Raw genomic sequence first — 115,343 nt, forward strand, 5'->3', positions numbered from 1 at the left:
GAGGGCGTCGTTCTGCTCGGCCGAGCTGGTGTCGCAGTGGAAGTAGGTCGCCTCGCCGCCGGTCTTGGTGATCAGGTCGACCGTCTCCTGGCCGCGGGTGTCGTCGATGTCGGAGACGACCACCTTGGCTCCCGCGCTCGCGTAGGCCAGGGTGACTGCTCGGCCGATGCCGGTGGCGGCGCCTGTGACGAGGGCGACCTTGCCGTCGAGTGTCATCTGAGTGCTCCTTCTGGGGGGGGGTACTGACACTGCAATACTACCGCGCGTAGTAATGCCGTCCGGCGGCGGCCCCCCGCCGAGACCGTGCAGGCCGCCACCGGCGCATCCGTCGTCCGTCAGAGCGACGCGAGAGCAACTGCCGAGGCATACAGACCCAGGCCGTATGCCGTGTGGCTGGCGACGTTCCGCAGCCTGGCGGCCCCGGGTCGGGGTGTCCGCGACGCGGCGATGCCCGCGCCCATGCCGGGCTGCAGGATCAGCCACGGCGCCAGGACGGTGACCCATCCCACGAGCAGTGCCGGCCAGAGCGTGGGGGTGTCGGTCCACTGACGTCCGTGGACGAGGAGGAGCAGGAACGCGAAGGCGACCCCGATCGAATAGTGCCCGACCCACCCCAGTGCCCGCTCACCCGTGACCGGCGTGGCCGAGGCGATGCTCGCGTGGGAGAAGCGGCCGCGGGGGAGGTGACCGATCCAGCGCCCCAGGAGGGCGTAGTCCAGGCCCTTGACGCGAAAGGCACGACGCGCCACCCAGCCCCACACGTCCATCAGGGCGGACCCACCGACGCCGATGAGGGCGCCACGCAGCACCAGGTCGAGGGTGTCCATCACACGCGCCTCCACGGTGTCCCCGACGCCCTGACGTAGTGCCGCCAGACGTGGTCCCAGGGCGTCACAGCGAGGATGATCACAACCAGCCACACGCTGGCCAGCACGCTGCTCAGCTGAGCGTCATGATCGCCCGCGACGAGGTAGGGCAGCCCGACGGCGGCGAGCCAGATCAGCTTCCAGAGCGACTCGAAGACCAGCACGGGCAGCATCGCCATGGGGTGCCTCAGGCCCAGGAGGGCGAGGAGGGACATGGCGGTCAGGAGCGTCGCGACGACGCCCTCGTAGACGGGCAGTGATGCGATGCCACCGTCACGGAAGAAGAGGGGCCACTTGACCAGAGCCAGTCCGACGACCATCAGGAGGTAGCCAACCCGCATGAGGTTCACGCGGTAGGCCGGCAGCGGCGCGTCGGCCTGCGTGGTGACCTGTGTGTCCGCCCGGGTGGTGGTCATGACGTCCGCCCACCCTCCGCGGCGTGCAGGCCGGGCCACGGACTGCCGGGGGCGGCCGGGACCGTGTCGAGGCGGGCCACGGCGTCGGGTCGGAATCCCTTGACCACCAGGTAGACACCGAGCGAGAACTCCCAGGTCGCGATCGGCAGCACGGCCACCAGCGCCAGGACCTCGGCGAGGTCACCAGAGAACCCGAGCAGGGTGGCGGTGTTGTAGGTGAGCAGCGTGGCGGCGCCGACGAAGCCGAGCACGGGAAGGCCCCGGGGGACCAGTCGTGACTGGAAGAGCAGGGAGCCGAGGAGCAGGGCGTTGAGAGTCGGGATGAAGCCCTGACTGACGAGGAAAACCCGGTCGTAGAACGTCGCCAGGGTCTGGCCCATCAGCGCGGCATCGGCACCCGCTCCGTCCTGCCGCAGGCTCACGATCGTCCAGAGGCTCGCCACGCCCACGAAGATGAGCGTTCCCTCCAGGATCCGTGCTCCGACAAAACCCATCGCCCGCGTCTCGCTCTGGCGTCGCACGACGGGGTAGAGCGCGATCGCTGTGCCGATGCAGGCAAGCCCGACGATGAGCTCGAGGGCTCCACCGAGGAAGACGCCGGTGTCCGAGCCGGTGCCGGTCAGGAAGCCGGCTTCCTTCACGGGTCCATAGAGAGCGAGGGTCGGGATCGAGACGAAGGTGAGGAGATACATGGCGCCCGACCACAGGGACGCTCTCCTCATCCGATCGGGCGGCGCTGCCGCCCTCGTCGTGTTCGTGCTGGTCCTGGTGTTCGCGGTGGTGATCATGGCTGGTTGCCCTTCTTGATGGCCTGCGGTGGTGGGACTGGGACAGCTGCGACCGAGACGAGTGGGAGTCCCAGGTCGCGGAGCCTGGCCAGGAGCCCGTGCAGGGCTGCCTGGTCGGCGACGTGGCCGCGCAGGAGCGTGCTGCCGTCGGCCTGTGGCTCGATGGTCATGCCGTCGAACCATGAGGCCCACCGTTGGTCGAGGTGCTGCTGGAGGCGGATCTCGAACCATTCCGGTTCGTGCGCGGTGTTCATGTCTCGCACGCTAGGAGCGGCCCTGGTGAGCCGTCGTCACCACATGTGGTGATCCGGGTGGTGATCTCGCCGGCTCAGCGGCCAGCGCCGCGCGTCAACAGCCCCAGCTGGTGCGCCCTGCTGACAGCCGCGCGACGGTTGGTGACACCGAGTTTGGTGTAGATGTGCCGGGTGTGTGTCCGCACCGTGTTGAGGGACACGAAGAGCTCGCGGGCGATGGCGGGTCCTGCGAGGTCGGAGCCGAGAAGGCGCAGCACGTCGAGCTCGCGGTCACTCAGCGGGTCCGGCAGCGCTGCGACAGACTCCGTCGCAGCGCGTGCTGGGAGCAGGTCACCCGCCCGACGTGCCAGCAGGTGCTGCACGAATGATGGGTCAGACCGGCGGGAGGCCAGCGCGCCCAGCAGCTCGCCCATGCCAGGACCTGAGTCGAGGAACAACCGGACCCAGCCCTGCGGCTCCGCCAGGTCCACCGCGTGCCCGAGCGCGTCCAGTGCCAGCTTCTCGGCTCCCGCCGCGTGGTGCGCCAGGGCACGCAGGGCCTCGAGCTCGATCAGCGCGCCACCGCGAGCGCCGGCCCGCGCCGCGACCAGCAGCCGGTCTAGCAGCGCCGCCGCCTCGTGCAGCGACCGGCCCGCACCGGTGGCGTGGTGCTCCGCGAGCAGGACCCGGGCCAGCGTGACGTGCTCGTACTCGTGCAGGTAGCTCAGCTCGTCAGACGTCCCGATCCCGTGCTCACGGGCCCAGGCGCGCGCACCGGCGACATCGCCAGAGGTGGCCAGCACTCGAGCCCGGGTGGCGTGGATGGGGTGGACGGGTGGCGCGAAGTCCCCGACATAGACCCGCTCTGCGTCGTCGAGGAGCTCCAGGGCGGCACGCCAGTCGCGCTCCGCCGCGCGGAGCCGCGCCATGGCCACGCGCCACCGGTAGGGGTTCTGCGGTAGGCCGGCCGACTCGCCGAGACCCTCGGCCTCGCGCAGCAACCGCGCGGCCGCGGGCAGGTCGCCGCGGTGCCAGGCCGTGCGGCTCAGGGCGACGAGCATGTCGGCCGTGCCCCGCAGGGTCGGGCCGCTCCCGCTGTGGCGCCGCGCGAGATCCAGGGCCCCGCGCAGGGTCCGGTCGGCGTCGAGCAGCCGCCCGAGCGCGAGCTCCATGTCCGCGATGGTCAGCGAGCAGCCGAGCACGTCGGTGAGGTAACCGGCAGGTTCGAGACCACGCGCGCACACGACATACGACTCGTGCGCCGCGAGGATGTCGCCGGTCGCCCAGAAGGCGAGACCCGCCAGCCCCGACGCCGACGCCACCGTCAGGTCGTCACCGGGCGGGGCGGTGGCGATGGCGCGGCCCGCCGAGCTGATGGCGGCGGCCGAGTCGCCCGCTGCGACCGCCAGGCCGGCGCGGTAGAGCTCGACGCGAGCCGGCACGGAGCGACGTTCGGCAGGGTCCACGACGACCAGCTCCGCCTCCGGCCTGGCCAGCATCTGCTCCACCTGCCTCAGCCGGTCCTCGACGCCCGCGAGGTCGTTGCTGGCCATGAGGCCGCCCACCAGGCCCAGGGCAAGCACCGGCCGGTTGCCCAGCACCTCGCCGGGCAGCGCATCGGCCCAGCGGCGTATGACGTCCTCTCGCCGGGTGCGCTGCAGGTCCGGCAACGCCCTCTCGACGAGGTCGGCCGCCTGCGCGGAGTCACCCGCGGCGAGGGCATGCCGCACCGCGTCCTCGACGGCACCCGACTCGGCGAACCAGCGGCTCGCGCGGCGGTGGAGCTCGGCCACGTCGCTGGGGCGTTCGCGGTGCAGGTGGGCGCGCAGCACGTCGGCGAACAGGTGGTGGTAGCGGTACCACCGGCGGTGCTCGTCCAACCGGACCAGGAAGAGGTTCTCGCGGTCCAGCCGCTCGAGCATCGTGTGGGCGCGGCCAGGCTCGCCGATGAGCGCCTCGCACAGTGGTGCGCTCAGCCGCTCGAGGACCGAGGTGTCGAGCAGGAAGCGGCGGACGTCGTCGGGCTGCCGCCCCAGGACCTCGTCGGCGAGGTAGTCGACGACGAACCGGTCGTCGCCCGTGAACCGGTCGATGAACTGCGACACGTCGCCCCGCTCCCGCAGCGAGAGCATCGCGAGCTGGAGCGCGGCGACCCAGCCCTCGGTGCGGGTCTCGAGTGCCGACACGGCGTGGGCGGGCAGCCCGAGGTCGTGGAGGTCGTTGAGGTAGGCCGCGACCTCGTCGGTGTCGAACCGCAGGTCCGCGGCTCGGATCTCGGCGAGCTCACCGCGCGCCCGCAGGCGGGACAGCGGCAGCGCCGGGTCGGCCCGCGTGGTCAGGACCAGGTGGAGCTGTGGTGGCAGGTGGTCGACGAGGAAGGTCATCGCTCGGGCGACGTCGGGGCTGTCGGCCAGGTGGTAGTCGTCCAGGGCCAGGGTGAGTTCACCGTCATACACGCTCAGCTCGTTCACGACCCCGGTGAGCACGGTCTCGACCGGCTCGCGACTGGACGTCGCCAGGGTCAGGGCGGCACTCATGGAGCCCGGCACGACCTGCTCGAGAGCGGTGAGGGCGTAGGGCAGGAACCGGCTCAGGTCGCGGTCGCTGCCGTCGAGGGACACCCACGCGACCGGCCGATGGATGCCGCGGAGCCAGGTCTCGACGACGGTCGTCTTGCCGAACCCCGCAGGGGCCGAGACCAGCGTGACCGGACTCTGGGTGGCCCGGTCGAGCACCTCGGCGAGGCGCGTCCGGGGGACGACATCGGGGCGCAGCCGAGGACGGAGCAGCTTGGTCGCGAGCAGCGCGGTGTCCATGCGTGCCTCTCCGTGTCACCACGCCGCCCCGGTGCAGCGCTAAGGACCATGGTGCCACCGTGGGTGGGTCGGAGTGAGGCAGGCGTTGCGGGTGGTGCGGTCGGACTGCGGGGTCGTCGGGGCCCTCGCGTCAGCTGGTGAAGGGGGCGACCTCGCGGATCTTCTTGCCGGTAGCCTGTGCCTTCTTCTTCGCTGCCCAGCCGATGCCCTGGGTGAGCAGAGTCAGCCCGGCACCGACGAGCCAGACATCCTTGGCCAGCCCGGTGCCCTCCGGGCTCGGACGGATGCCGTCGGCCTGGGTCATGGCAGGGTTGGTGAAGTACGTCCCCATCAGGCTCGCACCGAAACCGGTCAGTGCCGCGCCGGCCACGGTCGCGGGCACCATCGGGACAAGCAGGACGACGCCCACGCCGATCTCGCCATAGGCCAGGAGCGTGGCAAACGTCTTGGGCTCCATGTCCTTGAAGACGGCCGGGTAGGTGCCGGCGGCGGCGCCGTGCAGGAAGGTGGCGGTGTCCTCGTCGGCGCCGAGCTTGCTGAGGCCGGAGTTGAGGATGAACGCACCGGTCGCGAGACGCAGCGGCAGGTGGGTCGGGTGCATGAGGGACTCCTCGGTTGGTGACGAACACTGCCCCTGCAGCGTATGCCCGCTCCGCGGTTGATGCCGGGTGAGGAGGCATCGGGCCTGAGGCGCCAGGCATCTGTCTATCGCTGGACCGTGTCGTCCGGTCCCTCGTCCGGCCCGTCGTCCACCGTGTCGGCGGACTGCCCCGAGCCGCTCGACTGCTGGCCCTGGTGCGGATCCGCCTGCCTCGCCTGGGAGAACAGGAGCCACGCGCCGATCAGCTCGAACACGCCGACCCCCAGGAACAGCCAGGTGAGCACCGCGCTCTCGCCGGCGGAGAGGCGCATCAGGCCGATCGCGGTGAAGATCACCCCGAGGAGGACGTAGAACCAGCCCCGACGCCGCAGGGCCGCGGGGTTGCGTCGCTGCTCCAGGAGCTGCTGACGGCGCTCCTGGATGAGCCGGGCGCGCTCCGCCCGAGGATCCAGGGGGCCGTCCTGGTCCCCGTCGTCCACGACCTGGCCCTCGAGCGCGGAGGCGGTCGCTGCGTCGGTGGGCCTCATCTCCCCGTCGATGTGGCTGGGGGCCTCCTCCGCCCAGAGGTCGTCCTGGTCGGGGACCCGGGACAGCGACGCCTGACCGGCCTCGTCGTCAAAGCTGCCGTCGAAGGTGGACCCCACCTGCGGGTCGTAGGCCTCGTAGCCGGTCTCGGCGGCGACGATCTCCACCGCCTGACGGACTAGGTCGTGCACCGCAGCCCCCGGCCCGCCGTAGGGCGCGGAGACCAAGGCAGACCGGTCGTAGAGGTCCACCCGCAGTCTGCTGTCCTTCGTCTGGAGCTCGCCGAGGACATCCCCGTCGAGCTCCTCGGCGACCCAGGTCCGCACCGGCTCGGTGAGCTGCTCGCGCAGGCGGGCCTCGATGCGGCGGAACCTGGCGACACCCTGGTTGAGGGTGGCCAGGTCCATCTCCGGGCCGTCGACCTCGTCGGCTTCGAGGACCTCGACCCAGTCCTGCCCGGGCGTGCGTGGATAGAGGAGGATCTCATAACTCATGACCGCATCCTGTCAAGCATTTGCGTCGGCACCGTGATCACCACGGTGCCGACCTTCCGACCGGCCACCGGCCCCACCGCCGAAGCCGCTCGGGGCAGGCACAGGCTCGGTCCGGGCGGTCACGAGGCCATCGTGGCCTACGGCGTAGCCAGGACGATCCGCGGTTTGGTCTCGCGTGATCCGACGAGGATGCCTCCGCTCGACTTGTCGGGTTTTGAGATCCCGGTCTTCTGATACTTGATCTGGGTCCTCACTCCAGCGCCCATGCTGTTCCCCTCGTGGTCCTGGAGCGCCCACTCGACGGAGCCGCCAAAGACGGTGATGCGGTGGTCCGGGCCCAGCTTCAAATCATCGATGCCGTCCGCGCCGGCGTGCACGACGCGCACCAAGAGTGCGAGGGTGCCGGGCGTGCTCAGGAGGGCTCCGAAGCAGGCCTTGTCGAACAGCCGCTCGCCCGCACTGTCCGCAGCCCCCAGTGACTCGATGAACTCAAGCCCTGCAGCGTGGACCGCGTCGAGGTCGCTGACCCGCTGGTCCGTCTGCGCCTTCTCCTGGCTGACTGTTGCCTCTTCGTCTGCAAGCTGTGCCGCCTCGTTGTCCAGGGCCTGGACCTGCTCGAGGAGCTCTGCTGCGCCCATCTCGCCAGTCCCGCTGGCGATCGCCTCGAGGACTGTCTCGATGCGTTTCTTGACGACGGCGAGAGCCTGGCTGAAGCGCTTGGTCTGCTTGCTGTCCGGCTCGCCCCCGGCAATCGCCTCCTCGAGCGAGTCGACCAGATCGAGGTCCTCGGACAGGCCGGCGGAGCTCGCGGACTTGCCGACCTTGTCCTTCCAGGCGGTGTGCAGCTCATCGGCTCGCGTGCGCAACTGAGCTCGGCGTGCTGAAAGTTGGTCAACTTTGGCCTTCGCGACGGCAGCATCGCCGTGTGCACCGACTCGCCTCCTCGCGAGTCGCCCGTCGAGGACGAGAGCGAGCTGCAGAGTGCGAGCTTCTAGATCGGCATCGCGCGCTGGCTGAAGTCGGCGAACGAGGACCCGCGTCTCGGGGCGTGCGGCGACGCGGGAGAGCAGAGACCCGGCGGCGTGCAGGTCAACCCCTGCGGCGTTGGTGCTGGTGTAGGAGGAGGTGACGTATTGATGGGCGAACAGGCGGGTGGCCATGGTGATCGCCCCAGGAAGGGCGCCGAGCGCTGCGGTGATCGCCGGCGCGACAATGTTGTGTTGGTCGGGAGCGCCCGGGACGGCCGCTGTGTCGGGACAGAGGCTGCTGATGGCGCTGTGCAAGCGCATCAGGCGGGCATCCACATCGCGATAGGCGGCCACGTCGTCCCTGTGGCTGGGTGTGGTGGTGACGAAGAAGGTGGCTGGAGGCGGCGAACCGCCAGTAGCCAGCGATGCGTTCACCGCCTCCATCACGTCGTCCGCGATGTCGTCCACCACGTTGAAGAGCGCACCCTGGATGAGGCACTCGGCCACCGCTGACGTCTGCTCAGAAGCTGTCAATGTGTCCTTTTCGACGGTGACGGTGCTGAAGTCCGGAAGCATCCCGTTGACTAGTTTGGCGCGCTCGGCCTGGTCGACGAGTCCGAGCCGGGCTTCCTCTTTTTCCACCTTGGCGAGTTCGAGCTTCAGCCTCGCCGCGATCAGAGTGGGGTCATCATCGACTCCGGGACTCTTTGGCTTCTCGCCGGAGGGTTCTTCGGTTTTTGTTGTGCTCACGGGACGACTCCGTTCGTATGCCGGACCGCACCTTGTCGACAACTTCCCGAAGGACGATCTGGCTCACTCGCATTCAGGTGGCGGGGCCGTGGGTCGGAGGCTTTCCCGACCGAGACTTCAGACCGAACAGTTCACTCAGGAGCAGACTATGACCGAACGTTGTTGCTGGCAATGGGTTCTTTCTCTGCTCGGCGCTCATCTGGTGGTCGCCGCCACCGCTGCCGCCACGGCGGTCGCGGTGCGGGTCACTGCGGTCGCGACCGCGTCGGGACCCCAGCTGCCGCTCGTGAGCTCCTGGGCCCGGGCCACCGTCGTCGAGGTCCAGGGCAGCGCTGGACGCAGCGACGGCATGGCCCCGCTGGCAAACAGCAGTCCGATGGTCGCCGCGGTGCGAGCATCGGGGGCCGCGCCGTCCTCCAGCACCTGGCGGATCCTCTCCCGCAGCTGGGCCTCGTGCGAGTCCCCGGTCGCCGGCCACCTCGTGGTGCGGAAGATGCCGAGGACTCGGGACTCTTCACGCCGGACCAGACCGCGGCCTGCGAGCCGGTCGAACATCACGGACCCCAGATCAGCGCCGATGGCGATGAGCAGGGGCTGGACCCGCTGGGTCTTGGCCGCGACGATGTCATAGGCCGACTGAAGAAGAGGGTCGGGCAGCGGGCCTTCTCCGGCAGGAGTGACGCGCGGACCGTTCAGGACTCCGCTGTCGTCGACCTCGACCCGACCGAGCAGGGCGAGCTCGGTCAGCACTGCGCCGCCGAGGGTGTAGTAGAGCGTCCCCGCGGCCTGGACGGAGCCACCGTCGTCGTCCAGCAGGAGCAACATGAGGTCGTCCGCGATGAGAACGTCGTCTCGCCCCGGGCTCGCTCCTCCCTCGGGTCGCTCGACGGCATGCCCGTCTGACTGGCGGTTCATGCTGCGTAGGCCGCGACGGGGGCGCTGGAGGTCGCCACGTTCCAGCTGCTGGTCACTGCCTCCTGGCCGATCCGCCGACCAAGGGTGTCGTCGAGGCTGTAGAAGTCGGTGAAGAACTGTGTGAACCAGGCAAACCGGTCGGCCCTGGCGGCCACCTCGATCTGGTCGAAGACCGCCTGCGGGACACCCTCGGGATTGTCGTCCCGGGCGACGAGATAGGGCTCCAGAGAGGTGAGGAACGCCAGACCAGTGACCCGTTGGTGACCGTAGCCGTGGTCCTCGTAGTAGAGCTCGATCGGGGTGCCGTTCTCGGTCCCGACGGTGGTGTGTCCCATGATTGTGTCCTTGGTGAGTTGAGTTGAGGGTGCTGGCGCTCAGCGCCGTGGTTCCCAGCGGAACAGCCGGGCGGCCAGTGCCACGGCGACCACGACCCAGACGAGGGTGGGGAGCAGCAGCATCAGCGAGTCGGAGGTGAGGGCGCCACCGTTCCAGGCCTGGATGACCAGCTCGGTCGCCGAGCCTCCGGGGAGTGCTCGCTTGACCACGGTGAGGCTCTCGGTGCCGGTGATGCCGACCCAGGTAGCCACGGCGATGGTGCCCAGGCTGACGGGGAGCGTGGTGATCTGGGCACGCTCGGAGGAGCTCGTCAGCCCAGCTGTCGCCAGACCCAGGGCAAGCATCATGACGAAGGTGGCGACGATCGCCAGTGCCAGCAGCGGGATGTTGGCCGGCGCGCCGCTGACGACGGCGAAGGCGACCAGGATGAGACCGACCTGAGTCATGGAGATCACGGTGACCGGCAGCACCAGCCCCGTGAGGATGGCGGGGTCGGAGGCTGCCGTCGAGCGCAACCGCTTGAGGAAAAGGTTCTGCCGGCGGGCGGCCAGGGTGGTGACTACGGTGGTGTAGAGGCTGAACGCCGCGATGGTCAGGACGAGCACGGCCGCGAGGTAGCCGAGGCTGGTGAACCTCTCGAGCACGTCTCGGTAGTAGATGAAGAAGGCCGCTGCGGCCAGGGGCATGAAGAAGCTGGTGACGAGCGTGCTGCGGTCGCGGAGGATCTGGGTCAGCTCGCTGTGAGCGATGGTGAACATGTCGGGGTCCTTGTCGGGGTATGACGCGTGGTTGAGGTTTAGGAGCGCGCCGGGTCGGTGTCGATGGCGCGGAAGACGTCGTCCAGGCGGGTGGGGGCGGCGGTCAGGTCGATCAGCTCGACGTCGCGGTCCGCGGCCCAGCCGAGCAGGCCGGTGAGGTCGCGCTGCAGCTCGAAGGTCTCGATCTGGAAGCGACCGTCGACATCTCTGGTGGCCGGCACAGGTGGCGTCGGTGTGCCGGGCGGCAGCGTGAACTGGATCGACGCGGGCAGGGTGCGGGTCAGGTCGGCCACCGTGCCCTGGTGGCGGAAGACGCCCTGGTGCATCACGCCGACGCGGTCGGCCCGTTGCTGGGCCTCTTCCAGGTAGTGGGTGGTCAGGACGATGGTGGACCCGTCCTCCCGGAGCTTCTCGACGGCTGCCCACAGCGCGTCCCGGGACTGGATGTCCAGCCCGGTGGTGGGCTCGTCCAGGATGATGAGCTCGGGCCGCCCATAGATCGCGGTGGCGAAGTCAAGACGTCGCTTCTCGCCGCCGGACAGCTGCGACACACGGGTGCCGGCCTTGCGGGTCAGGTCCACGACGCCGAGGATCCGTGCGACGGTGTCGGACCGACCGCTGAGCCGGCCGATGAGCCGGATCGACTCAGCGACGGTCAGGTCGGCGGCAAAGCCGCTCTCCTGGAGCATGATGCCCATCCGTGGACGCACGGCGGCCCGGTCGGTCGGGCTGTGGCCGAAGACGCGGACCCTGCCCGACGATGCTCTGCGGTGACCCTCGATCACCTCCAACGCCGAGGTCTTGCCCGCCCCGTTGGTGCCGAGCAGGGCATAGAGTTCTCCGCGCTGCACCTGGAACGAGAGGCCCTTCACGGCCGTGAAGTCGCCGTAGGCCACGTCGAGCGACTCGACCTCGATGACCGGTCCGAAGCGACCGGCCTCGTGGGGCAGCCCCCGGTCCCGTGTGGCGACCGCCAGATCTGTGTGTTGTTCCATGCTGAAACCTCCGCTTTCGTGGTGGGTGTCTCCCACCCATCCAGGCTCGCGACAACGGGGGCTCGTTCGCGTCGGTGAAGACCCCTGATCGCGCGTCGGCCCCCCGCCCGTCCACACGGTGAGGACCGTTGCTTCGCGCGTTCGCATCGGTGACAATGACCTAGTCTGGTGCGGACCCCCCGACCTGGACTCGGACGGAGACTGTGGCAGGCATCGTCGGCCGTCGCGCCGAGCGCGAGGCGATCGAGCACCTGCTCGCCCAGGCAGAGCTGGGGCGCAGTGGGGTTCTCGTGCTGCGCGGGGAAGCAGGGATCGGCAAGACCGAGCTGCTGGAGCATGCTCGCACCACTGCTACCGAGTCAGGCTTCCGGGTCGAGACCACGGTCGGCATGGAGTCCGAGGCTCAGTTCGCGTTCGCCGGCGTGCACCAGCTGTGTGCCCCGCTGCTCGGGCGCATCGGTGTCCTGCCCGACCCGCAGCAGACCGCCCTCGGTGTCGCGTTCGGACAACGAGCCGGTCCTGCTCCGGACCCGTTCCTGGTCGGGTTGGCGACGCTCAACCTGCTGGCCGAGGCCGCGGACGAGTCGCCGCTGCTGTGCCTCTTTGACGACGCGCAGTGGCTGGACCAGGCGTCGGCGCAGGTGCTGGCGTTCGTGGCTCGTCGGGTGGGCGCGGAGCACCTGGCGATGGTGTTTGCCCTCCGCGAGTCGACCGACCGGGGTGGTGAGCTCTTCACCGGCCTGCCCGAGGTGCGCCTGGCCGGCCTGGACGACGCTGAGGCCCACGCGCTGCTGGCCGCGGTGGTCCGCGGTCCGCTGGATGACCAGGTGCGCGATCGGATCCTCGCCGAGGCGCGCGGCAATCCGCTGGCACTGCTCGAGCTGCCTCGCAGCGGACAGGCAGAGCAGCTGGCCGGCGGCTTCCAGCTGCCCGGCGCCCTGGCTGTCCCGCATCGCATCGAGGACGCGTTCCGGCAGCGCTCGGCGACCTTGCCGGCCCAGACCCAGTCGTTGCTGCTGGTGGCCGCTGCCGACCCGACCGGCGACGTGGCGTTGCTCTGGCGCGCTGCCGAGCACCTGGGGATCGCCCCTGAGGCGGCCGCACCCGCTGAGTCCGCGGGCTTGTTGGAGATCAACAGCAGAGTGCGCTTCCGACATCCACTGGTGCGCTCGGCGATCTATCAGGCGGCCGCGTCGCCGGAGCACCGCCGCACTCACGGGGCTCTGGCCGCAGCCACAGATCCTGGCCTTGACCCCGAGCGGCGGGCCTGGCACCGCGCACAGGCCGTGCTGGGGACCGACGCGGAGGCCGCCGCCGAGCTGGAGCAGATGGCTGACCGGGCACGAGACCGTGGTGGGCTGGCCGCCGCGGCCGCGTTCCTGCAGCGCGCGGCCGAGCTGTCTCCTGACCCTGCCTCCCGCGCGCGACGCGCATTGGAGGGAGCGCACGCGATGCACGCGGCCGGTGCCACCGATGCGGCGACGGCGCTGCTGGCCGTCGCGGGGACTGGGCCGTTGGACAGCGTCCAGCGCGCCCAGCTGCAACTGCTGCGCGCCCAGATCGCCTTTCACCTGACGCGTGAGAGCAATGCACCGAGCATGCTCCTGGAGGCGGCTCAGATGCTGGCGCCCTTGGACGCTGCCCTGTCCCGCGAGACTTATCTGCATGCTCTGGACGCGGCGGTCCTCAATGGTCACGATGCGGTCCGCATCGCCGGAGCGGTCCGATCAGCGCCCCCGGCAGAGACGCCGGAGCGAGTGGTGGACCTGCTTCTCGAGGGCCTGGCGACGGCGTTGACACAGGGATACGCGGCGGGCGCGCCAGCACTTCAGCACGCCCTCAGGTCCACTGGTGACACCCTCTGCGCGGACACGGGCGAGGAGCGCGACAACGAGGACTGGCTGTGGCTGGCCGGCCGCACCGCGATAGCGCTCTTCGACGACGAGCTGGTCTATGCGATAGCCAACCGCAACGTCCGACGGGCTCGCGAAACGGGCGCTCTCGCAGTCCTCCCCGCTGCCCTGAACCTGTTGGCCATCACCTCGGTGCTCATGGGCAAGCTCGGCAGAGCGGGTGAGCTCGCCGCCGAGGCAACCGCGATCACGCAGGACACCGGCGGCGTGCACCTGCCACACGCGCACGTGATCCTGGCAGCCTGGCGAGGTGACCAGGAGACGACTGCCGCACACCTCGACGCCACCGCCGCTGATGCCGCCTATCCCGATGGCAGCGCGGACGCGGCCCAGGCTCTGTATGCGCAGGCGGTCCTGCACAACGGGTTGGGCAACTATGCCGACGCCCAGGAGGCAGCTGCGCGCGCGTGCGACGCCTCCGAGCTGGCGCTCAGCAGTTCCAGCCTTCCCGAGCTCGTCGAGGCCAGCGTCCGGCTCGGCGACGTGGACCAGGCCACGTCCGCGCTTGAGCAGTTCACCTCTCGGACCCGCGCCAGCGGCACCCAGTGGGCTCTCGGGCTTGAGGCCTACGCACGAGGGCTGACGAGCACCGGGTCCGCCGCTGAAGAGCAATATCGGGAGGCGATCGCACGCCTCAGCGACTGCCGGATGGCCCCGTATGCCGCCCGCGCCCACCTCGCCTTCGGGGAGTGGCTGCGCCGCGAACGTCGCCGTCAGGACGCCCGCGAGCAGCTCCGCACGGCCCACGAGCTGCTGATGGAGATGGGCGTGGAGGCGTTCGCAGCACGCGCCGCCCGCGAGCTGCGCGCCACGGGCGAGCATCCGCGCAAGCGGACCGCCCAGCCGACCGACGCACTCACCGCACACGAACTGCACATCGCGCGGTTGGTCGCGACGGGGGCCACCTCCCGCGAGGTCGGCACCCAGCTCTTCCTCAGCCCTCGGACCATCGAGGCCCATCTGCGCAGCATCTTCGCCAAGCTCGGCATCAGCTCGCGCCGGCAGCTCAGTGAGATGCAGTTGTCCTGATCGCGCCGCGGGAGGCCGCCGTCACGGCGTGATCGAACCGCCCAACCACACCTGCTCGGGCGCGGGGTGGCTCAGGAAGTTCGTCATCGCCTGCGTGAAGCCATAGGCCCCCGCCTGCCCGAAGATCACCAGGTCACCAGGCTCCAGCGGCTCGAGCTCGGCCGTGCCGACCCGGTCCAGCGAGGTGCACAACGGACCCGCCAGGGTGTATGCCGTGCGCTCGCGGTCGTCCTCCGCCGGACCGCTCGCGTCGGTCCAGTCGGTGGTGGCCGGCTCCTGGCGTGGCGTCACCGCCCGGACCGGGAACGACTGCCCGGTCATGAGCGGGCGCAGCAGGTGGTTGATCCCGCCCTCGAGCACCGCAAACGTCGTGCCCCGGCTCTGCTTCACCCGCACCACCCGGGTCAGGTAGACCCCGGTCGGTCCAGACAGCCACCGGCCGGGCTCGAGCACCACGTGGCCGGTGAACCACGCGTTCTCCTCCAGCAGGTCACCCAGCCCAGCGCCGAGGGCGACGATGTCCAGGTCCGGTGAGCCCACGGCATACGGGATGCCGAGGCCGCCGCCGAGGTCGATGAGGTCCAGGTCATGCCTGAGCATCGCCTGCAGACGTTGGCCGATGCCCATCGCCGTGCGGTGGTTGGCGAGCAGGGTCGCGGCATCGAGTTCGTTGCTGGCGGAGAAGACCTGCAGGCCGGAGAGCCGCACCTGTGGGTAGGCCTGGCACCCGGCGACGAACTGCGCGAGCTCCTCCTCGTCGACGCCGAACGCCGACGGCCCCGAGCCACCGATGATCGAGGCGGTCTCGCTGATCCCGGTGAGCGGGTGGACCCGCACGTTGACCGGCAGGGGGTCGGGCCCGGTGTGCCACTGCGCCAGCCGCTCGACGTCCTCGATGCCGTCGACCTGGATCCGGGCTCCTGCTGCCAGCGCGGCCCGCAGGTCGGCCTCGGACTTGGCCGGTCCGGCAAAGACCATCCGACCCCGCGTCGCAGGCTGCTGCGACGTCGGCGCGGGCGCGCTCGCACGCGCGGTCTGCACCGCTGCCACCTCACCCGCCGACGCACAGTCGAACCAGGCGCCGAGACCGGCCAGCTCAGCCAGCAGGGGGGGACCGGGGTTGGACTTGACGGCATAGGCCAGGTGGACCTGCTCGGGCAGGGTCATGCGCAGATCCACGAACCGCTGCCGCGCCACATCCAGCCGGTAGGCGAAGCACGGCGTCGTCCCGGTCTCGGCGACGAGCACGGCAGCGGCGTCCGACAACGCGAAGAGGTGGCCGTCGTCCGATGCCTGCGCGGCGGTGGCTGACTGCGCGGCGGTGGTCATGCTGACGATGTCAGTCATGGCGCCTCCCAGAACGGAGCCATCCGCGCCAGCCCCTGGGCCAGGGCCTTGGGGTCGCCGCCGCAGGAGACGCGCACGTGGTCGGCCCCGCCTGCGCCGAACGCACTGCCCGGCACGACGATGACCTGACCCTCGTCGCGCAGCCGCAGGCAGAACCCCATCGGGTCACGGACCGCCCACTGCGGCAACGGGATCCAGGCATAGAAGCCTCCGGCCGGCGTCGCCACCGGACGCACCGCCGCAGGGCCGGTCTGGGCGATCGACCAGCGTGCGATCAGCTCGCGCCGCGTGTCCCGCAGCACCGACTCCGAGGCCCGCAGCAGCGCCGTCGCCGCCAGCTGGCTGGGGCGTGCCGCACACGTCGTCATCGCGTTGTGCACCAGCCGCGCCGGGTGCAGCAGCGCTGGGTCACCGACCGCCCAGCCGACCCGCAGCCCGGGCGCCGCCCAGCCCTTGCTCACCGAGGTGACGACGACGCCGGTGTCGGTCACGTCGTGCAGCGAGGCGGGCCGCGGGCCGAGGTGGACCTCGCGATAGACCTCGTCAGACACCAGCAGCGCCCCGGCCGCCCGCGCAGCGGAGGCGACCGCAGCGAGAGCCTCAGGGGTGGCGCCACCGCCGGTCGGGTTGCCCGGGTGGTTGATCACGGCCAGTGCCACGTCGCCGGAGTCGAGCGCCGCCGAGAACTGCGCGGGGTCGAGATCTCCGCGCGGGCCGAGTCGATAGGGCACCGGCACGGCACCGGCCAACCGCGCCAGGGTGGCGTATGCCGGGAAGCCGGGGTCCGGGACCAGGACCAGTTGGCCGGGGGAGACGTGGCTGAGGAAGAGGGCGGTCAGCGCCGCCTGGCTGCCCGCGGTGACCATAATCCGGTCCGCGACGTCCCCGGCCACGGGGCGGGTGTCCGTCTCGTGGTGAGAGGCGGATGTCTGGAGACGTGACACTGGTGCGCCGGAGCCCACCAATGTCACGTCCCCAAGGTGGTGGTGGTCGGCGATCGCCGAAACCAGCTCGGGGATGCCGGTGTTTGGACCGTAGCCCAGCGGCTCCGGCCGGGCAGCGCACTCCTCCAGTGCCCGTCGGGCCGGCTCGGGCAGGACCCACCCAGGCACGCCTAGGCCCAGGTCGATCGCCTGAGGTGGTGCACCGACGGCCATGGCCCGGATCAGGGACGGCGACAATGACGTGACACGAGTCGCCGTGCTCACCGCAGCACCTCTTCGAGGACTGTGGAGGCGTCGGTCGAGTCGTCCCGGAACTTCACGATGACCGGGGCATAGACCGACAGGCCCAGGCGCTCGGCATACTCCCCGCGAGCGGGACGTGAACCGGGGACGACCACGGCCCCGGCCGGCACCTCGCCCCGCAGGTCACGGCCGTTGACCAGGTCGTGAATCGTCGTGCGTGAGGTGAGCACGACGCCGGGGGCCAGGACGGCGCGGTGGCGCACGAGGACTCCTTCATACAGACCGCACTGAGCCCCGATGAAGGCGTCGTCCTCGACGATCACCGGGCGCGCGCCGATCGGCTCCAGGACACCGCCCAGCTGGACCGCCGCCGACAGGTGCACGCGCTGCCCGACCTGTGCGCACGACCCGACCAGGACGTGGCTGTCGACCATCGACCCGGCGCCGACGAAGGAGCCGGTGTTGGCATAGCTCGGCGGCATGACAACGACGCCCGGTGCAAGATGGGCGCCGCGGCGGACCGAGGTGCCGCCAGGCACGACCCGCACGCCGTCCGCAGCGGTCAGTTGCCGGGGCGGGACGAGCGACTTGTCGACCGCGCCGCCGGGCCAGCCGGGCAGGTCGATGGTCTCGCTGAGTGCGAACGCCGCCAGGATCCCGGTCTTGACCCAGGCGTTGGCGTGCCAGTCGCCACGGGCGTCCTGCTCGGCTGCCCGGATCTGGCCGGCCTCGAGTGCGTGGAGGAGCTCATCGATGCGCTCGGGCGTCTGCGGGTCCTCGCGCAGGTCGGCGACCGGCGCGCTGAAGAAGGTCGAGAGTTCTGTTGTCGCAGTGGTGGTCAGGGCGGTCGTCATGACGCCACCCCGAGCCGGGTGGTCGCTGCCGGGGTGGAGGCGGTGGCGCCGAGGCCCAGGCCAGACAGGGCCGACTGGATGTGCGCCCAGGTGTCGGGCGCGGCCGGGGCCAGGGGAGCGCGGACCATGCCGGTCGCCAGGCCCAGGCAGGCCAGGGCGGCCTTCAGCGGCACCGGGTTGCTCTCGGAGAACAGTGCCCGCATCAGCGGTGCGAGCTGCGCGAACTGCTCGCGGGCAGCGGTCAGGTCGCCCTCGAGGGCGGCGGACACGAGCGCAGCAGTCTGGGCGGGGGCGACGTTGCCGCACACCGAGACCAGCCCGCGCGCGCCGACGGCTATCGCGGCCAGCGCCAGGTCGTCGTCACCGGCCAGCACGACTCGGCCGGGGGGCGCCTCCTGGCAGATCTGCGCGATCTGGCGCAGGTCACCGCAGGACTCCTTGACGGCGACGACCTCGGGGATCGCCCACAGGTCGCGCAGCGTCTCCGGGGTCAGGTTGGACCCGGTGCGCCCCGGCACGTTGTAGGCGATGACCGGCACGCCCGGCAGCTCCTCGGCGATGGTCTGGAAGTGCGCCACGATCCCGGTGGGCTGGGGCTTGTTGTAGTAGGGGGTGACGACCAACAGCCCATCCGCCCCACAGGTGACGGCCGCGCGGGCCAGCTGCACGGCATACTCCGTGTCGTTGTGCCCGGTGCCCACGACTAGGGGGACGCCCGGTGCTGCCTCGCGTGCCGTCCTGACCAGGGTCGCGCGCTCCTCGGGGGTGACCGTCGCGGCCTCACCCGTGGACCCGAGGACCACCAGGAAGTCGGCGCCGCCTGCCACGACGTGCTGGACCAGGGACCGGAAGGCCGTGAGATCCACGGCCGGCCGCTTGCGGGAGGAACCTCCGCCGGGGGCCGGCTTGCCGGTCGCCTCCGCGCCAGTGGTGAACGGCGTCGCGAGCGCGACGCCGAGGCCGGTGAACTGTGCACCGCTCATGGTTCCTCCTTCTAGGTGGTGGTGGATGAGAACAGGGGGTCGATGACGTCGTCGGCGAGGTCGTCGAAGGTGAAGGTGCCGCGGCGGCCGTGGATCCAGCGGGCCGCGGTCAGGGCGCCGAGGGCGAAGACGTCGCGGGTGTGTGCCTCGTGCGTCAGGGTGATCGACTCGTGGGCGCCGGTCAGGTGCACGTCGTGGCGGCCGACGACCTCGCCGAGGCGCAGGCTGGTGGTCTGTATGCCGTGGGCCGGGCGGGCGGTGGCCTCGGCGAGGGCGTCGCGCAGCAGGACCGCGGTGCCGCTGGGGGCGTCGACCTTGCGGGTGTGGTGCACCTCGCTGACGGCCACGTCGAGGTGCTCGGGGGAGGCTGCGGCATAACGGCCGAGGGTGAGGGTCAGCCGGCGCAGCAGGGCCACGGTCAGCGAGAAGTTCGGGGCGGTCAGGATGCCGATCGCAGGGTGTTGGGCGTCTGTGCCGACCTCCTGGCAGCGGCTGCTGGTCGCGAGGAGGGCCGGGTCCCAGCCGGTCGCGCCGATCACCAGGTCGGTGCCGGTGGCGCGGGCCCACGTCAGGTGGTCGTCGACGCCGTCGGCGTGACTGACATCGAGAGCCACGTCGACGGGGGAGAGGTGCTCGGTGGCCTCGTGGCCGACCAGCCAGGCGACCTCGAGGTCGTTGGTCTGGTCTGCGGCAGCGGCGATCGCGGAGCCTAGGCGGCCCCGACCGAAGATCCCGATCTGCAGTGGCATGCAGACGAGTATGAACGGTTCTCGGCCCCTGTCAGACCACTAAAACTGCAGGTCAGGAAGGGTTTCCGGTCGTGGGTCCCGGCGGCCGGAAAATCTCCGGCGGACGCGCCGGTTTGCTCCGTTCGTTGCTCCAGGATCACGCAAAGTTCGGACCAGTCTCGGCCCGGAACACCTCCCACGTGCCGGGCACGCCGGCCAGCACGTGGGTCCCATGGGGATGCAGCGCCTTGCCCGAGCCGAGCACGAGGGCCTGCACGGTGCCGCTGACGAGCACGTCACCGGCGCCGCCCAGTGCTGCGACCCGGGCGGCTACGTGGACGGCCACGCCGCGCACCGCGCCGCCCGCGCGCACCACCTCGCCGGTGTGCAGCCCGGCACGGATCTCGATCCCGTGATGATGCAGGTGCTCGCTGATCGCGACGGCGCAGGTGATGGCCCGGCTCGGCAGGTCGAACGTCGCGAGGAACCCGTCCCCCGCGGTGTCGATCTCGACGCCCCCGTGGCGGGCCAGCAGTCGGCGGACCTCCTGGTGGTGCCAGTCCAGCAGCTCACGCCACCGTCGGTCGCCCAGCGTGGCGGCCTGGGACGTCGACCCGACGACGTCGGTGACCAGGAGGGTGGCGACCACGCGGTCCTCGTCGGCGCCCGTGCGGGTGCCGGCGACGAACTCCTCGACCTCGTCCATCAGCGCGTCCGTGTCGCCGAAAAAGGCCGCGAGCTCATCGCCGGGGACCTCGGCATACCGCGCATCGGGTAGGTGCTCGGCCAGCCAGCGCACCGCGGTGGGGGGGACGAAGTCGTTGTCACGCCGGTGCAGGACCAGCACGGGGGCCTGGACCTGGTCCAGCACGCCTCGCACGTCCACGTCCAGCAGCAGCCGCAGCATCGCGGCAGCGGCGTTTGGCGTGGCAGACATGCGCTCCCACCGGCGCCACCACGCGAGCACGCGCGGCTCCTGGCTCACCCCCGGTGCGATCCACGGCAACAGATAGCCGGTGCCCCACGCACCCTGCTCGACGGACTCCGCGAGCCTCTCGACGGCAGCCGGCTCAAGCCCCGTGGGGTGCCCCTCCCGCGATCTCGTCGAGGCCATCGCCTCGCCCAGCACGAGGGCCTCCACCCGGTCGGGGTGCCGTGCGGCCAGGGCGAGGGCGACCGCGGCCTTGTCGAGCCAACCCACGATGACCGCGCGCTGGCTGCCGGTGGCGTCCAGCACCGCCAGCAGGTCGGGGACCAGGTCGTCGACCGATGGTGCCTCCGTGGGGCGGTCCGACATGCCGGTGCCGCGGGCGTCATAGATGATCAGCCGGCCCAGCGCGCTGAGACGCTCCAGGAAGTGGACCGTCTCGGGCAGCTCCCAGAGCAGCTCCAGGTGCGAGACCCAGCCGATGCCGACCACGATGTCGCGAGTGCCGCTGCCCAGGCTCTGATAGGCGATGTCCACCGTGCCCGACCGGGCATAACGGGTCTCGCCGGACGTCAGCACGGCGTGACTGCCGGGGACGATGCCGTGTCCATGGGATCAGATTGCCAGAAATGTTGCTCCTTGAGCACCCCCGAATACTGGTGGTTCAGCGCCGCGTGGACATGGGGCGGCGGCGCACCTGTTCCGTTCGCCGGAGGCATGCCTTGCGCGGCAGGTCATCGCCGATCCACGCACCGCGTTTCCGCAGGTCAGGGCTTTGTCGGTGGTGTGTGGTTGAGTGTTTGGTATGGCGATCACGGGGACGGGGGTGGGAGTCGGGGAAGCGCTCTCCGGCTCGGGTTCCGTGACGCCTGAGATGGTCGAGTTGATGTTCGCGCAGTGGGAGCGGGAGCAGGCCAGCGAGGACTGGGAGGCCGCGCTGGACGCGGCTCAGTGGCGCGCGATAGATGTGGCCCTGGCCCAGGAGCAGGTGTCGGGGTGTGCGGCTGAGGAGCTGGCGGGAGGGTTGGCTGCTGCGGGGCGGGGTCTGGACCGGGCGGGGGTCGACGCGGAGGAGCTGGTGCGGGTCTTTGACGCCTCGATGAGCGAGGGCCTGGAGGCGGTGGGCCGGTTGGAGGCCCAGCTGGCCGGGGTGCGGTTCTCGTTGGCGTTTGAGGCCGCGTCGCGGGGGTTGCACACCGCGGTCGGGCTGTCATTGGTGGACTGGTTGCGGGTGCGGTGCCCGATGCTCTCGAAGCAGGAGGCGTGCCAGGTCCAGGACGTGGTCCGCGCGGCCGGTCACCATTGGGGTGCGCCGTTGGCTGAGGCGGTCCGCACGGGGACCGGGGCGGTGCACCGGGTGGCGAAGGTGGCCCGCACGATGCGCCGACTGGCGTCCTCGTTGGATGTGGATCAGCAGCAGGACTACGCCAGGATCGCCACCGGTGCGGCGACCAACCCGGGCATCAGCGATCAGGACCTGGATGTGGTGTGCCAGAAGTTGTTGATCGACCTGTTGGATGAGAAGCCGCGCGAGGAGGCCAAGGCCACCGCCCAGGAGCTGCGGCGGGTGACGTCGCGGCCGTTGGGTCGGGGGATGACCCGGTTCACGGTGGACGCCCCGGAAGGGGATGCGGGGCTCATCGACGGGGTGCTGTGCGGTCCGTTGGCCGCGCCAACACCAGCTGAGGATGGGACACCGGATGGGCGGATGCCGGGGCAGCGGAAGTATGACGCGTTCTGGTTGACGTTTAACCGTGGCGTCTCTAATCCTGGTGCCCCACCGTCGTCGGGCCGGGCGTCGGTGATCGTGACGGTCAAGGCGGACCCGGCGACCGGGCGGCCTGAGGGGGCGGCGGTCAGCAGCACCGGTGCGGTGCTGGACGCCGCCCAGGCGGGACGGTTGGCGTGTGTGGGGGATGTGACCCCGATCGTCCTGGGTGAGCACGGTCAACCCCTCGCGCTGGGGCGCACGGTGCGGTTAGCGACACCGGGGCAGTTCAAGGCGCTGATGGTCCGTGACGGGCAGTGCACGTATCCGGGGTGTTCGGTGCCCGGGACGTGGTGCGATTCGCATCACCTGATCTGGTGGTGTCGTGGTGGCGGCACCGATCTCGAACTGCTGGTCTTGTTGTGTCCGAGGCATCACACGTTGGTCCACGACCAAGACCTGATGGCCACCATCACCGGCTCCGTCGTGACCTGGCACGTGTGAACACCACGCCCAACAGCCCGGCCCCACGGCCGGGCCGACAGGCATGTCCGGCCTCGGTCCAGGGCGCGCTTTCGGGCGCCGTCGCGGTCCAGGTTGGCCTTTGGCACAGTCGCGGTCCAGGCCTGGCAGCCGACAGCCGCGAGGACCAGTCGTGTGACACCTCGCACAGTCGGTGTCAGCGGGGAACATTGTTGAACATTCATCTATTGACTGAGGCATGACTTCACCCAAGATCGGCATCATCGTCAGCAGCTCGCGCCCCAGCCGGATCGGCCACAAGGTCGCCCAGTGGGTCTCAGAGCTGGCTCCCTACGGCACCGAGGTCGAGATCGTCGACCTGGCCGCGATCGACCTGCCCTTCCTGGCCGAGCCTGAGCTGCCGGCCACCGGCAACTACACGATGGACAGCACCGTCGCGTGGTCGGAGAAGGTTCGCGAGTTCGACGGTCTGATCCTCACGGTGCCCGAATACAACGCCGGCTACCCCGCCGTTCTCAAGAACGCCATCGACACCATCCACGCCGAGTGGAGCGAGCTGCCGATCGGCGTCATCGGCTATGGCTGGGGCGGCGCTGCCAGCGCCACTAACCAGCTGGGCGAGGTCCTCGACCGCGTCAAGGCTGCCCGTCTCGACGGCCCCGGTCTGAAGTTCGGCCAGGACCTGACTCCGGAGGGCGAGCTCCTCGACGGTGCACCGGAGGAGGACGTCCGTGGTCTCTATGACCAGGTCGTCGCTGCGGTCAGCGAGCTGTCTGCTGCCTGACCCGGCCCCGCGGCATACGCTCGTGCCGTGACTGACTCGCCCGACCCGACCCCGCTCGTCCTCCTCCACGGACTTGGCCAGGCGCCGATGGCGTGGGAGGACGTGATCGTGCCGCTCTATCCGTCGCGTCGTCTGCTCACCCCGTGGGTGCCCGGACTGAAGCCGACGGACAAGGAGCGGGTCACGGTGGCCGACGCCGCCGCGAAGCTGGACACCGACCTGATGCTCGAGGGCATGCAGGCGGTGGACCTGGGCGGCCAGTCCTATGGCGCCGTCGTGGCGACCCGGCTGGCCGCAGACTTCCCGGAGCGGGTGCGCCGGCTGGTGCTGATCGCCGGCCTGGTGCGCCCGCCGCGAGCGCTGATGAAGATGCAGCTGCGGATGCTGAAGATGATGCCCGCCTCGCGCCTGGCCGACTCCAGCGTCTCCAAGGAGCGGCTGCTGCACACGCTGGACATCGTGCGCAACATCGACCTCACCGACGCGCTGCCGAAGATCACGGCGCCAACGCTCGTGCTCATCGGGTCCAAGGACGTGGCGAACCGGTCGTCGGCCCAGGCGCTGGCGAGCGGGATCCCCGGGGCCCAGCTGCGCGAGGTCCCCGGCGCCGGCCACCAGGTCAACCTCGAGCAGCCCACGGCGCTCGTGGAGATCCTGCGGGAGTTCCTGGACGACTAGAGCGCGCGGGACGGTGCACGCAAAGTGCCCCCGAGCCAGGCGGAAGAACCGACGGACTCGGGGGCCCTCCTGCGTCCTAGGCGTCGACGACGATCGACTCACTCGCCTGCTGCACGAGCATGCTGTTCGCGAAGAACTCGGTGATCTCCTCGCGAGCGGTGAGGGGCAGGACGTGCGCGACATACATGTCGGGCCGCACGATCACCAGGGCTCCAGACTGTCGGTCGATCTGGCGGATGTTGAAGATGTCCGAGTCGGGGAGTGCCGCGTAGACCTTCTCGTAGTCCGTCAGACGAAGGGGCCCGACATCGGGCAGGAAGTACCTCGAGACCTGCCCCAGGTCGATCTCCTGGTAGGGCTGCTGATAGATGACCTTGGCGTCAAACACGCCGTCGATGTCTGCGCCCTCCGGAGTGAACTTCGTCACCGGTGACTGGGGTGAGTGCTCGAGCCAGTTCGCGAGGTCAGCCACTGCGGTTCCGTCGGTGTCGGCGAAGGCATACAGCCGCCAGCGCCCATCCGCGCGGAAGTGATGCCCCAGGTGCCGTGGGGTCGTGTCCGCGACACGTGACACCTCGGCTGACTTGAACCGCTTGCCGATCGGGAAGTCGGCCGCCAACTCCTGATGAGTGGCTTCACCGGTCAGGGTGGAGGGCTGGTACTCGGTTGAGAAGCCGTTGGGGAACTCGGCTGAATCGACATAAAAGTCGCCTATCTCCTGCGGACTGGAGAACTCCTCTGGGCGCTTGGACATCATGGCGGACCATTCCTTGTCGAAGGCGATCAGATCCTCGGCTATGACGAGCCGTTCGGCCGCGTAGGTCGACAGAAGCGACGGTGCACTCCGGCCTTCGAGAACCTGTCCCAGCTTCCATGCCAGGTTCCATCCGTCCTGCATCGACACGTTCATGCCCTGACCTGCCTTGGCGCTGTGGGTGTGACACGCGTCCCCCGCGATGAATACTCGCGGTCCGGCGTCAGAGGCCGGTGCGGTCCGGGCATCGTCAAACTGCTGTGCGATCCGGTGACGCACCTCATAGACGCTGTACCACGCCACTTCCCGCACATCGAGGGAGTAGGGGTTGAGGATGCGCTTGGCGCGCTCGATGGCCTCCTCGACGGTCGTCGCCCGGACCTGGGCGCGATTCGCGTCGTCGACATCCCCGAGCGAGACGTAGAAGCGCACGAGAAAGCCACCCTCGCGAGGAATCAGCAGGACCGTCCCGTCCTTGTCTGACTGGATGCCGCACTTTGTGCGGAAGTCGGGGAAGTCGGTGACGGCAAGGATGTCCATCACTGCCCAGGCGTGGGCAGCTTGATCCGCGATGACCTCGATCCCGGCGCTATCACGGACCAGGCTTCGGGCGCCGTCGCAGCCCACCAGATACTTCGTGCGCACCTGCCTCTCCTGTCCGTCGGGGTCACGCAGGCGAACCTGGACGGGAAACTCGTCCGAGTCATCCCTGGAGTAGTCAACGAACTCGTAGCCATAGTCCGGTTCGATCTTGGCCGGCCCGTTGGCGGCGTACTCAGCGAAGTAGTCGATCACACGGGCCTGGTTCACCACGATGGGCGGGAACTCAGAGATGTGAGCAGGCGGGTCGGCAGCGCGAACGCCACGCGCGATCACGGCGGGATTCGCCGGGTGGGGGCCCCAGAAGTTCATCTCTCGCAGGTGCATTGCCTCCTCGGCGATGCGGTCCCGGAACTCGAACGCCTGGAACGTTTCGCTGCTGCGCGGCCAGAGTCCGTCCGCCCTGCCAATCTCGAGACGGTGAGGTCGGCTCTCGATGATGCGGGTGGTCACGCTCGGGTAGTTCGTGAGCTGGGCGGCCTGGATGATGCCGGCTGGGCCGGCGCCGACAATGAGCACATCCATGGTGTCTGGGAGCTCGGCCGGGCGGTCGATGCCCGTGCCAGCGGGCTCCTTGATGCGTGGATCATGTTTGACGTATCCGTGGTGGTGGAACTGCACTGTTCTACTTCCTTTGCGTCACGATCGCCGAGCTGATCTTCGGTGGGTGATGTGGGCCACATCGGTGTGGGTGGCTCCAGAGTCGTAGCCACAGCCGTCTCGTAGTCCTGAGATTCACGTTGGTCGAACAAACTCCACCGGCTGGACCGGACTTTTCTGCTAGGCCGAAAGGTCGGCGCGGGGGGCGTGGGCGGAGCAACGGAGACAGGCTGGCTCCATGATCTGGGTCTGCGAGACGTGCGCCGTGGAGACCGCCGACGGGGACGCGGTGGTTGGGCTCTTGACAGGCTCCTGCGGGTCCCCTAGCGTCACCGGTCCAGACTCGTCGCAGGTGGAAGGGACGCTCCGAGGTGTTCGCCTCGCGGCAACCGACTCCGGTGGACGGTGGTTCCTGGCGAGTCGGACGTCCCCGTGGGGTCCGGGAAGAGGAATGGCCGTGGCGCTGGAGGAGTTCAACACCGCACCGTCGCAGGAGGCCGCCGCCCTGGTGCGGGCCTGCGCGGACGTGGACCGCTGGGTCTGGGCCATCGTGGCGGGCCGGCCCTACGCGAGCGTCGACGACGTGACCAGCGCGGCCGAGGTGGTGGCCGTGCCGTGGACGGACGCAGAGATTGACGCCGCGCTCGCGCGTCACCCCCGCATCGGCGATCGTCCCCTCGGCGCCGGGGCCGACGCCGAGATGTCCCGTCGCGAGCAGGCAGACGTGGCCTCCGATGCCCAGACCCAGGCCGAGCTGGCGGCGGGCAACGCCGCCTATGAGGCCAGGTTCGGCCACGTCTTCCTGATCCGCGCCGCCGGTCGCACCGCGCCGGAGATCCTCGCCGTTCTCCAGCAACGGCTCGGCAACACTCCCGAGGACGAACGCCAGACCGCCGCCCGGGAGCTCCGCGAGATCGCCGCGCTCCGGTTGAGAGGAGCCCTGACCCGATGACCTCCCACCTGAGCACCCACGTCCTGGACGCGACGGCTGGGGGACCGGCGATCGGCATCGACGTCGTCCTTGAGCGCAGGCAGGAGGCCGGGTGGGTCCAGGTGGCCTCCGGCACCACGGATGCCGACGGCCGGATCGGCGACCTGGGCCCCGGTCAGCTCCCTCCGGACACCTACCGCCTGACTTTTGCGGTGGCCAGCTACTTCGCTGCGCGGGAGACCGCCTCGTTCTATCCGGAGATCACGGTGACCTTCGAGGTCGAGGGGGCGGACCACTACCACGTGCCGCTGCTGCTCAGTCCCTATGCCTACTCCACCTACCGCGGCACCTGAAGGGAACGATGTGAGCACCGTCGACACCACCCCGCGAGAGCTGCCCAGCGAGCACGCGCAGCTGCGCACCGCCTCCCACGGCAAGGCCGAGGTCCACCTCGTCCGCGTCGAGCGCGAGGGCCCGGTCCACCACATCAGCGACTACACCGTCTCCTCGGCCATCCGCGGTGACCTGGACCGGATCTACACCCACGGCGACAACGCCACCTGTGTGCCCACCGACACCCAGAAGAACCTCACCTTCTCCCTCGCCCGCGACGGCGTGGGCACGCCGGAGGAGTTCGGGCTCAAGTTCGGCCGGTTCATGGCCGCGGAGTGGCCGCAGATCGTCACCGGAGGACGCTGGCAGGTGATGAAGGTCGAGTGGGACCGCATCGTCGGTGACCAGGGTCCCCACGACTTCTCCTTCGTGCGCCGCGGCAAGGAGGAGCGCCACGCCGTCGTGCAGGCCGACGGCGGGGACCTGCGCGTGGTGGCGGGGCTCAAGGAGCTCACCGTCCTGAAGTCCTCTGGCTCGGCCTTCGTGGGCTATCCCAAGGGCACCTACACGACCCTGCCCGAGACCACGGACCGCATCATGTCCACGGACGTGTCTGCGTGGTGGGAGTACAACACCCTCGAGGCAGACTGGGACGGGATCTTCGCCTCGGTGCGGCACATCATCCTCGCCGAGTTCGCCGAACGGTTCTCGATGGCTCTGCAGAACACGATGTGGGCGATCAGCTCGCGCATCATCGACACCCACCCCGAGATCAACACGGTCCGGATGCAGTGTCCGAACAACCACCACTTCGTCGTCGACCTCGAGCCCTTCGGCCAGGACAACCCCAACGTCGTCTTCTATGCGGCCGACCGCCCGTTCGGTGACATCACCGCCGAGGTGGTGCGCACCGGCACGACCCCCAGCGACCTGGCGTGGGGCACCATCCCGTCGTTTAGCTGACAGACTCCACGAGAGGAGAGGTGATGGGTGCGCTCGATGAGGTCCGCAATCGGATAGAGGTGCTGCTGGCCGCGGCCGACTCCCGCACGGCGGCGCACTACCCCGGGGACGCGGGCGGGCGCCAACCGGTGCACTCGGTCTACGTCCCTGCCGACCGGGTCGACGCCGACCTGCCGACCCGCTGGGGCAGTGCGGCGCTGACCGCCCTGGAGGAGGCCGGGGGGGTCCAGCACCTCATCGCGGTGCACGGCCTGGTCAAGGACCCTGCCGAGGCCGAGCGGATCGGCGAGCAGGTGCTGGACAAGCTGTCCCGCGAGCCGATCGAGGATCTGAGGATTGACTTCGAGGACGGCTACGGCGACCACGGAGACGCCACCGAGGACGCTGCGGTGACCGCGGCGGTCGAGTCGATCCGCGCCGCTGAGGCGGCCGGCTCGCTGCCGCCGTTTGTCGGGATCCGGTTCAAGTGCCTGGAGCCGGCCACCCGGGCCCGGGGCCTGCGCACGCTGGAGTCCTTCGTCAGCGAGCTCGCCGCGGACGGGTTGCCCGACGGGCTGGTCCTGACGCTGCCCAAGGTCACCACGGTGCAACAGGTGCAGGCCATGGTGCTCGCGCTGGAGGCGCTGGAGGGCTCCCTGGGACTGCCGGAGGGTCGGCTCCGGTTCGAGATCCAGGTGGAGACACCGCAGGCGGTCCTGGGGCCGGACGGCTCCTCCCTGATCGGGCCGATGATCGCCGCAGGGCGGGGGCGCGTGAGCGGCCTGCCGTACGGCACCTACGACTACAGCGCCTCGCTGGGCATCGCCGCAGCTGACCAGTCGATGGACCACCCGGCCGCCGACTTCGCCAAGGCGATGATGCAGGTGGCCACCGCCGGCACCGGTGTGCGGCTGTCCGACGGGTCCACCAACGTGCTGCCGGTCGGCTCGAGGGAGGCCGTGGACGCGGCCTGGGCACTGCACGGCAGGCTGGTGATGCGCTCGCTGCGGCGTGGCTTCTATCAGGGGTGGGACCTGCACCCGGCGCAGCTGCCCAGCCGGTATGCCGCGACGTACGCCTTCTTCCGGGCTGGTCTGCCCGAGGTGCTGGGTCGGTTGGACACCTACCTCGGGCGACGCTCCGGCCCCGTGCTGGACGAGCCAGCCACCGCCAAGGCGATGGCCGGCTTCCTGCTGCGCGGTCTGGACTGCGGTGCCGTGCGGGCGGAGGAGGTGCCGTTCCAGGTGACGGCGCTGCGCCAGCTCGTCCACGGGACTGGCGCCGTCGCCAGCGATCAGCTGTGAGCGGGCCTGGCCCCTCGGCATACGACCTGGTGATCCGGGGCGAGCGGGTCTGCACGACGGCAGGTGTGCAGCCCCGGGAGGTCGCGATCATCGCAGGCGTGATCGAGGCGGTCGTCCCGCTGGGCCAGGACCTGACCTCCGACACGGTGATCGACCTGGCGGCCGACGAGGTGCTGCTGCCTGGACTGGTGGACACGCACGTCCACGTCAACGAGCCGGGACGCGCGGAATGGGAGGGGTTCGACACCGCAACCCGGGCCGCCGCACGGGGCGGGGTGACCACGCTGATCGACATGCCGCTGAACTCCGTCCCCGCCACCGTCGACGTGGCCGCTCTCGCGGAGAAGGTCGCCGCGACGCAGGGCAAGAGACACGTCGACGTCGGGTTCTGGGGCGGGGCCGTGCCGGGCAACACCGGTGGGCTGCGCGCCCTGCACGATGCCGGAGTGTTCGGCTTCAAGTGCTTCCTGCTGCACTCCGGGGTGGAGGAGTTCGCGCCCTTGGACCCCGAGGAGCTCGAGCAGGACCTGCGCGAACTGGCGACCTTCGACGCCCTGATGATCGTGCACGCCGAGGACTCCCGTGCCATCGACCGGGCACCGCACGCCGAGGGCGACCAGTATGAGCGGTTCCTGCGCTCGCGGCCCCGCGGGGCGGAGAACCTGGCGATCGCCGAGGTGATCGAGCGCGCCCGGTGGACCGGGGCGAGGGTGCACATCCTGCACCTGTCATCCTCGGACGCGCTGCCGATGATCGCCAGCGCCAGACGTGAGGGCGTGCAGGTCACGGCGGAGACCTGCCCCCACTACCTGACACTGTCGGCCGAGGACATCCCGGCCGGCAACACGGCGTTCAAGTGCTGCCCGCCGATCCGCGAGGCCAGCAACCGGGACCTGCTCTGGCGGGGCCTGCAGGACGGCGTCATCGACTGCATCGTCACCGACCACTCGCCCTGCACCCCAGACCTCAAAGGACTGGACACCGGCGACTTCGGCACGGCCTGGGGTGGCATCGCCTCCCTCCAGGTGAGCCTGCCGGTCGTGTGGACCGAGGCCCGGGCGCGTGGCATCACCCTCGAGCAGGTGGTCGAGTGGATGGCAGCCACACCGGCCGCGCTGGCCGGCCTGCGCACCAAGGGGGCGATCGCCGTCGGCTACGCCGCCGACCTGTCGATCTTTGCGCCGGACGAGTCCTTCGTGGTGCGTGCCGAGGAGCTCGAGCACCGCAACCCGATCACCCCCTACGACCAGCGCACCCTCTCCGGGGTGGTGCGGCGCACGTTCCTGGCCGGCGCGGAGATCGACTTCGACCGCCCCGCCGGCGCACTGCTCTGGAGAGGAAAGGCATGACCTACCACGTCCCCCGAGGCGGACTCCCGCCTCAGACAGCGCTGACCACCGACCGGGCGGTGTTCACCGGGTCCTACGCGGTGCTGCCGGCGCGGACGATGAGCGACATCACCGCGAGCCTGCTGCCGCACTGGAAGGGCACGCGACTGTGGGTGCTGGCCCGCCCGCTGAGCGGGTTCGCCGAGACGTTCGCGCAGTACCTGATGGAGGTGGCCCCCGGCGGGGGCAGCGACGCCCCCGAGCCGGACGCCGGCGCCGAGGGGGTGCTGTTCGTGGTGGGCGGGCAGGTCGAGCTGACCCTGGGTGGGACGGTGCACACCCTGACCTCCGGGGGCTACGCCTACCTCGCTGCGGGCACCACCTGGTCGCTGCACAACCGCACCGGCGAGAAGGCCAGCTTCCACTGGATCCGCAAGGCCTACCAACGGGCTGACGGCGTGGGCCTGCCCGACTCGTTCGTCACCCACGCCCGGGACGTCGCGGGTGTCACCATGACCGACACCGGTGGCGCGTGGAGCACCCAGCGGTTCGTCGACCCGAGCGACCTGCGCCACGACATGCACGTCAACATCGTGACGCTGCAGCCCGGGGCCTCGATCCCCTTCCCCGAGACCCACGTCATGGAGCACGGGCTGTTCGTCCTGCAGGGCAAGGCGCTCTATCTGCTCAACACCGACTGGGTCGAGGTGGAGGCCGGCGACTTCATGTGGCTGCGGGCGTTCTGCCCCCAGGCGTGCTACGCGGGTGGTCCCGGGCCGTTCAGCTACCTGCTCTACAAGGACGTCAACCGGCACGTGCGGCTGACCCTGTAGCCGTGGCCAGGAGGGTCCGCGCCACGAGGGTCACCGCGCGTCGGCGGCAGGCGAACTTCCGGCCACCTGCTCCCCGGCCCGGATGCAGTATGACGTGTGGTCCGGGCCGAGCTCGTGACCTGGTGGGAGCCCCTCGGCGCACTCGGGGATCGCCAGGGGACAGCGTGTGCGGAAGACGCAACCGGACGGTGGGTCGATCGGGGACGGGATGTCTCCCTCGAGGATGATGCGCCGCCGCTCGCGCTCGACCACCGGGTCCTCGAGCGGGATCGCCGAGATGAGCGCCTGCGTGTAGGGGTGGCCGGGGGACACATAAAGGCTTTCGCGCGGTGACCGCTCCATGATCCGGCCCAGATAGAGGACCAGCACCCGGTCGCTCATGTGCTCCACCGACGCGAGGTCGTGGCTGATGAACAGGTAGGACAGGCCCATCTCGTCCTGCAGCTGGCGCAGCAGGTTCATGATCTGGGACTGGACGGAGACGTCCAACGAAGCGGTGGCCTCATCGAGGATCAGCAGCTCGGGGTCGGCCGCGAGCGCCCGGGCGATGCAGACCCGCTGGCGCTGCCCACCGGAGAGCTCGTGCGGATAGCGATCCAGGAACCGTTGGGGCAGGCCGACCAGGTCCATCAGCTCGGTCACCCTCGCTCGACGCCCGCCGGTGGGCTTGATCCGGTGGATCTTGAGGGGCTCGGCGACGGAGTCGGCCACCGTGGAGCGTGGGTCGAGCGCCGCCAGCGGGTCCTGGAAGACCATCGCCATCCTCCTGCGGACGTCAGTGATCGTCTTGCCGCGGGCGGTGAGCACGTCGGTGTCGCCGAGCCGGATGCTGCCGCCGTGCACGGGGACGAGCCGCAGGAGCGCGTTGCCGATGGTGGACTTGCCCGAGCCGGACTCACCCACCAGCCCGAGGGTCTCCCCACGACCGATCGTGAACGACACGTCCTGCACGGCACGCAGCCACTGCCGTCGACCGGGACCGCGCACCGGGAACCGGACGTGCAGGTCCTCGACGGTCAGCAGCGGCTCGCCTCGACGGTCGGTCACCGTCTGGGCAGCTTGCGCCACGGCACTCATGCGTCCTCCGGAAGATAGAACGAGCGCACCCAGTGCCCGTCGCCCAGGTCGACCAGCTCCGGGTGCTCGCCCCGACAGCGCTCGTCGCCGCGCACCGAGCAACGGTCCCAGAAGACACAGCCGGGAGGTATGGCGCGCGGGTCCGGTGGTGCGCCGGGGATGCTCAACAGCTGGTCCGTGCGCCGCCCCAGGTGGGGGCGCGACTCGAACAGGCCACGGGTGTAGGGGTGCTTGGTGTGCTGGAACAGGTCGACGGTCTCGGCCCGCTCGAGGACCTCGCCGCCATACATCACGACCACCTCGTCCGCGATGCCGCCGACGACGGCCAGGTCGTGGCTGATCCAGACGGTCGCGGTGCCGAGCCGCTCCTGCAGGTCCCGGATCGCCTCGATGATCTGGGCCTGGATCGTCACGTCCAGTGCCGTGGTCGCCTCGTCGGCGATGATGACCTCAGGGTCACAGGCCAGCGCGACGGCGATCATCACGCGCTGGCGCATGCCACCGCTGAGCTCGTGCGGATAGGACTTCAGCCGCCGGGCCGGGTCGGGGATGCCGACCAGCTCCAGCAGCTCCAGCGCCCGCCCGCGCGCCTGCTTCGGGGTCATCGACAGGTGCACCTCCGGCCCCTCCGTCAGCTGCCGCTCCACGGTGAGCATCGGGTTCAGCGACGTCGCCGGGTCCTGGAAGATGAAGCCGATGCGCCGCCCACGGATCCGGCGCAGGGCGTTGCCGCTCATCGTGAGCAGGTCGTGCTGGTCGCCGCCGTCGGGGTCGGTCAGAACCACAGACCCGCTGATCCTGGCGGTGCCCGGGCCGAGCCCGGCGGCCGACAGCACCGACAGCGACTTGCCCGAGCCGGACTCGCCCACGATCCCGAGGGTCTGCCCGTGCTCGACCGACCAGCTGACATCCCGGACGATGCGGGCCTGGCCGATCGTCACGGACAGTGACTGCACATCTAGGGCGGTGCTCACCGGGTGCCTCCTCGCGCCGTGGCGGCCGAGCGGACGTCGAGGACGTCGCGCAGGATGTCCCCGAGCAGGTTGCAGGCCAGCACCGTGACGAAGACCGCCAGCCCGGGGAAGACGCTCATCCACCAGGCGTCCTGGAAGAAGGCCCTCGAGTCAAACAGCATCCGCCCCCATGACGGCTCGGGCGGCTGCACGCCCAGTCCCAGGAACGACAGGCTGGCCTCGGACAGGATCGCGAACGACAGCGACAGGGAGGTCTGCACGATGATCGGGGCCGAGATGTTGGGCAGCACGTGGCTCGTCATCTGCCGCCAGGGGCCGGCGCCGAGTGACTTCGAGGCGCGCACATAGGTCTCGGTGCGCACCGACAGCGTGCTGGCCCGGGTGACCCGCGCAAACACCGGGATATAGACGACGCCGATGGCGATGGTGGCCGTCGTCACGCCCGGTCCCAGGATGGCCACGATGGCCATCGCCAGCAGGATCTCGGGAAAGGCGAACAGCACGTCCTGGGTGCGCATGATCAGCGCGTCCAGCCACCCACCGAAGAAGCCCGCGAGCAGGCCCACGGTCACGCCGACCACGAGGGCGATCGACACGGCGATCAACGACACCCGCACCGACACCGCCGCAGAGGCGATCACGCGGGACAGGATGTCGCGGCCCAGCTCGTCGGTGCCGAACCAGAAGTCCGCGCTCGGTGGCTGCAGCCGGGCGGAGAGGTTGACCTCGTTGACCCCATAGGGCGCGACCAGGTCACCGAAGAGCGCCAGCGCGAGCACGCCCAGCAGGACCAGCATCGACACCACCGCGACCGGCCGCCGCAGCAGCTCCAGCGCGGTGCGTCGCCAGCCGCGCGGCCCCTCGTCGGGGACCAGCACGACCTGGTCGTATGCCGTGCCCTCCGGTTGAGGGGGCACGTCCCGCTCCGCGGTGCTCACTGCTCACCTCCCAGCTGGATCCGGGGGTCGACCTTGGCATAGAGCAGGTCGACGACCAGGTTGACCAGCAGGAAGATCACGGCGATCAGCAGCACCGCGCCCTGCAGGAGGGGATAGTCCCGGGCCCGCACCGCGTCATACACCAGCAGTCCGAGACCCGGCCAGGCGAAGACCACCTCGACGACGATCACCCCGCCCAGGATCGCGGCGATCTGCGTGCCCGTCACCGTGATGACCGGCACGAGGGCGTTGCGGACGACGTGGCGCATCAGCACCAGCCGGGCAGGCAGGCCCTTGGAGTTGGCGGTGCGCACGTGGTCCATCGAGAGGGTCTCCAGCACCGAGGAGCGCACATAGCGGGTCAGGATCGAGCCGGCGACCACCCCGACCGTGATCCCCGGCATGATCACCCGCTTCGCCCACTCGAGGGGGTCCTCGGTGATCGGGGTGTATCCCGACGGTGGCAGCCAGCCGAGGGTCGAGGAGAACAGCAGGATCAGCAGCATCCCCAACCAGAAGTTGGGGAGCGAGACGCCGAGCTGGCTCACCGCGCGGACGACCGAGTCGACCGCGCCCCCGTTCTTGACGGCCGAGATGATGCCCAGCGGGAAGGAGACCAGCAGCGCGATCAGGATCCCGACCGCCGCCAGCGAGACGGTCGCCGGCAGCCGCGCCGTGAGCAGGTGGGTCACGGGCTGACCGGAGCGGAAGCTGACCCCGAGGTCGCCGGTCGCGGCCTTGCCGACGTAGGTGAGGTACTGCTCCACCGGCGGCCGGTCCAGTCCCGACGCCCTGCGCAGCGCGTCATACACCTCGGGGTCGAACCGGGTCCCCATCCCGATCCGGATCGGGTCGCCCGGCACCAGGTGCACGATGAGGAAGACCACGATGGTCACGCCGAAGAGCACCACCACCGACTGGAGCAGTCGGTGCAGGACGTAGGCCATGGGGACTCCAGAACTGTCGGGGGAGGGTGCCGCGCCCGGGCTGGCGCGCGGCCCCGCAGGTCAGTTGAGGGTGACGTCGCGGAACCGGATGGCCCGGTTGGGCATCACCTCGTAGCCCTGCACGTCGCTGGACCAGGCCTGCACGACGTCGGGGTTGTAGAGGTAGATGTAACTGGCGTCGTCGGCGACCGTGGTCGCCACCTGGTCGTAGATCTCCTTGCGGGCAGCCTCGTCGGTCTCGGTCCGGCCCTGGTCGAGCAGTTCGTCGACCTCGGGGTTGGCGTAGCCCTGGTAGTTGTTCGCACCGTCGCTGTGATGCTGGCTGTAGTAGAAGTCGTCGGGGTCGATGTTGCCCAGCCAGCCCATCATGAGCATGTCGTAGTTGCCCTGCCCCTGCTCGTCCAGCCAGGCGCCGAAGTCGAGCGACTTGATCTCGGAGTTGATCCCGATGTCGGACAGCTGGCTGGAGATGATCTGCGCGGCCTGCACCGTCTCCGGGTAGTCGGTCGAGACCATGATCTCCATCTCGATGTCGGCCGGGTCCACGCCGGCACCCTCCAACAGACTGGTCGCCTGGTCCGGGTCGTAGGAGTACGTGTCGTAGGGGGTGTACCACGAGCTCGACTCCGGGATCGCCGTCTGGTTGACGGTGGCGTTGCCAAACATGGTGGCGTCGGTGATGCCCTCGCGGTCGATCGCGTAGGCGATCGCCTGGCGCACCTCCACCTGGTCGAACGGCTCATGCTCCTGGTTCAGCGCGAGATACCAGTAGTCGTTGGAGCCGACCTGCCCGAGCTCCAGCCCGTCCTCGCCGTCCAGGGAGGCGACCTGCTGGGGCGGGACGTTGTCGGTCCAGTCGACGTCACCGGACTGGAGCGAGGCCAGGGCGGTGGTCGGTTCGGAGATGAAGCGGAACTCCACCCCGCTGACCTCTGGTGCTCCGCCGTAGTAGTCCGGGTTGGCCTCCAGCGTGATCGACGAGCCCGGCGTGTAGTTGGTCAGGCTGAACGGTCCGGTGCCGATGGGGGCGGTGGTCACGTCACCGGACTCGACGTTGTCCTGCTGCACGATCGCCACCCCCTTGTAGCCGCCGAGGTTGGCCAGGAGGTTGGGTGAGGGTCCGCTGACGACGATCTCGACAGTCTGGTCGTCGACCGCGGTGACCGACTCGACACTGGAGAAGCGCCAGGACGGGGAGAGCTCCTCGTCCATGATGCGGTTGTAGGAGTAGACGACGTCATCGGCCGTGAAGTCACTGCCGTCGTGCCAGGTCACGCCCTCGCGCAGGTGGAACGTCCAGGTCAGCTGGTCCTCGGAGGTCTCCCAGGACTCGGCCAGCGCGGGCTGCATCTCCAGGTTGACGTCGGGCTCGATGAGCGTGTCGTAGACGTTCTCCAGCACCTGGAAGGAGAAGTAGGCGGTGGTCACGTGCGGGTCCAGCTGGTCCGGCTCACCCGCGATGGCTGCGGCGAGGGTGCCACCGGAGGCTGCCTGCTCGCCGCCGTCGCCCGCGGCCTCGCTCGGGGCCTCGTTGTCGTTGCCGTCGCCGTTGACGTCGACGGCGTCCCCGCCACCCGAGCAGGCGGCGAGGGTGAGGGCGAGGGTGAGACCGGCAGCTAACCGGGTCGTCATGGAACGGGACATGGTGACTGCTCCTCTGATGGCGCGTGCCTGGGCATTAGAGTGAAGATTTCTTCATCATGCTGTAGATTTCACGGGCTGGCAACACCTGCCCGGACAGTGGTGGGCAAGCGTCACCAAAACGTGACCGGTCGCCGGGCCGGCTCCAGATGACGAGGAGACGTCGTGACCTATTCGGTGGTGGCCCTGTCGGGGGACGGCGCACGCCTGGGCGTGGCAACTGCCTCGAGGTCCCTGGCCGTCGGTGCGGCAGTGCCGGCGCTGGCCCCGCAGGTCGGTGCGCTGGTGACGCAGGCCTACACCAACCAGCGGTTCCGCTCCCTGGGGCTGCAGCTGCTGCGCGATGGGCTCGACCCGCAGCAGGTGATCAACCGACTGGCCCGGGAGGACGACGACTTCGACCGTCGCCAGGTCGGGATCGTCGACGCTGCCGGACACACGGCGGTCTGGACGGGGGCGGGCTGCACGCCCTGGGCCGGCGCCGTCCAGGGACCCGGTTTCGTGGTGCTGGGCAATCTCCTGGCCGGGCCCGCCGTGCTGGACGAGATGCACCGGGTGCTCACCGACACCTCTGAGGAGACGTTCAGTGCTCGGTTGCTCGTGGCGCTCGAGGCGGCCCAGGCGGCGGGGGGAGACGCGCGGGGGCAGCAGAGCGCGGCGCTGCGGGTGGTCAACAACGCCTTCGAGGACGTGTCTCCCTCCCTGACCGAGGTCGATCTGCGCGTCGACGATGACCAGCAGCCCCTTCGCCTGCTCCGCCGGATGTTGGCGACGCTCCCCACGGCCGCCGACGACGCGAGCGCGGAGCTCACCGACCCGGCACGGTCCACGCCTACGATGGGCGGACCATGACGCCACCTGCCCACCCGACCACCGGACCGCCGCCCGATGCCGCGGCGGTGGGTGGTCGGGTGCGCCGGATCCGTCAGCGACTGGGCCTGACCGTGGAGGAGTTCGCCCGGGCGTCGCAGCTGAGCACCGGCATCGTCAGCCAGCTGGAGCGGGGCCAGGGCAACCCGTCCCTCACCACGTTGGGCCGGTTGGCTGACGGGCTAGGGGTCCAGGTCGCCGACCTGGTCAGGGAGGACAGCTCGGGTCGCTCGGCGCTGGTGCGGGCCGAGGGCCGCCTGCAGCTGCCGCTGGCCGAGGACCCCGAGGGGCTGGTGCGCGAGCTGCTCACGCCCACGCTGGAGGCGCCGATGCAGGTGATCCGCACGGTGATGCCGGCCCACACCTCACATGAGCAGCGTCCGTTCCGGCACCTGGGGACCGAGTCCGTGCACGTGCTCGCGGGGCGGCTCGTCGTGGTGATCGGTGATGAGCGGCACGAGCTGGAGGCGGGAGACACGATCACCTATGACTGCACGCTCGGCCACTGGTGGGAGAACACCTCCGATGAGCCTGCCGAGCTGATCGGGATGACGGTGCCGCTGGCGCTCTGAGCCGTGTCCTGCTGGGCCAACGACTGAGGTGAGCCACGATGACTGAGGGAGCACCATGAGTGAGACGGAGCAGTCGCCGGTCCCGTTGTGGGAGCCGTCAGCGCAGGTCGTCGCGTCGGCGCGGATCACCGACTTCACAGACCTGGCGCAGGTGCGTGCGGGACGCAACCTGTCGACATACGACGAGCTGTGGGACTGGTCCATCACGGACCTGGACGGGTTCTGGGGCGGGGTGTGGGACTTCTTCGGGGTTGGTGACCTGTTCGGTGCGCACGGGCCGGTGCTGGCGCAGGAGTCGATGCCGGGGTCGGTCTGGTTCCCCGAGGTCCAGCTCAACTATGCGGAGTATGTCGTGTCCCGCGGACGCGCTGACGACGTCGCCGTGGTGGGGGTGGGGGAGGACGGCTCCGCGACCGAGCTGACCTGGGGTGACCTGCGCGCCCAGGTGGCAGCGGTGGCGCAGTGGCTGCGTCGCCGGGGTGTGGGGCGCGGTGACCGGGTGGTGGGCTATCTGCCGAACATCCCGGAGGCGGTCATGGCGATGCTGGCCACCGCGGGGATCGGGGCGGTGTGGTCGAGCGTGGGTCAGGACTATGCGCCGTCGGCGGCGGGGGACCGGTTGGGTCCGCTTGAGGCCTCCGTGCTGGTCACGGCTGACGGCTATCGGTATGCCGGGCGTGCCCGTGATCAGCGCGCTGCGGTCCGTGAGGTGCTGGGTTCGCTGCCCACGGTCACCGACGTGCTGGTGGTGGAGCGGCTCGGTGTCGGAGCCCTGGACGCCCCGGGGGTGCCGGCGCACTCGTGGGCGGCTGCGTCGGCGCAGCGTGCCGAGCCCTCCTGGGAGCGGGTCGGCTTTGACGACCCGCTGTGGGTGCTCTTCTCGTCCGGCACGACGGGGCGTCCCAAGGGCATGGTGCAGTCCCACGGTGGGATCCTGCTGGAGGAGCTGAAACTCCTGGGGCTGCACCTCGACCTGGGCCCGACGGACCGGCTCTTCTGGTTCACCTCGCCGTCGTGGGTGATGTGGAACATCCAGTCGTCGGCGCTGGCCACCGGCGCCTCGATCCTCTGTTATGACGGGGCGCCGGCCCATCCTGACGGCCGACGGTTGTGGCAGCTGGTGGCCGAGCACGGGGTGACTGCCTTCGGGTCGAGCCCGGGCTATCTCGAGGCGTCCCGCGAGACGGGCCTGCGCCCGGCGCGGGACCTGGACCTGTCCGCGTTGCGGATCCTGGCCAGCACCGGTTCACCGATCAGTCCGTCGACACACGAGTGGGCGGTCACCGCGACCGGCGGTATGCCGCTCTTCTCGATGAGCGGTGGCACCGACATCTGCAGCGGGTTCTGCGGCGGGGTGCCCACGGTCCCGGTCTGGCCCGGAGAGCTGTCCGTGCGCAACCTCGGCGTGGCGATGGATGCCTGGGACCCCGACGGCCGCTCTCTGCGCGGCGAGGTCGGCGAGCTCGTGATGACCCGACCGCTGCCCTCGATGCCGGTCTCCTTCTGGGACGACCCTGACGGCGCCCGCTTTCGGGAGTCCTACTTCAACGTCTATCCCGGCGTGTGGCGCCACGGAGACTGGATCACGATCACCCCACGTCAGAGCGTGGTGATCCACGGACGCTCCGATGCCACGCTCAACCGGCACGGGGTCCGGATGGGCAGCGCCGACATCTACCACGCGGTCGAGAGTGTCGCGCAGGTCCGGGAGTCCCTGGTGCTGGGGGTCGAGGAGCGAGGCGGAGGCTACTGGATGCCGCTGTTCGTGGTCTTGACCGACCCGGAGGCCACCCTCGACGATGACCTGCGTGCCGTCATCCGGGCAGCCATCCGGGACAGGGCCTCACCCCGGCACGTCCCGGACGAGATCATCCAGCTCGCGGCCCTGCCGCACACCCGCACCGGCAAGCGGCTCGAGGTCCCGCTCAAGCGGGTGTTGCAGGGTGCTGACCCGGAGTCGGTCGTCCAGCGCGCCGCCCTCGACGACCCCGCACTGCTTGAGCCGTTCCTGGAGCTCGCCCGTCGCCGCCGCGCAGAGGGCGACGACTGACTGGACCCCGGCTGATCGGCGCGGGTGGCGGACGAGGTGACGTCGGCACAGACTGGCCCCCATGATCTGGATCTGCGAGACGTGCGCGGTGGAGACCGCCGACCAGGAGAGGGCGCCGGACATCTGCGCGATCTGCGATGACGAGCGGCAGTGGGTGCCGGAGGGCGGGTCCCGGTGGACGACCGTCGAGCAGCAGCGGGCCGACGGCACCCGCATCGTCATCGACGAGGTCGAGCCCGAGCTCTGGGGTCTGCGTGCAGAGCCCGCGATCGGCATCGGGCAGCAGACGATGGTCGTGCGCACGCCGGACGGGACGCTGCTCTTCGACTGCATCGGCTATATCGATGACGAGACGGTCGATTTCGTCCGCGGCCTGGGACCGACCCTGGCCGTCGCCGCGAGCCACCCGCACATGTATGGCGTGCAGACCGATTGGGCAGCCGCGCTCGGGGTTCCGGTGCTGGTCGCCGAGCGCGACCGGGAGTGGGTGCGCCGTGATGAGCGCGTCGAGTTCTATGACGAGCGTCGTGCGGTCGCGCCCGGTCTGACGCTGCACCGGGTCGGTGGCCACTTCCGCGGCCAGGCCGTGCTCGAGTGGGTGAACGGAAACGACGGCAAGGGGGTCCTGCTGGCGGGCGATGCGATCTTCCCCAACCCCGACCGCAGGACGGTCAGCTTCATGCGCAGCTATCCCAACCGTCTGCCGTTGTCGGGCACCGTGGTCCAACGACTGGCTGCCCAGGTCGAGGAGTTGCACTTCGACCGGCTCTACAACAACTTCGGCGCGGTCGTCCCGGCCGCTGCGAAGGAGACGATCCGCTACTCAGCCGATCGGCATACGGCCTGGGTGCGCGGCGACTTCGACCACCTGACCTGAGCTCTTATGCCTGCGAAATAGGGCTCAGCCGGCGACGGCTGACGCCAGGTGACCCAGGGAGTTCTCCAGCTCATCCTCGGTCACGAGCGGGAAGCTCACGGCCTTGAGCGTCTCCTCGTCGGTGACGCGGGACCAGTCATAGCTCAGCGCCACGGTGGTCGAGTCGTTGCCGTCGGGGGTGAGCTCCCACACCCACTGCCAACCGGGCGGCTCCTGGCCGGCCGGAGCGGTCTCCCAGGCGAGCAGATGGTTCTCGTCATAGCCGATGACGTGGTTGTCGGTCTGGTATTCGCCACCCATGTGGTCCCCCTCCATGTTCATGGTGAACACCTGGCCGGTGCCGGTGATCCGGTCGGTGCGGTCGTCGGAGCGCACGAAGCCGGAGCCGTCGAGCTCGCGGTGCCGCTCGGGGTTGGACAGGACGTGAAAGATGTCCTGGGCAGACGCGTTGATGACTCGGCTGACGGTGATCTTCTTGACGTCGGTCATGTCGGGTCCTTCCTATCGGTGGCCCGGCGACCGGGCTGTCCCTCTCGACGCTATGGGCTGTGCGGTGGGCGCGCACGTGGGGGAGGTGCCCCCTACGATGCCGGGATGGAGCCGGAGGCGAGCGCGACCGCGGTGCGCACCGCCCGGCGTGGCACCGCGGCGCTCACCACGTTGTGGCAGCGGCTCGGGTTGGACGTCGACGAGCCGCAGGTCCTGTCCAACCGCGGGTCGCTGATGGTGCGTATGCCGAGGGCCGGGTTGGTCGCTCGCGTCTCCACCCACACCGGTGCCCAGCGACGTGACCCGGGCTGGTGGTTGGCCACCGAGGTCGCCGTCGGGCGGATCGCCCACGCGGCCGGCGCGGCGGTGGTCCCTCCCGCGCAGGTCGTGGATGCGGGGCCGCACGAGGTCGACGGCCTGTGGGTCTCGCTCTGGACCGACGTCGGCAGTGACGACACGAGGGCGATCCCTGCGGAGTCGGCTGCGGCACTTGCTGACTGGCATCGCAAACTCGTTGACGCCGGCCGGGACCTGCCGGTGCTGACGGTGGCCCACCAGGTGATCACCGAACCGCTGTCGTATGCCGCCCGGCACGGGTTCCTGGACGCGGCCGAGCTCGCGGCGCTCACAAGGGAGCACGAGGAGGCGCTCGCCGGCATCGAGGGTCTCGGCACGCAGGAGGTGTTGCTGCACGGCGACGCGCACCGCGGCAACCTGCTGCGCGACGGCGCCGGTCTGTGGCGGTGGAGCGACCTGGAGGAGTCCTGTCGCGGCCCCATCGAGTGGGACCTCGCCGTGCTGGGCAGCACCCCGACGGTCGAGGCAGGAAGGGCCGGCCTCACGGCATACGCCATCCTGACGGGACGTCCGGTGCCGAGCCAGGAGGAGCTGGCCCCGTGGCTGCGGCTGCGGGCGCTGGAGGGCAACGCGTGGGCGATTGGCTGCGCGGTGACCTTCCCCGAGCGCTATGCCGGACCGGCTCGACGCTACGTCGACGAAGTGGTCGAACGGACACTCAACCCGAGAAGGCGTCCTTAGGCCCGAGGTCATTCGTCGGGTGAGGGGGTGTCTTCTCGGGTCAAGCCCGGGACAGGCACCGATGACTTGTAGTCGAGGCCAGGGGCCCGAACCGACCGGGGCGTGCAGCAGACTGGAGGCATGCGCATCGCTCTCCTTGCTGCTGGCAGCCGCGGTGACTACGAGCCGGTGCTGGCCGTCGCCCGTGGCCTGCAGACGCGCGGGCACGAGGTCGGCATGACTGCCACCAGCGACTTCGTGGACGTGGTGCGCGACGCCGGCGTCCCCGTCGAGGAGGTGGCGCTGGATGCCATGGCCTACTACCGCAGCGACGCGCTGCGTCAGGGGATGCCGACCGGCTTGACCCAGCAGATGGAGCTGCTCGGTGACGTTGCGCGGGTCATGGCACCGGCGGTCCGCGCCACGATGACGGACCTGCTGCCGCGTTACGACGCGCTGGTCACGACCGCCATGAGCTCGGCGTGGCCCGGGATGGTCGGCGGACCCCGCAAGCCTCAGGTGCTGATGATGTTCGTCCCCGCGCTGCCCTCGGTGTGGGGTGACTCGAGCCTGTTTTCGGTGCGTGCGGGCCGGTCGGTGCTCAACCTCGCGGCAGGCCTGCAGGCCATGGTGCCCTCGCTGCGGCTCGCCACTGCCGACCCGGCCACGTCACGCCGGGCGCGTCTGCGGGGGCTGGCGCAGCTGGCGACCGCCCCGGCGTTCGTCGCCAACAGTGCGCAGCTGGTGACGCCGCGCCGCGTGGGCGGACGGATGGTGCGGGCCACCGGCTACCCGTTCCTCGACCTCCCGGCAGCACTCCCCGCAACGGTGGGGCGGTTCCTGGACGCGGGTGGTCCGCCGGTCTATGTCGGGCTGGGGTCGCACACCGTCCCCGCCGTCCGGGATGCGTTGGCGCACACCGTCTCTGCGGTGCTGGAGCTGGGGCACCGGGCCGTCGTCATGCGGGGCTCCGGGCTCGAGGACGGGACGCCGGGCGACGATCGCGTCCTGTTTGTCGACGACGTCCCGCACGAGCTCCTGTTCCCGCGGACGGTGGCGGTGGTGCACCACGGCGGCGCCGGGACCACGGCTCAGGCGTTGCGGGCGGGGCGGCCCCAGGTGGTGCTGCCGTTCACGATGGACCAGCCGTTCTTCGCGCGGCGGGTGCACGAGATCGGGGTCGGCGCGGCGCCGGTGCCCGTGCCGCAGGCGAGCGAACCCCGGTTGCGCTCGGCGCTGTCCGTCGCTTTGGAGAAGAGCGTCGTGGGGCGTGCCACGCACATCGGTGAGCTGGTGCGGAGCGAGGACGGCGTGGCTGGCGCCGTCGCCGTCATTGAGCGAGAACTCCTGCGCTGACCCTTCGGCGACCGCCTAGGTGAAGTCGGCGCGTGCCGGGTCAGTTGTCACTCGACGGCGTCGATCAGGGCTCGCAGGACCCGGACGTGGTCGCGCAGGGCGGCGTGGCCGTGCTTGGTCAGCCCGACCCAGGTCGTCCGTCGCCCGGCCTGCACGCCCTTGCGGCTGTGCACATATCCGGCCTCGACCAGTGCGGAGATGTGCTTTGACAGCACGGAGTCGCTGACCTCGAGGAGTGAGCGTAGCGTCACGAACTCCGCCTCGGACACCGCGGAGAGCGAGGTGAGCAGCTGCAGCCGCACGGGGGCGTGGATCAACGGGTTCAGGATGGCCATCAGCCGACGAGGAGCAGGGTGAGGAGTCCAACGCACGCCACGGCACCCAGTCCCGCCAGCACCCGTGGGGAAGCCCCGCGCGTCCGGGCCACGGGGTCGTGCCGATACGACTTCCACCACTCGCGCACGCCGACGGCGTAGCTGGCCCCCCCGACCACGGCGGAGACCGTCACGAGCCACCACGCCGACTCGAAGGCGGCCCAGATCGCGGCGCCGAGCGAGCCGAGATAGAGCAGGGAGATCAGCGTCCCGCTCCCCAGGAGCACCTGACTGCTGAGGCCATCCACCCTGGCCCCGTTGACCCGTCGGAACCGGTGCAGGATGAATGCAGCGACCAGGCCGAACACCGCCATCCCGGTCAGAACGACCGCTAGCCCGCCCGCCGTCTGCTGCGATATCCCATAGGCAGCCGTGCCGACCTGCACGGCCACCCCGAGGGCCAGGGCGACGTGCAGCTCGCCGGGGAGTCGGAGGGAGTCGATCAGCTGGCTGCGTGACTGGTCGGCCGCTGCCAGCATGGAGCGGGCGTGCTCGGGTTCGGGGCCGGTTGCTGCAGTTTCCATGTTGGCAAGTATGCCGCGAACTTTCCAGGTTGGCAAGTGCATGAAGCCGACGCCCTGCGGACGCTTATCCTCCAGCGGGTGCCGACTCCAGTTCTGTTGACGACGCGACGCCGGAGGACGGAGTGCATCGAACGGTGTAGGTCTGGGCGGTAGTTTCCAGCTGTCCCCGGCCGACGTCTTCTGAGGAGACTGACAGCACCACCTGGCCGGAGGCGTCGAGTATCTCGACGACTCCGGCCCCCACCACCGACACGTCATGCGTGCCCGCGGCCACGTCTGAACGATTCAGCTCGCACCCCTCAATGACGACCTCCAAAGGCGCGCTTGAGGGAGGTGGTGGTGGATCGCCGAGACAGCCTGCGACCAGCAGGGCAGGAGCCACCATCAGGAGCCCGCGGAGTCCGCCAGTGCCCGCGTGAGGACGGTTCGGACCGGTGCGCATGTGCCTGCTCCTTCGCCGAGGATCGTTCCTCCAAGATAGGCGATGCGCGGTCCTGCGTGCCCTGGTCGACGGCGGTGGCCACCCGGGTGTCGCCGGCGGCCTGTCCGTGAGCTCTGATAGGTATGGGGCGCCCAATGGAGGGAGTGCCCGTGGCCGCGCGGTGCTTTCCGGAGTCGCCGACGTTTGAGACCGCCTCCGAGCACGACGTCTGGGAGCAGCTGCGTCGAGAGCTGGACGACGACGCGGTGCTGCTGGCCAACGCCCGGCTCACCAACGAGAAGGGTGACCACGAGCTCGACCTGGTGGTGCTACTGCCCGACGCCGGGGTCGTCTGCGTGGAGATCAAGGGCGGCACCGTCTCGGTCGACCAGGAAGGGCGCTGGTCGGTGGCGTCCGCCAAGGGAACCTACCACGGCGACCCCGTGGCTCAGGCCAGGCGCGGCAAATACGAGCTGCGGCGCTACATCGAGGACAACCCGGCCTGGAGCAGGGGTGCGGTGCGGTGGGCGCACACGGTCGTGACGCCATACACCGAGCTCGGCCCGGACTTCCAGACCCCCGACCTGCCCCGCTGGGCCATCCACGGCAAGGAGGACATGCCGCAGCTGGTGGCGCGGTTGCGCGACCTGGCCAACCGGCAGGAGAACAACCGCCGGCCGCCGAGTGCCGACGACATCAACGCGGCCCTGCAGATCTGGACGAGCCGCAGCACCATCGTCCCGAGCGTGGTGAGCGAGGCCGACGAGCGGGAAGCCGTGGCCGACCGGCTCACCCAGGAGCAGTCCATGCTGCTCAAGGTCACCAGGCTGCTGCGGCGCGTGGAGGTGCGTGGCGGGGCCGGCAGCGGCAAGACGGTCCTGGCACTGACCCAGGCCAAGGACCTCACCAGGGGGAGCGCGGGCGAGGGGCGGGCGAGTCAGCGGGTGGCGCTGATCTGCTACTCGATCGGGCTGGCGACCTATCTCAAGCGCGCGGTGGCCGCGGCGCCCCGCAAGCACCGTCCGGCGTTCGTCGGGACCTTCCACGAGCTCGGGATGCAGTGGGGTGCCCCCGAGGGAGACCGCACCGACAGCGCCTTCTGGGAGGAGGAGCTGCCCGCGCTGATGGCCGAGCTGGCGCTGCAGCTCCCGGACGGTCAGAAGTTTGACGCCATCGTCGTGGACGAGGCTCAGGACTTCGCGGAGTCCTGGTGGCGGCCGCTGCTCTCGGCACTGCGCGACCCGGAGGTGGACGGGCTCTATGTCTATTCCGACGAGAACCAGCGCCTCTTCCCCCGGTTCGGGCGCCCGCCGATCCAGCTGGTGCCGCTCGTGCTGGACCACAATCTGCGCAACACCAGGGAGATCGCGGAGGCGTTCCTGCCGCTGGCCCCGATGCGGATGAAGCTGCTGGGGGGCAGCGGCCCGGAGGTCACCTTCGTGCCGGCTGCGGGGGAGGGCATGCTGGACGTCGCCGACGACCAGGTCGAGCTGCTGCTCGACGAGGGGTGGGAGCCGGAGCACGTGGCGCTGCTCACCACCGGCCCCCGACATCCGCAGCAGCGTGAGCTGCAGGAGTCGCGTGGCCAGGAGGGCTACTGGCAGAGCTTCTGGGACGCCGACGACGTCTTCTATGGCACGGTGCTCGGCTGCAAGGGACTCGAGCGTCGAGCGGTCGTGCTCTGCGTCAACTCGCTGGCTGAGCGGGACCGGGCCCGGGAGCGGTTGTATGTCGGGATGTCCAGGGCGACCGACCGGCTCGTGGTCGTCGGCGACCCGGAGGTGATCCGCCAGATGGGTGGGCCCGAGGTCGCCCACAAGCTTGGCCTGTGATCGGAGAGCTCGGCGACGGCCGCGTCAGCGCAGCGACTGCGCATACTCCTGGCTCATCCGGTCCAGCTCGCTGAGGATGCGTGCCCCGGCCGCCTGGCTGGGGGGAACCGCGACGGGGAAGCCGTCCTGGATCAGGACCGGGCTCCACGACGTCTCGCGCACACCATCGGGGCCGAGGGTCAGGTGCAGCACCGCGGTGTCGGACTCGGTCGCGCCGGTCGGATAGTCGAAGACGAAGTTGCCCAGGCTCCAGGCGATGAAGCTGCCGTCACTGCGCTCCTGGGCTGCCTGCAGCTGGTGGGGGTGGGAGCCGAGGACGGCGGTCGCGCCGGCCTCGAGGGCCGCGTTGCCCGCGGCCTGCTGCTCGGGGCTGAGGTGCTCGGTCGACTCGAACCCGCTGTGCAGCAGCACGATCACGTGGTCGGCCTCGGTCTGAGCGGCGGTGACGTCCTCCCTGATGGCCTCCGGGTCCGCCCAGGCCAGGCCGGGCGAGGTCGATGTCGCGGTCCAGGACTGCGCGTCGAAACCGCCCTGCTCGACCGGCATCTGCAGATAGCTCAAGAAGGAGATCCGCATCCCGTGGCGCTCCAGGACGACGGGCTCACGGGCCTCGTCGATGGTCGCCCCGACGCCGCCGTGGGCGATGCCCGCCTCCTGCAGCAGTCGGGTGGTGGAGTCCATGCACTCCTCGCCGAAGTCCAGGATGTGGTTGTTGGCCAGGCTGACCAGGTCGAAGGACCCATCCGTCAGCACGTCCACGCTGGAGGGCGCGGCCTGGAAGGGGTAGCCCTTCGGAGCCGGCGTCCCCCCGGAGCACAGCGGGCTCTCCAGATTGCCGATGGTGAGGTCTGCGTCGTGCAGCTCCTCGCGCACGCCAGCCAGGACCGCGCCGGTGCCCTCGCTCTGGATGCGGTCACCGACGTTGCGGGCGAACATGATGTCGCCGACCACCGCGAGGCGCACCTCGGTCCCCGGGTCGAGCGTGGGCTCGGCGTCCTCACGTGTCTCGGCGTCCTCCGGTATCTCTGCGTCCTCCGCCGGTGCGGACTCCTGCTCAGGCGGTGCGGACTCCTGCTCAGGGGGTGCGGGCTCAGCGGGTGCGGGGTCCTGCTCCGGCTCGGCCGTGGCCGCCACCTGGGGCGGCGTGTGGAAGGTGTCGTGGTTGCCCCCGCCCAGCAGGGCCAGGGCCACGGACAGCGCCAGCACCGCGGCGCCGATGACCACCACCGGACGGGCGGCGGCCGGGCGTGGCGGAGCACTGTGGCGCGGTCCTGACACAAGTCCCCCAAACAACTGATTGAATCGGTCGAGGCTAACGCAGTCTGCGGACCGTTCCAAAGTGCGCCGCAGGGCGACCCAGGTCAACAGGGCGGGGCGGGCGTCGGCTCAGTCCTGACTGAACGCCGAGTCGAACGACGCCGTCGCGGGGGAGTAGTCGAACCTCTTCAAGAAGGCCAGCGCCTCGGGTGCGCCCTCGAGGCGGTCCATGCCGGCGTCCTCCCACTCGACCGAGATCGGCCCGGCATAGCCGGCGGAGGCCAGCGCGCGGAAGCAGGCCTCCCACGGCACGTCACCCCGCCCGGTGGAGACGAAGTCCCAGCCGCGACGCGGGTCGCCCCACGGCAGGTGGGAGCCCATCCGCCCGTTGCGGCCGTTGCCGATCCGCATCCGGGTGTCCTTGCAGTCCACGTGATAGATCCGGTCAGCGAAGTCGGTGATGAAGCCGACCACGTCGATGTCCTGCCACAGCATGTGGCTCGGATCCCAGTTGAGACCGAACGCCTCGCGGTGGCCGATCGCCTCCAGGGTCTTCACCGTCGACCAGTAGTCATAGGCGATCTCGCTCGGGTGCACCTCGTGGGCGAACCGCACGCCGCACTCGTCGAAGACGTCCAGGATCGGGTTCCACCGGTCGGCGAAGTCCTGGTAGCCCGCCTCGATCCGCTCGGCCGGCACGGGCGGGAACATCGCGACGTACTGCCAGATTGAGGAGCCGGTGAAGCCGACGACCGTGTCGACCCCCATCTTCTGCGCGAGCCTGGCCGTCAGCTTCAGCTCCTCGGCCGCCCGCTGTCGCACACCCTCCGGGTCGCCGTCGCCCCAGACCCGCGACCCGACGATCGACTGGTGCCGCTCGTCGATCGGGTCGTCACAGACGGCCTGCCCCTTGAGGTGGTTGGAGATTGCCCAACACCCCAGGCCGTGGCGCCGCAGGATCTCCAGCCGACCCTCGACATACTCCTCGTCGTCCCAGCGCCACGCGTCCAGGTGCTCGCCGGAGACCGCGATCTCCAGCCCGTCATAACCCCACCCGGCGGCCAGCTCGGCCACCTCCTCGAGGGTCAGGTCGGCCCACTGTCCGGTGAAGAGGGTGAATCGGCGTGCCATCGTCAGGTCTCCTTCGTGGTGCGGGGTGCGGGGGTATGCCGTCAGTCTGGCTCAGTTGCCCGTCTCGGTCAGCAGGCCGCCGGCGGCGTGGCTGGTCTCGATCGCTTCGAGCACCCGCTGCGCGGCGAGGCCGTCCTCAAACGTGGCGTGCACCGGCTCGTCGGCCGCGATGGCGCGCAGGAAGTCGGCGGCCTGCGAGGTGAAGGTGTGGTCCCACCCGAGCACGTGACCCGCGGGCCACCACGCCTTCAGATAGGGGTGCTCGGGCTCGGTGACCATGATCGTCGTGGGACCGGAGGTGCGGGCGTCGCCGGCCTGCGTCAGGACCAGCTCGTTGAGCCTCTCGAGGTCGAAGCGCAGCGAGCCGGACGTGCCGAAGAGCTCGACGGTCAGTGCGTTCTTGCGTCCGGTGGCCACGCGGCTCACCTCGAGGCTGGCGACCACCCCGGAGTCCGTATGCAGAGTGGCCCAGGCCGCGTCATCGACAGTGACCGTCTCGGTCCCGTGGGGGCCGGGCCGCTCCGGGACGAAGGTGCGCAGGGTGCCGCTGGCGTGGGTGACGTGCTCACCGAGGAGATAGTGCAGCTGGTCCACGGCGTGCGAGCCGAGGTCTCCGAGCACCCCGGAGCCGGCGGACTCCCTGCGCAGCCGCCAGGTCATCGGGGCCTGCGGGTCGCTGAGCCAGTCCTGCAGATAGCTCAACCGGGCCTGCTGCACCGTGCCGATGCGTCCCTCGCCCACGAGCTCGCGGGCCAGGGCCAGTGCCGGCACGCGCCGGTAGTTGAAGCCGAGCAGTGCGCGTCCCCGGGCAGCAGCTGCGGCCGCGACGAGCGCCTCGCACTCGGCGACGCTGTTGGCCAACGGCTTCTCGACGAGGACGTGCTTGCCCGCCGCGAGCGCGGCGAGCGCCACTTCGGCGTGCAGGTGGCCGGGGGTGCACACGTCGACGATGTCGATGTCGTCGCGCTCGATCACCTCACGCCAGTCCGTGGCGACCCCGGCCCACCCGAGATCGGCGGCGGCCTGCTCCACGCGAGTCCCGTCGCGGCCGACCAGGGTCTGCATCCGCACCGGCGCCACGTCGGGATAGAACGCGGCGACGTTGCGCCACGCGTTGGAGTGGGCACGGCCCATGAAGGAGTAGCCGATGACGGCCACGCCCATCGTGGTCGGGTCAGGCACGGGGTTCCCCCTCGGTCGTCGTGGTCTGTCGTGACGTCGTGGTCTGTCGTGAGGTGGCCAGCGACCGGAGAAAGGCGAGCCCGGTGGTCGCCAGGTCGTCCTGGGTCGGCGCCAGGGGGCGCCAGATGGAGGCGGCGGTCGCGATCGAGGCGTTGTCGGCGGTGAAGCTCTCGATGTTGAGCGGCCCGGCGTAGCCGACCTCGTCCAGCGCGGCCAGCAGCCCCGGCCAGTCGGTCTGGTCGCCGCCGGGGGCACCGCGGTCGCTGCCGCAGACCTGCACGTGCACCAGGTGCTCGGCGGCCAGGCGGACTGCGTCCGCGGAGGAGCGTTCCTCGATGTTGAGGTGATAGGTGTCCAGCGCCAGGCCGACGCCCTGTCCGAGCAGGTCGCCCAGACCGGTCAAGGCCTGGTCGACGGTGTTGATCAGCGAGGTCTCATAGCGGTTCAGCGGTTCGATGCCGATGCGGACGCCAGCGCCCCTGGCGTGCTCGGCCACGGGTGCGAGGTTCTCCTGCCACTGGGCATAGGTGGCGCTGCGCTGCTCGGGTGAGAGGCGCCATACCCGCCCTGTTGCGGCATAGAACGGCCCGCACGCGGACGTGGCCCCTGTGCCCGCCGCCAGGTCGATGCACTCCCGGAGGTAGTCCTGGGTGGCGCGGACCTGGGCCGCGTCGGTCTCGACCAGGTCACGCCCGGGAGCCATCGCGCCGACGATAAAGGGGGTCAGACCTGTCTGGGCCAGCGCGGCGGAGACGGCCGACGCCGTGAGGTCGCCGGGGTTCTCGAGCGGGAGCTCGACCGCGTCGAAACCGAGCTCGGCGATGTGCCCGAGCAGGGCGGGCAGCTCGCGGTCGGTCAGCGGTGAGGTCCAGACCCAGGTGTTGACGCCGATGGCACGCAACGGTGACTCCTGTCGCAAGGAGGGGTGGTCCCGCGGGCCGACGACGGCAGCGGGCGGGAGCGGGGGGTGGTTCTGGGGTGCTGTCCCGGGGGACGTGACACTGGTGTGCTCTGGCGCACCAGTGTCACGTCCCCCAAGGACCTCGGTGAGTTGCCGGTCAGGGGATGATGCGCTCCTGCCAGACCTGCGGGTAGCCGGGCAGGTCCTCGCCACCGAACTTGGCGTAGTGACCGTCGGGCATCCCCTCATTCGCGGCCAGGTAGTCGGCGCGCTCGGCCTCGGTGATCGGAGTCTGCGGGAGCACCCACTCGGCCGGGATCTCCTCACCAGCGAAGATCTTCTCCAGCGCCAGCAGCGGGGTGCGCCACTGGAAGTTGGAGTAGACCGGGGCCAGACCGGTCAGACCGGTCTCCTCCCACTTGCGCAGGAAACTCATCTCGTCCTCACCGGTCATGACCGGGTAGTCCACGCCAGCGTCCTCGAACGCCTCGATGGCGGCGACGGCGCCGTCGCCGGCGTCCATCCAGACACCCTGCACGTCGCCCGTGGCCAGCTCGTCGCTGATGATCTTCTTGATCTCGGTCGGGTCGGCGCCGGTGAAGTAGTCGGTCGCCTCGATGCCGTTCTCACCGAAGATCTTCTCTGCCGCCGCCCAGCGGTGCTCCAGCACGTCGACGCCGGGCAGGATGCGCAGCGCGACGACCTTGTCGCCCTCCTGGAGGTTGTCCACCAGGAACTCGGCGGTGTCGATGCCCCACGCGTAGCCACCGATCGGGTGGATGAACGTCGTGGCGCAGTCGGTCTCGACACCGCGGTCGAAGACCACGACCGGCTTGCCGGTGTCACAGGCCCGCTCCACGGCCGGGGTCATCGCCGCGGTCGAGTTGGGTGAGATGACGAAGGCGTCGCACTGACCCTCGGCGATGAAGTAGTCGATGTCAGCGATCTGGGTGTTGTCGTCGTCCTGCGCGTCACGGGTCTCCATCTCGGAGATGACGCCGGAGTCCTGCAGCACCTTGAGCTGCTCGTTCATCGTGATCCAGCCGGTCTGCCGCCACGGGTTGCCGATGGAGGCGTTAGAGAAGCAGACCTTGTGGGGGCCCTCGGCGGCAAACTCCGAGGTGTCGGTCATCGGACCGTCGATGTATTGCAGGTAGGGCTGGTTGGCGTCGCCCTCGAAGGTGGCCGAACGCTGCTCGTACTGCGTGTCGTAGACGGCCTGGTCGAACCACTCGTCCGAGGACGCTTCCTCATCAGTCGGTTCGTCCTCGGTGGACTCACCGTCGTCGGGGGCGTCGTCTGCTGGCGCGTCGTCTGCGGACTCGGCGACCGAGGGGTCGTCGAGCGAGTCATCGGTGGAGCACGCCGCCAGCATGGCCAGCGCCGCCACGGCCGCCACGGGGGCGGTCAACATCTTTCTGCGCATCAGTTCTCTCCTGTGGTGGTGCCCGTCTCGGGCTGGGTGGGACCGGTGGAGTCCCCGGCGGGAGTGCCGGGAGTGTGGGGGGTGGATGGGTCACGGCGGCGGGGGCGCAGCCCGGCGCGCCAGGCCTTCCCGGCCGCAGCGACCGCGAGGATGATGATGACGCCCTGCACGGTGTCCCGCCAGGTCGAGGCGATGCCGGCGAAGTTGAGCAGGGTGAAGAGCAGCTCCAGCGCGAAGGCGCCCGCCGCGGCCGACAGGACCCAGCCGCGACCGCCGCCGAGGACGACGCCACCGAGGACGACCGCGGTGATCGCGGTGAACTCGTAGCCGCGCCCGACCGAGGGGTGCACTCCGGCATAGCCCACCAGGATGATGCCGGCGACGGTGGCGGCCAGCGAGGAGAGGATGAACGCGCGTGTCTTGACCCACCACACGGGGGCGCCGGCCAGGTGGGTGGCGTCCGGGTTGTCACCAGCGGCGACCAGGGTGCGCCCCCAGGGCCGGCGCATCAGCAGGGTCGCGGCGACCGCGAGGACGACGAAGATGATCGCGGGATAGGGGATGATCTCCAGGACCGGCACGTCGCGGATGCCGCCGCGCCCGATCTGGCGGAAGCTGTCGACCGGGTTGCCGGTGGCGGCGCCGCCGGTCCAGTACATGACCAGCCCGTAGATCGCGAGCATGGTGCCGAGGGTGACGATGAAGCTCGGGACCCGCAGCAGCGTGGTGACCAGGCCGTTGACCAGGCCGACCAGGGCGCCGAGGGCAAACATCAGGAGCACGACCGGCAGGATTCTGGACTCGTCCTGACCGATCAGGTTGCCCGAGACGATCACCTGCAGGGTCACGACCGAGCCCATGGACAGGTCGAACTCGCCGGAGACGATCACGAAGTACTGCCCCATGGCCGCGATCGCGATCGGTGCGGTGCGGCCGACGAAGCGGATGAGCGAGCCGGGCTCGCCGAAGTTGGGGTTCTGGATCACGATGGCGATCAGCAGCAGGCCGACCAGGATGAAGACGGCACCACCGGGGGTGCCGAGCGTGCGGGCGAGGCGCTGGAGCCAGCTGCCCTGCCGCTCTGCGAGCAGGACAGGCGCTTCGCCGGTCGGGGTGCCCAGGGTGCTGGTGCTCATCGTGCCTCCTGGAGGGCGGTGTCGGTCAGGGACTGCTTGCCGAACCGGGCGGGGCGCTGACCGGCGGTGCGGCGGGCATAGACGGCGACGGCGGCCACGATGACGATCCCGCGCACGACGTCCTTGAGGAACGGGTTGACCTCCATGACGCCCATCACGTTGTCCATGACCGCAAAGATGGCCACGCCGCCGAGCGTGCCCAGGATGTTGCCCTTGCCGCCGGCGAGGACCGTGCCGCCCAGGACGACGGCCGCGATCGACATCAGGTCGTAGCCGCCCTGGGAGCCGATCGTCGGGCTGCCGACGCTGAGCCGGGCGAGCAGCAGCAGCCCGGCCATGCCCGCCAGGACGGAGCACAGCACGTGGGCCATCACCACCGGACTGGCGGTGCGGATGCCGGACATCCGGGCCACCTCCCGGTTGCCGCCCACCGCATAGAGGTGGTGGCCGGCGCGGGTGCGGCGCAGCAGCAGGATGACCAGGGCCGCGCAGCCGAGCATGATCAGCGTCGAGACCGGCACCGGCCCGATGTTGGTGGCACCGATGAGCCGGAAGTCACGTGGGGCGGACCCGGCCGATCCCTTGTAGTTGGTGCCCAGGTAGCCCGCCAGGATCAGCCCCATGCCCAGGGTGGCGATGAATCCGTGCACGTCCAGCAGCGCCACGATCAGCCCGTTGGCCAGCCCGATCAGGGCCGATACTCCCAGGGCGACGGCGACGCCGAGGACGATGTTGCTGGTCTGCCCGGCCATCGTCGTGCCCGCGACCAGGCTGGTCAGGCTGGTGACATAGGGGACCGACAGGTCCAGGCTGCCGGCGAGGATCACCAACGTCTGGCCGATGGCGATAAAGCCCAGGATGGAGGTGCCGGTCAGGATCGCGGAGATGTTCCCGGGGCTGAAGAAGTTCCGTCCGGCCATCGCGGTGAGGATCGTGCCGGCGACCAGGGTCAGGGCCAGCACGATGAAGACGATGCCGGTCGAGGTGAGCGGCACGCTGCGACGACGGGTGGCGGGCGTGCTCATGCGTCCTCGCCCTCGTTCTCGGAGGTGGTGGTCTCGGAGGTGGAGGTGCGGCGGGTGGTGGTGTGGGGGGTGCCGGTGGCAAGCTGAAGGATCTCCTCCTCGGTGGACCCTGCGGGCAGCTCGCCGGCCAGGCGGCCCTCGTGCATCACCAGGATCCGGTCGGACATGCCGATCACCTCGGGCAGCTCGCTCGAGACCATCAGGATGGCTACGCCGTCGGCGGCCAGCTGGCGCATCAGCTCATAGATCGAGTGCTTGGCCCCGACGTCGATGCCGCGGGTCGGCTCGTCCATCAGCATGACCTGGGGGTTGGTGCTGAGCCACCGGGCCAGCACGACCTTCTGCTGGTTGCCGCCGGAGAGGAACTGGACCTCCTGGTCCAGGCCGCGGGCGGCGACGGACATCGAGGACAGGACCTGCGGCATACGACGTCTGGCGGTGCCGGTGCGCCCGGGGAAGACGGCCCGCACGACCCCGAGGGCGTTGTCCAGGATCGACTGGTTCAGGGACAGGCCCTTGGCCTTGCGGTCCTCGGTGACCAGGGCCAGTCCGCGGCGGATCGCCTGGCGGGGCGAGGAGACCTGCACCGTCCGGCCAGACAGCGTCATGGCGCCGCGGGTGAACGGCTGGGCGCCGAAGATGCCCTCGACCAGCTCGGTGCGGCCCGAGCCCTGCAGCCCGGCCAGCCCGACGATCTCGCCGCCGCGCAGGGTGAGGTCGATGCCGTCGACGTAGTCGTTGCCCGCCCCGGTGAGGGTGAGCACCTCGGCGCCGAGGGCGGTGCCTGGGACCGGGTTGGGGAAGAAGGCCGACATCTCACGGCCGACCATCATCCGCACCAGTGTGGCCTCGTCGAGCTCGTCGGCAGGGCGAGTGGCGACGTGGCGGCCGTCCTTGAGGACGGTGATCGTCTCGCAGAGGTCGAACAGCTCAGTGAGCCGGTGGGAGACATAGAGGACTGCGACGCCGCGCTCCTGCAGGCGGCGCACCATGCCATAGAGGAGTGCGACCTCGTGGTCGGCCAGGGCGGCGGTCGGCTCGTCCATCTGGATGATCCGAGCGTCATAGCTGACGGCCTTGGCGATCTCGACGATCTGCTGCTCGGCGACCGAGAGGGAGCCCACCATCGTCGTGGGGGAGAGGTTGGTGACACCCAGGCCGTCGAGCAGCTCTGCGGTGTCGCGCTGCATCTGGCCGGTGTCGACCAGCGCTCCGCGGCGCGGCTCGCGACCGAGATAGATGTTCTCGGCGACCGTGCGGTCCGGCAGCAGGTTGAACTCCTGGAAGACCGTGGACAGTCCGGCCTGCTGCGACTGCACGGGGTGGCCGAAGGTCTTGCGCTCACCCGAGATCTCAACGGTGCCGCCGTCGGGTTGATAGACGCCGGCCAGGATCTTCATCAGCGTCGACTTGCCGGCACCGTTCTCCCCCACGAGACCGTGGACCGTGCCCGGGTGCAGTTCGAGGTCGATGTCCTGCAGGACCGCGTGGCCGAAGAAGCGTTTGGTCAGCCCCGTGGCGCGCAGCAGCGGGACGGTCGGCCCCTCGGCGGGGCGACGGGACGAGACGACGTCGATGTCGGGCACGCCTGGACTATGTCACGGATCACACACTTCTGTCGAGTGCTAGTCAAAAGTTGCCAGTTGAGGGTTCTGAAGTGCCGTGGTTCACTTCGGTGGTGCGCACGAGCGATGTGTTCGACCTGCTCCGGGACGGCCGGCCGCGAACGCGTGCCCAGCTCGCGGAGTCGAGCGGTCTGGCCAGGTCCACGATCGCGGCCCGGGTCGACGTGCTGATGAAGCTCGGTCTGGTGGCGCCCTACGGCGATGGCCGCTCCACCGGGGGTCGGCCCCCCTCACTGTTTGCGTTGAACCCTGCCGCCCGGGTCGTGGTGGGCGTCGACGTCGGCGCCACGCACGCGGTGGCAGCGATGTGCGACCTCTCGGGGGCCGTGCTGAGCGAGCACCGCTCCGATCTTGATGTGGCCAGTGGGCCCGAGGAGGTGCTCGGGTGGGTCAGCGCAACGGTCGGGCAGCTGCTGGCTGAGACGGGTCGACCGGCGGCGGATCTGGCCGCGATCGGCATCGGGCTGCCCGGTCCTGTGGAGCACTCCACCGGCCGGCCCATGAACCCGCCGATCATGCCCGGCTGGGACCGGTTCGACGTGCCCGGGCGGGTCCAGCGGGACTATCCGGTGCCGGTCCTGATCGACAACGACGTCAACATCATGGCGCTGGGTGAGCAGCAGACCCACTTCACCGATGTCGACGACCTGGTCCTGATCAAGGTCGCAACCGGGATCGGAGCCGGCATCATCAGCGGGGGCTCGCTGCAGCGCGGGGCGCAGGGCACCGCGGGTGACCTCGGCCATGTGCGGGTGCTGCGTGGCGCGGGCGTGCTCTGCCGGTGCGGCAACGAGGGCTGTCTCGAGGCGGTGGCGGCCGGTCCGGCACTGGCCGCGAGACTGCGTGAGCAGGGCCGGGACGTGCAGACCACGCAGGACGTGGTTGACCTGGTGCGGGCGGGAGACCTGGCTGCGCTCCACGAGATCCGGCAGGCGGGGCGGGACATCGGTGAGGTGCTGGCCACGATGGTCAACCTGATCAACCCCTCCGTCGTAGTGATCGGTGGGCGGCTGGCAAACTCCGGCGAGCACCTGCTGGCGGGAATCCGTGAGGTCGTCTACCTGCGGTCCCTGCCGCTGGCCACGCAGTCGCTGCGGGTGGTCTCGTCCCGGGCCGGTGCAGAGGCCGGTGTGCTCGGCGCTGCCTCGATGGCGATCACCCACGTGCTGTCACCGGAGTCGATCGAGGCTGCCAGCGCTGCCGTCGGTTGAGCCGGGCGAGGGTTGGCCGGATCCTGGCGGGTTGGTCGGAACATGGGGTTGGTCGGATCTCGTCTGCGGTGCCTGTCGGCGTTTGTCCGGACCGGCCGCCGTCAGCCGGGCTCGCCGCGCGCCTTGCGCCGGGCGACGACCACCAGGTTGATGACGGCGACCACGGCCAGCACGGCGAGCGCCACCGTGATCCAGGTGTCGCCGTCGTTGACCAGCGACCACACCACCCCCACGACGCACACGAGCAGTCCGAACGTTGCCAGGACCAGGCGCAGCGTCAGGGCGCTGTGGGCTGGTGACGCCCCACCGATCCCAGCGGTCGGGTCGTGATAGTCCGGCCTGCCGCGGCCGCGTCGGTGCTCAGCCATGCCTCAGCGTCGCCCAGAAGGTGCCGCCCGGCAACCTCGGACGGCTGGGGAGTGCAGGTGCACGCTGGGGCCGGTGACACGCCGGGCGTGACCGGCTGGCGAGTGCAGGTGCACGCTGTGGCCGGTGACACGCCCGCCCCGACCCGCTGGAGAGTGCACGTGCACGCTGGGGCCGGCGCGTTAGGGCCGCAGCAGACGGAGCTCGTCCTGGACCGCGGTGGAGACCGCGCTGGTGCCACCCAGGATGACGACCGTCGCCGGGTCGAGGCGGTCTAGCTCGGTCCAGGTGACACCGGGGACCGAGCCCTGCTGCGTCAGCAGGACCGGGTTCTGCTCGTGGCCCGCCATGGCCGCCCCGGCCAGGGCATCGGGCCAGTCCAGACCGGTGGCCAGGAAGACATTGGTCGGCGGTGCGTAGTCGTGGCTGAGCTCGACGGCCGTCGCATAGCGGTCGGCGCCGGAGATGCGGGTCGTCGGGCCATAGGTGGCGAGCTCGTCCAGCACGGTCTGGGAGATGGTCGCGGCACCCCCGAGCGCATAGATGTGCTCGGGCGCCAGCCGGGCGAGCTGGCTGCGGGTCTCCGCGGGCAGCGACCCTGGCCGGGTGAGCAGCACCGGCCCGTCCAGCGCACCGGCCCGAGCGGCGCCTGCGAGGGCGTCGGGGAAGTTCTCTCCGGTAGCGACATAGACGACCGAGGCGCTCAAGAACTCTTCGGCGATCATGGCGGCAGTCGCATAGCGGTTCGACCCCGACAGCCTGGTGACCGTGGCGCCGGTCAGCGCCCCCACCTCGTCCAGCACCGCCTGCGAGATCGCCGCGGTGCCGCCGAACAGGAACACCTGGTCGGGGGCGAGTCGGGACAGCTCTGACTGGGTGGTGACGGGCAGGGAACCGAGCCGGGTGAGCAGCACGGGTGCTCCCTCGCTGCCCGCCAGCGCCGCACCGACCAGGGCGTCGGGATAGTCCTGCCCGGTGGCGAGGAAGACCGTGCCGGCCCCGGCCGGGTGTGCCGCCTGCGAGATGGCCGCTGCCGTGGCATACCTGTCGGCTCCCGCGAGGCGTATGACGTCGGGCCCGGAGCCGATCAGAGCCAGGGCATCGAGTCGCCCCTCGCCGAAGGCATTGTTGTTGCCGCTGGTGCCACCGCACTGGCTGTTGGCCGTGTCGACCGCCGTCCCGTCGAGGAGCGCTCGGGTGCCGGTCACGTCCCCGACCATGGCGGGGTCGGCCGACCAGAGCAGCGCGACTGCCCCCGCCACGTGCGGGGAGGCCATGGACGTGCCGCTGCCGGACACGTAGAGGTCGCCGGGGTAGGCCGAGCGCACCGAAGTGCCCGGCGCCGAGATGTCGGGCTTGATCGCCCCGTCCTGGCCGACGCCACGGCTCGAGGTGGTCGCGATGGTGTGGGACTGGGTGTAGTTGCCGACCGAGTAGTTGATGGTGCGGCTGCCGGGCGATGAGGAGGTGTTGCAGGAGGGACCGCTGTTGCCGTTGGCGAAGACGGCGAACTGGCCCGACGCCGCCCACGCGAGGGAGATGTCCTCCATAAACGGTGAGTTCGAGGGGTTGGTCGAGCCCCAGGAGTTGTTGATGATGTGGGGGCGCAGGTCGGGACGCGCGGCGGTGCCAGCCAGGTTGGTGGGCGCCAGGGTCCACTCGCCGGAGGCGATCAGCGCAGCATCGTTGGGGCAACAGCCGTTGGCGGCGACCCAGCGTGCGCCCGGTGCGACACCGATCTGGTTGCCCCCGCCGTCGTCGCCGACCATCGTGCCGGTGACGTGGGTGCCGTGACCGTCCGGGTCGTGGGGTGCGCTCGGGTCGCCGTGCCCCGCGTTGAACCAGTTGTAGTTGTGGTCCACCGAGGCACCCGTGCTGCCGCGATACTGGTTGACCAGAGCCGGGTGGTCCCACTGCACCCCGCTGTCGATGCTCGCGACCACGATGCCCTCGCCGGTGGTGCCGCTGGCCCACACGTCGTCGGCGTTGATGTCGGCGATGCCCCACTCGATGGCCTGCGGGGCCGGTGTCCCGACCGCGTCGAGACCGGCCTCGGGAGGAGCGACCGCGAAGGTGGGATAGAGCCGCTGGACGTCGGTGTCGGCAGCCAGGCTGGCCACGAGCTCGGCGTCACCGTCCGTGACACGGATCGCGTTGGTGACGTGGAAGGACTGATAGTCCGCGCCGCTGGCGTCCAGCTCAGCACGCACCTCGGCCTGACTGGACGCTGCCGTCGAGGTCAGCCGGTCATAGACCCACTGTCCGCGCGCCTCCCAGTCCTCGATCGCGGCGGCAGGGGAGAGGTCCGGGCGCTCGGGGAAGTAGACCCAGAAGTCGGCCGTGCCGTCCCGTTCGAGCTCGGCGGTGACTGCGGCGTCCACGCGCTCATCCGGCGCGAGACCGGCGGCGGTAGGTGGTGGGCCTGCTGCGCCGCCCTGGGCGGAGAGTGCGCCACCGAGGACGAGCGAGGCGCCGGCCAGTCCGGCGAGCAGGCGGCGGACAGATCCGGATCGATGGGACATGGTGACCTCCGCGGCCGAGAGCCTGCGCAGCCCTGGTCGGGTCGCTGACCCCAGGCTAGGCCTGTGGAATCCTGTGGGATAGGGCCTGCAGAGGTATTTTTTCGCGGTGCCCCGTCGCGGCGGTCCGGCGCGGTGCTCCGGGCTGTGGGCATGTCGTGGGTGCGTCAGTCGCGGACGGCGGCCTCGATCTCCCAGTCCGGCCGCAGCTCGACACCCGACTCGCCGGCCTCGGAGGTCCGCACGCCCAGCACCTGGTGCAGCTGGATCACGTTCTTCTCGAAGTTCATCCGCGAGCCGGCCAGATAGAGCCCCCACACCCGCGCCGTCCCGATGCCCGCCTGCGCCACGCAGGCGTCCCAGTGGGCCGACAGGTTCGTCGACCAGGCGGCGGTGGTGCGGGCGTAGTGCTCGCGCAGGTTCTCCTGGTGGACCACCTCGAAGCCGGTGTTCTCCATCACGCGCACGATCTCGCCGGAGCCGGCCAGCTCCCCGTCCGGGAAGGTGTAGCGGTTGGTGAACTGGTCCTTGGGCATGCCGTTCTTGAGGTTGTGCGGCCAGGTGATGCAGTGGTTGAGCAGGCGGCCGCCATCCCGCAGCCGCTCGAGCAGGAAGCGGAAGTATGCCGGGTAGTGGCGCACCCCGATGTGCTCGGTCAGCCCGATGCTTGAGATCGCGTCGAAGCCACGCTCGGTCACGTCGCGATAGTCGCTGTGGCGGATCTCAGCGCGGTCGCTGAGCCCCTCGCGCTCGAGGACCTCCCGACCCCACGTCGCCTGGTTGGTCGACAGGGTGACGCCGAGCGCGGTCACGCCGTAGTGCTTCACGGCGTGCCGCACCATGCCGCCCCACCCGCACCCGACATCCAGCAGACGCATGCCGGGGGACAGCCCGAGCTTGCGGCATACGAGATCGAACTTGTAGGACTGCGCCTCCTCCAGGGAGGCGTCGTCGTCGGGGAAGATCGCGCAGGTGTAGGCCATCGTGGGCCCGAGCACCAGCTCGTAGAACGGGTTGGACACGTCATAGTGGTGCGCGATCGCCGCGGCGTCACGCGCCCGACCGTGCCGCAGCCCGTAGGCCAGGCGCCGCCACATCGCCGGCGACTCCTGCGGAGGCAGCTCCGGCACGTGCAACCCGGTCTCCCGCACGAACCGCGCCAGGTCGGGCAGCTCACGCAGCGAGGGACGCCGCGGCGACAGTCCGCCGTGGAAGGTCTGCAGCTCGGGATAGGGGTTGCCCTCGTCCATCCCCTCGATGACGAGCTGCTCGGACAGGTAGGCCCGGACCAGCCCGATCGAGCCAGGCGCCGTGAGCAGGTAGTTGAGCGCCTCCGGACTGCGCAGCTGCACCACCTGACCACCAGGGTCACCGCCGGTAGACCCGTCATACGCCTCGATCCGCAGCCCGGTGCCGGGCCCCAGATAGCGGTCGAAGGCCGCACCGACCGTCATGCTCATCGTGCTCGGACCGCCTTGTCATAGAGGGTGGGGAACCGGCCGTCGGGGTCATAACGCGCCTTGACCTGCGCATAGTGCTCGCCGTCATAGAGCGCGGCGAAGGTGGCCTCGTCATAGAAGGCCTCGGAGTAGAGCCCCTTGTGACCGCCGAGCTCGGTGACCTTGGCCTCGATGGCCCGGTTGACGTCACCGTGCTCGGCGCCGTCCTGGATCGGCACGGCCGACCAGAAGCCGACATTGACGTATGCCGTGCCTGGTCTCATCGGGTAGAGCGGCCACGGCGTGGGCTGGGTGGGCGCCGACGGCCGCAGCTGCACGGGGCACAGCCAGAGCGGCTCGATCGGGACGTGCGTCAGGAACCAGTCGAGGAACGGGGCGGTGTGCTCGAGCGGGATCTCGACGTCCTGGACCACGCGCTCCTGAGCGGGGCGGCCGCGCCTGCGGTCAACGGCAGCGACGACGCCGCGCCGGGCCTCGAAGTCCTGGAGCTTCCAATAGAAGTCGCTGCGCAACAGGCGTCGTGGCCAGAGCCGGCGGATGGCCGGCACCTGCGCCCCGAAGGCACGTGAGCACCAGAACCAGTCGGTGTCCCAGCGCCACAGATAGTCAGAGGTCGTCAGCACGTCGCGGCGCCGGTGCTGGATCGAGCGGTAGTAGATCTGCTGCCCGGTGTAGTCACTGGGCCGCGGCTGCCCTTCGACCGTGTCGGCCCAGCGTCCGAGCGTGAGGTAGGCCTCGGTCCGGCTGAACACCACGCCGTCGAGGAAGTCGACCTCCTCGCCGTCCCAGTCACGGGTGGCCATGATGTGGGCGATCGCCTCGGCCGTGCGGGACAGCCGGGAGAAACGGAGGTGCCGCAGCGCGACATACGGCCTGGTGCGCTCGGTCTCGATGGTCAGCGTCAGCGCATAGCCCAGCGACCCATAGCTGTTGGGGAAGGCGTGGAAGAGGTCGGCCTGCTCGTTGTCCCGGGTCGCGGTGACCACCTCGCCTGTGCCAGTGAGGATCTGCATCGCGGTGACCGACTCGTGCGGCAGCCCGTTGCGGAAGCTGGTCGACTCGATCCCCAGTCCGGTGACAGCCCCGCCCAGGGTGATCGTCTTGAGCTGGGGGACCACGAGCGGCATCTGTCCGAGGGGGAGGAGCTCGTCGACCAGTTGTTCGTATGTCGTGAGCCCACCGACCGTGGCCGTGGCGGGTCGGTCGTCGGTCGCCGCAGTGGTCTCCTGGACGCCGGCGAAGGCGGACAGGTCCAGGCCCGGCTGGTCGTGGCGCTCCCGCGGGCGGAACAGGTTGGAGGTCTTCTTGGCCAGCCGCACCCGGTCCATCGAGCGCACCTGTGCTGCCGCAGCCGCGCTCGCTCGGGCCAGGTCGGGCGAGGTCATGACCGCCATCTTGGCAGCATCATCTGACACGTGCCCGGAGTGTCTGGCAGCCCGGCTCAGCCGAGCTCGAACGTGGTGACGCCATAGATCCGGTGGACCGGCTCGGACGGGGCGCTCCCGGCATACATCCGGGCGGTCTCGAAGACCGGCGTCAGCCCGTGCCGCTCGGCCAGCCGGGTGGCGGCCGCGTTGGGCTCAGGCACGTCCAGGAAGATCGGCTGGTTGCCTGCCCACGACGACAGCCCTCTGAAGATGGCCTCCGCCGTGGTCTCGTCGTCGGCGAACAACGGGCCGACCTTCACCCCGCTCAGACAGGGCCGGGCCACGCCGTACCCGCTGAGCTCGCCATCAGCGACAGCGGCCACACCGTACGCGCCCGGCATCGTGAGCCAGGCGCGGAGGAACCGCTGCCTGCGGACCGGGAACACCCCCGCGTCGAAGTCGACCACCTGGCTGCGGTTGACGGCGCCCAGCGGCAGCAACCCGTCCGGGGCGTCCGCGCCCCCGACGCCGCCGAACCTGACGTTGCGTCGCGCCAGGACGAAGCCCGAGCGCCGGTAGTCCGCCTGGTGCTCGACGACGCCGTCCAGGCCGATGGTGCGGGTCCCGGCGCGCTCGACGGCCGCCTGCCACACAGCGAGCCCGTGGCCCCTCCCACGCCATTCCGGTCGGACCAGGTAGAGACCGAGGAAGGCGAAGCGGGGACCGTACTGGACCAATGACACCGCCGAGACCGGCTCCTCCCCCACGGAACCGATGAGGAACCCGCCCGGGTCTGCGGCGTGGAAGACCGCCGCGTCCGACAGCCCGGGGTTCCACCCCTCCGCGGCTGCCCATTCCACGATCGTTCCGACCTGCTCCACCTCGGCCGTCGTGATCGTCAGCGATCTGTCCACGGACACAGCGTAGAGGGCACGAGGGCCTGGAGTCCGGCCATGAGCACGACGGAGACCACCGCAACGCCCACGAAAGACAGCAACCGATGCTCGTCCCCGTCAAAGATTGTGACCGCGCGGGCGCGAACCTGACGGGATACGGTGGCCGCATTGCCGAGCGGCACCCGGAGGTGGGCGTGAAAATCACCAGGATCGAGGCGATCCCGTTCGCGATCCCCTACGCCAAGACGCTGAAGTTTGCCAGTGGTGAGGTGCACACCGCCGACCACGTCCTGATCCGGGTGCACACCGAGGACGGGCTGGTCGGCACCGCCGAGGCGCCGCCGCGGCCCTACACCTATGGCGAGACGCAGCAGTCCATCGTCACCGTGATCGACACCGTCTTTGCGCCCCAGGTCATCGGCCACACGGTGCTGGAGCGGGAGCAGATCCAGGCGATCCTGCGCCGCACGATCGGCAACCCCACCGCCAAGGCGGCCCTGGACATGGCAATCTGGGACGTCATCGGCCAGGCGCTCGACGTCTCGGTCAGCCAGCTGCTCGGCGGCTGGACCGACCGGATGCGGGTCAGCCACATGCTCGGGTTCGACACCCCGGCGCAGATGGTGACCGAGGCCCAGGCCATCCACGAGCGTTATGGCATCGCCACCTTCAAGGTCAAGGTCGGGCGTCGCCCCGTGACCCTCGACGTCGATGTCGTCGCGGCCCTGCGCGAGCACTTCGGCGAGACCGTCGAGCTCTACATCGACGGCAACCGCGGCTGGACCCCCTCGGAGTCCGCCGACGCCCTGCGTCGCATGGCCGACCTCGGACTGACTCTCGCCGAGGAGCTCTGCCCGGCTGACGACATACTCGGTCGTCGGTGGTTGGTCCGTCAGTGTCCGGTGCCGTTCGTCGCGGACGAGAGCGCCACCAACCCCGGTGAGGTGACCCGGGAGCTGCTGGATGGCAACGCCAACGCTCTCAGCATCAAGACCGCACGCACGGGTTTCACTGTCTCCCAGCGGATCCTGGGTCAGGCAGAGGGTCTTGGGGTCGAGGTCGTGATGGGCAACCAGATCGACGGCCAGGTCGGCACGCTCTGCTCGGTCGCCTTCGGTGCGGCACACCAGAGCACGTCTCGGCGCGCGGGGGAGCTGTCCAACTTCCTGGACATGACGGACGACCTGCTGGCCGAACCACTGCAGATCACTGACGGCACCCTGAGCGTGCGGCCCGGCCCCGGCCTGGGCCTGGGGCTGCAGATCGACGAGGACAAACTCACCCACTATCGCCAGGACACCTGAGCACCCCAGCACGTCATCCAGCCGTCAACGAGACAAAGGAGTCACCATGACCGACCAGAACACCACGGACGAGAGCCAGGCCCGCGCCGCCGACTCAGGCGCGGGTGCCACTGCTGCCTTCCAGAGCAAGACGGGCCAGGGCGCGGGGTTGGAGGACGTCACACCGGAGCGGGTCAGCACCCTGGCGACCGAGGTGCTGGCCGCGGTCCACGACACGATCCGCAGGCACAAGGTGACCTATGCGGAGTATGACGCGCTCAAGGCGTGGCTGATCTCCGTCGGGGAGGACGGCGAGTGGCCGCTCTTCCTCGACGTCTGGGTTGAGCACGTCGTCGAGGAGGTCGCCAACGAGGGCCGCGAGTGCACCAAGGGCAGCATCGAGGGTCCCTACTACGTGCCGGACGCACCGGCTCTGCCCGCCGACGCGAAGCTGCCGATGCGCGAGGACGAGTCCGGCACCCCGCTGCTCTTCCAGGGTCAGGTGACTCGTGTCGGTGGCGATGTGGTCGCCGGCGCGAAGGTCGAGATCTGGCAGGCCGACGCCCTGGGCTTCTACTCCCAGTACGCCCCCGGCATCCCCGAGTGGAACCTGCGTGGCACGGTCATCGCCGACGACGAGGGTCGCTACCGGATCCACACCCTGCAGCCAGCGCCCTACCAGATCCCCACCGACGGCTCCTGCGGCAAGCTGATCGCCGCGGCCGGGTGGCACGCGTGGCGCCCGGCCCACCTGCACCTAAAGGTGTCCGCACCGGACCACCGGCTGATCACCACCCAGCTCTACTTCCCCGGCGACCCGCACAACGAGGACGACATCGCCTCGGCCGTCAAGCCCGAGCTGATGCTCGACATCGAGCCCGCGGAGTCCGGCGAGGGCGAGCAGACCACCTACAACTTCGTGCTCGACCCGGCCTGACCGGGCCGAATCCGGATCGACTGAACAGGAGGCGGCCAGGTGCTCTACGCCGTGAAGATGGACGTTGCAATCCCGCGCGACCTGGACCCCGAGGTGCGTGCCGACACCGTGGCGCGGGAGAAGGCCTACAGCCACGAGCTCCAGCGCGGCGGTGAGTGGGCGCACATCTGGCGGATCGCCGGGCAGTACTCCAACATCAGCATCTTCGACGTCACCGACAACGAGCGGCTCCACGAGATCCTGTGGAACCTGCCGCTCTTTCCGTTCATGACGATGGAGATCACCCCGCTGGCCCAGCACCCGTCCGACATCGCGGTGCAGACATGAGCGCGGACACGGGCCAGGCCGCCGGGACCGACGTCGTCATCTGCTCACCGCTGCGCACCCCGGTTGGTGGTTTCCTCGGCGTGCTGTCGTCGCTGACGGCCGACCAGCTGGGCACCCAGCTCCTCTCGACCCTCGTGGAGCGCACGGGCCTGGGGGAGGGCGACGTCGACGACGTGATCATCGGCAACGCCAACCCCAACGGAGAGTTCCCGGCGCTCGGGCGGGTGATGGCCCTCGACGCTGGTCTCGGCACCGGTGTGCCGGGTCTGCAGGTCGACCGGCGGTGCGGGTCGGGTCTGCAGGCGGTGCTGTATGCCGCCATGCAGGTCAGCAGTGGGGGCTCGGCTCTGGTGGTGGCTGGCGGGGTCGAGTCGATGAGTCAGGTGGAGCACTACGGGTTGTTGCGCCTGGGCGTGCGCGGCGATGTCGAGCTGCAGGACCGGCTGGCTCGGGCGCGGGTGACCGCCGGTGGTCGCTCGCACCCGGTCCCGGGCGGGATGATCGAGACGGCGGAGAACCTGCGCCGGGAGTTCTCGATCAGTCGGGAGGACCAGGACGCCCTGGCGCTGCGCTCCCAGCAGGCGTATGCCGCGGGACTGGCTGCCGGGAACTTCGCCGACGAACTGGTCCCGGTTGAGGTGACGTCGCGCAAGGGCACGGTCGTCGTGGACGCCGATGAGCACCCGCGCCCGGACACGACGATGGAGGTGCTGGCCGGGCTGCGTCCGATCATGGGGCGCAGTGACCCGGACGCGACGGTCACTGCAGGCAATGCCTCCGGACAGAACGATGCTGCGGCGCTGTGCGTGGTGACGACCCGTGCCGAGGCGGAGCGGCGCGGGCTCGAGCCGCTGCTAGCACTGCGTTCGTGGGCGGTGGCGGGGTGTGGCCCGGAGGTGATGGGCATCGGTCCGGTGCCGGCGAGCGCGGAGGCGTTGTCGCGGGCGGGGTTGTCAATGGCGCAGATGGACCTGATCGAGCTCAACGAGGCGTTCGCCGCGCAGGCGCTGGCGGTGACCCGGCAGTGGCAGCTGTCCGAGGCTGACTGGGAGCGGGTCAACGTCAACGGCTCGGGCATCTCGATGGGCCACCCCGTGGGGGCCACCGGCGCCCGGATCCTGGCGACGATGGCCTATGAGATGCGCCGGCGCAGCTCCCGCTTTGGGCTCGAGACGATGTGCATTGGCGGCGGTCAGGGCCTGGCCGCGGTCTTCGAGGCAGCGTGAGCGTGGCAGCCGGTGGTCCCGGGTCGGCTCCGTCGGGCCGGGTGGTCGAGGTGCACCACGAGGAGATGCGCCGTCCCTCTGTCGGGGACGACGCCCCGGTCGTGGTGCTGTCCAACTCGCTCGGCTCCAACCTGTCGATGTGGGACCAGCAGGTGGCCGCGCTGGCCGAGCACTTCCGTGTGGTGCGTTATGACACCCGGGGGCACGGGCGCTCACCGGTGCCGGACGGCCCCTACTCGATCGACGACCTGGTCGACGACGTCGTCGCGCTGTTGGACCGGCTCGGCGTGCAGCGGGCCCACTTCGTCGGGCTGTCGCTCGGAGGGATGACCGGCACGCGGCTGGCCGCCCGCGAGCCGGACCGGGTCGACCGGTTGGCGCTGCTGTGCACGGGCGCTGCCATGCCACCGGCCGCCAACTGGACCACGCGCGCCGCCACGGTGCGGGCGCAGGGCACCGGGGCGGTGGCTGAGGCGGTCGTCGCCCGGTGGTTCACCGACGCCTTCCGCGACGCCCAGCCCGAGCAGATCGCTCACTTCGAGCAGATGGTCGCCGCCACCCCGGCCGAGGGGTATGCCGGGTGCTGCGAGGTCATCGCCGAGATGGATCTGAGCGCCGACCTCGCCTCCGTGCGGGCGGCCACGCTCGTGCTGTGCGGCCAGGACGACCCGGCCGCCCCGCCGGCGATGATGCAGCTGATCGCGGACGCCATCGACGGGTCGCAGTTCCTCGTGGTCCCACAGTCCGCGCACCTGGCCAACGTCGAGCAGCCGCAGGCCGTGACGGCTGCGCTGCTCAGCCACCTCTCCGGTGCTTGACCGGCATACTCACTCCCACACCCACCCACGACACTCACCCACGACGAGAGGCAGCACGGTGGACAAGGTCTATCCCTCCGTTTCTGAAGCGGTCGCCGACATCCAGGACGGATCGAGCATCGCCGTCGGAGGATTCGGTCTGGCCGGCATTCCCTGGATCCTGATCGATGCGCTGCTGGAGCAGGGCGCGAGCCGGCTGACGGTCGTCTCCAACAACTGCGGCGTCGACGGAGCCGGTCTGGGGCTGCTCCTCGAGGCGCGCCGGATCGAGCGGGTCATCGCCTCGTATGTCGGGGAGAACAAGGAGTTCGCGCGGCAGTATCTCGCGGGCGAGCTGCACGTCGAGCTCACGCCGCAGGGCACGCTCGCCGAGCGGCTGCGGGCGGGGGGAGCGGGCATCGGCGCGTTCTACACCCCTACCGGTGTCGGGACGCAGGTGGCCGAGGGCGGTCTGCCGACCAGGTATCACACCGACGGGTCCATCGCGAGGGCCTCCGAGCCCAAGGAGGTGCGCGACTTCCAGGGCCGCCCGATGGTGCTGGAGGAGTCGATCGTCACTGATGTCGCGCTGGTCCGTGCGGCGGTCGCCGACCGGCACGGCAACGTGGTCTTCCACGCCTCCGCCCGCAACTTCAACCCTGCCGCGGCGATGGCCGGGCGGCTGACGATCGTCGAGGCGGAGGAGGTCGTCGAGGCGGGGGAGATCCCCCCGGACGCGGTGCACCTCCCCGGAGTCTTCGTGCAGCGGATCGTCCAGCTGACCCCTGAGGAGGCGGCGCGCAAACGCATCGAGAAGCGGACCACACGGGTGACTTCCGACGACGAGACGAAGGAGGCCTGAGATGGCTCTGACCCATCAGGAGATGGCCGCGCGTGCGGCGCTGGAGCTCGAGGCCGGTCAGTATGTCAACCTGGGCATCGGCCTGCCCACGCTGATCCCGAACTACCTGCCCGAGGGCGTGGAGATCGTGATGCAGTCCGAGAACGGCATCCTCGGTGTCGGGCCGTATCCCCTTGACGAGGACGTGGACCCCGATCTGATCAACGCCGGCAAGGAGACCGTGACGGTCAATGCCGGCGCCTCGTTCTTCGACAGCCCGACCAGCTTCGCGATGATCCGTGGCGGGCACATCGACGTGGCGGTGCTCGGTGGCATGCAGGTCTCCACTGCAGGCGACCTGGCCAACTGGATGATTCCCGGCAAGATGGTCAAGGGCATGGGCGGGGCGATGGACCTGGTCCACGGCGCGAAGAAGGTCATCGTGCTGATGGACCACACGGTCAAGGACGGCTCCGCGAAGCTACTTGCCGAGTGCTCCCTGCCGCTGACCGGCAAGCGGGTGGTGCAGCGCATCATCACCGACCTCGCTGTGCTGGACGTCGCTGGCGACCACTTCGTGCTGGTCGAGTGCGCTCCCGGCGTGAGCGTGGAGGAGGTCAAGGCGGCGACCGACGCCCCGGTCCGGAGCTGATGGCGAGCCGCGACACACGCCGTCCAACCCGTCCCTGCAGCACCTGAGCGACACAGCAGCGCCCGTCGGTTCGAGCCGACGGGCGCTGTGGCGTTCGGTGCACCAGCAGGATCAGTGGTTGTTGGACTCCCGCTGCATGGTGTCCTTGGCCTGCTGACCTGAGGACTGGACGTCGTCCTTCGCCTGGGCTGCTGACTCCTTGACGTCCTCAGTGGCCGTCTGGCCCTCGGACTTGACGTGCTCGACGCCTTCCTGAGCCGTGTCCTTGACCTCCTCAGCCGCCTGCTGGGCGGGCTCCTTGAGGTGCTCGCCCATCTCCTGACCGACAGACTTGAGCTCCTCGCGACCCTGATCCATGAGGGGCTGCGCCTTGTCCTGGATCATCTCGGCGGCCTCACGCTCCTTCTCGGAGGCCGGCAGGAGCGAGCCGACCAGCCAGCCCGCGGCCAGCGCGATCCCTCCGACCGCGAGCGGGTTGCCCCGGGTCTTGCGCCGCGTCGCCTGCTGCACACCGTGCATGGACGAACCCACGTCGTCAGCGCTGGAGCTGACCGACTCCTTCGCGTCGTCGGCGGCGCCCATGACCTGGTCCTTCCAGTCGGAGGCCTTGCTGCGCATCTTTGCCTTCTGCCGCTCCGCCACGTTGCTCGGCGAGACGGTCTCGCCCAGCTCGTTGACGTTGTGCGACAGCTCGTGCCGCGTGGACTCGATCTCGCGGCGGATCTGCTCTGGGTCCTGGTGGGTGGTCATCGGGTCTCCTCGTGTCCTTTAAGCGCGTCAGGGATCTTCTTGGCGGTGCTGGTGGTCTTGGGCATGCCCTTGACCTCCTTGAGCTTGCTGCGGCCGACGGCAGCCAGTGCTGCGGCGATCACGGCCCAGATTGCGGCGACGATCAGCGCCGACCAGCTGTGGCCGATGGCTCCTCCGATCGCCCACCACAGGGCGATGGACAGGAACAGCAGGACGAAGTGTCCTGCGACACCGGCGCCGCCCAGCAGCCCGGCTCCCTTGCCGGCCCGCGTCGCCGAGTCACGCAGCTCGGCCTTGGCCAGCTCCGTCTCCTGCCGCACGAGCGTGGAGAGGTTCTGGCTGATGTCGGAAATGATGTCGCCCACGGACGACAGGGGCTGGCCCAGATCGGGGTCCGGGCCGCTGTCGGTGCCGAAGCCGGGCGCGGCGTGCGCGCCGGAGGGGCGGCCTCCCGGGTCAGGATGGACCTGCGTCATCGCGGGTCCTCACCGTGCACGTCGTCGGCTCCGAGGGCTGACGTGCCCGTCCCTGGGCGGGCGGCAGTGGCGGACCCTGGGCGGGCTGCAGTGCCGGGCCCTGGGCCAGCCGCCGTGCCAGGCCCGGAGGCCGGGAACGAAGCGGCGGTTCCGGCACCGATGCCGGACATGGGACCTGGGTCGACCGGTCCCGCGCCGACGGGCTGGGCCACGGTGGGTGACCCGCTGCCTGGCAAGCCACTCGTGCTCGCGGCTGAGGCGGCGTACGGCCCGGTCGTCGGCTGCGCGCTCGGCGCACGTGTCCCGACCGCCTGGCCCGTGCCCGCAGACTGGTCCTGGTCGCCGTCGTCGGCGGTCAGTCCCCGGGTCAGCCGACCCGCGAGCAGGCCGATGCCAGCCGCGACGGCGATGAAGGTGCCTGGCTTGCGCCGCGCGAACCCCTTGACCTCCTGGAGCACGTCTCCGGGCTCATGCTGCTCGAGCCAGTCCGCCAGGCCCTCGGTGCGCTGCGAGGCTTCGCGCACCAGACCGGTGGCCTGACCGGAGGACTCGTCGCTGCCCTCGGCCATCGAGCCGAACTCCTGGGACAGCGAACGCAGCCCCTCGGCGAGACGCTGCTGCTGGGAGCCCGCCTGACTGCCGAGCTCGGAACTGGTCTCGTGGAACAGGCTGCGCGCCTGCTCGCTCACCGTGGAGGCGACATTGCGCACCTCCTCCTGGGCGGTCTGAGCGACCTGCTGACCGGACTCTTTGGCGTCCTGGGCCACGTGCTTGCCGGACTCCTTGGCGTCCTGGGCCACGTGCTTTCCCGACTCTTTGGCGTCCTGGGCCATGTGCTTGCCGGCCGATGTGGCGTCCTTGCCGGACTCGCTCGTGCCCTCCGGGACCGGCTGGGTGCCATAGTGGCTCGGTCGTGGGTTCTCGCTGATGGTCATGGGTGCTCCTTGCATGGTCCACGACCGGGCGCTGTCTGGGGAGCAACCCAACGGCTGTTGCCGCTGGAGTCCCCCGCGTCGCGGTCGGTGGCCGAACACCGCCCCCGCACAACAACGTCAGGGCGGACACGGTGTTCGACACATGTCTTGCCCACTGGCTCGAGGCGTTCTCCACAATGCCAGCCAGAGGAAGCCCTGTCGCCCCGAACGTGAGGGTCCTGGTGACGCGTGCCACGGCATACCTGAGCCGAGGATGTCGTCGTGCAGGACGGGCGGGCTCAGTCAGCGGTGACCCGGGCCGTCGGCGTCAGCACCCGCCAGCGCTGCGTCTCTTCGTCCAGCCCGGCCAGACCCAGGGCGGCGAACCGCTCCAGCCACCCCTCCATCGGGAACCACCCCCAGCGGTCGTGGAAGCAGTTGGCGTTGCGGACGATCGACTCCAGGTGGTGCAGCGGCGGGTCAGGGGAGGGATGGTGCTGGTGGTATGCCGTGGCGCCCCCGACCCACAGCAGCTCACCACCGGCGGCGCCGATCCGTTGGCCGAAGTCGGTGTCCTCTCCGCCGTAGCCGACATACTCCTCACCGAAGCCCCCGAGCAGCCTCCAGTCGGTGTGGTCCAGCGCGAACGACAGGGACCAGAAGAGCCGGAGATCCTGCGCCACCCGCACCTCGTCCGGGTCCAGGACCGGGCGGGCGGGGTGCGGACGGGCCAGCGACGCGAGGTCGGGTCCGCGATATCGCCGGGGGTGGTCGACCGGTGGCAGGTAGCCGACCTCGCCGGCTGCCACCACCGGGCTCCGAGTCTGGCTACGGGTCTCCTGCCGGCTGGCACCGCCGGGGCGCAGCACCCCGGCGTAGCGTTCGAGCAGCGTCGGCGAGGGGATGCAGTCGACGTCGAGGAAGACCAGGACCTCTGCCCCCGCCTCGAGGGCAGTGCGCGCCCCGGCGTTGCGCGCCGCGGCCAGCGGCAGACCGCCGGTGGAGGACGGCACGGAGGTCACCCTGGTGTCCCAGCCGGCGTCCGCGTGCTCGCGCACGACATCACCGACCTGCGGGTCGTCCATCGCGACGGCGACGAAGACGGCCGGCGGGTGCTGCTGACGGCGCAGTCCCCACAGCTGCCCGGCGAGGTGTTCGTGGCGTTCGTGGACCACGGTGATGACGGCCGTGCGCGCGGTCACGCCACGACCTCGGAGGGCTCCGTCCCGGCCAGCGCCTCGAGGTGTCGGGCGGCCCGTCGGGCTCCGTCGCCAGTGGACCAGCGATCCCAGCGCGCCCCGCCGAGGGAGACGGCTCGCTCCAGCAGGGCCGGCCACCTCGATGCCTCGGGCCAGCCGGACAGCCCGACCGCGAGGCCCATCCGCTCCACCGCGGCTGCGGTCGCCGCCTGCTCCCCGAACGGGCGGGGCTGGGCGACGACGACGGCCGGACGCCGGGCCGCGGCCACCTCTGCAACGCTGTTCTGCCCAGCATGCGTGACGACGACGTCCGATTCGGTCAGGTCAGCCCACAGGTCCGCGGACGGCGCGGTGTGCGGGTCCCGCTCGGTCCACGTCCATCCCGGTGTGGCCGCCCGCGCCGCCGCCACCATGGAGGGCGCGACCGCGCGTCCTCCGCTGCCCCACAGCACCAGCACGCGACGCTGTCCGGACGCGGCTGGTGGCCGGGCCGGCACCGTCTGGCCGTCGAACCTCGAGATGCCTCCCACGCACCAGACCTTGTCCCGCCAGGCCTGCGGCCAGTCCGCGGTGTGCGCGTCGTCCGGCCACGGCGCTAGCAGTGCCGCGGCAGAGTCATAGGCCAGCCGGTGCGGTCCGTCCAGCCGGGTCCCCGGCAGGGCCACGACCACGGTCGGCACGCCGCAGAGCCGGGCCAGCAGCGCCACCTCGACCGACACGTCGACCACCAGCAGGGAGGGACGGTGCTCGGCGATCCACGAGCTGACGTGTGCCATCCGCTCGGCGAGACCCTGGTGGTGCGTGGGCGCCCAGTGCAGCATCCCGCCCGCGGTCACATCGTCCTCGTCGGAGGGCCTTGGGGTGTCGTCCCGGGCGAGCTCGGTCCAGGGGTGGGACCACCCCACGGGTGCCGGTCGTGAGCTGAGCCCCCACACGGGCTCACGCAGGCAGGCCGCGATCGACCGGGCGCGCGTCAGGTGACCAGCGCCCTGGTGGTGGGCGTAGTAGCCGATCATGCCGCGCGTTCCGGGATGGTGATCCCGGCGGCATAGGCGTCCAGGTAGGCATCGATCATCCGCTCGGCCGAACAGTGGCTCACGGCGTGCTCCCGGCAGGTGGCCCGGTCCAGGCTGGTCGCCTGCTCGACCTGCTGCGCCGCGGCCAGGACGTCGCCGCCCTCGACGAGCACACCGGACCCCGGGGTCACGAACTCCGGCAGTCCGCCCCGCCGATAGGCCAGGACCGGTGTGCCACAGGCGAGCGACTCCGCCGCGACCAGACCATAGGGTTCGTCCCAGGCCGGCGTGACCAGCGTCGCGGCGCTGCTCCCGACGAGCCGGACGAGGTCGGCCACACCCAGGTGGCCGGCATACTCCGCTCCCGGGCCGAGGAGCGGCCGCACGGCGCCCTCGAAGTAGGAGCGGTCCGGGGCCGGTCCGGCCAGCACGATCCGCCGACCACTGGCCGCAGCGATCTGCATCGCCTCGTGCGGTGCCTTCTCCGGCACGACACGGCCGAACCACACCAGGTCCTCCCCGCCGGGACCGGGCACCCACCGCTGCACGTCTACGCCGTTGAGGATCACGTCAGCCTCCGCCACGTGCCGCCACTGCGCGGCAGTGTGCTGGCTGACCGCGACGAACCTGGCCCTGCTCTGGTCCATCAGCCTGATGGCCGGCTCGAGCCACGGCGTGGGCGGCGTGTGCAACGTGGTGAGCATCGGCGCGGAGGCGGTGGCACCCAGCGCGATCGGCAGGTAGTGCAGGCTGTTGTTGTGGATGACGTCCACGTCGTCGCGGTGCTGCAGCTCGAGCATCACCTGCAGATAGGCGTGGTGCTCGGCCAGCCAACGCTCCGGGGGCATGTTGACATCCGCGCGCGCCGTGTCGGACAGCTCGAGCGGAGTGATCCGCAGCTCCCGGGCCTCCAGCATCGGGTCGCTGTCCGGGCCGGCAAACAGGGTCACCTCCACCCCGCGCTGACTCAGGCCGCGGGCGAGCTGCCAGGTGAGCGACTCCAGGCCGCCGGCGAACGGCTCGCGCAGCGGGTGGTTGGCGGAGGCGATGATGACTACGTGCACGCCCGGCTCCTGCTGAGGACCTGCTCATAGATCTCCTCGTGCGCACGGGCGAGGTCCTCCCGCTCGGCACGCCGCTGCGAGGGGTCGGCGCGCCAGCGCGGACGGTCGCGGTAGGCCGTCAGCACCGCCTCCTGCAGGGAGGCACGACGTGCTGCCGACGGGGCAGCGGCAAAGCTGAGGCAGGGCCGCTGCTCGGCATAGAAGCCGCAGTCCGGTGCGGCGACGGTGGTGCCGAGGTCGTAGCAGGCCTCCAGCCAGCCGGAGTGGGTGCCAAACACATAGGGCAGCACCGACAGGTCCAGGCTCTGCAGGTAGTCCCACAGCTCGTCGTCGGTGAAGTAGTCGTGCACGCTCAGCTCGACCCGTCCCTGGGACTCCAGCTCACGCAGGGGAGCGGCCAGCGAGGGGGTGTAGCGGTCATAGCTCGGGGTCATGATGTCGGTGTGGGCATCGACCCGCAGCCGTGCCCCTGGCATGCGGTCCAGCACCTCGACCACCGCCTCGATGTCGGCCAGAGGGTCCATGCTGGCGCGCAGGCTCTTGGCATGGATGCCGATGACGAAGTCGTCGTGCTCCGGACGCGGCCGGGACAGCGTCGGCTCCTCCACGACGTGCGGGTGCGGCAGGACCTGAGCCGTGCGGCCCCACTGGTGCTCGACCTGCGCAGCGGCTCCGGGGGTCAGCGTGATCAGGGCGTCGGCCGCCTCCACGAGCACGCCCTGCTGGGCCGCGTGCAGGTCAGCTTCGGCGTGGTGCGGGTTGCGCAGGTCGTGCACGGTCAGCACGAGGGGCTTGCCCTCGGCACGCAGCGCCGAGACGAGGTCAGCCAGGATCTCGGGGGAGGCGGCATCGAAACCGAAGTGGACGTGCATGAGGTCGAACTCCGCTGCGTGCTCGCGCACCCAGCCACTGTCGAGCATGCGCGGGGGCCACCACTGGGCAGCGGGCACATCAGCACCCGGACGCGGGTCCGGCAGTCGCTCGACAGCGTCACCAGCCTGGCTCGACAGGTGGTTGACGTAGACGTGTCCGGACGGCACGGAGGCAACGCGGATGGCCAACTCGAATCCTCTCGGTCAGGGCACGCTCCCCGTGTGGCGCGCCTTCTTCGGACGCTACGTCGGGTTGTCGAGACGCGCGAGCGGCAGCCACACCCCCTCGGTGCGGCGCCTGACCCAGAGGCGGGATCGCCCCTGTCACTCAGCTCATGACGACGATCGAGCGCCCCTGGATCTGGCCGGCGTCCAGCAGGTCATAGGCCTGCGGTGCCTCCTCGAGGGTGAACCGGCGGGTGACCGCGCGGCGCACGTCGAAGGCGCCCTCGTCGGCCAGACGGACCACCTCGGGCAGGTCGCGGCGGGTGCGCGCGCCGTAGGAGCCGGTGATGGTCAGCCCACGCCGGACCAGGCCGGTGATCGGGATGGCTGCCGTCGCGGCCCCCGCTGCGATGCCGACGACCACGAGCTGTCCGCCCTCGCGCAGCAGTGAGACGCCGAGTTCGACCGTCTCAGGCCGACCGATCACCTCCAGGACCAACTCGGCACCGGCACCGCCGGTCGCCTCGAGCACCGCCTCGCGGGCATCGACGGTCCGTGAGTTGACCGTGACCGTCGCGCCGAGGTCACGTGCCACCGCGAGCTTGGTGTCGTCGACGTCCACGGCGATGAGCGGCTCCGCACCGAGGTGCCGGGCGAACTGGATGATGCTGGAGCCGACGCCGCCGACCGCCACGACCGCGACCGACCGACCGGTCAGGTCACCGTCGGCGCGGGCGAGCGCGCCATAGGCGGTGAAAGCGGCGCAGCCGAGCACCGCGGACTCCTCCAGGGGCAACCCCTCGGGCAGGTGAGTCAGCCCGGTCACCGGCACCACGGCATACTCCGCCAGTCCGGCCATCGAATACATCGACAACCGTGACCCGTCCGCCCGGGTGAGCCGCGAGGTGCCGTCAAAGAGGTTGCCGCGCAACCGGTTCTGCTCGAAGAACGGCTCGCACATGTCGTCGCGACCGACCTCGCACTGCCGGCAGGCGCCGCACGGCATGATGAACGCGCCCACGACCCGGTCGCCCACCGCCAGGTCCTCGACGCCCTCGCCGAGCGCCTCGATGTGACCGGAGATCTCGTGCCCCAGCACCCCCGGCGCGGGAAAGGCGACCTCGCCCTTGATCACGTGCAGGTCGGTGTGGCAGACGCCCGTCGCCGCCACGCGCACGAGCGCCTCCCCGGCCTGCGGCGAGGGCACCGGCACCTCCTCGACCGTCATCGGAGTGCCTGGCCCGTCCCACACGACTGCTCTCATGGCCACATCGTGGCACGCAGGTGTGTCAGAGGTCCGTGTCATGGTGAGGCCATGCACCTGATGGACGGCCTCCCGCAGCTCAGCGCCACTGACCTGACCACGCACCTGGGGTGCGCTCATGCCACGACGCTGGACCTGCAGCTGGCGCGTGGGGAGCGCGAGCGGCCTGAGGATGGTGTTGATGAGCAGCTGCAGCTGATCTTCACCAAGGGCCTGCAGCACGAGCAGGGCTACCTCGCTGCCCTGCGTGATCGTGGGCTCGAGGTGGTCGAGATCGCCGGGCGCGGGTCGCACGCCGAGCGCGAGGTGGCCACCGTCGAGGCGATGTATGCCGGCGCGCAGGTGATCTACCAGGCCGCCTTCGCGGCGGGCTCGTGGGTCGGTGTGGCGGACTTCCTGCTGCGCGTGGACCGACCGAGCCAGCTGGGGGACTGGTCCTACGACATCGCCGACACCAAGCTGGCCCGGCACCTGCGCACGGCCGCGCTGCTGCAGATGGCCTCCTATGCCCGGCACGTCGAGCGGATCCAGGGGGTGGCTCCCGAGCAGCTGGTCGTGGTCACCGGGGACAGCAAGGAGCACCCGTGGCGGCTGATCGATGTCGAGTCCTATGCGCGACGCGCGCGTGAGCGCTTGGAGGTGGCCGTCGCGGAGGCCGCGCCGACCCAGTCGGTCAAGGTGGCGCACTGTGCCCGGTGCCGGTGGTTGCCCGTCTGCGAGGCCGAGTGGGAGGAGCGCGACGACCTGGTGCTGGTGGCCGGGCTGCGCGCGGACCAGCGCGAGCGACTCGCAGAGGTCGGGGTGACGACGATGAGCCAGCTCGCGGTGGCGACCGACGAGCAGCTGGCCGGGGCGCTCAACCGCACCGTCCGCGAGCGACTGCGCGGCCAGGCCGCGCTCCAGGTGCGGGAGCGGGAGACCGGCGAGCCGGCATACGAGCTCCTGCCGCTGCGCGAGGACGAGGGCCTGGAGCTGCTGCCCGAGCCGGACCCGGGCGATGTCTACCTCGACTTCGAGGGAGACCCGTTCGCCGACGACGGGGCGGGGCGCGAATACCTCGCCGGCATCTGGACCCGCGACGGGCAGTTCCTGGCCTGGTGGGCGCACGACCGCGACGAGGAGCGGGTGCTGACTGCTGGCCTGCTGACCTGGCTCGACGCCCGCTGGCAGCAGTTCCCCGGCATGCACATCTATCACTACGCGGCCTATGAGCAGACGGCGCTGAAGCGGATGGCCCAGCAGCACGCCACCGCAGAGACCGAGCTCGACATGCTGCTGCGCGGCGGCCGGTTCATCGACCTGTTTGCCGTGGTGAAGCAGTCCCTGCAGATCAGCAAGGCCAGTTATTCGATCAAGAAGCTCGAGGCGTTCTATTGGGAGCACACGCGCTCCGGCGAGGGCGATGAGGTCACCGACGCGCTGTCCTCGGTGATCGAGTACGAGCGGTGGCTCGCCGAGGGGCGTCAGGACCAGTCGATCCTGGACCGGTTGCGCGACTACAACCGTGAGGACGTGCGGTCCACGCACGCGCTGCACGAGTGGCTGGAGGAGCGTCGCCGTGAGGCGGAGGCCCAGAGCGGTCGACCGCTCGGACGGCTTGGCCACCAAGAGCGCGAGGCGAGCAATGACAGCGAGGCCATGGTCGTCGAGAACGAGGTCGTCGAGCGGCTGCTGGAGGCGGGGCACGAGCTGCTGGCCGGCTGCGTCGGGTTCCACCGGCGCGAGGCCAAGCAGAGCCACTGGGACTTCTTCCGGACCGAGGAGATGAGCGACGAGGATCTGATCGAGGACCGCGCCGCCACCCTGGGCGGCCTCGGGACCCCGCGGTGTGTGGGGGAGATCGCGAAGTCCTGGCTGTGGCGCTACGACTTCCCGCCGCAGGAGACCACGATTGAGGTGGGCGACAAGACGTGTGACGCGCGCACCCACACCCCCGTGGCGGGCGTCGTCGAGATCGATCCCGAGGCGGGGTTTGTCGTGGTGAAGCTGGGCAAGGCCAAGGAGCCTGCGACTCCGGCCGGGCTGGTGGTCAGCTCACATGTGCCCAGTGAGGCGCAACAGGCATCGCTGCTGCGCCTGGCCGAGACGACGCTGGCTGGCCGCGACACGATGGGCCTGGCGCTGCTGGAGGGCCGGGTGCCTGACGGCATGGAGCCGGTCGGCAGCGAGTCTGCCGGTGACGTCGTGCGCCGGGTCGGGGCGGCGCTGGACCGTCAGGTGCTGCCGGTGCAGGGACCTCCCGGCTCAGGCAAGAGCCACTCGGGCAAGCAATTGATCCGTGACCTGCTGGACGCGGGGCTGCGGGTGGGGGTCACCGCCAACTCGCACGCGGTCATCAAGCACCTGATGGGCGGCGTGGGTCGCCCGGGCATCCGCAAGGGCACACACAAGTCTGACTCGACGGAGCTGGTGCAGGTTGTAACCGACAACAAGGTGGTGGACAGGGCCATCGCAGACGGTGCGACGCTGATCGGTGGCACGGCGTGGCTGTGGGCACGCGAGGAGCTGGCCGACTCGGTCGACGTCCTGGTCGTCGACGAGGCCGGACAGTTTGCGCTCGCCAACGCTCTGGCGGTGGCTCAGGCCGCAATGCGGGGCATCGTGCTGCTCGGCGACCCGCAGCAGCTGCCGCAGGTTGTGCAGGGCACCCATCCATACGACGCCGGGAGGTCCACCCTGGAGCACCTGATCGGAGACCAGGACACGATCACGGCCGACCGCGGCATCTTCTTGGACCGCACCTACCGCATGCATCCAGAGATCACCCGATTCGTCTCGGACCTGTCCTATGCCTCCCGCCTGGAGTCAGTGGACGGCCTCGAGCGGCAACAGATCGATGCGCCAGGTGAGCTGACCGGCTCCGGGCTCCGGTGGGTCCCCGTGGAGCACGCCGGAAGCTCGTCAGAGTCCCCGGAAGAGGCCGAGGCCGTGGCCGGGCTCATCCAGGACCTGCTGGCCGGCACCTGGACCGACCGTGAGGGGCGGGTCGAGCCGATTGGTCTGGACGACGTCCTGGTGGTGACGCCCTACAACGCGCAGGTCAAGCTGCTGCGAGAGCGCCTGCCCGCGGGCGCGCGCGTGGGCACGGTGGACAAGTTCCAGGGGCAGCAGGCGCCGGTTGTGATCTTCTCGATGGCCAGCTCCAGCGCCCAGGACGCCCCACGCGGCGTCGGCTTCCTGCTGGACAGCCACCGGTTCAACGTGGCCGTCTCGCGCGCCAGGGCGCTCGCGGTCGTCGTGGGCAGTCCCACTCTGCTCAGCGCCCCGGTCAGCACACCCGAGCAGCTGCGGCTGGTCAACTCCTTGTGCCGGTTCGTCGACCTGGCGGATCTGGCGGCGAAGGAGTCCCGGGAGGCGGCGTGAGGTGCCCTGCCTGATCGCGGCGTGAGGTGCCCTGCCTGATCGCGGCGTGAGGTGCCCTGCCTGATCGTCAGAGCGAATCGGCCAGCGGGATGCCGTGCCGGAAGACGTTGGTCGGGTCGTAGTGCCGCTTCGCGGCGGCCAGCCGTGACCAGATGTCCGGAGTGAACGCCTGCGGCGCCGTCTGCACCCGCTCGTGGCCCTCGACAAAGTTCAGATAGCTGCTCAGCCCGGCCAGGTTCGGGGCAACCTGCTCCCAGGTCGCGCCGATGCGGCGCTCCACCTCCTCGCTCGCGCCGGGACCGGCGACGATCCCGACGAGCTCGAGGAGCCACGCGCCGTCCCTGGCCGCGAAACTGACCGACGGGTTGTCGCGGCTGATCGCGCCACCGGCCTGCCGGGCCTCGGCCAGGAGCATCGGAGACGGACCGTCACCACCGAGCACCGCCGCGATCATGGCCTCCAGCACCGTGCTGTCCAGCCGCGCCAACCAGCGACCGCTGGCGGCCGCAGGGATCGGATCGACCGGATCCATCGAGATCTCTCCGGCCCGGGCGAACGGCATCGTCGCCCAGGTGTCCATGAGCGGTTGACGCCACTGCCGCCACTCGTCGACGAGGCTGACCCCGGCCTCCTGACCCGCACCAGACAACCCGACACCAGACAACCCGGCACCAGGCAACCCGGCATAGCACCCGCGCACGATGGCAAACGTCTTGCCCCGCAACGGCTCTGGAACCATGTCAAACGGTGGGAAGGCCATCAGGGTGAAGGCGCTCGTGAGCTCTGTGGGCGCCCCGCTCGACCACTCGAGATAGCGCTCGAACACCTCCCGGGCCGCCTCCACCGGATAGAAGAGATTGCCGGCATAGACCTCCGAGACCGGCGCGAGGGCGACGGTCATCTCCGTCACGACACCGAGTGTTCCGCCGGCGCTCCCGCAGAGGGCCCAGAACAACTCAGGCTCCGCCGAGGGTGAGGTGGTGATGACCTGACCGTCCGCCAGGACCACCCGCAGCGACTGGACGGCGTCGACGCAGAGGCCGTGCTGGCGCGCGAGCCAGCCGAACCCGCCGCCGAGGCTGTAGCCGACCGCGCCGACGTGGGGTGCCGACCCGAGCAGGGGCGCCAGCCCGTGCTCCTGCGCTTGGGCGAGCACCGGCTGCCAGATGGCCCCGCCGCCGAGCGTGGCCGTGCGCGCCTGGGCGTCGATGTGCACCTGGTCGAGGTCGGTGGTGCTGATCAGCACGCTCTGCCTGTCGGCCGGGATGGTGACGCCGTGGCCGGTGCTCTGCACGGCCACCGCCAGGTCGTGGGCAGCTGCGTAGCGCACGGTCTGCACGACGTCGGACTCCGAGGCGACGCGGACGACGACAGCCGGCTGGTGGGTCCAGGCGAGGTTCCAGCCCTGGCACGTCTCGGCATACAACTCGTCGCCGGGCACGAGCACGGCGCCCTGGCAGGTCGCGGCGAGCTCACGCACTCCGCCAATGGTCTCTTCGATCGTCACGGTGATCTCCTCTGGTTGGTCTGCTCAGGACGCATCCGCGAGAGGGCCTTGCTGGTGCATCTAGGGGTGGTGTCATCTTCCTCCTCCGTGGCCCGCAGGACCACCCCCTATTTGGCGGAAAGGACTGTCGGGAGGCTGGGTCAGCCGAAGGCGATGCGCTGGTCGCCGAGCTGACCGGAGGCCTTGAGCCGGGTGGTGTCGGCCCGGGCCATGTTGGCGCCCTCGACGGGCGCGCTGACCGACAGGACATACCACTGCGTGCCGAAGTGCAGCGTGGCGCCGTCAGCCCCGAACGACATGCGCTCGAGCAGACCCGGCCCCGCGCCGGCAGAGAGCGGGACCCCCACCTCCATCGTGTGCGTCTCACCCGGGCCCAGCTCGAGTGCCACCAGGTGCTCATAGGAGCTGGAGAAGCGACGTCCGTCGGGTCGGCTGGGGCGGTCCTTGTCCCGCATGCCAGGTGCCATCTTGTTGTCGCCCTCGTCCTTGAGGGTGAAGCTCAGCGACCGGATGCTGCGTGGCTCGGACTCGTGGCCGACGATGGTGACGCGGGTCGGGATGGTCTGGTCGCCCCAGTCGAACGACTTCGGTGCCTCCAGCTCGACCTTGATCCCACCCGTGTCGAATGCCTTCTTGATCTTGTCGAAGAACCCCATTGACCTTGACTCTCTCTCGGTGACCGAGGGTGGCAGGCACCGCCGTCGGTGCGTGCTGGAGCCCTCGTGAGCCAGGAGCCTAGGGGCGGTGAGGACGGGCGGGAATCGGTCTGCGGGATGACTTCGGGCCGCCGCAGGTCGGTGCTGGACTGTCCCGAAGTCGGGTCTCACCGGAGGTGACCGGGACGCCAGGTGGTGGCGCGCGGCTCGGCCCTAGCGGGATGGATAGCACAAGATGTGCCTATGACTGCTGCCACACGCACGACTGAGCAGACACGGCATACGCCCGTGCCGTCCCTGGGCCCCGACGACGCCGCCCGCAGGGCAAACCTGCGCCGGATGCGGCTGATGGCGAGTGGCCTGCTGGTGCTGGCGGCCATCGTCTTCGTGCTGACCCATGGGCGCGACGGCGCCTGGGGCTATGTCAATGCCGCGTCGGAGGCGGCGATGGTCGGCGCGGTGGCCGACTGGTTCGCGGTGACCGCCCTCTTCCGGCACCCTCTGGGGATCCCCGTGCCGCACACCGCGATCATCCCTCGACGCAAGGAGATGCTCGCGCGCAGCCTGGAGCACTTCGTGGCCGAGAACTTCCTGACCGAGCCGACCATCCGCGAGAAGGTGCTCGACGCCGAGGTCACCGCCCGGCTGGGGGAGTGGCTCAGCGATCCCGTCAACGCCGAACGAGTCATCCAGGAGGCCTCGCCGCTGGCCGCTCGCGCGCTGGAGCGGGTCGGTGGCGCGGACCTGCAGGCGTTCGTCGAGCAGACCCTGTTGCCGCGGGTGCGCCGTGAGCCGCTGAGCCCGCTCGCTGGGCACCTGCTCGAGGCGGTCGTGGAGGACCGGGCGCACCAGGGGCTGATGGACATCGGCTTCCGCGAGCTGCACTCGTGGCTCGTGGCCCACCCGTCGGAGGTCAACCGCATCATCGGGGCGCGGGCGCCGTGGTGGTCCCCGACCTGGGTGGACGACATGGTCGTCGGGAGGATCTATCAGGAGCTCGTGGCGTGGGCCAAGGAGGTCGACGACAACAAGGGGCACCGGGTCCGGCAGGCGCTCGACTCCTATCTGGCCGACCTGGCCCAGGACATGCAGCACGACCCGGACACGATGGCCAACGCCGAGCGGCTCAAGGAGCGCATCCTCGAGCACCCGCAGGTCGGCCCGAGCGTCGTCGCCGTCTGGGACGCGGTCAAGATCGTGCTCCTCGAGCAGCTGGGCGACCCCCACGGGCAGCTGCGCACCCGACTTGCCGAGGAGCTGGGCGACCTGGCTGGGCGGATGATCCACGACGACACGATGCGGGCCCGCCTGGATGCCTGGGGCGCCGACGCTGCGGCACTGCTCATCTCTCGGTATGGCGCCGAGCTCACCTCGGTCATCTCCCACACCATCGACCGTTGGGACGGGCGCGACGCCGCCGACCGGATCGAGCTGCACGTGGGCCGGGACCTGCAGTTCATCCGGATCAACGGCACCGTGGTCGGGGGCCTGGTGGGACTGTTGATCCACACGGTGTCGCAACTGCTCTGAGGGGCCGGGGTCGGGGCTCGCTCCCACCTGAACGAGGTCCAGGGTCGTCGCCGAGCATCTGGGTTGTGGACAACTTCTGCGCGCAAGTGACCGCAGTTGCCACCATTTGTCCATGAGTGACAACAAGAGATTCGATCTGACAGCGCGGGCGCAGATGCGTCCGCTGCACGACCCCGAGGTGGCCAACGCCGCCCTCGAGGCCTTCCTGGACGAGGAGGACCTGGTCAACGGCGGCCTGGCCTTCCTCTTCTGTGACCGGGAGGGCCACCTGATGCAGCCGATCCTGGTCTCGGACGTCCCGGACCCGGCCGGCCCTGAGGAACGCTGGGCCGCCATGCGCTGGGCGATCGCCCTGTGCGAGATGGTCGGCGACGAGCATGCGGGGCCACTCGCGCTGGTGCTGGCCATCGTGCGCGAGGCAGGGCCGGTCTGTGACGCCGACCGGGAGTGGCACCAGGTCGCGATCGACGCGTGTGCCGAGGCTGAGGTGCCGCTGATCGGGGTCCACGTGGCGACTCTCGCGGAAGCCGTCGCCCTGCCGACGGCCGCACCCCGGCCGGCTGGAGACTTCGCACCACCGGGGTCGGCGGAGTCTGCCGCGTGACCCACCGGCCGCCGGGTGCGGGCGTATCATCACCCCATGAGCACCCGGCACAGCGGTGTGCAGGCGGTGGCGGTCCTCGCCACCGTCCTGGCTCTCGCGGCGTGCGGCTCTGCGGTGGACGAGGAGCCGTCGGTCAGTGTTGGGCCGACGGCGCCGACCGAGAGTGACGACGATCCCACCGGGTCTGCTGAGCCCGCCGAGACCGGCGCCGAGACAACCGGTCCCGCGGCCACCGGCGCGGACCCCACCACCACGGGCGCGGACCCCACCACCACCTCAGGCGAGGGAGCGACGACTGGGGGCGTGACGACTGGGGATGTGACGACTGGGGGCGCGACGACTGGGGGCGCGACGACCGAGGACGTGACGACGCAGGACGGGCCGGCGGGGGAGGCAGGTGCCACCGATGAGCCGTCCGGGCTGCCGGAGTTCGAGGCGGCAGACGCCGTCGTGCGGCAGGACCCCGGAGGTGAGGCTGCCCAGCTCGTCATCGACGAGGTGCGACTCGGGCTGCAGGACGACTTTGACCGCGTGGTGCTCGACCTCTCCGGCACGGGAGAGGCCGGGTGGCTCGTGCAGTATGCCGAGGCACCGGCCATGGACGGCAGCGGCTTCCCGGTGGACCTGGCGGGGGACCATGTCCTGCAGGTCGTCGCGCAGGGGATGGCCTATCCGGAGCCGGGCGACACGGCATACGACCCGGGGTTGTTGCTGGTCGACGGCGGCGATCTCCTCCAGGTGACCGAGGTCCTGCGGGGAGCGCCTTTCGAGGGTCAGGTCCAGGTCCTCATCGGCACCCAGGAGCAGGCGCCGTTCCGGGTCTTCCGGCTGGCCGGTCCCGAGCGTCTGGTCATCGACCTCCAGCACTGACGTCATCTGGCACTGACGTCAAATGAAACTGACGTTATCCGGCACTGACTTCATCCTTTGGGCCGACGACAGCGCGGCCCGGTGCGTCCTAGCGTCGTGGGCAGGTGAGGCAGCAGGGGACTCGCCACCACTCAGGACCCGATCCCTGCCACGTGCAGAGGAGACACCATGTCCGAGCGCTACGTCATCACAGCCCGTGACCCGGGAGCCACAGCCGAAGCCGATCTGCCCGACGACGTGCGCGTCGTGGCCGCCCTGGACCGGGGGCAGCTGGTCGACGCCGAGCCGCAGAGCGTCCAGGAGCTGGAGGCGCGCGGCTTCCGGGTCAAGCACCTCCGCGACCCGCACCTGATCCGGTTCTTCTCCTACGAGATCGATGCGGAGCGTGGCACCACTCCCCAGACGCCCCCCGAGTTCCAAGACCAGACCGAGTCGGAGGGGGTGAACCACCTGGTCCTGCTGGCTGGACCGGTCCAGGAGTCCTGGCTCGCGACCCTGGCCGAGCGTGGAGTTCGACTCGTGGAGCCCGTCTCGCCGTTCGCCTACTTCGTGCGGGCGGAGGCGGGAACGGTCGCGGGTCTGTCGGCGCTGCCTTTCGTCGAGTGGACGGGTCCGCTCGAGCCGGCCTACAAGGTCAATCCGGTCCTGCTCGGTCTCGAGGACGAGGCCCCGGGGGTGGGCCCCATCGAGGCCCTGGACGTCGGGGTCCTGGCCGACGGCGACATCGCCGCCGTGACCGCCTTGATCGAGACGGCGGGCGGCACCGTCGAGCAGGTGGGACCGGAGACCTCGGACGCCTATGTCAGCATCCGCGCACAGCTGCCCCGTGAGGCGCTGGCGGCGGTGGCCGCACACCCGGACGTGCGCTGGGTCGACGCCATCCACACGCCGCAGCTCGAGGACGAGCGCGGCGCCCAGATCGTGTTCGAGGACCTCGACGGCGCCGCCGCCCCCAACACCGCGCCCAACGTGGGCTATGCGGCAAACCTGACGGCGCTCGGCGCGGACGGCGCAGGGGTCACCATCGCCATCTGCGACACCGGGGTCAGCACCAACGACCCGGCCACGGTGCACGATGACCTGGCCGGCCGGCTGGCCTTTGCCGTCACCGGCAACGGCGGGACGCCCTCAGGCGGCGACACCAACGGTCACGGCACCCACGTCGCCGGCATCGCCGCCGGCGACGGCGGCTCTGGCGACACCGACCCGCAGGGTTTCCTCCTCGGCATGGGCGTGGCCACCGGAGCCATGGTGGGCAGCGTCGTCGCCAACTCCGGGTGGCAACAGCTGGTGGCCACCTCGGCCCAACAGGGCGCGCAGGTCATGAACAACTCGCTGTCCATGAACGGGCCCACCTACACCGCCGACGACCGCAGAATCGACCTCGGCGTGCGGGACGCCGACCCGGCCGCTGCGGGCATCACTCCGCTGGTCATCGTCTTCTCCGCCGGCAACAGCGGACCAGGCGCGACGACCGTGACGAAGTCGACCAAGAACGCCATGCTGGTGGGCAACGCGCTGAACGCCCGACCCGGTGAGGGCGATCCTGCAGACGACATCCGCGGCCTGCGCACCTCGTCGTCACGTGGAGCTGCGGCCGACGGCCGCACGCTGCCACACGTGACCGCTCCCGGGACCGACATCATCTCGGCCCGCAGCGCCGCGAGCGCACGGGTGGCCTACGAGGACACCGCGGGCACCACGCACGCCGACCACACCAGCATGACCGGCACCTCGATGGCCGCCCCGCACGTCGCGGGCGCATCGGCAGTGCTGATCGACTGGTGGCGCCAGAGCCGTGGGGGAGCGACCCCCAGCCCGGCGCTGCTCAAGGCACTGCTCGTGGCGAGCACCGAGCCTGTGGCCGGCGGCACGGACGGCAATGGTGGCACGATCGCCGCAGGGCCGACCAACGATGCGGGCTGGGGGCGCATCTCCCTGGAGAACGCCCTGCTGCAGGCACCGGCCAGCGACCGCGGCCCCAAGATCTTCGTCGACCAGCGCCAGGCGTTCACCGCGACGGGTCAGGAATACCGCATCCGGGTCGCCGCCGCCGACCCGGCACGTCCGCTGCGCGTGACTCTCACCTGGACCGATGCAGCCGGAGCCGTCGGCGCGAGCCCCGCACTGGTCAACGACCTTGACCTGGAGGTGCAGCAGGTCGGGGGCAGCCTCTTCCGGGGCAACGTCTTCACGGGTGCCTGGTCGAACACCGGCGGGACGGCCGACTCGCTCAACAACACCGAGGGCGTCGCCATCCAGAACCCCGCCGGGGTCTATGAGATCTCCGTCGTGGCAGCCAACGTCAGCGCCTCCGCCCGCACCGACATCGCCACCCCGTGGCAGGACTTCGCGCTGGTCATCGACAACGCCGAGGTGCCCGCCGCCGATCCGGTCAGCGTGGTGACCGTCCTCGACCGGTCAGGGTCGATGCAGACCCTCGGCTATGTCGATGTCACGCGCCAGACCTCCCGCCAGTTCATCGACCTCCTCTCGGTCGACGACTCGGTGGGCGTGGTCAGCTTCGGGGACACGGGCCGCGAGGAGTTCCCCGGGACAGGCACTCCACAGGCGATCACGGGACAGCCGACGCGCGATGACGCGATCGCCTCCGTGGACGCGATCGGCTTTGGCGGCTGCACCTTTATGGGCGCCGGCATCGAGCGGGGAGGCGCGATGCTCGGTGCGGCGGGCAGCCGTCGCGCCCTCGTGCTGCTCTCCGATGGATATGACAACAAGGGCTGCGACCCCGGCAACGCGGCCAAGCCGAGCGCGCTCGACGCGGCAGCGGCCCTCCCCGCGAGCCTGCCGATCTATTCGTGCGCGATGGGGCCGGCCTCGGACCAGGTCCTGCTCGCCCAGCTCGCCGAGAACACGGACGGGCGCTACTACTTCATGCCCACCATCGACGACCTCTTCGAGATCTACAACTACATCCGCGGGCAGGTGACCGGTGACGGGATCATCGTCAACGAGTCGTCGGTCGCCTCGCGCTCCGAGGTGTCCGGCTGGGTCGACGGCTGCGCGGCATCGGTGCTCTTCACGGTCGCGTGGCACGACCAGGGGTTGCACTACGTGTCGCGTGAGGCCAGGAAGAACCACGAGATCTCGGTGCGTCTGCGCACGCCGGGCGGGCGCTGGCTGTCGTTCTCCTCAGCGGAGTTCGCCCGCACCGTCGGTGCCGGCTATGTCAGCTTCGCGCTGCAGGAGCCCGAGGCCGGCCAGTGGACCGTGGAGGTCTCGACCCGCCGACGCCAGCACACGGCATACACCGTCGGTGGGTTTGTCCGCAGCCCGCTGCGCCTCGAGGTGGACGCACCGCACTTCGTCGGTGTCGGCCAGCCGATCGGTGTGCGGGCGGTCGTGCGGGACGGCAAGGAGCCACTGTCGGGCGTCAAGGTGCGCACCACGGTGACCCCGCCGCCGCCCTACAAGGTCCTGCTCGACAAGTTCGCCAGGCAGCTGCGCGCGGTGCGCCTGCCTGACGTCGTCGACGGCAGACCCCACCGGCTGCGTGACGACCTGACGCGGCTCTCACTGCTGCGCGACGAGCTCCTGGCCAAGAAGGGCGAGGACATCCTTGCCTCGTCCCAGGTGTCTGTGCCGATGGACGCATCGGGTCGACTCGGGGCGCGCGAACTGGTGGGTCCGCTCGACCCGCGGGCTCGGATCACGTTCCCGGGTGACGACCTGAGGGCGTTCAACCGAAACGTGCACCACGTGGTGGCGGCACCGGGGCTCTCGACCGGCCCGCTGGTCGTCACGCCGGCGGTCGGCCCGCGGCTGCGCGATCTCGGGTGGCTGCTGGACCCCCGGGTGGTGGCCCGCCCGCGCCTCGACGGTGGCTCGACCGGGCGCTTCGGGGACACGAAGCAGTCCGGCAGCTACACGGTGCAGGTCACCGCGGCCGGCTTCAGCCCGGCGTGCGGCACCCGCTTTGTCCGCAAGGACCTGGTGAGCGTGGTCGTCGGCAAGCGCGGCTGACCGCTGGCGCGCATCGGCAGGGTGAAGGAAATTCGCTGACGAGGCGTGGCGTCTTGACAGGGCCGAAGATCCTGTGATTGGGTGTGGCCACCCATCCAGAGCGGCCGAGAGATCTGGCTCGTTGACGCCGCAGCAACCATCCTTGTGAGAGGACAGGTGCTCACGCCAGGATCGATGGAGGAACCGTGCACCAGCACACGACCGAGCACCACCCGCACCTGCGCCGGGCAGTCGACCTGATGCGCCGGGCGGTCAGCGCCTGTTGATCCCAGCGCTGTCCGCCGCCCTGCTTCACCACGCCGTCTCCCGCTGAGCCGCGCCGACCGCCGGCCCGGCTGACCGCGCCAGGGCACCACGCCGTCGGCACCACGCCGTCGGCACCACGCCGTCCGGCCGAACTGCCTGCGCCGTGGGGCCGAACTGCCCCGCGCCACCCCCCGCATTCTCGCGGCGCGCCCCATGGGCCGTGCCTGCTTAGCCTGCCGACGACCGCCGTCGGTGACAGGAGAACCTGATGTCCGCCATACCTCTCACCCGGGTCCGTCCGGACCCGACCACGACCGATCTGCGAGCCGCCTTCGGGCGGGCCGCCTCCAGCGCCTGGGTGATCACCGGCTCCGGTGAGCGAGGGCCGGTCGGCTTCACCGCGATCTCGATCGTCTCGGTGTCCCTCGCCCCGCCGCTGGTGTCCTTCAACATCTCCAAGAGCTCTTCCTCGCTCGTCACGATTGCGCACACCGGTCGTGCGGCGCTGCACCTGCTCGGGGAGGACCAGCTGCCGCTGGCCGAGCGCTTCGCCCACGACCGGGCCAAGCGCTTCGTCGACGACGACGTCTGGCACTTCGACGACCACGGGCTGCCCGCGATCCGGGGCGTCGCCAGCCGGCTGGTCACCCGCATCCACGACCTCGTCGACGCCGGTGACAGCTTCGTCGCGATCGCCCGCGTCGAGCACGCCACGACCTCCACCCGGCGGCCCCTGGTGCACCACGCCGGGAGCTATGCCGCGCTCAGCCCGCAGACCCCACTGACTGCCCCGAACGGAGCCTGACCCATGACCGACACCCCCAACACCACTGCCACAAACGCCCCGACCACCTCGGCGAGCGCGACCCCGCTGGGAGCCCCCGGCAGCGACCCGCTGTCCTTCGCCTACTGGGTGCCCAACGTCAGCGGCGGCCTGGTCGTCTCCAACATCGACCAGCGCACCGACCACACGCCGGACTACAACCGCGAGGTCGCGCGCACCGCCGAGCGGGTGGGGTTCGACTATGCGTTGACGCAGGTGCGCTACCTGGCGTCCTACGGTGCGGACGCCCAGCACGAGTCGGTCTCCTTCTCGCTCGGGCTGCTCGCCGCCACCGAGCGGCTCAAGGTCATCGCGGCGGTCCACCCAGGCCAGTGGCCGCCGACCGTGCTGGCCAAGCTCGCGGCGACGGCGCAGGAGCTGCACGACAACCGGTTCTGCCTCAACGTCGTCTCCGGCTGGTTCAAGCGGGAGTACACCGACCTCGGCCTGCCGTGGCTGGACCACGAGGAGCGCTATCGTCGCGCTGAGGAGTTCATCGAGGTGCTGCGCGGCCTGTGGACGCAGGACGGGTTCACCTTCCGCGGCGACTTCTATCGCACCCGTGACGTCACCTTCCGGCCGACTCCGCGCCAGCAGCCGGAGGTCTTCCAGGGCGGCAACTCGACGTCGGCCCGCGCGATGGCCGGGCGGTTGTCAGACTGGTATTTCATGAACGGCAACACCGTCGACGGCGTGGCCGAGCAGGTCCGCGATGTGGGTGCCCAGGCGGCTGCCAATGGACGCCGGGTCCGCTTCGGGCTCAACGGTTTTGCGGTCGTGCGTGACACGGAGGCTGAGGCCCGCGACGTCGTCGAGGAGATCATCGCCAAGGCCGACGCGGACAAGGTCAACGACTTCGGCAACGCCGTCAAGCAGGCCGGTGCCGCCACCTCCGACAAGAAGGGGATGTGGGCCGACAGCCAGTTCCGGGACCTCGTGCAATACAACGACGGCTTCCGCACCGGGCTGATCGGCACGCCGGACCAGGTGGCGCAGCGGATCGTGGACTACAAGCTGGTCGGCGTCGACCTGCTCCTGCTCGGCTTCCTGCACGTCCAGGAGGATGTCGAGCGGTTCGGCACCGAGGTGATCCCGCGGGTGCGCCGCCTCGAGGCCGAGCTTGGCCTGCGGCCGAGGGAGTATGCCGAGCCGCACCTGCTCGAGCCGGTGGGCTGACTGGTGGCGACGGTGGGTGTGGCTGGAGTGGGTGTGGCTGGAGCGGGTGCCGCCGGAGCGGGTGCTGCCGCGGCCCTGCGCGAGCGGCAGCGGCCCCTCAAGAAGGGCTATCAGGACGAGCCCGCGTCGGCACTGGTGCCCAGCACCGCGACGGCGACGGTCGACCAGGCGGGGCTCACCGCCACCGTCTCGACCTGGGCCGGTGACGTCGTGGCGGGACTGCACCCTGCGGCCGGTGGCGATGGGACGCAGGCCTGTTCTGGCGACATACTCCTGCAGTCGCTCGTCGCCTGCGCGGGGGTGACGCTCTCGTCGGTCGCGACCGCGCTGGGTGTCGAGCTGCGCTCGGCCTCGGTCACCGCCAACGGCACGTGGGACGCCCGTGGCACGCTCGGCGTCGACCGGGAGGCTCCCGTCGGCCTGACCGCGATCGAGCTGGTGTTTGACCTGGACACGGACGCCGAGGAGTCGAAGGTGGCACGCCTGCTGGAGCTGACCGAGCGCTACTGCGTCGTGGCGCAGACGCTTGCCGACCCGCCCGAGGTGACCTTCCGGCATACCTGATCGGCGCGCGCCGACCCGAGTCCGGTCTCCTCATCAACCTGGGCACCGTTGCGGCACCTGTGCGATAGCTATATCTGTCGCACAGGCGCCGTAGGCGTGCCCAGGTTGGGGGAGTGATCAGGGGCGAGCCTCGATGACCATGTTGAAGTCGTTCTCGGCGGCCCGGCGGATGCTGCGATAGCCCGCCTCGGTCAGCACCTCGCGCAACCTGGCCTCCCCTGCCTGCGCCCCGAGCGCCAGCCCCACCGGCTGCGACAGTGAGTTGGGTGTGCACATGAAGGTCGAGGCCGCGAAACCCAGCGCAGCCATCGGGATCGTGACCAGGGTCGTGGCCAGGTCGTCGGCGGCCAGGGGCTCCACCAGCACCAGGGTGCCGTCGTCGGCGAGGGAGCGTCGTGCGTGTGAGGCCGCGCCGACGGGGTCGCCGAGGTCGTGGAAGGCGTCGAAGAAGGTGATGACGTCGACGTCGCGGTCCTGATAGCCCTGGCAGAAGTCGACCGCGAACCGCACCCGGTCCGAGACCCCGGCCTCCGCAGCCCGCTCGGTCGCTGTCTCGATCGACTCGGGGTGCACGTCGTAGCCGACGAACTGCGAGGCGGGATAGGCCTGCGCCAGCAGGAGCAGCGGTGCCCCGCGGCCGCACCCGATGTCGAGGACCTTGGCCCCGGAGCGCAGCTTCTCGTCAACCCCGTCGAGAGCCGGAACCCACTCGGCGAGCAGGGAGTTGCGATAGCCGACCCGGAAGAACCGCTCCGTCGACTCGAAGGTGGCTGGATCCTGCTCCGCCCAGGGGATGCCGGCTCCGGTGCGGAACGCCTCGACCAGCTGATCGGTGCGGCGGTGCATCCCGCTGATCAGCGGGGCGGCCCCGATCATGGCGGCGGGCGAGTCGTCTGAGGCGAGCACGGCGGCGTGCTCCGGCGGCAGGGTGAAGGTCCCGGCCTCCGGGTCATAGGTGACGATGCCTACGGCCGCCTGTTGCGAGAGCCACTCGCGCACATAGCGTTCGGCGGTGCCGGTCTCTGCGGCGAGCTGCGCCGGGGTGAGTGGTCCGCCAACTGCCATGGCGGCATACAGGCCGGTGCGGTCGCCGACCACCATCATCGCGGTGGTGGCGCCGCCGGCGAGCATGCCGCCGATCTGCTGGGCAAAGGCTCCGACCTTGTCCATGTTGAGCGTTGGTGCAGTCATGATTCCTCCTGGTTGACCGTGGAGTGCCAGCGTGCGCGCCGAGGGATTCACCAGGGATTCACGGGGGAGCTCACGGGCGCGGCACGCCGCACTCAGGCATAGTTGAGGCAATGCCTGACCTGAGACTCGGCGTGCTCGGAGCGCTGGAGGTCCACGTCGACGGTCAGCTGCGGGAGATCCCCGCGGGCCGTCAACGGGCGGTGCTGTCCTGCCTGCTCGCCCACGACGGCCACCCGGTGTCGGCGGACGCATTGATCGAGGCGGCGTGGGGTGCTGAGCTGCCGGACAACCCGCCCAAGGCGCTGCGCACCGTGCTCTCGCGGCTTCGCTCCCACCTGGGGCGCGACGCGATCGAGCTGGGTCCGGCGGGCTACCGGCTGACGGTCGACGCCGTCGATGCCGACGAGTTCGTGGAGCTGCTCGAGCGGGCCGGGTCGCTGGATGCGGCCCAGGCGGGTGGCCTGCTCGGGCGGGCGCTGGCACTGTGGCGCGGGCCGGCGTTCGGGGAGTATGCCGAGGCGCCCTGTGCCAGGCCGCTCGCCCAGCACCTGGAGCAGCTGCGGATGGACGCGATTGAGGCCCACGCGTCAGCGCAGCTCCAGACCGGTGAGCCGGGCGCGGCCGTGGCGGGTCTGGAGCTGCTGCTGGCCGACCAGCCGTTCCGCGAGCACGCGGTGGAGCTGCTGGCGACGGCGCTCTATCACGCGGGCCGGCAGACCGAGGCGCTGCAACGGCTGCGGGACTATCGAGCGGTGCTCGCGGCAGAGCTGGGCCTTGATCCGGCGCCGGACCTGGCCGCGCTGGAGGGACGCATCCTCGGCCACACGCTGCCACCCGCGGGCGCCATGGGCTCGGGGGAGTCGCCGGGGTCAGGCGGGTTGGGACTGCCGCACTGGTTGGACACCTCGACGGCGTTCATCGGACGCGAGGACGAGCTGGCCGACCTGGTCGCTGCGGTCGCGCGGAATCAGGTGACCGTGGTGACGGGCCCCGGCGGTGTCGGCAAGTCCCGCCTCGTGGCCGAGGCGCTCAGCGCATTGCAGGCCGAGGTCGGTGGGCCGATCTCGGTGACCGAGCTGGCAACGGTCAGATCCGGTGGTGCCGCCGCAGCGGTGGCCGACACGCTCGGACTGCGGCCCGACGCGGCCTCGGTGACGGACGACCTGGTCGAGTTCCTCACCGCCGTGCCCCACCTGCTGGTCCTCGACAACTGCGAGCACCTGCTCGACGAGGTCGGGCCCATCGTCACGACGGTCACCCGGCGGTGCCGGGACGTGCGTGTGCTGGCCACGAGCCGACGACGACTCGGCGTGGGCGCGGAGCTGCAGGTCCCGCTCGGGCCGCTGCGGCTGCCCGAGCAGGGAGCCACCACCGGGGTGCAGGGATCGGCCGCGTCAGTGCGTCTGTTTGGTGACCGCGTCCGGCGGCTGCGCCCGTCGTTTGCGCTGACTGCTGACAACACTGCAGAGGTCGTGGAGCTCTGTCGGCGTTGTGACGGACTCCCGCTGGCACTGGAGCTTGCGGCCTCCCGCACCGCGACGTCCGGCACCGCCGAGGTCCTGGACCGGCTCGGGGCCGACCTCGCCCAGGATGAGCCGGGCGGCCTTGGTGCCGTGGTCGCCTGGTCCGCCCGGCTCCTCGAGCCTGAGCAGCGCGAACTCCTCGACTGTCTCTCGGTCTTTGCCGCCGACTTCTCGGGGGAGTCGGTCCGGGGGGTGGTGGTGCACCTGGACTCGTGGAGCGGTGACGCGACCTCAGCGCTGGCTGAGCTGGTCGAGTCGTCCCTGGTCGCACACCACCTGTCGGGCAGCGGTTCTCGTCATCGGCTGCTGGAGATGGTGCGGGTCTTCGCAGCGCGCAGCCTGGCCGAGTCGGGCCGGGAGCAGGAGGTCCGCGCCGCGCACGCCGCGTGGGTGCGCGACGTCGTCACGGGGATCCGCGCCGACTGGTCCCGAGTCGATGGTGCCGAGGTCAGCGAGCGGTTGGGCAGGTGCAGCGCGGAGGTCGTCGGCGCGCTGCGCTGGGCACTCGACGCCGATGCGCTGGCCCTGGCCAGCGACATCACCCAGGCGGTCGGGCGCTGCTGGCACTGGACCCCTGGGCTGGCGCTGCGCGACCTCATGATCGAGGTGGGGGAGCGCGGCCTGCTCACAGCTGGTCCCGACGTCGCGGCCGGCGTCGCGACGGGCGCGTTCTGCACCGGCGAGCGCGGCGACCTGGTCCGTGCCCACAGTCTCGGCAAAGCAGCGCTAGAGATGTCCCGCGACCCGGACTCGACCGCGATAGCGCAGGTGGCGCTCGCCGTGGCTGCCATGTATTCCGGCGACCTCGACACCTCGGCCCACTGGTTCCGGGCGGTGAGCACGCGGCCCGAGCTGATCGGTGAGGGCAACACCTCGTTGGCGCTGCTGGCGTGCTATCGCGACGACCTGGCCTCGGCGCGCGACCATGCCGCGGTGGCGCTGGCGGCAGGGCCGTCTTCGGGCGACCACTCCCATGCGTTTGCCCGGTATGCCGCTGGCGAGGTCGAGGCCCGCACCGACGTCGCACGGGGCGCAGAGCTGTTGGCGGAGGCGGCGGCCGAGGCTGACCGTGTGGACGCGGAGCAGGTCAGTCGCGTCTCGCGGATCGCGCTGTTCGCGCTGCTGGTGCGCGACCGTCGGCCTGCCGATGCGATGCCGCTGGGGCTGCGGCTCTGCGCGGACCTGCGCCGGGTGGGTGCGTGGACTCAGGTCTGGACCCTGCTGCGGATGCTCGCGGAGCTGTTGACCGATCACGGGCGGTGGTCCGACGCGGCCTTCTTCCTGGGGGCAGCGCAGGCAGCGGCGTCGGCACCGCCGCCCGTCGGCGCCGACATCGAGCGGTATGCCGTGCTGCGGGCTCGCCTGTCCGACCACCTGGGCGCTGGAGTGCTGGGACAGATCGAGGCCCTGGCCGCGGGGACTGCGCGGGCGCAGGTCCTCAGCCGGGCCGAGCGGGTGCTGGCCGACCTCGCCAGTCAAGCCTGACTCGGACCCCCGCCCGTCCTCGTCCGTCCCGAGTGCCTTCCGGATGGTGGGTTGGCTGCGTTTGTGCTGGTCAGCCCTCTGTCGGTGATGGCATGTATGTTCTAATTATGGATCAGGGGTCGGGGTCGGACAGTCACGGTGGGGCCACCGTCGCAGACTCCGACGTGCCCACCCAGGACAACACCGCCCAAGACTGCCCGGCCCAGGACGGCGGGGCCCGGGACGGCGGGGATGCTGGTGGGCGTGGGCCGATGAAGTATCGCCCGGTGATCGGTTCTGGTCCGTTGCGGGAAGCCTCTTCCTGCAGTGGACCGTTGGTCCCGCCCGACGATGCCGACGCGCAGGCTGCGGGCGACCTGGACGGCTCCGGGCGTGCTGATGGTGGTCCGGTGTTGACGGCCAGCGGTCATGAGGTTCCCGAGTTCGCTGCCGGGACGGCGCACATGACCCAGATGCTGGCTGGCGACTTCCCGCTGGCCACGTTGCCCGAGCAGGCACTGGGAGAGACGATCGGCGCCGCGCAGGCTCTGGTGCAGGCCGCGCAGTCGTTGTTGACCGCGGCCACCCATGAGGCGATCTCCCGCGGGCTGCCGGGGGAGTCAGGGCATTCTGTCCCGGACTGGATCACTACCTGGGCTCCGATGATCGACCGCCCCGAAGCGTTGGCTACCGCCCGCGTGGCTGCCGCGATCGATGATGACCGGTTCGAGGCCCTGTCGGCGAAGGTGGCCGATGGCAGTGCCCGCGTCTCGCGGGCCAACATCATCACCCGCCTGACCCAGGAGCTGACCCCGGTCGCGACGAAGGAGTCGTTGCAGGCCCTGACCGATGTGATGACCGACATCGTGGAGACCACCGGGCTGCGTGCCCTGGCCCAGATCGGGACCGAGGCCAAGAAGCTTCTCATCGAGCCTGATGACGATGACGAGCTCGACGACAAGCAAGGCGCCCGGCGCCTGCTACGCCGCACCGGGACCGTGGCCGGCCTGGCCGAGTGGCAGCTCCTGCTCGACGACGAAGCCGAAGCAATCCTGCTCGCGGCCCTGGACCCGTTGTCCACACCGCGCCCCGGCGCTGATGAGCACGGCGCCCACCAACTGGACCCGCGCACCGCCTCCACCCGACGCGCTGACGCCCTGCTCGAGATCATCGGCCGCGGCGTCGCCGCCCCCGAAGGCACCGTCGTCACCGACAAGGCCAAGATCCAGGTCACCATCGGCCACGAGGCCCTGGCCGGCAAGGTCAGTGGCGGGGGGACGACGGCCACCGGTCAACCCCTCTCCGCCGGGACGATCCGGCGCCTGGCCTGCGACGCTCAGATCATCCCCATCGTCCTAGGCGGCCCCTCTGAACCCTTGGATGTGGGGGTGACCAAGCGGTTGTTCACCCCCGCACAACGCAAGGCAGTCCACCTGCGGGACAAAGGCTGCTCCTTCCCGGGCTGCACGATGCCCGCGTCCTGGACCGACCTCCACCACGTCATCCACTGGATCTTCGGCGGCGCCACAGACCTGTCCAACGCCGCCGCCCTGTGCCGGCGCCACCACGTCACCGTCCACCGCTACGGCTACACCGCCACCATCACCGCCACCGAAGTCATCTGGCACCTCCCAGGAACCAGCACCGGGACCCACGCCGCACCCCTGGTCGACACCTAGCGGCCACGCCCCCGACCCCGCCAACCCACACCGGGACAGCGGGGTCACACCCACGCCCAGACCCAGCCAGAACTCTGCAGAACGCCCAGACCCACCGGGAGCGGGAGGTGCTGGGTCTCGTCGCGCGTGGGCTGAGCAACTGGCGATAACCTCTCGCGCCGGCCACGACGATCCGCGATGCTGACCGCATGAGGGACCAGCAGTGGCGCGATGTCGCCGACCAGGCCGCCCGGCTCGAGGCAACGGCCGACTTCTCCGGCGTCCTGCGAGCCACCCGTGGCGACGAGGTGCTCTACGAGTCCTTCCACGGGATGGCCAACCGGGCTGACGGCATACCCGTGTCTCGTTCCACCCGCTTCGCGACCGCGTCGCTGGGCAAGATGTTCACCGCGGTGGGTGTCCTCGATGCGGCCGGGCGCGGCGAGGTCGACCTGCAGGACGCAGTGGTGGACGTGCTGCCGCCGGACCGGCGGCCGACCACGTTGCTGCCCGGGGTCACTGTGCACCACCTGCTTTCGCACACCTCGGGCATCGCCGACTACTTCGAGGAGGACGAGGACCTTCCCGGTTTCCGGGAGAACTACGACGAGATCTGGGACCGGCTGGCCAACTACTCCGTGCGGGACTACGCCGCCCTCCTGCCCCTCTTCGCCGACCTTCCCCCGGTGTGCCCGCCCGGCACGGCCTACCACTACAGCAACGCCGGCTACGTGCTGTTAGGTCTGCTCCTGCAGGAGGTGTCGGGGACGCCCTTTCCCGAGGCGGTCACGACGCGAGTGTTCGCCCCGGCGGGGATGACAGCCAGCGGCTATTTCGCGTTCGACGAGGTCTACCCGGACATCGCACAGGGATACCTGCCGCCGTTGCACCCGGGCGGCCCGTGGCGGACCAACATCTACTCCGTCCACCCGGTCGGCGGGGGAGACGGTGGCGCGGTGGTGTCGGCGCCCGACGTTGAGCGCTTCCTTCGCGCGGTCCACCGCGGCGGGGTATGGCGTGGGGTGACCCCCGAACTGGTCCTCACCCGACGGGCTGGTGAGGAGGGGCAGCGGTGGGCGGTCGGCTACGGCGTTGACATCCGTGAGGACGGGGTCTTCGGCAAGGACGGCGGCGACCCGGGCGTCGCCACGATCTCCCGCTGTCAGCCCGGGACGGACACCACCGCCGTCCTGCTCGCCAACGTCGACTGGGACACCGTGGACGGCATCGGCGACCTGGCGAACGCGCTCATCGACGCGGCGATGCCCGAGGCCTGAGAGAGGGTCTTCGTTTAGCGCAGCGCGAGTCCGACCCAGGAAGCAATGGCGACCGCCAGCGCGACGGGTGGCATCGCCGACTTCCACGACCGCGGATAGACCACGCCTGTGAGGTAGTGGTCGATGAAGCCGCTCTCGCACATCGGTGTTCGGCCGGCGCGCACCCGGGCCCAGTCCTCGAGCGCGGTCAGCGGGCACTCGAGGCTGCGGACCTGACCGGTCACCGCCCACGCCACGGCGGGCAGCTGGAGCCACAGCGCCCAAGGCTGGGCCCAGGCCAGGAATCCGCCGAAGACCACGAGCGCCACGAAGCCCAGGTGCACCAGCATCGTGGCGTGCGCCGCGACCTGATAGGGCAGGCGGCGCGTCATGGCTGGTGCGACGGTCTCGGACACGGTGTCAAGCCTACGGGCAACCCGCGTGCAATCTGGGCCCCGATTTGTGACGATGTCTGTCATGCCCACCGAGCACGCCAACCCTCCTCGGCGTGCCCGCGACCGCAGGCGTGCCACCAACCGTCGCCCACGCCAGGAGCCGAGCCCCCAGCAGCGCACCAAGCGCGTCGAGGCCCGCCGCGCCATGCTGCCGCCCAAGATCAGCTATCCGCCAGAGCTGCCGGTCGCCGAGCGTCGCGACGACATCGCGGCAGCCATTCGCGACCACCAGGTCGTGATCGTCGCGGGAGAGACTGGCTCCGGCAAGACCACCCAGCTGCCAAAGATCTGCCTCGAGCTGGGCCGCGGCATCGAGGGCGCGATCGGCCACACCCAGCCCCGCCGGATCGCCGCCCGCTCGGTCGCCGAACGGATCAGCGAAGAGCTGGACGTCGAGCTCGGCAGCACGGTCGGCTACCAGGTGCGCTTCACCGACAAGTCGACCAGGGACACGCTGGTCAAGGTGATGACCGACGGCATCCTGCTCTCGGAGCTGCAGCGCGACCGTGACCTGCGCAGATATGACACGCTCATCATCGACGAGGCCCACGAGCGCAGCCTCAACATCGACTTCATCCTCGGCTACCTCAAGCAGCTGCTGCCGCGCCGGCCCGACCTGAAGGTGATCATCACCTCGGCCACCATCGACGTGCAGCGCTTCGCCGAGCACTTCGCTGAGCCCGATGGCACCCCGGCCCCCATCGTCGAGGTGTCGGGGCGCAGCTTCCCCGTCGAGATCCGCTTCCGCCCCCTGACCCGCCCCGGACCGCCCGCCAAGGACGGCACCGCCCGCGACGTCGAGATCGACCAGGTCACCGGGGTCTGCGAGGCGGTCGAGGAGCTGTGGACCGAGGACCCCGGCGGGGGACCGGCCGACATCCTCGTCTTCTGCTCCGGCGAGCGTGAGATCCGCGACGTCGCCGATGCCCTCGATGGCATGAACCTGCCCGGCACCGAGGTCCTCCCGCTCTATGGCCGCCTCTCCGCCGCCGAGCAGCACCGCGTCTTCAGCCGGCACTCGGGGCGCCGGATCGTGGTGTCCACCAACGTCGCCGAGACCTCACTGACCGTCCCGGGCATCCGCTATGTCATCGACACCGGGACGGCCCGGATCTCGCGCTACTCCCAGCGACTGAAGGTCCAGCGCCTGCCGATCGAAGCAATCAGCCAGGCCAGCGCCAACCAGCGCTCCGGCCGCTGCGGTCGCCTCGCCGACGGCATCGCGGTCCGGCTCTACAGCCAGGAGGACTTCGAGTCCCGGCCCGAGTTCACCGAGCCCGAGATCCTGCGCACCAACCTGGCCTCCGTCATCCTGCAGATGACCAACCTGGGACTGGGCGACGTCGCCCGCTTCCCCTTCCTGGAGCCACCCGACTCCCGCCAGATCGCCGACGGGGTCCGCCTCCTGGAAGAGCTCCAGGCCATCGACACCGACGCCCCGGTGCACGTGCCGCGCCGGCGACTCACGGCATACGGCCGGGCGATCGTCGCCCTCCCGGTCGACCCGCGCCTGGCCCGCATGGTGATCGAGGCCGAGCGCAACGGCGCCCTGCGCGAGATGTCGGTCATCGTCGCGGCACTGTCCATGCAGGACCCGCGTGAGCGACCTGCTGACGCCCAGGCCCAGGCCGACCAGTCGCACGCCCGCTTCAAGGATGAGGTGAGTGACTTCATCACCCTGCTCAACCTGTGGAGCTATCTCAAGGAGCAGCAGAAGGCGTTGTCCGGCAGCGCATTTCGACGCATGTGCAAGCGCGAGTACCTGCACTACCTGCGCGTCCGGGAGTGGCAGGACCTGCACACCCAGCTCAAACAGGCAACCAAATCACTTGGGCTACAACCAAACTCCAACGAGGCGAACGCCGACCAGGTCCACCAGTCACTGTTGGCCGGGCTGCTCTCCCACGTCGGTCTCTATGACCGGGACAAGCGGGAGTATGTCGGGGCGCGGGGGGCACGCTTCGTCATCCAGCCCGGCTCGGTCCTGCACCGCAAGAACCCAGACTGGCTGATGACCGCCGAGCTGGTCGAGACCACCCGGCTGTGGGCCCGGGTCAACGCGCCGACCGACCCGGCGTGGGTGGAGCGGGCCGCAGCGCACCTGGTCAAGCGGTCCTACTCCGAGCCGCGCTGGTCGCGCAGCCGGGCCTCGGCGATCGCGACCGAGCGGGTCACCCTCTACGGCGTGCCGCTGGTCGCGGACCGGACCGTGCCCTATGGCCGGATCGACCCGGAGGTGGCCCGCGACCTGTTCATCCGGCACGGACTGGTTGAGGGCGACTGGGACACCCGGCACGACTTCTTCCACGCCAACCGGCGCCTGATCCGCGACGTGAGCGAGCTGGAGGCGCGGGCGCGCCGCCGCGACATCCTCGTCGACGACGAGACGCTGGTCGAGTTCTATGACGCGCGGCTCCCGGCCGAGGCCGTCTCCGGCGCGCACTTCGACACGTGGTGGAAGCAGGCCCGTCGCGCCGACTCCACGCTGCTGACCTTCACCGAGGACCTGCTCGTCAGCGGCGACGCGTCGCTGGTCAGTGACCGGGACTATCCGGGGACGTGGCGTCAGGGTGAGCTGGAGTTTGCCGTCACGTATCAGTTCGAGCCCGGGTCGGGCTCGGACGGCGTGACCGTGCACGTCCCGATCGAGGTGCTTAACCGGGTGCGCCCCGACGGCTTCGACTGGCAGGTGCCCGGGCTGCGTGAGGAGCTGGCGACGGCGCTGGTGAAGTCGCTGCCCAAGGAGATCCGCCGCAACTTCGTGCCCGCGCCGGACCATGCGCGGGCGGCGCTGGCTGCGATCGGGGAGCCGCGCGACGAGCAGGAGGCGCTGGTCGAGGCACTGGCCGACGAGCTGACCGCGCGCCGCATCGTGCCGGTGGCGCCGTCCGACTTCGACGTGGACCGTGTCCCGGACCACCTCAAGGTGACGTTTGCGGTGGAACGGTCCGTGGCTCCGGGGTCGAGGCGGGGGCGCAGCCGGGCTCGGGTCGAGCTGCTCGGCGAGGGCAAGGACCTGGCCGCCCTGCAGGCCGAGCTGGCCCCGGCAGTGCGGACCACCATGTCCCGCGCCGCAGCCAGCATCGAGAAGACCGGACTGACCTCGTGGACCGGCGCGCTCGGCATACTCCCCGAGACGTTTGAGCAGCAGGTCGCCGGCAAGCCGGTGGTCGGCTATCCCGCGCTGGTCGACACCGGTGAGGCGGTCGACGTGCGGGTGCTCGGCACGGCCTCCGAGGCGGACCGGGCGACGCGCGTCGGGGTGCGGCGCCTGCTGCTGCTGGGCACCACCCCGCCCTGGAAGCGACTGCTGGCGCTGCTGACGAACCAGCAGAAGCTGTCGCTCGGGCACAACCCGCACGGGTCCGTGCCGTTGCTGCTGCAGGACGCCCTCGCGTGCGCGGTCGACTCGGTGGTGGCGGAGATGCCGGGGGCTCGGGTGCGCTCGCCGGAGGAGTTCGATCGGGCGCTGGCGATCGTCAAGCAGCAGGCGGTGCCTCGCGTCCTGCAGATCGTGGAGAGCCTGGCGCCGATCCTGGACACGGCGCGCGCGGTGTCGCTCGGCCTGCAGGGGCTGACCGCGCCGGCGGCAGCCGAGATGGCCACCGACCTGCGTCGCCAGCTGGACTCGCTGATCCGGCCGGGGTTCGTGGCGGACACGGGCTATCGGCGGCTGCCCCACCTGAAGCGCTATCTGGCGGCGATGGCCGAGCGCCTCGAGAAGGGGGCGCAGGACCTGGCCCGCGACCGCGAGCGGATGGTGGTAGTCGGGGCCGTCGAGGAGGAGTTCACGAAGTTCCTGGCCGGTCTGGCGCCGCACCGGCGGGCCGACGAGGACGTCGTGGACATCGGCTGGCTGCTGCAGGAACTGCGGGTCAGCCTGTTCGCCCAGCGCCTCGGCACACCGCAGCCGGTCTCGGCCAAGCGGATCTATGCCGCGATGGACCGCGCGGAAGCCCCCCAATTTTCGTAGTGGTTTCGTCGGCCCGCCACGCCTTTTCGTAGGGGTTTCGTCGGTCGCCCACGCCTTTTCGCAGGGGTTTCGTCGGTCCGCGCCGACTGGCGACCGATGAGTTGGGCCGCGGCGGCGGGTCACCACTGGCAGGGACACCCGACCGGCGGTGTCCACGACGGAAGGGCGATCCGCATGGCCACGCTCGGCAGCATCATGCTCGGGACCACCGATCCGGACCGGCTGCACCGTTGGTACACCACGGTGCTCCCGCCTGACAGCGACGACGTCCAGGGCGACTACCGGATCCTCGGCTACCGCGGGTTCTATCTGTTCATCGACGGCCGCGACGACGTCCAGGCGACCCATCCGGACCCGGCCCGCACGATCATCAACTTCGAGGTCGACGATGCGCGCGCAGCGGCGGAACGGATCGAGGCCTTGGGCGGCAGCTGGGTGGCGCCACCGGAGGACCGCGACGGCAGCCACTTCGCGACCGCGCAGGACCCGGACGGCAACTACGTCCAGGTGATCCAGCTCAGTCCCGAGCACCTGGCCGAGATGCAGGTCAACGCGTCCGGTGCCCGGCCACCCGTCGGAATGGTGGCCGGTGAGGCGTTCAGCGGCTTCTCGGTCGACGACCTCGCAGCGGCGCAGGCCTTCTATGCCGACGTCCTCGGGTTGCAGGTCCACGCCGGTCCCGAGTCGATGCCCCTGCTCAACCTGGATGTCGGGGGCCGCAAGATCCTGGTCTACGAGAAGGGCGCCGGCCACGTGCCCGCGACCTACACCGTGCTCAACCTCCCGGTCCTGGATGTCGAGGCCGCGGTGCGAGACCTCGTCGGCCGGGGTGTGGAGTTCGTGCACTACGACGGTATGCCGCAGGACGAGCTGGGCATCCACCGCGGCGGTGGCCCGCTCATCGCTTGGTTCAGCGACCCTGCCGGGAACGTGCTGTCGGTGATCGCGCGGGACTGACGTGGTCCAGATCGTGACGCGAGTCGCGGTCCGAACCTCGCAAGAGTGGCCGGCTACGGACCGCGGGTGACCGTGGCCGTGTCCGCCAGGACGGCTGGGTCGTCGCTGCCACCGATCACCAACTCGCCGATCACCGTCTCGCCATCGGACTCATAGACCGGGACGCTGAAGGTCTTTCCCAAACGCTCCTGCTGCTGGACCAGGGCTTCCTCTGGTGAGCTCGGCGCGGGCCCCCCGGCGGCATTCATCTCAGCCACATAGGCATAGCCGATCTGACCATTGGTGGCGATGACCGTGACCAGGTCTGGCTCGCCGTTCTCGTTGTGCACCCCAAACGTCTCGCCCTTGGCGTTGACGCCCCACTCGGTCACCTCGGTGCTGACATAGGTCGTCGTCACCCGCCACCGGGCACCGTCAGTGGCCCGGATCTCGACGGACTTCTGCCCATCTGCCAGGGCTACGACATAACCGGCTTGGGACTGCCGCCCCAGCTCCTCGCCGTCTTCCTCGGAGCAGATCATCCCGGCACCATCTGGATACTCAAAAGTGCCGGGGCCGAGACAGTCGAGCACGATGTCCACGCCAGTCGACTCCGCGGGCGGCTCGCCGAGTTCCACGGTGGCCGTCCCGGTGCCGGTGACGGTGCGCGGTTCACTCAGTGGCGTGACCCTGGTCCCGCCGAGCAGGTCCTCCTCCAACGCCGTGGCACTGCCCGGAGCGATCGCCGGCTCGTCGGGCAGCAGTTGCGTGGCGAGCGGCACGGCGAGAGCGAGCACTACCGCTCCCGCGGCCCCGCCCACCACGGCCTGTCGGCGTCGCCTCCGACGCACGCGCTCGCGGATCTGCTCGAACCGGTCCACCGGGTCCCTCAGGTCGGGGGGCAGGTCGTGCAACTGGTCGGTGACGCGGTCCGTGTCCATCACAGTTCCTCCTTGATGAGCGTGTCCTGACCGATGACGTCACGCAGCCGGGCCAGCCCCTTGGCGGTCTGGCTCTTCACGGTCCCGGCGGAGCAGCCCATGATCTCGGCGACGGCCTCGACGGAGAGGTCATCGAAATAGCGCAGCACCACGGACTGCCGCTGCCGCACGGGCAGGGTGGCGAGCGCATCCATCAGCACCAGCCGGTCGATGATCTGTCCGCTCCGGTCTTGCTCGGCATACAACAGCGGGGGTATGCCGTCACTCCCCGACGTCAGATCAGTCGACTTCTCGCGGGTCCAGAAGCGAGACCGCCAGCTGGCGTTGGTGCGCACCATCACCTGGCGCACATAGGCCTCGGGGTGGCCCTGTCTCACACGCGACCAGTGCGGCCACGTGCGGGCCAGGGCGGTCTGCAGGAGGTCCTCGGCGCTGACTGCGTCGCCGGTCAGCATCCAGGCAGTGCGCAGCAGGGACGGCGACCGCCCAGCCACGAACTCCCGGAATCCGTCCGGCTCACGCATGAGTCCTCCTGTGTTCTTGACCATCAAACCGGCTGGGCCATCGGTTCGGTTGCCGGCGTGTCCGATTGGCGGTTCGCGAGACGATCCAAACCACCCCAAATGTGGCGCGAGTCGCGGTCCGAATCACCTGACACACGGGCGGGCGGGAATCCTCGGGGGGTGTCAGTCGTTGGACACCACGAGAATGATCGCGCCAGAACGGGAGTCACCCATGGCCAGTGCTGCACGCCGCCCCCTCCGCTGGGGCGCCCTGATGGGCGTCGCCACCGCCATCCGCTCCGCGAGCCAACCCGGCTCGCCCGGCCTCGGCTCACGACTGGCCGCCCTGCCACGCATGGCACGCGCCGTCACGACCAAGCGCTACACCGGCATCGACAGCTCAAAGCTGCTGATGATGCTTGCTGCCGTCGGTTATGTCGTCAGCCCCATCGACCTGATGCCGGAGGCGATGCTCTTCGTCGCGGGTCTGGGGGATGACGCGCTCGTCATCGGCTGGCTCGCCGTCACGGTCATCAACGCCATCGACGACTTCCTCGACTGGGAGAAGAACGGCACGGCCTATCCCGGCCAGGTCATCCACGACGAGCAGGTCCCGCACTACGACGTCGTCTGACCGAGCCCGGCTGCGCAAGAAACCAGGTGGGGCCGGCCCCCACAACGACAAGAAGGCCCCGCGCAGAGCGCGGGGCCTTCTTCGTGCTGTTGGTCAGCTCAGAGCGGGCGAACCTGCTCAGCCTGCGGACCCTTCGGGCCCTGGGTGACGTCGAACTCCACCTTCTGGCCTTCCTGGAGCTCGCGGTAACCGGAGCTGTCGATGGCGGAGTAGTGAACGAAGACGTCAGCGCCGCCCCCGTCCTGCTCGATGAATCCGAAGCCCTTCTCGGAGTTGAACCACTTCACGGTGCCTGTAGCCACTGGTGCTGCCTCTTCTTGGTTGCTGTCGGGGCCCACAAGTGCGGCGCCTCCGGACTGCCGAGCACGTCCAGGATCCTGCACCCCGGTTCTCACGGGAAGCACAAACCTTGCAGGACACTCACGACAGGTCGAGATGACGCTAGCACGGAGGAGGTGACCTGGCCAATATCGTTGCGCATCAGAGAGCCTGATTGCACGGACTGTGTCCTGTCCAGGGCCGCGTCACAGCGCTATTCTGTCTCGCAACGCCGGGATGAAAGCCAGGCTCATGAATCTGCGAGAGCAAGCCGCGGTGCGGGACACGATCGTTGCCAGCAACGGCTCCACTGATGTGCGCATTCTGCTCACGGGCACCACGATCATGACGATGGGGCCGCGGGGCGTGGTGCGCGGCGACCTTCTGCTGAGCGGCGGCATGATCGAGGCTGTCGGCCCCGGGCTGGCGGACCAGGTCGGGGCCGCGATCGTCATCGACGCGAGCCAGACGTGCGTCGTGCCCGGGCTCGTCGACTCCCACCTGCACGCCTGGGAGGGCCAGTTGCGGGGGATTGCGCCCGACGCCGACTTCGGGCGCTACTGGGCGCTCACCCACGACGGGATCGCGCAGCACTATCGCCCCGAGGACATGGCAGTCGCCGAGCGGCTCTCCGCCGCACACGCACTCAACGCCGGGACGACGACGTTCATCGACAACAGTCACAACTCGCGCACCCGAGACCACTCCAATGCCGCCATCGAGGCGCTGATCGCCACCGGCATCCGCGCTGTCTATGCGGCCGGTGGTGCCCAGGCCGGCGACCATGATCACCAGTTTCCCGAGGATCTGCTGCGACTGCGCGACGAGTACTTCTGCGGTGGTCAGGGTCTCGTCACGCTCCGGATGATGGACGTCATGCCGTCGCGCGAGGCGTGGACCTTTGCGGCCGAGCACGGCTTCGACCTCTGTGCGGAGATGGGGTCCTGGGTGCCCGGCATCGAGTCACTCGCCGACACGGGGCTGATGGCGCCCGGGCACACCTACAACCACTGCTCGGGTTTCAGCAGGACGATGTGGCAGGCCATCGCCGACAGCGGGGCCGCGGTGAACCTGGTCCCACGGTCCGACTCGCAGTACGGACTCGGCGGCTTCTCACCAGTCCTGGAGGCCAACCGACTCGCCATCCAGGAAGGCATCAGCTCCGACAACGAGCTCAGCTATGCGCATGACATGTTCACCGAGATGCGCACCCTGCTCACCGTCCAACGAGGGCTCTCGTTCACTGCGGAACTCGCTGGCGAGGTGGACGTGCCCCGACCGTATGGCGTGGCGGACGTGCTCCGAGCCGCGACGGTCGGCGGCGCCCTCAACGCAGGCCTGCAGGACGAGATCGGCACGATCGAGCCCGGCAAGAAGGCGGACCTGGTGCTGATCACCCTGGACGACGTCACGACCCGGTTGCGGGGCTCCGACATCGGGGCCGTCGTCACCTACGGCTCCGCGGCGGTCGTCGACACGGTCTTCGTCGACGGCAAGGTCAAGAAGTGGGGCGGCGAGCTGGTCGGCGTCAACTATGACCAGCTCGCCCGCGAGGGTGAGGCTTCGCGCACCTATCTGCTTGAGCAGTTTGGCGTCACCACGGATGGGCTCCACGTCGGGCTCTGAGCGCCCGAGCCCTCACTCCCGGGAAGCAACCTCGGCCTCGACGTCTCCGTCGCCGTCCGCCTCCTCCTTGGCGGCGGCGGCCTTCTTGAGCTGCTTCTCGCTCGGCGCGGACCGCCCCAGCTCGACCGGCAGCTCGGGAGCCGCCTGGCCCAGCACGTGCTCGGCCAGGAAGCCCGAGACCACCTGGTACCACACCTTCGCGTGCTGCGGCGAGAGGATCCAGTGGTTCTCGTTGGGGAAATAGAGGAACCGGTGCGGCGTGCGACCCTCGTCGTCGGCCGGCAGCCCGGAGGCCGAGAGCAGTTCGTACCACAGCCGCAGACCCTCACCGATCGGGACGCGATAGTCCTTGTCGCCGTGGATCACCAGCACCGGCGTGACGATCTGGTCGACGAACCGGTGCGGACTGTTGGCCTCGCCCATCTCAGGGGTCATCTCGCGCTGCCAGTAGAACGCGGCGTCGGTCGTCGGGCCGAACTGGTCGAGCGCCCACAACGACGCGTGCGTGACGATCGCCTTGAACCGGTCGGTGTGCCCGGCGACCCAGTTGGCCATGTAGCCACCGAACGACCCGCCCATCGCCGCCGTCCGCGACTCGTCGATGTCATCGCGGGCCACCACGGCGTCGGTGACCGCCATCAGGTCCTCGAACGGCGCCTGCCCCCACGCACCCCAGCCGCGCTGGATGAACTCCTGCCCGTAGCCGGTGGACAGCGCCGGGTCCGGCAGCAGCACGGCATAGCCCTGGGTCACCATCAGCCAGGGGTTCCACCGCCAGGTCCAGGCGTTCCACGACCCGAGCGGACCGCCGTGGATCCACAGGAGCAGCGGGTGGCCGTCCGCGCCGCCGTCGCCCTCAGGCAGCGCGAGCCACCCGCGCACGCGCACCCCGTCGGCGGTCGTGGTCTCGACCTCCTCCAGGCGCCCGGGGATGTGCGGGCGCTCGACCGGTCCCGGGAGCTCGGTGACCGCGCCGCTGGCCAGGTCGAGCGCCACCACCTCGGCGGGGAAGAGATAGCTGGAGCGCACGGCATACGCGCTGCTCCCGTCGGGGGAGACGACGACCTCGGAGTATGCCGAGTCGTCGCTGGTCACCCGGCTCACCTCACCGGTGGTCACGTCGATCGAGAAGATCGGCGCACGGCCGTCCTCGTCAGCGATGACCAGCAGGGAGCGACCGTCGGGCAGCCAGGCTGCCGGGCGCGCCCAGCGGTCCCACTCCGCAGCCAGCGGCGAGCGCTCGCCGGTGGCCAGGTCAAGGAGGTTGAGCACCGGGTGCGGCGCCTGCTCGGGCGTGCTCTGGGTGTCGACGATGACCACGGCCCGCGAGTTGTCGGGGCTGATCAGCGGCGCATAGAACTCATGACCGGGCTCGTCGAGCAGCACGGTGCGCTCGCCGGTGGCCAGGTCGATGCGGACCAGCTGGCTGCGCTGGCTGCCGCGGGCCTCGGGGACGCTGAGCGAGACGAGGGCAAAGGTGCCGTCCGGGCTGAGGGTCGGATCCCCGTCGCGCATGGCGGCGCCGACGCCCTCTGTGACCAGGCGCAGCTTCAGGGGCGGCACGTGGTCGGTGGTGGTCGGGCGCTTCGGGGTGTTGTCCGCGTCCGGCTCGGCCACGAACAGCTGCGGCGCGCTCGGGCCGAGGTCGGCGTCCCAGAACCGCACGGGGTAGCCGTCGTGCAGGATCGCGTGCACGTCGGCGTCCTTGCGGGCCTTGTGGATCGCGGCGTGCGAGGTCTCGTCGGTGGCCCCGGGCAGCACGCTCGCGACCACGGCCGTCACGTCGGCGTCACGCGCGCAGAGCACCTGCGACACCCCGCCCGGGCGCGAGTGCACGACCCGCGCCTCGCCGCCCTCGGCCGGGATCTCCCACAGCGCGGCCCGGGGCGTCTCGTCGTCGCTGTCCGGGTTGGGCCGGGCCGAGGTGAAGAAGAGCGCACCGGTGCTGCTGAACGCGGCGCCCGCCTCACCCTTGGCGCTGCGCGTGATGCGGTATGCCGCGCGCTCACCGGTGGGGTCCAGGCCCCAGAGTGCGGTGGCGTAGCCCGTCCCGGCCCGGTTGATCGTGGTCACCGTCGTGACGAGCCGGCTGCCGTCGGGGCTCAGCGCGAGACCACCCAACCGGGGCATCGCGACATAGTGATCAAGATCGTCGAACACGGTGGGGGCGGCCTGCGGCTCCGGTGTCATGGTTCCTTCTTATCATTGGCGTCCGACAGCAACGCTGGTGCGGCGTTCGGTCAGCCGGCCCCACGGCATACATCATGGAATCACCGGGCCGGCCCGCGCGTTGTGCATCGTGAGACCTGAGGAGGACTGACGTGATCGACCCGAGTTCGCTCTATCAGTTGGAGCCCGAGCCGGCCCGGCAGCCGCAGCACGCGCCGCTGCTGCACGTGTCGCTCGAGGGCTTCATGGACGCCGGCAACGTGCGCAGCCAGCTGACCGGGCACCTGCTCGAGCACCTGGAGCACACGGTCGTGGCCAAGTTCGAGATGGACTCGCTGATCGACTATCGCTCGCGCCGGCCGATGATGACCTTTGACAGTGACCAGTGGAGCGACTTCGAGGAGCCCGAGTTGGTGCTCTATCGGGTCATCGACCGCTCGGGGGAGCCGTTCCTGCTGCTCGACGGCATGGAGCCGGACTTTCACTGGGAGGCGTTCGTCGAGGCCGTCCACCAGCTGTGCCTGGGCTTCGGCGTGCGGCGGATGGTCTCTGCACACGGCGTGCCGATGGCAGTGCCGCACACCCGCCCGATCGGCGCGACGAGCTATGCCAGCAACCGTGAGCTGCTTGGCCCCGCCGACCCGATGTTTGGGACCGTCAAGGTGCCCGGCAGCGCTGAGTCGCTGCTGCACCTGCGCCTTGGCAACGCCGGCGTCGAGACGATGGGCGTGGCGGTGCACGTGCCGCACTATCTGGCCGAGGCACAGTTCGGGGACGCCGCGGTCGCGGCCCTCGACAAGCTGGTCGGCTTCACGGGCGCGGACCTGCCCCGCGACGCGCTCGCGGCCGCAGCGGGTCTGAACCGTGCCGAGATCGCTCGTGAGCTCGCCGAGAACGAGGACGCCGCCGAGGTGGTCGCGGCACTCGAGCAGCGCTACGACCGCTTCGTCGAGGGGCAGCGCAAGCGCAGCCTGCTGGCGGCTGAGGTGGGCGAGCTGCCCAGCGCCGACGAGATCGGTGCGCAGTTCGAGGACTTCCTGCGCGAGGTCTCCGACGGCGAGGAGTCCTCAGAGCAGGAGTGAGGCGGGGGTCCACCGCTCGAGCGGGACCCGGCTGTTGGCTGAGACCGGCCGCTCGATGAGGATCCATCCGTTTGACCTCCCGAATGCAGGCCGCGGCAGACAATCCGGCGGTCGAAATCTCCGACAGATCGGCCCCGGTGCGCGACGTGCGTACCGGGGCCGCTCTGAGTTGTCGGAGCTAGTCAGTTGTTGTCATCCCAACGCGGCGGGGGAGGTGGGAGCTGCTGCGTCTGGTCGCTCTCGTTGTCCTGCGCGTCGTCGCCATGGTCGGCCTCGGCGCGCTCGCGGTCGCCCTGCTCGCCGCTGCCCTGCTCACCGTCGCCCTGCTGGAAGGACGGGTCAGGGGTGGCATCCGGGCTTGAGGCGGCACCGGGGATGGGCTGTCCCGGAGACCAGGCCGTCGCCCCCGAGGAGGGCTGCTGGCTCGCGCCGTAGGAGCCCGGAGCCTCCTGGCCATAGCTCTGCTGGCCATAAGCCGTCTGGTCCTGCTGCGGCTGACCATAAGCAGTCTGGTCCTGCTGCGGCTGTTGGCCGTACTGCTGCTGGCCATAGCCCTGCGTCGGGTCCTGCGAGGCGTCGCCCTGCCCGTACTGGCTGTAGCCCTGGGTCTGGTCTTGGCCGTAGCCCTGCTGGCCGTAGCCCTGTTGCCCGTAGCCCTGTTGCCCGTAGCCCTGCGTCGGATCCGGCGCGCCATAGGGACCCTGACCAGGTGGGCCGTAGCCCGGGGGCACCGTCGGGAACTGTTGCGTCTGGTCCGGTCCGTAGGAGCCCTGGCCCTGAGCGGGAGCATAGGGCGACTGGCCGTAGGGGGACTGGTGCGGGTCGGCATACGGCGCCGCGCCGGAACCGTAGGAGCTGTACTGATAGGGCTGGTCGGCTGGCGCCGCCCTGCGCTTCCTGCGCGTCATCAGCGCCCCGAGGCCGAGGATCGCGGCCAGGGCCAGGGAGATCCCGCCCAGGATCAGACCGAGGTTGCCGATGATGCCGGGGGCGGTGGTGCGGGTCGCGTTGGGACCGACATAGACCGCCGCGTCGGTGCCCTCGCAGGAGACCGGGTAGGTGCCCGCGTTGAGCGTGCTGGGCGTGCGCGCCACCTCATAGAACGGACGGTCCTGGACGTCGACCGAGTAGGCCGCGGTCGGGCGCTCCATCGTCGCCTCGCCCACCGTGCAGACCGTGTCATCTCGCACGTCCTCCTCGGCCCAGAGCGACATGCCGCTATCAGGGACACGGACCGACTGGCCCGCGTTGATGCCGGTCATGTTCGGGGTGGCGGTGTTGAGCACGCCGAAGAGCCCGAGCCCCAACAGCACCAGACCGGCCAGCGTGAACAGCACCG

At 70.2% G+C, this 115,343-nt stretch carries 99 protein-coding genes and 1 riboswitch (2 of these 100 only partly in view); of the genes, 41 read left to right on the forward strand and 58 right to left on the reverse strand.

Going from position 1 to position 115,343, the window contains the following annotated elements; translation table 11 throughout:
• From NF557_RS05375 to NF557_RS05435, 13 genes are all read right to left on the reverse strand, one after another.
• Positions 1-216 carry the 5' portion of an SDR family NAD(P)-dependent oxidoreductase gene (locus tag NF557_RS05375; protein ID WP_252622372.1) on the reverse strand. 531 nt of this gene lie to the left of the window's left edge, so only the first 216 of its 747 coding nucleotides appear in the window; the start codon lies at positions 214-216; its stop codon lies beyond the left edge, outside the window.
• Positions 217-335: 119 nt separating this feature from the next.
• Positions 336-827 (reverse strand): DUF2938 domain-containing protein, encoded by a 492-nt coding sequence (locus NF557_RS05380; protein ID WP_252622373.1) that lies wholly within the window; start codon positions 825-827, stop codon positions 336-338.
• Positions 827-1,282: a hypothetical protein gene (locus tag NF557_RS05385; RefSeq protein ID WP_252622375.1), complete on the reverse strand. Its 456-nt coding sequence runs from the start codon at positions 1,280-1,282 to the stop codon at positions 827-829. The genes NF557_RS05380 and NF557_RS05385 overlap by 1 nt, the downstream gene beginning before the upstream one ends.
• Positions 1,279-1,974, reverse strand: coding sequence for a DUF4386 domain-containing protein (locus NF557_RS05390; protein ID WP_252622377.1), 696 nt, complete (start codon positions 1,972-1,974; stop codon positions 1,279-1,281). The genes NF557_RS05385 and NF557_RS05390 overlap by 4 nt, the downstream gene beginning before the upstream one ends.
• Positions 1,975-2,066: 92 nt before the next feature.
• Positions 2,067-2,324, reverse strand: coding sequence for a hypothetical protein (locus NF557_RS05395; RefSeq protein ID WP_252622379.1), 258 nt, complete (start codon positions 2,322-2,324; stop codon positions 2,067-2,069).
• Between the two features lie 74 nt (positions 2,325-2,398).
• Positions 2,399-5,119, reverse strand: a complete 2,721-nt coding sequence (locus tag NF557_RS05400; RefSeq protein WP_252622381.1) for a winged helix-turn-helix domain-containing protein — start codon at positions 5,117-5,119, stop codon at positions 2,399-2,401.
• Between the two features lie 130 nt (positions 5,120-5,249).
• Entirely contained in the window at positions 5,250-5,720 is a 471-nt protein-coding gene (locus tag NF557_RS05405) for a DoxX family membrane protein (protein ID WP_252622383.1), read from the reverse strand.
• A 104-nt stretch (positions 5,721-5,824) separates the two neighbouring features.
• Positions 5,825-6,739, reverse strand: a complete 915-nt coding sequence (locus NF557_RS05410; RefSeq protein WP_252622385.1) for a hypothetical protein — start codon at positions 6,737-6,739, stop codon at positions 5,825-5,827.
• 137 nt (positions 6,740-6,876) lie between these two features.
• A complete protein-coding gene (locus NF557_RS05415) occupies positions 6,877-8,457 on the reverse strand; it encodes a hypothetical protein (RefSeq protein WP_252622387.1) in 1,581 nt (526 codons plus the stop codon).
• Between the two features lie 195 nt (positions 8,458-8,652).
• On the reverse strand, positions 8,653-9,372 hold the full coding sequence (locus NF557_RS05420) for a GOLPH3/VPS74 family protein (RefSeq protein ID WP_252622389.1): 720 nt from the start codon (positions 9,370-9,372) through the stop codon (positions 8,653-8,655).
• Entirely contained in the window at positions 9,369-9,707 is a 339-nt protein-coding gene (locus NF557_RS05425; RefSeq protein WP_252622391.1) for a hypothetical protein, read from the reverse strand. Before NF557_RS05425 ends, NF557_RS05420 begins: the two co-directional genes overlap by 4 nt.
• A 39-nt stretch (positions 9,708-9,746) precedes the next feature.
• A complete protein-coding gene (locus NF557_RS05430) occupies positions 9,747-10,466 on the reverse strand; it encodes an ABC transporter permease (protein ID WP_252622393.1) in 720 nt (239 codons plus the stop codon).
• 38 nt (positions 10,467-10,504) lie between these two features.
• Positions 10,505-11,461 (reverse strand): ABC transporter ATP-binding protein, encoded by a 957-nt coding sequence (locus NF557_RS05435; RefSeq protein ID WP_252622395.1) that lies wholly within the window; start codon positions 11,459-11,461, stop codon positions 10,505-10,507.
• A gap of 203 nt (positions 11,462-11,664) precedes the next feature.
• Here NF557_RS05435 and NF557_RS05440 point away from each other — a divergent pair, with 203 nt between their 5' ends.
• Positions 11,665-14,403, forward strand: a complete 2,739-nt coding sequence (locus NF557_RS05440) for an ATP-binding protein (protein ID WP_252622397.1) — start codon at positions 11,665-11,667, stop codon at positions 14,401-14,403.
• A 21-nt stretch (positions 14,404-14,424) separates the two neighbouring features.
• On the opposite strand, the gene NF557_RS05445 is transcribed toward NF557_RS05440, so the two are convergent.
• The 6 genes from NF557_RS05445 to NF557_RS05470 all read right to left on the reverse strand — a co-directional run bounded on the left by NF557_RS05445 (position 14,425) and on the right by NF557_RS05470 (position 21,009).
• On the reverse strand, positions 14,425-15,750 hold the full coding sequence (locus NF557_RS05445; RefSeq protein WP_252622399.1) for a type III PLP-dependent enzyme domain-containing protein: 1,326 nt from the start codon (positions 15,748-15,750) through the stop codon (positions 14,425-14,427).
• The gene (locus NF557_RS05450) at positions 15,747-16,958 is read right to left on the reverse strand and encodes a pyridoxal phosphate-dependent aminotransferase (RefSeq protein WP_252622401.1); all 1,212 of its coding nucleotides are present in this window, start codon (positions 16,956-16,958) and stop codon (positions 15,747-15,749) included. Before NF557_RS05450 ends, NF557_RS05445 begins: the two co-directional genes overlap by 4 nt.
• Positions 16,955-17,791, reverse strand: coding sequence for a 2,3,4,5-tetrahydropyridine-2,6-dicarboxylate N-succinyltransferase (locus NF557_RS05455; protein WP_252622403.1), 837 nt, complete (start codon positions 17,789-17,791; stop codon positions 16,955-16,957). Before NF557_RS05455 ends, NF557_RS05450 begins: the two co-directional genes overlap by 4 nt.
• Positions 17,788-18,774 (reverse strand): 4-hydroxy-tetrahydrodipicolinate synthase, encoded by a 987-nt coding sequence (gene dapA / locus NF557_RS05460; protein ID WP_252622405.1) that lies wholly within the window; start codon positions 18,772-18,774, stop codon positions 17,788-17,790. The genes NF557_RS05455 and dapA overlap by 4 nt, the downstream gene beginning before the upstream one ends.
• Positions 18,775-18,785: 11 nt before the next feature.
• Entirely contained in the window at positions 18,786-19,523 is a 738-nt protein-coding gene (locus tag NF557_RS05465) for a 4-hydroxy-tetrahydrodipicolinate reductase (RefSeq protein ID WP_252622407.1), read from the reverse strand.
• 136 nt (positions 19,524-19,659) lie between these two features.
• Positions 19,660-21,009 (reverse strand): adenylate/guanylate cyclase domain-containing protein, encoded by a 1,350-nt coding sequence (locus NF557_RS05470; RefSeq protein ID WP_252622409.1) that lies wholly within the window; start codon positions 21,007-21,009, stop codon positions 19,660-19,662.
• 226 nt (positions 21,010-21,235) lie between these two features.
• Here NF557_RS05470 and NF557_RS05475 point away from each other — a divergent pair, with 226 nt between their 5' ends.
• The 3 genes from NF557_RS05475 to NF557_RS05485 all read left to right on the forward strand — a co-directional run bounded on the left by NF557_RS05475 (position 21,236) and on the right by NF557_RS05485 (position 24,083).
• On the forward strand, positions 21,236-22,642 hold the full coding sequence (locus NF557_RS05475; RefSeq protein WP_252622417.1) for an HNH endonuclease signature motif containing protein: 1,407 nt from the start codon (positions 21,236-21,238) through the stop codon (positions 22,640-22,642).
• Between the two features lie 217 nt (positions 22,643-22,859).
• Positions 22,860-23,405 (forward strand): NADPH-dependent FMN reductase, encoded by a 546-nt coding sequence (locus NF557_RS05480; RefSeq protein ID WP_252622419.1) that lies wholly within the window; start codon positions 22,860-22,862, stop codon positions 23,403-23,405.
• Between the two features lie 27 nt (positions 23,406-23,432).
• Entirely contained in the window at positions 23,433-24,083 is a 651-nt protein-coding gene (locus NF557_RS05485; protein WP_252622421.1) for an alpha/beta fold hydrolase, read from the forward strand.
• 76 nt (positions 24,084-24,159) lie between these two features.
• Here the strand turns inward: NF557_RS05485 and NF557_RS05490 are convergent, their stop codons facing one another.
• Positions 24,160-26,058, reverse strand: a complete 1,899-nt coding sequence (locus tag NF557_RS05490; protein WP_252622423.1) for an FAD-dependent monooxygenase — start codon at positions 26,056-26,058, stop codon at positions 24,160-24,162.
• 430 nt (positions 26,059-26,488) lie between these two features.
• Here NF557_RS05490 and uraD point away from each other — a divergent pair, with 430 nt between their 5' ends.
• Genes uraD through NF557_RS05520 form a run of 6 tightly spaced genes read left to right on the forward strand, consistent with a single transcriptional unit; the run spans position 26,489 to position 31,708 of the window.
• The gene (gene uraD / locus NF557_RS05495) at positions 26,489-26,989 is read left to right on the forward strand and encodes a 2-oxo-4-hydroxy-4-carboxy-5-ureidoimidazoline decarboxylase (RefSeq protein ID WP_425342960.1); all 501 of its coding nucleotides are present in this window, start codon (positions 26,489-26,491) and stop codon (positions 26,987-26,989) included.
• The gene (gene uraH / locus NF557_RS05500) at positions 26,986-27,321 is read left to right on the forward strand and encodes a hydroxyisourate hydrolase (RefSeq protein ID WP_252622435.1); all 336 of its coding nucleotides are present in this window, start codon (positions 26,986-26,988) and stop codon (positions 27,319-27,321) included. The genes uraD and uraH overlap by 4 nt, the downstream gene beginning before the upstream one ends.
• Positions 27,322-27,331: 10 nt before the next feature.
• Positions 27,332-28,264: a factor-independent urate hydroxylase gene (gene pucL, locus NF557_RS05505; protein WP_252622437.1), complete on the forward strand. Its 933-nt coding sequence runs from the start codon at positions 27,332-27,334 to the stop codon at positions 28,262-28,264.
• Positions 28,265-28,287: 23 nt separating this feature from the next.
• The gene (locus tag NF557_RS05510) at positions 28,288-29,547 is read left to right on the forward strand and encodes a DUF6986 family protein (RefSeq protein WP_252622439.1); all 1,260 of its coding nucleotides are present in this window, start codon (positions 28,288-28,290) and stop codon (positions 29,545-29,547) included.
• Positions 29,544-30,896: an allantoinase AllB gene (allB, locus tag NF557_RS05515; protein ID WP_252622441.1), complete on the forward strand. Its 1,353-nt coding sequence runs from the start codon at positions 29,544-29,546 to the stop codon at positions 30,894-30,896. Before NF557_RS05510 ends, allB begins: the two co-directional genes overlap by 4 nt.
• Entirely contained in the window at positions 30,893-31,708 is an 816-nt protein-coding gene (locus tag NF557_RS05520; RefSeq protein ID WP_252622443.1) for a bifunctional allantoicase/(S)-ureidoglycine aminohydrolase, read from the forward strand. The genes allB and NF557_RS05520 overlap by 4 nt, the downstream gene beginning before the upstream one ends.
• Positions 31,709-31,738: 30 nt before the next feature.
• Here the strand turns inward: NF557_RS05520 and NF557_RS05525 are convergent, their stop codons facing one another.
• From NF557_RS05525 to NF557_RS05545, 5 genes are read right to left on the reverse strand one after another with little or no spacing between them, the layout of a single operon-like run.
• Positions 31,739-32,785: an ABC transporter ATP-binding protein gene (locus tag NF557_RS05525; protein WP_252622445.1), complete on the reverse strand. Its 1,047-nt coding sequence runs from the start codon at positions 32,783-32,785 to the stop codon at positions 31,739-31,741.
• A complete protein-coding gene (locus tag NF557_RS05530; protein ID WP_252622447.1) occupies positions 32,782-33,759 on the reverse strand; it encodes an ABC transporter ATP-binding protein in 978 nt (325 codons plus the stop codon). Before NF557_RS05530 ends, NF557_RS05525 begins: the two co-directional genes overlap by 4 nt.
• Positions 33,756-34,697: an ABC transporter permease gene (locus NF557_RS05535; RefSeq protein WP_252622449.1), complete on the reverse strand. Its 942-nt coding sequence runs from the start codon at positions 34,695-34,697 to the stop codon at positions 33,756-33,758. Before NF557_RS05535 ends, NF557_RS05530 begins: the two co-directional genes overlap by 4 nt.
• Positions 34,694-35,644, reverse strand: coding sequence for an ABC transporter permease (locus tag NF557_RS05540; protein WP_252622451.1), 951 nt, complete (start codon positions 35,642-35,644; stop codon positions 34,694-34,696). The genes NF557_RS05535 and NF557_RS05540 overlap by 4 nt, the downstream gene beginning before the upstream one ends.
• 60 nt (positions 35,645-35,704) lie before the next feature.
• Positions 35,705-37,276 carry an ABC transporter substrate-binding protein gene (locus tag NF557_RS05545; RefSeq protein WP_252622453.1) on the reverse strand — a complete coding sequence of 524 codons (1,572 nt, stop codon included), beginning with the start codon at positions 37,274-37,276 and terminating at the stop codon, positions 35,705-35,707.
• A 174-nt stretch (positions 37,277-37,450) separates the two neighbouring features.
• Between NF557_RS05545 and NF557_RS05550 the strand changes: the two genes are divergently transcribed.
• From NF557_RS05550 to NF557_RS05565, 4 genes are all read left to right on the forward strand, one after another.
• Complete coding sequence (locus tag NF557_RS05550; protein ID WP_252622455.1) at positions 37,451-38,137, forward strand: DUF1028 domain-containing protein; 687 nt, start codon at positions 37,451-37,453, stop codon at positions 38,135-38,137.
• Complete coding sequence (locus tag NF557_RS05555; protein WP_252622457.1) at positions 38,134-38,727, forward strand: helix-turn-helix domain-containing protein; 594 nt, start codon at positions 38,134-38,136, stop codon at positions 38,725-38,727. Before NF557_RS05550 ends, NF557_RS05555 begins: the two co-directional genes overlap by 4 nt.
• A gap of 55 nt (positions 38,728-38,782) precedes the next feature.
• Complete coding sequence (locus NF557_RS05560) at positions 38,783-40,777, forward strand: acetoacetate--CoA ligase (RefSeq protein WP_252622459.1); 1,995 nt, start codon at positions 38,783-38,785, stop codon at positions 40,775-40,777.
• A 61-nt stretch (positions 40,778-40,838) separates the two neighbouring features.
• Positions 40,839-41,654 (forward strand): MBL fold metallo-hydrolase, encoded by an 816-nt coding sequence (locus NF557_RS05565; protein ID WP_252622461.1) that lies wholly within the window; start codon positions 40,839-40,841, stop codon positions 41,652-41,654.
• Positions 41,655-41,678: 24 nt separating this feature from the next.
• Here the strand turns inward: NF557_RS05565 and NF557_RS05570 are convergent, their stop codons facing one another.
• Positions 41,679-42,143 (reverse strand): SRPBCC family protein, encoded by a 465-nt coding sequence (locus tag NF557_RS05570; RefSeq protein ID WP_252622463.1) that lies wholly within the window; start codon positions 42,141-42,143, stop codon positions 41,679-41,681.
• Between the two features lie 105 nt (positions 42,144-42,248).
• On the opposite strand from NF557_RS05570, the gene NF557_RS05575 reads away from it, so the two are divergent.
• Together NF557_RS05575 and NF557_RS05580 are read left to right on the forward strand one after the other, a co-directional pair.
• Entirely contained in the window at positions 42,249-43,181 is a 933-nt protein-coding gene (locus NF557_RS05575; protein ID WP_252622465.1) for a phosphotransferase family protein, read from the forward strand.
• 120 nt (positions 43,182-43,301) lie between these two features.
• Positions 43,302-44,516 (forward strand): glycosyltransferase, encoded by a 1,215-nt coding sequence (locus NF557_RS05580; RefSeq protein WP_252622467.1) that lies wholly within the window; start codon positions 43,302-43,304, stop codon positions 44,514-44,516.
• Positions 44,517-44,563: 47 nt separating this feature from the next.
• Here the strand turns inward: NF557_RS05580 and NF557_RS05585 are convergent, their stop codons facing one another.
• Together NF557_RS05585 and NF557_RS05590 are read right to left on the reverse strand one after the other, a co-directional pair.
• Positions 44,564-44,851 carry a transcriptional regulator gene (locus NF557_RS05585; RefSeq protein WP_252622469.1) on the reverse strand — a complete coding sequence of 96 codons (288 nt, stop codon included), beginning with the start codon at positions 44,849-44,851 and terminating at the stop codon, positions 44,564-44,566.
• Complete coding sequence (locus tag NF557_RS05590) at positions 44,851-45,414, reverse strand: hypothetical protein (RefSeq protein WP_252622471.1); 564 nt, start codon at positions 45,412-45,414, stop codon at positions 44,851-44,853. The genes NF557_RS05585 and NF557_RS05590 overlap by 1 nt, the downstream gene beginning before the upstream one ends.
• A gap of 591 nt (positions 45,415-46,005) precedes the next feature.
• Between NF557_RS05590 and NF557_RS05595 the strand changes: the two genes are divergently transcribed.
• Positions 46,006-47,667, forward strand: coding sequence for a nuclease-related domain-containing DEAD/DEAH box helicase (locus NF557_RS05595; protein WP_252622473.1), 1,662 nt, complete (start codon positions 46,006-46,008; stop codon positions 47,665-47,667).
• Between the two features lie 24 nt (positions 47,668-47,691).
• Here NF557_RS05595 and NF557_RS05600 read toward each other — a convergent pair whose 3' ends face one another.
• The 8 genes from NF557_RS05600 to NF557_RS05635 form a co-directional block, all read right to left on the reverse strand.
• Positions 47,692-48,945 (reverse strand): CapA family protein, encoded by a 1,254-nt coding sequence (locus NF557_RS05600; RefSeq protein ID WP_252622475.1) that lies wholly within the window; start codon positions 48,943-48,945, stop codon positions 47,692-47,694.
• Between the two features lie 108 nt (positions 48,946-49,053).
• Positions 49,054-50,055, reverse strand: a complete 1,002-nt coding sequence (locus NF557_RS05605; protein ID WP_252622477.1) for a sugar phosphate isomerase/epimerase family protein — start codon at positions 50,053-50,055, stop codon at positions 49,054-49,056.
• A 51-nt stretch (positions 50,056-50,106) separates the two neighbouring features.
• Positions 50,107-51,219: a Gfo/Idh/MocA family protein gene (locus NF557_RS05610; RefSeq protein WP_252623938.1), complete on the reverse strand. Its 1,113-nt coding sequence runs from the start codon at positions 51,217-51,219 to the stop codon at positions 50,107-50,109.
• A 10-nt stretch (positions 51,220-51,229) separates the two neighbouring features.
• On the reverse strand, positions 51,230-52,138 hold the full coding sequence (locus NF557_RS05615; RefSeq protein WP_252622479.1) for a sugar phosphate isomerase/epimerase family protein: 909 nt from the start codon (positions 52,136-52,138) through the stop codon (positions 51,230-51,232).
• 157 nt (positions 52,139-52,295) lie between these two features.
• The gene (locus NF557_RS05620; RefSeq protein WP_252622481.1) at positions 52,296-53,564 is read right to left on the reverse strand and encodes a substrate-binding domain-containing protein; all 1,269 of its coding nucleotides are present in this window, start codon (positions 53,562-53,564) and stop codon (positions 52,296-52,298) included.
• Positions 53,564-54,700, reverse strand: coding sequence for an ABC transporter permease (locus tag NF557_RS05625; RefSeq protein ID WP_252622483.1), 1,137 nt, complete (start codon positions 54,698-54,700; stop codon positions 53,564-53,566). The genes NF557_RS05620 and NF557_RS05625 overlap by 1 nt, the downstream gene beginning before the upstream one ends.
• Positions 54,697-55,725 carry an ABC transporter permease gene (locus NF557_RS05630; protein ID WP_252622485.1) on the reverse strand — a complete coding sequence of 343 codons (1,029 nt, stop codon included), beginning with the start codon at positions 55,723-55,725 and terminating at the stop codon, positions 54,697-54,699. Before NF557_RS05630 ends, NF557_RS05625 begins: the two co-directional genes overlap by 4 nt.
• Positions 55,722-57,311: a sugar ABC transporter ATP-binding protein gene (locus NF557_RS05635; protein WP_252622487.1), complete on the reverse strand. Its 1,590-nt coding sequence runs from the start codon at positions 57,309-57,311 to the stop codon at positions 55,722-55,724. Before NF557_RS05635 ends, NF557_RS05630 begins: the two co-directional genes overlap by 4 nt.
• Positions 57,312-57,382: 71 nt before the next feature.
• Here NF557_RS05635 and NF557_RS05640 point away from each other — a divergent pair, with 71 nt between their 5' ends.
• Positions 57,383-58,561 carry an ROK family transcriptional regulator gene (locus NF557_RS05640; protein ID WP_252622489.1) on the forward strand — a complete coding sequence of 393 codons (1,179 nt, stop codon included), beginning with the start codon at positions 57,383-57,385 and terminating at the stop codon, positions 58,559-58,561.
• Between the two features lie 101 nt (positions 58,562-58,662).
• Here NF557_RS05640 and NF557_RS05645 read toward each other — a convergent pair whose 3' ends face one another.
• From NF557_RS05645 to NF557_RS05665, 5 genes are all read right to left on the reverse strand, one after another.
• Complete coding sequence (locus tag NF557_RS05645) at positions 58,663-58,929, reverse strand: DUF6343 family protein (protein ID WP_252622491.1); 267 nt, start codon at positions 58,927-58,929, stop codon at positions 58,663-58,665.
• 180 nt (positions 58,930-59,109) lie between these two features.
• Complete coding sequence (locus tag NF557_RS05650; RefSeq protein WP_252622493.1) at positions 59,110-61,449, reverse strand: cell wall-binding repeat-containing protein; 2,340 nt, start codon at positions 61,447-61,449, stop codon at positions 59,110-59,112.
• Between the two features lie 164 nt (positions 61,450-61,613).
• Positions 61,614-62,906, reverse strand: coding sequence for a class I SAM-dependent methyltransferase (locus NF557_RS05655; protein WP_252622495.1), 1,293 nt, complete (start codon positions 62,904-62,906; stop codon positions 61,614-61,616).
• On the reverse strand, positions 62,903-64,291 hold the full coding sequence (locus NF557_RS05660; RefSeq protein ID WP_252622497.1) for an FAD-binding oxidoreductase: 1,389 nt from the start codon (positions 64,289-64,291) through the stop codon (positions 62,903-62,905). Before NF557_RS05660 ends, NF557_RS05655 begins: the two co-directional genes overlap by 4 nt.
• A gap of 56 nt (positions 64,292-64,347) precedes the next feature.
• A complete protein-coding gene (locus NF557_RS05665) occupies positions 64,348-65,187 on the reverse strand; it encodes a GNAT family N-acetyltransferase (protein ID WP_252622498.1) in 840 nt (279 codons plus the stop codon).
• A gap of 176 nt (positions 65,188-65,363) precedes the next feature.
• Between NF557_RS05665 and NF557_RS05670 the strand changes: the two genes are divergently transcribed.
• The 7 genes from NF557_RS05670 to NF557_RS05700 are packed head-to-tail and all read left to right on the forward strand — an operon-like array spanning position 65,364 to position 71,232.
• A complete protein-coding gene (locus NF557_RS05670; RefSeq protein ID WP_252622501.1) occupies positions 65,364-66,473 on the forward strand; it encodes a mandelate racemase/muconate lactonizing enzyme family protein in 1,110 nt (369 codons plus the stop codon).
• A gap of 46 nt (positions 66,474-66,519) precedes the next feature.
• Positions 66,520-67,389, forward strand: a complete 870-nt coding sequence (gene catA / locus NF557_RS05675) for a catechol 1,2-dioxygenase (RefSeq protein ID WP_252622503.1) — start codon at positions 66,520-66,522, stop codon at positions 67,387-67,389.
• A gap of 39 nt (positions 67,390-67,428) precedes the next feature.
• Positions 67,429-67,716, forward strand: a complete 288-nt coding sequence (gene catC, locus NF557_RS05680; RefSeq protein ID WP_252622505.1) for a muconolactone Delta-isomerase — start codon at positions 67,429-67,431, stop codon at positions 67,714-67,716.
• Positions 67,713-68,942: an acetyl-CoA C-acetyltransferase gene (locus NF557_RS05685; RefSeq protein ID WP_252622506.1), complete on the forward strand. Its 1,230-nt coding sequence runs from the start codon at positions 67,713-67,715 to the stop codon at positions 68,940-68,942. Before catC ends, NF557_RS05685 begins: the two co-directional genes overlap by 4 nt.
• Positions 68,939-69,760 (forward strand): 3-oxoadipate enol-lactonase, encoded by an 822-nt coding sequence (pcaD, locus tag NF557_RS05690; RefSeq protein WP_252622508.1) that lies wholly within the window; start codon positions 68,939-68,941, stop codon positions 69,758-69,760. Before NF557_RS05685 ends, pcaD begins: the two co-directional genes overlap by 4 nt.
• Before the next feature lie 58 nt (positions 69,761-69,818).
• On the forward strand, positions 69,819-70,601 hold the full coding sequence (locus NF557_RS05695; protein ID WP_252622510.1) for a CoA transferase subunit A: 783 nt from the start codon (positions 69,819-69,821) through the stop codon (positions 70,599-70,601).
• A gap of 1 nt (position 70,602) precedes the next feature.
• A complete protein-coding gene (locus NF557_RS05700) occupies positions 70,603-71,232 on the forward strand; it encodes a 3-oxoacid CoA-transferase subunit B (protein ID WP_252622511.1) in 630 nt (209 codons plus the stop codon).
• Between the two features lie 111 nt (positions 71,233-71,343).
• Here the strand turns inward: NF557_RS05700 and NF557_RS05705 are convergent, their stop codons facing one another.
• The 8 genes from NF557_RS05705 to NF557_RS05740 form a co-directional block, all read right to left on the reverse strand.
• On the reverse strand, positions 71,344-71,982 hold the full coding sequence (locus NF557_RS05705) for a DUF3618 domain-containing protein (RefSeq protein ID WP_252622513.1): 639 nt from the start codon (positions 71,980-71,982) through the stop codon (positions 71,344-71,346).
• A complete protein-coding gene (locus tag NF557_RS05710) occupies positions 71,979-72,458 on the reverse strand; it encodes a phage holin family protein (protein ID WP_252622515.1) in 480 nt (159 codons plus the stop codon). Before NF557_RS05710 ends, NF557_RS05705 begins: the two co-directional genes overlap by 4 nt.
• Positions 72,455-73,393, reverse strand: coding sequence for a TrbL/VirB6 family protein (locus NF557_RS05715; protein ID WP_252622517.1), 939 nt, complete (start codon positions 73,391-73,393; stop codon positions 72,455-72,457). The genes NF557_RS05710 and NF557_RS05715 overlap by 4 nt, the downstream gene beginning before the upstream one ends.
• Positions 73,394-73,671: 278 nt before the next feature.
• Positions 73,672-74,574: a glycosyltransferase family 2 protein gene (locus tag NF557_RS05720; RefSeq protein WP_252622519.1), complete on the reverse strand. Its 903-nt coding sequence runs from the start codon at positions 74,572-74,574 to the stop codon at positions 73,672-73,674.
• A complete protein-coding gene (locus tag NF557_RS05725; RefSeq protein ID WP_252622521.1) occupies positions 74,571-75,587 on the reverse strand; it encodes a glycosyltransferase in 1,017 nt (338 codons plus the stop codon). Before NF557_RS05725 ends, NF557_RS05720 begins: the two co-directional genes overlap by 4 nt.
• On the reverse strand, positions 75,584-76,651 hold the full coding sequence (locus NF557_RS05730; RefSeq protein WP_252622523.1) for a glycosyltransferase: 1,068 nt from the start codon (positions 76,649-76,651) through the stop codon (positions 75,584-75,586). Before NF557_RS05730 ends, NF557_RS05725 begins: the two co-directional genes overlap by 4 nt.
• The gene (locus tag NF557_RS05735) at positions 76,642-77,712 is read right to left on the reverse strand and encodes a glycosyltransferase family protein (protein ID WP_252622525.1); all 1,071 of its coding nucleotides are present in this window, start codon (positions 77,710-77,712) and stop codon (positions 76,642-76,644) included. The genes NF557_RS05730 and NF557_RS05735 overlap by 10 nt, the downstream gene beginning before the upstream one ends.
• Positions 77,713-77,851: 139 nt before the next feature.
• On the reverse strand, positions 77,852-78,952 hold the full coding sequence (locus NF557_RS05740; RefSeq protein ID WP_252622527.1) for a zinc-binding dehydrogenase: 1,101 nt from the start codon (positions 78,950-78,952) through the stop codon (positions 77,852-77,854).
• Positions 78,953-79,003: 51 nt separating this feature from the next.
• Between NF557_RS05740 and NF557_RS05745 the strand changes: the two genes are divergently transcribed.
• The gene (locus tag NF557_RS05745; RefSeq protein ID WP_252622529.1) at positions 79,004-82,315 is read left to right on the forward strand and encodes a TM0106 family RecB-like putative nuclease; all 3,312 of its coding nucleotides are present in this window, start codon (positions 79,004-79,006) and stop codon (positions 82,313-82,315) included.
• 67 nt (positions 82,316-82,382) lie between these two features.
• Here the strand turns inward: NF557_RS05745 and NF557_RS05750 are convergent, their stop codons facing one another.
• The gene (locus NF557_RS05750) at positions 82,383-83,822 is read right to left on the reverse strand and encodes an FAD-binding oxidoreductase (RefSeq protein ID WP_252622531.1); all 1,440 of its coding nucleotides are present in this window, start codon (positions 83,820-83,822) and stop codon (positions 82,383-82,385) included.
• 140 nt (positions 83,823-83,962) lie between these two features.
• Complete coding sequence (locus tag NF557_RS05755) at positions 83,963-84,478, reverse strand: hypothetical protein (RefSeq protein ID WP_252622533.1); 516 nt, start codon at positions 84,476-84,478, stop codon at positions 83,963-83,965.
• A gap of 243 nt (positions 84,479-84,721) precedes the next feature.
• On the opposite strand from NF557_RS05755, the gene NF557_RS05760 reads away from it, so the two are divergent.
• The 7 genes from NF557_RS05760 (at position 84,722) to NF557_RS05790 (ending at position 94,275) form a co-directional block, all read left to right on the forward strand.
• Positions 84,722-86,008 (forward strand): DUF445 domain-containing protein, encoded by a 1,287-nt coding sequence (locus NF557_RS05760; RefSeq protein ID WP_252622535.1) that lies wholly within the window; start codon positions 84,722-84,724, stop codon positions 86,006-86,008.
• A 112-nt stretch (positions 86,009-86,120) separates the two neighbouring features.
• Positions 86,121-86,612, forward strand: a complete 492-nt coding sequence (locus NF557_RS05765; RefSeq protein ID WP_252622537.1) for a hypothetical protein — start codon at positions 86,121-86,123, stop codon at positions 86,610-86,612.
• 36 nt (positions 86,613-86,648) lie between these two features.
• Entirely contained in the window at positions 86,649-87,482 is an 834-nt protein-coding gene (locus NF557_RS05770; RefSeq protein WP_252622539.1) for an AMIN domain-containing protein, read from the forward strand.
• A 168-nt stretch (positions 87,483-87,650) separates the two neighbouring features.
• Positions 87,651-91,466 (forward strand): S8 family serine peptidase, encoded by a 3,816-nt coding sequence (locus tag NF557_RS05775; RefSeq protein WP_252622541.1) that lies wholly within the window; start codon positions 87,651-87,653, stop codon positions 91,464-91,466.
• An 88-nt stretch (positions 91,467-91,554) separates the two neighbouring features.
• Positions 91,555-91,647, forward strand: a riboswitch (SAM riboswitch).
• Positions 91,648-91,980: 333 nt separating this feature from the next.
• The gene (locus NF557_RS05780; protein ID WP_252622543.1) at positions 91,981-92,517 is read left to right on the forward strand and encodes a flavin reductase family protein; all 537 of its coding nucleotides are present in this window, start codon (positions 91,981-91,983) and stop codon (positions 92,515-92,517) included.
• A 3-nt stretch (positions 92,518-92,520) separates the two neighbouring features.
• Positions 92,521-93,711, forward strand: coding sequence for a dimethylsulfone monooxygenase SfnG (gene sfnG / locus NF557_RS05785; RefSeq protein ID WP_252622545.1), 1,191 nt, complete (start codon positions 92,521-92,523; stop codon positions 93,709-93,711).
• Between the two features lie 33 nt (positions 93,712-93,744).
• A complete protein-coding gene (locus tag NF557_RS05790) occupies positions 93,745-94,275 on the forward strand; it encodes an OsmC family protein (protein WP_252622547.1) in 531 nt (176 codons plus the stop codon).
• 117 nt (positions 94,276-94,392) lie between these two features.
• Here NF557_RS05790 and NF557_RS05795 read toward each other — a convergent pair whose 3' ends face one another.
• Positions 94,393-95,466 (reverse strand): SAM-dependent methyltransferase, encoded by a 1,074-nt coding sequence (locus NF557_RS05795; protein WP_252622549.1) that lies wholly within the window; start codon positions 95,464-95,466, stop codon positions 94,393-94,395.
• A gap of 110 nt (positions 95,467-95,576) precedes the next feature.
• On the opposite strand from NF557_RS05795, the gene NF557_RS05800 reads away from it, so the two are divergent.
• The 3 genes from NF557_RS05800 (at position 95,577) to NF557_RS05810 (ending at position 101,388) form a co-directional block, all read left to right on the forward strand.
• Positions 95,577-98,474, forward strand: coding sequence for an ATP-binding protein (locus NF557_RS05800; protein ID WP_252622552.1), 2,898 nt, complete (start codon positions 95,577-95,579; stop codon positions 98,472-98,474).
• 107 nt (positions 98,475-98,581) lie between these two features.
• Positions 98,582-100,132, forward strand: a complete 1,551-nt coding sequence (locus tag NF557_RS05805; protein WP_252622553.1) for an HNH endonuclease signature motif containing protein — start codon at positions 98,582-98,584, stop codon at positions 100,130-100,132.
• A 188-nt stretch (positions 100,133-100,320) separates the two neighbouring features.
• On the forward strand, positions 100,321-101,388 hold the full coding sequence (locus tag NF557_RS05810) for a serine hydrolase domain-containing protein (RefSeq protein ID WP_252622555.1): 1,068 nt from the start codon (positions 100,321-100,323) through the stop codon (positions 101,386-101,388).
• Between the two features lie 14 nt (positions 101,389-101,402).
• Here the strand turns inward: NF557_RS05810 and NF557_RS05815 are convergent, their stop codons facing one another.
• Positions 101,403-101,783, reverse strand: coding sequence for a DUF2784 domain-containing protein (locus NF557_RS05815; RefSeq protein ID WP_252622557.1), 381 nt, complete (start codon positions 101,781-101,783; stop codon positions 101,403-101,405).
• A gap of 61 nt (positions 101,784-101,844) precedes the next feature.
• Here NF557_RS05815 and hrpA point away from each other — a divergent pair, with 61 nt between their 5' ends.
• Complete coding sequence (hrpA, locus tag NF557_RS05820; RefSeq protein WP_252622558.1) at positions 101,845-105,795, forward strand: ATP-dependent RNA helicase HrpA; 3,951 nt, start codon at positions 101,845-101,847, stop codon at positions 105,793-105,795.
• A 96-nt stretch (positions 105,796-105,891) separates the two neighbouring features.
• Positions 105,892-106,752, forward strand: coding sequence for a VOC family protein (locus tag NF557_RS17690; protein WP_306255188.1), 861 nt, complete (start codon positions 105,892-105,894; stop codon positions 106,750-106,752).
• A 53-nt stretch (positions 106,753-106,805) separates the two neighbouring features.
• Here NF557_RS17690 and NF557_RS05835 read toward each other — a convergent pair whose 3' ends face one another.
• Both NF557_RS05835 and NF557_RS05840 read right to left on the reverse strand, forming a co-directional pair.
• Positions 106,806-107,672, reverse strand: coding sequence for a peptidase M56 family protein (locus tag NF557_RS05835; RefSeq protein WP_252622560.1), 867 nt, complete (start codon positions 107,670-107,672; stop codon positions 106,806-106,808).
• On the reverse strand, positions 107,672-108,196 hold the full coding sequence (locus NF557_RS05840; protein WP_252622562.1) for a SigE family RNA polymerase sigma factor: 525 nt from the start codon (positions 108,194-108,196) through the stop codon (positions 107,672-107,674). Before NF557_RS05840 ends, NF557_RS05835 begins: the two co-directional genes overlap by 1 nt.
• Positions 108,197-108,407: 211 nt before the next feature.
• Between NF557_RS05840 and NF557_RS05845 the strand changes: the two genes are divergently transcribed.
• A complete protein-coding gene (locus NF557_RS05845) occupies positions 108,408-108,809 on the forward strand; it encodes a YkvA family protein (RefSeq protein ID WP_252622564.1) in 402 nt (133 codons plus the stop codon).
• Positions 108,810-108,907: 98 nt separating this feature from the next.
• On the opposite strand, the gene NF557_RS05850 is transcribed toward NF557_RS05845, so the two are convergent.
• Positions 108,908-109,111, reverse strand: a complete 204-nt coding sequence (locus NF557_RS05850) for a cold-shock protein (RefSeq protein ID WP_252622565.1) — start codon at positions 109,109-109,111, stop codon at positions 108,908-108,910.
• A 292-nt stretch (positions 109,112-109,403) separates the two neighbouring features.
• Between NF557_RS05850 and NF557_RS05855 the strand changes: the two genes are divergently transcribed.
• Entirely contained in the window at positions 109,404-110,753 is a 1,350-nt protein-coding gene (locus NF557_RS05855) for an amidohydrolase family protein (protein WP_252622567.1), read from the forward strand.
• A 12-nt stretch (positions 110,754-110,765) separates the two neighbouring features.
• Here NF557_RS05855 and NF557_RS05860 read toward each other — a convergent pair whose 3' ends face one another.
• Entirely contained in the window at positions 110,766-112,943 is a 2,178-nt protein-coding gene (locus NF557_RS05860; RefSeq protein WP_252622569.1) for an alpha/beta hydrolase family protein, read from the reverse strand.
• Positions 112,944-113,074: 131 nt separating this feature from the next.
• Here NF557_RS05860 and NF557_RS05865 point away from each other — a divergent pair, with 131 nt between their 5' ends.
• Complete coding sequence (locus tag NF557_RS05865) at positions 113,075-114,004, forward strand: PAC2 family protein (RefSeq protein ID WP_252622571.1); 930 nt, start codon at positions 113,075-113,077, stop codon at positions 114,002-114,004.
• A 182-nt stretch (positions 114,005-114,186) separates the two neighbouring features.
• Here NF557_RS05865 and NF557_RS05870 read toward each other — a convergent pair whose 3' ends face one another.
• On the reverse strand, positions 114,187-115,343 hold the 3' portion of the coding sequence (locus tag NF557_RS05870; RefSeq protein WP_252622573.1) for a hypothetical protein. Its footprint extends 52 nt past the window's final position; 1,157 of the gene's 1,209 nt are visible here — the last part of the coding sequence; its start codon lies beyond the right edge, outside the window — the gene reads right to left on this strand; it ends in the stop codon at positions 114,187-114,189.

It is taken from the genome of Ornithinimicrobium cryptoxanthini (assembly GCF_023923205.1).
Lineage (GTDB): Bacteria > Actinomycetota > Actinomycetes > Actinomycetales > Dermatophilaceae > Ornithinicoccus > Ornithinicoccus cryptoxanthini.

Excerpts from the sequence above, each read along its gene's own strand:
- NF557_RS05380 (WP_252622373.1), bottom strand. The coding sequence starts at position 827 with ATGGACACCCTCGACCTGGTGCTGCGTGGCGCCCTCATCGGCGTCGGT.
- NF557_RS05385 (WP_252622375.1), bottom strand. The coding sequence starts at position 1,282 with ATGACCACCACCCGGGCGGACACACAGGTCACCACGCAGGCCGACGCG.
- NF557_RS05390 (WP_252622377.1), bottom strand. The coding sequence starts at position 1,974 with ATGTATCTCCTCACCTTCGTCTCGATCCCGACCCTCGCTCTCTATGGA.
- NF557_RS05395 (WP_252622379.1), bottom strand. The coding sequence starts at position 2,324 with ATGAACACCGCGCACGAACCGGAATGGTTCGAGATCCGCCTCCAGCAG.
- NF557_RS05400 (WP_252622381.1), bottom strand. The coding sequence starts at position 5,119 with ATGGACACCGCGCTGCTCGCGACCAAGCTGCTCCGTCCTCGGCTGCGC.
- NF557_RS05405 (WP_252622383.1), bottom strand. The coding sequence starts at position 5,720 with ATGCACCCGACCCACCTGCCGCTGCGTCTCGCGACCGGTGCGTTCATC.
- NF557_RS05410 (WP_252622385.1), bottom strand. The coding sequence starts at position 6,739 with ATGAGTTATGAGATCCTCCTCTATCCACGCACGCCCGGGCAGGACTGG.
- NF557_RS05420 (WP_252622389.1), bottom strand. The coding sequence starts at position 9,372 with ATGAACCGCCAGTCAGACGGGCATGCCGTCGAGCGACCCGAGGGAGGA.
- NF557_RS05425 (WP_252622391.1), bottom strand. The coding sequence starts at position 9,707 with ATGGGACACACCACCGTCGGGACCGAGAACGGCACCCCGATCGAGCTC.
- NF557_RS05430 (WP_252622393.1), bottom strand. The coding sequence starts at position 10,466 with ATGTTCACCATCGCTCACAGCGAGCTGACCCAGATCCTCCGCGACCGC.
- NF557_RS05435 (WP_252622395.1), bottom strand. The coding sequence starts at position 11,461 with ATGGAACAACACACAGATCTGGCGGTCGCCACACGGGACCGGGGGCTG.
- NF557_RS05445 (WP_252622399.1), bottom strand. The coding sequence starts at position 15,750 with ATGACTGACATCGTCAGCATGACCACCGCCGCGCAGTCAGCCACCGCC.
- NF557_RS05455 (WP_252622403.1), bottom strand. The coding sequence starts at position 17,791 with ATGACGACCGCCCTGACCACCACTGCGACAACAGAACTCTCGACCTTC.
- dapA (WP_252622405.1), bottom strand. The coding sequence starts at position 18,774 with ATGAGCGGTGCACAGTTCACCGGCCTCGGCGTCGCGCTCGCGACGCCG.
- NF557_RS05465 (WP_252622407.1), bottom strand. The coding sequence starts at position 19,523 with ATGCCACTGCAGATCGGGATCTTCGGTCGGGGCCGCCTAGGCTCCGCG.
- NF557_RS05475 (WP_252622417.1), top strand. The coding sequence starts at position 21,236 with ATGGCGATCACGGGGACGGGGGTGGGAGTCGGGGAAGCGCTCTCCGGC.
- NF557_RS05480 (WP_252622419.1), top strand. The coding sequence starts at position 22,860 with ATGACTTCACCCAAGATCGGCATCATCGTCAGCAGCTCGCGCCCCAGC.
- uraD (WP_425342960.1), top strand. The coding sequence starts at position 26,489 with ATGGCCGTGGCGCTGGAGGAGTTCAACACCGCACCGTCGCAGGAGGCC.
- uraH (WP_252622435.1), top strand. The coding sequence starts at position 26,986 with ATGACCTCCCACCTGAGCACCCACGTCCTGGACGCGACGGCTGGGGGA.
- NF557_RS05510 (WP_252622439.1), top strand. The coding sequence starts at position 28,288 with ATGGGTGCGCTCGATGAGGTCCGCAATCGGATAGAGGTGCTGCTGGCC.
- NF557_RS05520 (WP_252622443.1), top strand. The coding sequence starts at position 30,893 with ATGACCTACCACGTCCCCCGAGGCGGACTCCCGCCTCAGACAGCGCTG.
- NF557_RS05525 (WP_252622445.1), bottom strand. The coding sequence starts at position 32,785 with ATGAGTGCCGTGGCGCAAGCTGCCCAGACGGTGACCGACCGTCGAGGC.
- NF557_RS05540 (WP_252622451.1), bottom strand. The coding sequence starts at position 35,644 with ATGGCCTACGTCCTGCACCGACTGCTCCAGTCGGTGGTGGTGCTCTTC.
- NF557_RS05545 (WP_252622453.1), bottom strand. The coding sequence starts at position 37,276 with ATGACGACCCGGTTAGCTGCCGGTCTCACCCTCGCCCTCACCCTCGCC.
- NF557_RS05555 (WP_252622457.1), top strand. The coding sequence starts at position 38,134 with ATGACGCCACCTGCCCACCCGACCACCGGACCGCCGCCCGATGCCGCG.
- NF557_RS05560 (WP_252622459.1), top strand. The coding sequence starts at position 38,783 with ATGAGTGAGACGGAGCAGTCGCCGGTCCCGTTGTGGGAGCCGTCAGCG.
- NF557_RS05565 (WP_252622461.1), top strand. The coding sequence starts at position 40,839 with ATGATCTGGATCTGCGAGACGTGCGCGGTGGAGACCGCCGACCAGGAG.
- NF557_RS05570 (WP_252622463.1), bottom strand. The coding sequence starts at position 42,143 with ATGACCGACGTCAAGAAGATCACCGTCAGCCGAGTCATCAACGCGTCT.
- NF557_RS05575 (WP_252622465.1), top strand. The coding sequence starts at position 42,249 with ATGGAGCCGGAGGCGAGCGCGACCGCGGTGCGCACCGCCCGGCGTGGC.
- NF557_RS05580 (WP_252622467.1), top strand. The coding sequence starts at position 43,302 with ATGCGCATCGCTCTCCTTGCTGCTGGCAGCCGCGGTGACTACGAGCCG.
- NF557_RS05585 (WP_252622469.1), bottom strand. The coding sequence starts at position 44,851 with ATGGCCATCCTGAACCCGTTGATCCACGCCCCCGTGCGGCTGCAGCTG.
- NF557_RS05590 (WP_252622471.1), bottom strand. The coding sequence starts at position 45,414 with ATGGAAACTGCAGCAACCGGCCCCGAACCCGAGCACGCCCGCTCCATG.
- NF557_RS05605 (WP_252622477.1), bottom strand. The coding sequence starts at position 50,055 with ATGGCACGCCGATTCACCCTCTTCACCGGACAGTGGGCCGACCTGACC.
- NF557_RS05610 (WP_252623938.1), bottom strand. The coding sequence starts at position 51,219 with ATGGGCGTGGCCGTCATCGGCTACTCCTTCATGGGCCGTGCCCACTCC.
- NF557_RS05620 (WP_252622481.1), bottom strand. The coding sequence starts at position 53,564 with ATGCGCAGAAAGATGTTGACCGCCCCCGTGGCGGCCGTGGCGGCGCTG.
- NF557_RS05625 (WP_252622483.1), bottom strand. The coding sequence starts at position 54,700 with ATGAGCACCAGCACCCTGGGCACCCCGACCGGCGAAGCGCCTGTCCTG.
- NF557_RS05630 (WP_252622485.1), bottom strand. The coding sequence starts at position 55,725 with ATGAGCACGCCCGCCACCCGTCGTCGCAGCGTGCCGCTCACCTCGACC.
- NF557_RS05645 (WP_252622491.1), bottom strand. The coding sequence starts at position 58,929 with ATGGCTGAGCACCGACGCGGCCGCGGCAGGCCGGACTATCACGACCCG.
- NF557_RS05650 (WP_252622493.1), bottom strand. The coding sequence starts at position 61,449 with ATGTCCCATCGATCCGGATCTGTCCGCCGCCTGCTCGCCGGACTGGCC.
- NF557_RS05655 (WP_252622495.1), bottom strand. The coding sequence starts at position 62,906 with ATGAGCATGACGGTCGGTGCGGCCTTCGACCGCTATCTGGGGCCCGGC.
- NF557_RS05660 (WP_252622497.1), bottom strand. The coding sequence starts at position 64,291 with ATGACCTCGCCCGACCTGGCCCGAGCGAGCGCGGCTGCGGCAGCACAG.
- catA (WP_252622503.1), top strand. The coding sequence starts at position 66,520 with ATGACCGACCAGAACACCACGGACGAGAGCCAGGCCCGCGCCGCCGAC.
- NF557_RS05685 (WP_252622506.1), top strand. The coding sequence starts at position 67,713 with ATGAGCGCGGACACGGGCCAGGCCGCCGGGACCGACGTCGTCATCTGC.
- NF557_RS05700 (WP_252622511.1), top strand. The coding sequence starts at position 70,603 with ATGGCTCTGACCCATCAGGAGATGGCCGCGCGTGCGGCGCTGGAGCTC.
- NF557_RS05705 (WP_252622513.1), bottom strand. The coding sequence starts at position 71,982 with ATGACCACCCACCAGGACCCAGAGCAGATCCGCCGCGAGATCGAGTCC.
- NF557_RS05710 (WP_252622515.1), bottom strand. The coding sequence starts at position 72,458 with ATGACGCAGGTCCATCCTGACCCGGGAGGCCGCCCCTCCGGCGCGCAC.
- NF557_RS05715 (WP_252622517.1), bottom strand. The coding sequence starts at position 73,393 with ATGACCATCAGCGAGAACCCACGACCGAGCCACTATGGCACCCAGCCG.
- NF557_RS05725 (WP_252622521.1), bottom strand. The coding sequence starts at position 75,587 with ATGATCGGCTACTACGCCCACCACCAGGGCGCTGGTCACCTGACGCGC.
- NF557_RS05740 (WP_252622527.1), bottom strand. The coding sequence starts at position 78,952 with ATGAGAGCAGTCGTGTGGGACGGGCCAGGCACTCCGATGACGGTCGAG.
- NF557_RS05745 (WP_252622529.1), top strand. The coding sequence starts at position 79,004 with ATGCACCTGATGGACGGCCTCCCGCAGCTCAGCGCCACTGACCTGACC.
- NF557_RS05755 (WP_252622533.1), bottom strand. The coding sequence starts at position 84,478 with ATGGGGTTCTTCGACAAGATCAAGAAGGCATTCGACACGGGTGGGATC.
- NF557_RS05760 (WP_252622535.1), top strand. The coding sequence starts at position 84,722 with ATGACTGCTGCCACACGCACGACTGAGCAGACACGGCATACGCCCGTG.
- NF557_RS05765 (WP_252622537.1), top strand. The coding sequence starts at position 86,121 with ATGAGTGACAACAAGAGATTCGATCTGACAGCGCGGGCGCAGATGCGT.
- NF557_RS05770 (WP_252622539.1), top strand. The coding sequence starts at position 86,649 with ATGAGCACCCGGCACAGCGGTGTGCAGGCGGTGGCGGTCCTCGCCACC.
- NF557_RS05775 (WP_252622541.1), top strand. The coding sequence starts at position 87,651 with ATGTCCGAGCGCTACGTCATCACAGCCCGTGACCCGGGAGCCACAGCC.
- NF557_RS05780 (WP_252622543.1), top strand. The coding sequence starts at position 91,981 with ATGTCCGCCATACCTCTCACCCGGGTCCGTCCGGACCCGACCACGACC.
- sfnG (WP_252622545.1), top strand. The coding sequence starts at position 92,521 with ATGACCGACACCCCCAACACCACTGCCACAAACGCCCCGACCACCTCG.
- NF557_RS05795 (WP_252622549.1), bottom strand. The coding sequence starts at position 95,466 with ATGACTGCACCAACGCTCAACATGGACAAGGTCGGAGCCTTTGCCCAG.
- NF557_RS05800 (WP_252622552.1), top strand. The coding sequence starts at position 95,577 with ATGCCTGACCTGAGACTCGGCGTGCTCGGAGCGCTGGAGGTCCACGTC.
- NF557_RS05805 (WP_252622553.1), top strand. The coding sequence starts at position 98,582 with ATGGATCAGGGGTCGGGGTCGGACAGTCACGGTGGGGCCACCGTCGCA.
- NF557_RS05810 (WP_252622555.1), top strand. The coding sequence starts at position 100,321 with ATGAGGGACCAGCAGTGGCGCGATGTCGCCGACCAGGCCGCCCGGCTC.
- hrpA (WP_252622558.1), top strand. The coding sequence starts at position 101,845 with ATGCCCACCGAGCACGCCAACCCTCCTCGGCGTGCCCGCGACCGCAGG.
- NF557_RS17690 (WP_306255188.1), top strand. The coding sequence starts at position 105,892 with ATGAGTTGGGCCGCGGCGGCGGGTCACCACTGGCAGGGACACCCGACC.
- NF557_RS05835 (WP_252622560.1), bottom strand. The coding sequence starts at position 107,672 with ATGGACACGGACCGCGTCACCGACCAGTTGCACGACCTGCCCCCCGAC.
- NF557_RS05840 (WP_252622562.1), bottom strand. The coding sequence starts at position 108,196 with ATGCGTGAGCCGGACGGATTCCGGGAGTTCGTGGCTGGGCGGTCGCCG.
- NF557_RS05845 (WP_252622564.1), top strand. The coding sequence starts at position 108,408 with ATGGCCAGTGCTGCACGCCGCCCCCTCCGCTGGGGCGCCCTGATGGGC.
- NF557_RS05860 (WP_252622569.1), bottom strand. The coding sequence starts at position 112,943 with ATGACACCGGAGCCGCAGGCCGCCCCCACCGTGTTCGACGATCTTGAT.